Below are 114,489 nucleotides of genomic sequence, written 5' to 3'. Positions count from 1 at the left end.
AAGGGCTCCCCTCACCTCCCAAGGGCTCGCTGGTCGTGATCAACAGCTGTCTGGTGGGCGAGAGCGCACGCTTCAGCCCGGAAGGAAGCCACTTCACCAAGGCCTTCGCCGAGACGCTGGACCGGCGTCATTCCGCCCGCACCCTCGACGCGGTCTTCCGCGCGGTGGAGACCCAGATGGCCCGCACGTACCGGGGCGACGGAGCACAACGCCAGACGCCGGTTCGGGCCATCGCCTCCAACGTTCCAGGGCCGCCTGAGGAGATCCTGATCTGCGAGGGCGACAAGGTGGGGGACGCCTGGCGCAATGCCGCCAGCAACACCGACCTCTGGAAGCGCACCGCTCTGCCCGCCCCCGCCGTCGAGGAGATCAAGCGCGCAGTCCAGGCGACGGTTGGATCCTGCGCCGAACGCTGGAGCCGTTCGCAGGAACGCTTCAAGCTCCGGTCCGGGATGAAGGACGAGTGGAGCGACCAGAACTACCCGGTCCGGGTGCTCGGTGCCCTCGAGGCCTGCCTGCCGCAGACCGCCCTGCTCTCCGGCCTGGAACTGGCCGCCGTGATCAGCGCACCGTTCATCCGGGAGGTCACGCTGGGAAACGGATTGGTCGATGCCGGTGAGATCAGCCCCGACGACTTCACCCGACGGTACGACGAGGGTGCCCGGCATGATCTGGAACTCACGCACGGCCTGCACGAGCATGTCCGCCGACGGGCCGAGGGACTGGCCAAGCGCGATCACCTCGTGGCCCGCGACGCTCTCGCGCTGTGGCTGGTGCACCGCTGGCTGGCCGAACGCCCGGCCCCGGCCAAGGACGCCACCGTGCAGGCGCTCTGCAAGGATCTGGTCACGAAGGTGAGCGCAACCGCCCCAGGCGCGGTCAGTGGCCATGAGACAGCGCTGATGTTCCAGGTACTGAGCCAGTGCGTGGACGCGGATCCCACCGACAGCCCCCTGCTGGAGAAGGTCAGGAGCACGGCCTTCGACTCGAGGTTCCGGGCCCTGGCCGGGTTCCTGGTCCTGTCCGGGGCGATGGCCGCCGATCCGCGGCGCATGCCCTCCGTCGTGGTCGACCACATCGGAATCAGCTCTGAGGTATCGGTTCCCACCGTGCAGGCGGCGCTGAGGCAGACCCGCTGGACCCGCCAGGACAACACCATCACCCTCAATGCGCCGGGGTGCGACCACGCGGCGATCTACGCCGCGCTGACCGAGGTGTTCAAACGCGTGCGCAGCACCACCACGGTCTTCGCCGGCCTGGAGCCGGACCCAGGCCTGACCGAGAGTCGCCCCCAGGAGCTCCGCTCCATGCTTCGGCCCGCTGTGGATGCCGACGGCCAGCCAATGTTCGACAAAAGCCTGCCCCGGTTCCGAATTTCCGACGACAAGATCCGCGAACTGCTGATGGGACGCCAGCTCTACGGCGACCCGAAGCTCGCCCTTCGCGAGCTCTACCAGAATGCGCTAGACGCATGCCGGTACCGCAACGTGCGGCGGGAGTACTGCGACAGAACTGGTAACCGGGTGGCCCCCTGGGAGGGCACGATCGTCTTCCGGCAGGACCGCGACGAGACCGGCCGGGCGTACATCGAGTGCGAGGACAACGGGGTCGGGATGAGCGAGGACGTGCTGCGGTACACCTTCGCCAGCGCCGGAGACCGCTTCGTGCACCGCGCCCAGTTCCGGATGGAGCAGGCGAAGTGGAGCGCTCTGAAACCTCCGCTACGGCTGATCCCGAACAGCCAGTTCGGGGTGGGGGTGTTCAGCTACTTCATGATCGCCGAGGAGATCGAGATCTGGACCCGGCCGGTCGACCCGGACGGCGATCCCGAGGGCCCCGAGGTGAAGGCGCAGATCGCCAGCAGCGGAAGCCTTTTCCAGATCAGCAAGGCGGACCGGAAGCGACTTCCGATGGGAGGCACGATCATCCGGCTGTACCTGAACCTGGACGAGGAACTGTTCGCCGCGCGCAGCCTGCGTGAATTTCTGTGGGTATCGGAGTTTCGCGTCGAGGCGCAGGAAGGGAACACGAAGGATATCTGGGTCCCGGGCGAACTGCACACGCTGCCAGGAGTGAGCTCGCAAAGGCAGTACAAGGACGACCTGTGGTGGGTCGACGGCGTGGGCGCCCTGCTCGCCGATGGCATTCGCACCAACGAGGAGCGGTACGGCCTGGTGGTGAACCTGCGCGACAAGCATGTGCCGCAGTTCAGTGTCGACCGGAACACTCTGCAGGCGTGGGACCAGGCTTGGGTGGATCAGCAGATCGATGACTCGTTGCCGACGGTGCTCGACTGGGGTCGGCTCACCCTGTCGTGGTTGTGGCAGGTCAGCGAGAGCATGCCGGTCGTGGCCGAGAAGATCTACCAAGGGCTGGCCCAGGCCGAAAAGACCTTTCCGGTCGAGCCGCCCTGGGGCAATGCCCGCCCCGCGCCGGCGTTGCGGGTCGGGTGCCTCCCCTTGGACGAGTACATTCTGGACGGCCGGACCGGACCGTCTTTCGATGCCTCCGACCAATGGCTACCGACCTGGCGGGCTGCTGTCTGGTCGGGTCTCTCGTCGGCGCTGACCGGCCGGGGCCTGGCCATGGCCGCTGAGACCGACGGATTCGCCGTGCCCGGGCCGATCGACGGCGTGCTGCTGACCAGACTCTGGGATGCGGCCCTCACCGGCAGGGGCACCGTCCGGGTGGGAAGACCGCACGCGCTTGAACTGGTCGACGTCCTCGTCGACGAAGTGGAGACCCCGGTCCAACTGCTGCGCAGACTACGCCGCTACGCAGTGGTCGGGCTCGACCTCAGCTCGGCCCGCGAACTGCCGCCTGTGCGTCACCACCGCTTCGTCGACCGCGACACCGACCTGCCGGAGCAGACGGAGAACGCAGCTCTGCTGCCTGCGGTGCTGGCCTGGTCTCCGCCGGGGCAGGAGCGCCGGACGGCGTTGGCCGGGCACCTGGCCAAGGTGTCCCGGAATTTGCAGGCATCGCTCGGAGAGGTGGTGAAGCGGTCGCGGGAACTCGTTCCGGTAGGGTGGATCTCACCCCTCGAAGGAGCTGGAACCGAACTTCTCGAACGGGTCTGCGACGACGCAGATGTCAAGGCACTCACCGGCTTGTACAGAAGTCATGAGCTGACCATGTCGCTGGCCGTCCGGCCCATCCAGGTGCTGCGACTCGCCGTCGACCTGAGTTGCACCGTCGGCGAGGTGCTGGAGCGCTACGACCTCTTCGCGCCGCTAGGTTTTCGGGTAGTGGGCCGGGAAAAGTACCCGCCAGATATGTCGGACATCGAGCGTGCTGCGCTGGAGTTCGTCGAGAACGCGGGCGATCAGCTGACGCAGCTGCATATCTATCTGCTCGCAGTCCGACTGAAGCACACGGTCGATGAGATCGTCGACGGTCTGGAACGTCTGCGCTCAATGGGATTCCTCAATCTCCCCGAACCCAGCCAACTCGACGGCCCGGAGCTCACCCCAGACGAAAACGACCTGATCGCGGACCACTTGGTGACCACCGACTACCATCGGGACCAGGCCGAAGTGGTCACGGGGTGGCAAGGGCTGAGCAGAGTTCTGCGCCGCATCGGTTCGTGCCACAAACCTGACTTCGAAAGGCAACTCGGCCGGTACGGCCGCCTCGCCACCATTCTCGCCGAGCAGCATGTCGTCTCCGCGGCAGAGGTGGTCGACACAAGTAGCATGTTCGACTGCTCGGTGGCCGAAGCCTTCGAGACTCTGACCAAGGTGCTACCTGCCACCTGCATACCCGATCTGCCCGAAGCGGTTCGGAGCTCGACCCTTCATGGCCGCGATCTCGATCTCGACGTGCTCACTGATGAACCACACTACGGACAACCCCGCCTGCCTGGCCTCTCCTGGTCGCTGAACCCGATGCGACTCGCGGATACGGCTCTTTACCATCGTCTTTCGATCGCCGAATACCTCGAACGGCTGGAACCAGGGCGGGCGCTCGGAGCCCACCTGCCCGAGCTCGACCAGGCCCAGCAAGCCATGCTGACCGACCGGCCCGCCGACCGTCACGACGCCGAGATCCTGCAGCAGGTGGACCAGTTCGGTATCGAGTCGACTCTGGGCGAGGTGACAGCGCTGCATCTGGTGCAGATCGCCGGCCGGTACGGCTGGACCCTGTCCCAGGCGCACCAGCGGCTGGCCCGTTTCACCCCGTTCGGAGTCGAACTACAGTACCCGGCGCAGGCCTGCGACGACCAGATCGTCTTCTGGCAGGACCTTCTGGTGATCACCGAGTACCTGGACGGCCAGGCACCGGTGCTGTCCGGAAACGTCTCCCGCTCGCACCTCGCGCGCTGCGTCGAGGAGGTCGGGGACCCGGTCCAAACCGTCATCTCCCGCCTGCGGCGCTTTGCACCTCTGTTCGGCTACCAGATCGACCTGCTGGAGGAATCCGATGACTGACCCGCCGGTGAACCCGAACCACCAGCCCATCGACTTTGAGCCCAGCACCCATCCCTTGCAGACCGAGGGCTTCACACCCCTCGTCGACGAGCGGAACCGGCAGATCCTGGTCTCCGGCATCTGCCCAGCCTGCCAGGGCCGGACCGAGACGCCCTGGCCCCTGGCGAGCGGCGGGCAGAAGGGATGGCGCCGCCACACGGCCCCGCAACTGGCCGTCCCCGACGAGCCCACGACGATGATCTGCGAGTGCGGCCGGCCTCACCCCAACCGGCCGCAGGACGATCGTTACGAGGGCTGCGGAGCGCAGTGGACGGTCCTGCTCACGTGAACGACCTTCGCTGGTGGGCCGATCAGGCCCGCGATGTGCACCGCCACCAGCTCGAGATCGTGCGGAAGCAGGCCGAGGCCTGGCGGGCCGGGCTGTCCGGCCTGACTGCCTTGATCGGCACGGTGCTCCTGGTCAAGGGCAGGGACAGCTTCGCCGACCTGGAGACCGGTTATGCCGTGACCGTCGCCGTGCTGCTGGGTCTTACGGCGGCCCTGCTGGTGACCGCCACGCTGAAGGCGATCAGTGCGGCGTCCGGAGTGCCCGGTGACAACACCGTCGTCACACCGGAGAGCCTGCGACGTTGGAGCATGGAGGAGGCGTTTCTCGCACAGCGCCGCCTGTTGTGGGCACGACGCCTGACGGTGGGCGGATTCTGCCTTCTGGCGATGGCGGTAGGACTGACGTGGTTCGCCCCCGAGGCCGCAGAGCCTCCGCCGCTGCTCCAGGTCGTTGCGCCCGGCGAGAAAGGATGCGGAATGCTGGTCGGGATGGGTGCAGAGACGGTGATGCTCCGCAGCGGTGACGACCTCCGCATCCTGTCGCTGACCGAGCAGACCAGGCTGACCACAGTAACGACCTGTCCAGACGGATAGCTCCTGCCAAGAGAGGCCTGGGCCTTCACCCCGGAACGGGACTGTCCGGAAACCCCGGACAGTCCCCAGCGTCGGCTGGCGGGGCGGCTGCGTGCTGCCCGGGTGGCGGCGGGTCGCAGTCAGAAGGATGCGGCGCTGGCGCTGGACTGTGACGTCACGAAGATCTATCGGATTGAGTCGGGTCGGACCGCGGCGAAGCCCGCTGATGTTCAGGCGCTGGGTTTCACGTACGGGCTGGATCGGTCGCATATTGACGACCTGGTGAGCCTGGCGCGCGGCGCGAAACTACGGGGCTGGACCGATGGTTACGTCGACATGATCCCGAGTGACCTGTCGATGCTCGCCGATCTGGAGACAAGTGCGCGGTCGATCTCCGATTACAGCGTAGAGAAGGTTCCGGGGCTCCTTCAGACCGATGAATACGCCCGGTGCGTGATTGATTTGGCTGGCGAGCTTCCCCGCGCGCGGAGAGATGCTCTCCTGCGATTCCGACTGGAGCGGCGCGAGCGTGTTTTCGAGTGCCGGGACCGTCCGCGTCTGCGGTTCGTGCTGCACGAGGCGGCCTTGCGCGTCGAACTGGGCACTCATCGGATCCTCGCCGATCAGCGTACACATCTGCTCGACCTGGCAGACCGGGGCGTGGTCGATCTGCGCGTGTGGCCGTTCTCGGCCGGCCTGCATCGCTGGATGTCCGGTGCTTTCACCCTGATGGAGTTCGCGGGCAAGAACGAACCGAGCATCGTCTACACCGAGAACCAGGTAGACGCTCACTATCTTGAAGCGCAGCAGAAGGTTTCGCGCTTCTCGGCCATGTTCCAGGACATGCGCAAGAGATCCATCCCGATGAAGGAGTTCACGTCATGACCCCTACACCCAACCCCTCACCATGGGTGAAGGCCAGCAAGAGCGGACCTGACAACGCATGCGTCGAGATGCGCTGCGCTGGAGGAGCCATCGAGATTCGAGACACCAAGGCCATCGGTGCGGGCCCGACGCTGCGGTCCGCTCCAGCCGGTTTCGCCTCGTGGTTGGCCGGCGCGAAGCGTGGGGAGTTCGATGGGCTGATCGAAGCCTGATCTGTTGCTCGTAACCGGGGCGGATGTGGCCCGGTGGCCGGTGGGACCGGCGCCCTCGCGGCATGCCCGCCGGGCGCCGGGACGGCGCCCGCCCCCCGGGCCCGCGCGCAGCTCGGCACCACCGACAAACGCCCAAGGAGATACCGCGGCTGCAGGTCGATCCTCTGGAGCGGGATCTTTTCCGTCGCCTTCGCCGATAGGGGCGGGCTCAGGCGCTGCGAACCTCGGCCTCGGCGCGCTCCAGCCAGGTCAGGTACCAGCGGCCGAACCCGTCGCCGTTGGGCTACTGCCTCAGCGGGACATCGACGCCGCGGGCGTCGTCCCAGACCGAGCCACGACGGGGGCCGCTGACGACCAGCCAGTCCCAGTACCCGCACCCCTGATGGGCCAGGAGAACGGCGCCGCGGGTCTGCTGCGCCATCAGTTCGTCCCAGCGGTTGTCCCAGGCGTCCCAGGCCACGACGTCTTCCCTGGGCGGTTCTTCGGAGTCGTAGCGCGCGAATTCGTCCTTGACGCAGTCTGGGTCGAAAGGGTGGGCCAGAGAGTTCAGGTCGGTCTCGCCCTCGCTCCAGCTCGTCCACAACCAGCGGCCGTCCTCACCGCGGGCCAGGCGGCACACCCCGTAGTGCGGACCGGCGCCGCCCGAGCCCGCGTACAGCAGACAGGACCGGTAGTCGTCGGGCAGCGGCCAGTTGCTTTCCGGCAGCGAGGGATTCCTCGATCGTCCAGCGGCGGCCGGCGATCTTGACCAGCGTCCCGACCGGGACCGGGGTTGGGGGTCCAGGCGCAGTAGCAGGCGTATTCGCCGGTCTCACGTGAGCAGGCAATTCGGGAGGTCAGCGAAATCGTCCGAGTTGCGCACCGCGAAGTTGCCGGCACCTCAATCGGCACCGGAGCAAGGCCGTAGTCTGCACACGTGCCGCACCTCATCATTGAACATGGAACCGGGCTCACCCCCCTCGGACCAGGACCGCATGCTGCGCAGCGCGCATCAGGCCATGCTGGACTCGGGCGAGGTGCGCCGGCCGGTGGACCTGAAGTCGAGGATCCGGCAGGCCGACCAGCATCTGGTCGGCAGCGACGACCCGGAGGCCACGTTCGTCCACGCCGAACTGCGGCTGCTCGTGGGCCGTTCGCCGCAGACCCGACAGGCGCTGGCCGAGGCGATCCTGGCCGCGCTGGTGCCGGGTCTCGGGCCGAAGGTTCAGGTCAGCGTGGAGATCCGGGAGCTCCCGGCGGAGTACGCCAAACGTCAGTTGCGGTAGAAGTTCTGGTCGTCACGGGGTTCACATACGCTCGCCCCTTCTTCAGGATGACGAGCTCAGCCTGAAGGAGGGGCGAGCGACCCGGTCAGAGCCAGCATTCGGCCCCGGGCCCGGGCCCCTTCAGGTCGACCAGGTAGGTAGCTACCGCATCGTCCACACACTCGTTCCCGGCGATCGTCGCGACGTGCAGGTCACCGTGGACGGTCAGCAGGTCGCCGCCCAGCGTCTCGGCCAGGCTGATGCCGTACTCGTGCGGTGAGGCTGCATCCCCGGTCACCGACACCGTCAGGGTGTTCGGCAGCCCTTCGATGCCGACCGCGTACGGGTGCCCGACCGGGTCGTGCTCGGGCCAGCCGGCGCAGTCGTCCGGCACGGCCGCGGCGATCGGTGAGGGCGGGGCCATGAACGGTGCGGCGTCGGAGTACGCCTGCAGCGCAGCGGAGTTCTCCTCGGGTGTGAAGTGCTCGTCGTCCGCGCAACTGATCGCGTAGGTCGCCTCCAGGAAGTCGACGTAGGAGCCGTCCTCCTGACGACCGTGCAGGTTGTCCCGCAGTTCCAGCAGGACGTCACCCTTGCCCTTGCGCAGTTGTGTGAGCCCGGCGATCGCCTGCGGCCACTGCGCCTTGTCGTAGAGGGTGGAGACCATGCTGTCCACAGCCGCGACGAAGCCCAGGGACCGCCCGCCCGAAGCCGGGACCGGGTTCTGGGCCAGTGGCTGCACCAGATCGTTGAACTGCGCCGTGGCCTGGGCCGGATCGGTTCCCAGGGGACAGGAGTCCTGTTCGGCGCAGGCCGTGGCCAGCTTGTCGAAGGCGCGCTGGAAGCCCGCCAGCTGCTGGGTCCGGTAGGCCTGTGTGCTGGGCTGTCGGGGGTCCACCGCCCCGTCGAGCACCATCGCCCGCACCCGGTCCGGGAACATCTCGGCGTACACCGGCCCCAGACGGGTGCCGTAGCTGGCTCCGGTGTACGTCAGCTTCTCGTCACCCAAAACCGCGCGCAGGACGTCCATGTCGCGAGCGGTGTCCCGGGTTCCGATGTGCCCGAGGACGTCCTTGCCACCGACGCTGGCGGCGCACCGGTCGGCGAGCGTCACCGGGTCCGCCGTCCCCAGCCCGAGGATGGCGCCGGGCAGGGCGTCGGAGTCGCGTTCGGCGTCGGTGAAGCAGTCGACGGCGGGGGTGGTGGCGCCGGTGCCCCGGGGGTCGAACCCGACGAGGTCGAAGTTCTCAGTCACCGGACTCTGGGCCCAGGCCTGGGACAGCAGGGCGGCAAAGCTGACACCCCGGGCGCCCGGGCCGCCGGGGTTGAGCACCATTGATCCGATCGGTTTCTCACCCCGCGCCGGGACGCGGGAGACCGCGATTCTTCCGGTCGCACCTTCGGGTTCGGAGTAGTCGAGGGGGACTTCGAGCCATCCGCACTCGGCCTCGGCGGCTGTCAGGTACCCGGCGTCGGACGCGGTCGTGGCGAACTCCTCGCAGTTGCCGAACGAGATCTTCTGTCCGTAGTAGTCGTCCAGGGACCGGGCGGGGGCTTCGTCGTCGGCCGAGGTGCAGGCTCCGAGCAGGAGCGCTGCGGCCAGCGGCAGCGCCCATCGGTTCAGCTTGCGCACGCCTTTCCGGTGGTCGGGGTCTCGGGGCATGTTTTTTAGCATGACCATGCCATAAAGATTAGCACGGCCCTGCTATAAAAGATCTGTGCCGAAAATCGTGGACCCCGTCGCCCGGCGCGAGCAGGTGGCCGAGGCGGTGATCGCCGAGATCGTCGAGAACGGCCTGCGCTCGGTGAGCCTGTCCCGGATCGCCGAACGCACCGGCCTGGCGATCGGGAGCATCCGGCACTTCTTCGGTGACACCCGCGAGATGATGCGCTTCACCCTCGGCGCGCTCACCCAGCGAGCCCTCGAGCGCGCCGCGAGCCGCACCCTGTCCGCCGACCCAGCCACCCGGATCAGTGACCTGGTGAGGTTCTCGGTCCCGTTCAGCGAGCAGGAACGGCGCGAGAACATCGCCTTCGTGGAGTACCGGGTCCTCGCCCGCACCGACCGCGAGCTGGCCGCGGACATTGCCGCCGTCACCACCAAGGCCAAGGCCGCCGTGGAGTCACTGCTGCGAGACGTTCTGGTTGGCCAGGACGTCGACGATGACACACTGCGGCGCGAGACCCTGCACCTGTACTCGGTGATCGAGGGTCTGTGTTTCAGCGCCGCCCAGCAGCCCACTCCCCTGGCCGAGGCGGATGTGCGGGCCGTGGCCGAGACCTTCGCCGCCCGGCTGGGCAGGTAGCGCTGGAGAACCTGCCGAGCCAACGAACGACCGGAAACGGCCTAGAACGGGCGAAGCCCGAGTGCCCCCAGGCCATCTCGGCCAGCGCCGCCCGGCTCTGACGCATGCCGGTGCTTCGCGGGATCCGGGGCGCCGCGTTGATCAGCCCGATCACCGCGTGCGCCCGGGTCCGGTCCACCCGCACGTCGCCAGCGGGCGCGGCGGCCCCGATCACCTGGACCCAGATCTCGACGTACTCCCGCTGGGTCCGGCGCACCTCCAGTAGTTCCGCGGGAGAGAGCTGGAACCGGTCCCGGTCGTAGTTCAGGATCAACTCCGGCTCGGTGAGCGCGAAGTCCCATTGCCACTCGGCCAGGGTCCGCCGCGCGTCTAGCAGTCTGGTCACGAACTGCCGTTCTGCTTCGGCCGGTTCTGCCTCCGCCAGGGGCGAAGCGGAAGCGGTGGCCCCCTGCCCCGTGCACTTTCTTGACCGCGTCCGGGCCGGCTGCGCGTAGTCGCCCGGCCCGCACCACGACATCTGCCCAGTCGATCTTCACCGGCCCACGGTCGTCCTTCCATGGGCCGGCGAAACAACTTGTTCGTTCGACTTAGTCGTTCGCATTGTTCGATCGAACAAGTTTGCCTAGAGTTGGGGCCTCTCACCGGATCACCCTGAGGAGAAGTGAATTCATGAGCGGTCAGAGCCTCACCGGGAAAGTCGTAGCGGTCGTCGGTTCCAGCGGAGGGCTGGGCACCGCACTGGCCCGTTCGCTGAGAGCCCGGGGAGCCCGCCTCGCCCTGCTCGACCTGGACGCCGGCGCGCTGGAACGGCAGAGCACCGACCTCGCCGGGCCGAACCTTGCGCGGGGCTGGCCCGCCGACGTCACCGATCTCGCCGGTCTGCAGAACTCGATGAACGCGGCGGCCGAGCACTTCGGCCGGATCGACGTCGTCGTCGCCAACGCGGGCGTGGACTCGATGGCTCCGCTGTCCACGCTCGACGAGGATGTGTACGAACGCGTGATCGACATCAACCTCAACGGCGTGTGGCGCACGTTCCGGGCTGCTCTGCCGCACGTTCAGCAGCGCCACGGCTACCTGCTGGCGATCTCGTCGATGGCCGCGTTCGTGCACTCGCCGCTGCAGACGCCTTACAACGCAAGCAAGGCCGGGGTCTGGGCGCTGTGCAACAGCCTGCGTCTGGAGGTTCGCCATCTCGGGGTCGACGTGGGCAGCGCGCACCCGACCTTCTTCCCGACCCCGATGACCGAGAAGTCCCGCGGTGACCAGGCAGGCCGGACGCTGTACTCCCAGGATCCCTACGGGCTGTGGACGATGGTTCCGCTGGAACAGGTCGTGCGGGACATCGTGGCCGGCATCGAGCGCCGGGCCCGCCTAATCACCACGCCGCGCCGGCTTTCCCTGGTGGCTCGGGCCCCGGGGCTGGTCCAGCCGCTGATCGACCGCGTCGGTTTCCCCGGTACGACGATCACTGAGGCGATCGCTCACACCTCGAGCCGCGGGTGAGGGGTGGCCCGGGCCGATCGCGTACTCTCGGGCAGGTGCGGCATGTCCCGGTGAATGAGAGGCGCCCCCAGTTGGTCCGGGCGGCCACCGAGCTGATGATGCGGGAAGGGGTGGCCGCGGCCACCACCCGCGCAGTGGCGACCGAGCTGGGAGTGGGACAGGCGACCATCCACTACGCCTTCGGCAGCAAGCACGAGTTGCACAAGGCCGTCCTGCTGGCGGTGACGCAGGAGATCCTCTCCGACGTCCAGGCCGCCGCACCACCGGCCGCGGCCGACTTCGCCACCGGTCTGCGGTTCTTCGTCGACCGGCTGTGGGAGTCGGTGACCTCCGCCCCGGAACGTCACCACCTCGTCGCCGAACTGTCGCTGACCGCTCTGCGCGAGCCGGTCCTGCGGGCCTCGCTGCAGGAGCACCAGCGGTCGGTCAACGAGGCGATCGCCGGCATCATCGCTGCCGTGGCCCAGGACTGCGGTCAGGAACTCACCCGCACACCACAGGCTCTGGCCCGGGCCTTCGTCGCCGCCCACGACGGTCTGGTCGTGCAGTACCTCACCGACCAGGACGCCCAGGCCGGCCGCGACTGCCTGCTGGACCTGGTCACCACGATGGCCTGAGTCCTACGGAGGTCCGGGCAGGCGCAGGTGCCGGCGGTCCGGGCACACGCCGACGGGCATCCTGAGACACCAGCGGTGCACCGTCTCGGCCCCGTACCGATGACCGTGCCCGACTGGCACTTCCAAGGCCGAGGCAGCATCGGCCAGAGCGGAGAGCGAGGGCCCCAAAGGAAACGACGGGGCCAGCCCGGGAATCGGATCATCGCTGTGATTCAGCACCGTCACCGCGGGACGGGGCTGGACCGGTTGCCCGGGGACGCCGGTGAGCAGGGCCGCATCGATCCCGGCCAGCGGGTCGCCCTGAGCGGTCGGGAGCAGGCCTACGGCGCCCAGACTCTCGCCGTAGGCCAGTAGTAGTGGTCTCTCCCGCCGGGGAAGCTGACTCGCCTGTTCCCTTACTGCCCTGGTCAGGGCCGCGGCCGAGTCCTCCACCCCGTCCCCGCCACGAAGGAAGGCCAGCCAGCTGGGCGCCGCCGAGTACTGCACCACAACCGTGGCCAGATCGCCGTGGTAGAGCTCCTCGACCCGCTCGACCACACGCTGGTTCACCCATCCGGATCCGGTCGGCACCACCACCAGAACAGCCCGCCGGCTCAGACCGCCCGCAGCTTGCAGACGCCGGATTGCCTCCGAGGCGCGGGCATCGGAAGTTTCCGCCCCGCTGGTTCTGAGCGGAACGTAGACCCTGATCGGCTGGGAACTTTCGCGGCCGGTGACCGAACTGATCTCGGCGGCTGGGCGCAGGCCGGACAGGAAGTCGTCTCCGGCCGTGCTCATCCGCCCAGGCACCACGTGTCCAAGGCCCAGCGCGGTCATGCCGACCATCACCAGAAGGGTCCGTCCGGACCGGCGGCGCAGGACCCCGGTCAGCCGGACCACTCCCCCGGCCAGAGCCACGGACCCGACCATGACCAGTACGGTCTGCCCGGCCGACGGATCCGGAAGACCATAACGTTGGTTCGCGGTCAGGGCCCGGCCGTGCGTGATGCCTGCGGCCAGGAGCAGCAGAAAACCACTCATCAGCCACGGAACCCGGACGCTGCTACCGAGAAACTCTCTTGCCCATAACCGCTTCCGGCGCAGTCCGGCCTGAGCGATGATCGCCAGAACATACCCCTGCAGCAACGCCAGGGCACCCACGACAGCCTGGGTCAGGCCGGTCCGCGGCAGGAGTTGCGGCGGAAGGGAGATCACCAGCACTCCCGCGGCCAGGACCGACCGCCAGGCACAGCTCCGTTGATCTGAGAGCAGTTTCGCGGCCCAGGACACGGCTGGCCGGTTCAGTGGGCCACGGTGATCGGGCTGTCCGGATCACGGGTCAGCGGCCCACTCCGGAGCACCAGAAAGCAGACCAGGGCGCCGAGGACGAACATCCAGCCAGCGCAGCCGAACGCGGCCGTATAGCTCTCCACCAGCGACTGGGCCACGACCCGGGGATCGTGTCCGGTGCGGGTCGACAGGTATTCGTCGGCGGCACCGGCCGCCACCGCACTGAAAACCGCTGTGCCGATGGAGTAGCCGACCTGCTGAACCGTGGTGACGGTGGCGGAGGCGACCCCGGCGTGCGCGTGCTCGACCCGATCGGTCGCCGCGGTGATCGCCGGAGCCATGACCAACCCGATCCCCGCACCGACCAGCAGGAGCCCGGGCAGGACGTCTCCGGTGTAGGTACTGGCCAGACCGAGCCGGGTGAAGGAGAACAAACTCACCGACGCGATCAGGAAGCCGGCGGTCACCGGCACCCGGGGCCCGACCTGGCCGATCAGGAAGGGCCCGGCCTGGGCCGCGACCACGATCGCGCCGACCAGGGGCAGGAAGGCCACGCCGGTGGTCAGGGGCCGGTATCCGAGAATCGTGGACAGGTAGTAGACCAGGAACAGGAAGAGGCTGGACAGACCGGCAGCGGCGACCGACAGGGCGATCAGCGAGCCACCGCGATTGCGGTCCAGCACGATGCCCAGCGGCAGCAGCGGGGCCTCGACCCGGGCCTGTACCCAGACGAAGGCGGCCAGCAGGCCAAGCCCGACGAAGATCCAGGTCAGGGTCGAACCATCGCTCCAGCCGGCCGTTTCGGCGTTGGACAAGCCGTAGACCAGCGCCACCAGACCCGTCACGCTCAGCAGGGCGCCGCGCAGGTCCAGCGGTGGCTGCTCACCAGCCTGCTGTCGTTCCAGCAGCCAGAGGCCACCGACGGCGGCGATCAGGACCAGGGGCAGGTTCACGTACAGGCACCAGCGCCAGGAGAGGAACTCGGCCAGGGCTCCGCCGAGAACCAGGCCGATCGCCCCGCCGGCTCCGGTGACCGCGCTGAACAACGCGAAGGCCCGATGCCGTTCCCGGGTATCGGTGAAGGCGGACGTCACCAAGGCCAGCGCCGCCGGCGCGAGCAACGCCCCGAACCCGCCCTGACCGATCCGGGCGGCCAGAAGAATGCCGAAACTGTTTGCTGCACCGCCGATTGCGGACGCCACGGCGAAACCCGCCAGCCCGGTCAGAAAAGTGGCCCGCCATCCGAGCAGATCTCCGAGCCGTCCGCCGACCAGCAGCAGCGCTCCGAAGACCAGGGCATATCCGGTGATCACCCACTGCCGATTGCCGTCCGAGAAGCCGAGATCCTGTTGTGCCGTGGGCAGTGCGATGTTCACGATGCTGCCGTCCAGCACCACCATCAGCTGGGTGAGACAAGCGACGGCCAGAATCCACCAGCGCCGCCCGCTGACTGCGGCCAGGTCGCCGGGGGACGGGCCGGGGGCACCGTTGTGCGGAATCGAGGACATGGGTCTCCTTCATCGGAAGGACAAGGATCGATCTGCGGGATGCACCGTCACATCCGGCTCGTCGCCGGGCGGTCGAAAAGGGCCGGGACAGAGCCGGAACCACTTCGAACGGGCCGCCACCGACCACCGAACGGCACCGGGCGACGAACAACAGGCTAACAGATCAAACTGATAGACCCTCTCAGTTTTTGCCCGAGCCCTCCTGGCGAGTGGGCAACAGCGCGTCCGAGGCGTTCAGCAGATCGAGAAGATGGTCCGCGAGCTGGGCCGTCGGGGCCTCGGGCATCTGGTCGCGGTGCACGTCCAGCGCCATCTGGAGCACGGTCAGAGTCACTCCGGCCGCCAGGCCGACCCGAAGGTCGGCCTTCTCCAGCCCGGCGCGCCGCGCGATCGCCGCCTCCAGCAGAGCCCGGCCCTGGTACCAGATGTCCAGCAGGCGGGCCCGGGGTGCCGGGGCCAGGTCCAGCTGGGCCCGCAGCCGCAGGACCAGGTCGTCGGCGTCCCAGCTCTCTTCCATGAGTTCGTGCAGCGCATGGCCCAGGGCCAGGCCGATCGGCTCGTCCTCGGGGCGGGCGTTGAGGTTGTCGGTGAGTCCCCGGATCCCCTCGGCCAGCGGGTACAGCAGGATCGCATCCTTGTTAGGGAAGTAGCGGTACACGGTGGCGACGCTGATCTGCGCCACCTCGGCGATCTGCTCGACCGTCACCGCGTCGTAGCCGTCCCGCTCGGCCAGCTCGACCACAGTCTGGTGCAGCGTGTCCCGAGTGCGCTTGGCCTTGATCTCTCGTAGTCCCACGGCGACAAACTCTACAACATGAGAGATCCTCGCAATTGACATGACCTATCGACTCGAGTTTCGATGGATGCCCCATTCGGGCAAGCCAAGGAGTTGCGCACCTCATGCAGACACTGGACCTCACATCGTTCGAGTTCGCGCAGGGACCGGTCGGCGGCCCGATACCACCACCCGAAGGCTGGGCACCCGCGGTCGTTCCCGGCGGCGTCCACGAAAGCCTCCTGGCCGCAGGCCAGATCGGTCACCCGTTCCACGACCGCAACGAGCAGGACGTCCGCTGGGTGGAAGATCGGGACTGGTGGTTCCGCACCGAGCTGCCCGGTCTGGACACCGCCCCGGACGAACGTGTGCGGCTGGTCTTCGAGGGACTCGACACCGTGGTCGACGTCTGGCTGGACGACGAACTGCTCGGCCACCACGAGAACATGTTCCGGCCGGCCGAGTTCGACGTGACCGGACGCTCCGGCCGGCTCGTTCTGCGCTTCTCCCCACCGCTGGCCGGGCTCTCGGTACCCCAGGCCGCCCAGGACCAGATCGGGAAACTGATCGAGAAGTACGCCCCGCCTGGTGTCGAACTCACCGTCGCCGACGTGATGACCGACGGCGGAGGGCTTCCGAGCCCGGTCCTGCCCCTGGCTACCCAACGCCGCAAGGCCGCGTTCAGCTGGGGGTGGGACTTCGGGCCGCGCGTGCCCTCGATCGGGATCTGGCGGCCGGTCCGGATCCGGCACGAGCGCCGCGCCCGGCTGCTCGGCCACCACATCCGCACACTCTCCGTGCAGGAAACCACGGCCCAGCTCGGCCTGGAGGTGGAGGTCGAGGCCTTCGCCGCCGACTCACCGCTGACCGCGGTCGTGACGCTGACGGCACCTTCCGGGTCGGTACAGCGGTTCGTCCTTCCGGTGCAGGACGGAAAGGCTTTCAGTACTTGCGAAATCACCGACGCCGAGCTGTGGTGGACGCACGACCTCGGTAATCCCGCACTGTACGAGGTCAGGGTCTCGCTGCTTGAGGGCTCCGATGTCCTTGACGAGGTCGAGGACCGGATCGGGATCCGCGCCCTGACTCTGGATCGCTCGCCCGACGACGAGGGCGGCAACTACTTCCGCTTCCTGCTCAACGGAGTGCCGGTGTTCGCCCGCGGGGCCAACTGGCTGCCCGCCAGCCAGCTCATCGGCAGTGTCGACGCCTCCCGCCGCCAGCAGCTCGTGCAGCTGGCTCGTGAGGGCGGGATGAACATGCTGCGGGTCTGGGGTGGCGGCATCTACGAGGACGAGGCGTTCTACCAGGCCTGCGACCAGGCCGGGGTACTCGTCTGGCAGGACTTCGCCTTCGCCTGCATCGACTACCCCAGCGGGGACGCCGCCCTTCAGCACGAGGTCACGCTGGAGGCCGAGTACCAGGTCCGGCGCCTGCGCAATCATCCGAGCCTGGCGCTGTGGTGCGGCAACAACGAGGTCCACCCGGTGCACGGCTACACCTTCGGTAACCAGGACCCCGGTGACTGGGGCTGGCACTTCTTCCACCAGATCCTGCCTGCCACGGTCGAGCGGCTCGACGGCACCACCCCGTACTGGCCGGGCAGCCCCTGGGGCGAGGATCTCGGCGAGGGCGTGCGCGCACCGAACGGCAAGCTCGACGGTGACCGGCACGCCTGGGAGGTCTGGCACGGCTCCGAGTTCGGCATGGGCGCCCCCGATCTGCCCGACGTCGGCCAGGCCCGGCTCTACCGCCGCTACGCCGAGGACAACGGCAAGTTCATCAGCGAGTTCGGCATCCACGCCGCCCCTGAGTACGCCACCCTGGCCCGCTGGATCCCGCAGGAGCAGCTCACCCTGCACAGCCCGGCCTTCGACGCCCACAACAAGGACCACCCGAAGGACAAGCACAACCCGGTGCTGGACATCGTCACCGGCCGCCCGCAGAACATCCACGAGTACATCCACGCCAGCATGGCTTCCCAGGCCGAGGGCCTGAAGTTCGGCATCGAGCACTACCGCCGGCGTCAGCCGCACTGCAGCGGAACCCTGATCTGGCAGCACAACGACGTCTGGCCCGGTTTCAGCTGGTCGGTGATCGACCACGACCTGGTGCCCAAGGCCGGCTACTACTTCGCCCAGCGCGCCTTCAGCCCACTGCTGGCCAGTTTCCGGCACCACGACGAGCGACTGGAGCTGTGGCTGTCCAACTCCGGCCGGGCTGTCAGCACCACCGCGCTGGTCACCCTGGAGCACTTCGGCGGCACCATCGCGACGCTGCAGAAGGTCAGCGCCGACCTGGCTGCGGGCGAGTCCCGGATGGTCTGGTCCACGGCCATGCCGGCCGACCCCACCCTGATCGCCCGGGTCACCGGTGACGGCTTTCCCACCAACCGGCTCTTCTTCGCCGAGATCAAGGACCTGCCGCTGAACGGCACCCTGGACTGGTCGGTCAAGGAACGCAGCGCGACCGAGGCAGACGTCCACGTCCGGGCCCGAGGGTACGCCTACTTCGTCCATGTCCCGAGCGTGGTTCCCGGTATCCGGTTCAGCACCAACTACCTCGAACTGCGCGACGCCGAGGAAGCCGTCATCCGGGTCAGCGGCCTGCCCCTCGGCTTCGACCCCAGCAGCCTGGAACCACGTACCTATGCCGGCCCGTCCATCGCCCCACCCAGGCCGCAATAACTCACTTCCCCGCCAAGCGGTTCGGGCCCCGCAAGGGTGCCCGAACCGTCCTCAATCACCGACCTGAACTCACCCCGGGACCGTGAGGCCCGGCTGCCACAACTGCACCCGCCCCTTGCCCGCGGTCTTCGCCCGGTACATCGCCACGTCCGCCCGGATCAGCAGGTCGGCAAGGTCGCTGCCGGGCTGCGCATGAGCCATCCCGATGCTGGCCCCGATCCGGTACCGGCCCTCCGGGTCACCGGCGAAAGTCGAGACGCCGAGCACGATCCGGTCGGCGACCCGCTGGCCGGTCTGCGCATCGACCCCGTTCAGCAGCAGGGCGAACTCGTCCCCGCCCAGCCGGGCCACCACGTCCGCACCGCGCACCACGCTGCGCAGTAATTCGCCGACCCGGATCAGCAGCTCGTCCCCGGCCGCATGACCGAGGTTGTCGTTGACCGCCTTGAAGTTGTCCAGGTCGACGAACATCATGGTCAGCGGGACCGGCTCGGGCCGGGCCAGCAGCTGGGCGGTCACCTCGGTGAAGCCCTGCCGGTTGGCCAGGCCGGTCAGCGCATCGGTGCGGGCCTGCTGCAGCAGATCGGTGTGCGCCAGACTGTTGCGGTAGGCCAGCACCACCTGGTTGATCAAGCTCTCGGCGGCGTCGAGCACGGCCCGGGCAGGCTCGCGGGAATGCCCCACCCCGACCACGAAGGTGGGCATCTCGGCCCGGCTCAGGACAACCCAGCGGCTGCCGTCCTCCAGCGGATCGGTCAGGGCCTGTTCCAGCTGGGGCGAGTCCAGGTCGACCGCGCTGGAGACCAGCAGGTTCGGGTACGGACCGGCCGCGTACGTGATCAGCCGCCCGGGCTGGTCCTCGGGCCGCACCCGCTCCACCGGGACCACGCGCAGTCCAGGGGTTTCGGCGGCGAGGGCGTGCAGCGCCTGCCAGCCCACCCTGGTGATCCGGGTCGCGTCCGTGATCCCGATCAGCTGGCTGCCAGTTTCCGAGATCAGCCGCTGCCGGCGGGAGTTCGCGTCCAGCGCGCGCAGTGACAGGGCCAGCTGCGCGCCGAGGAAACTCACGCACAGGAGGTTGATCGGACCGCCGAAAAGCGCCGCGTGAAGCACCAGCTGGTCCACCACCGCCTGCCGCTCGGCCCAGAAGAACGTCCCCGCCAGGAAGACCAGGGGGTACACGATCGCCCGGACCACGGTCGCCCGGGTGCTGCTGAGCAGGCTCAGCAGCAGGATGCCCTGAAATCCCAGCCCGAACGCGTGCATCGGAATCTCGGCCAGGCCCAGCAGCACGAAGAAGGCGAGCGCGAGCAGGACATCGACCACCAGTGGCACCCGGGCACGGTGATAGACCAGGCCGAAACAGCCCACCACGCCGGCGGTGATTCCTGCCATCAACACCGGCGCTTCGGACGTGGCCACCAGCGGCGGCGCCGAAACGAACGCGGTGGCCAGGACCGTCATGGCCACGACCCAGCGAGCACGAGCCTCGCTGGCATCGCGCGACGGGATCCGCCACCAGGCCGTCGGCCCGTGGCGCCCGGCCTGCGCCGTCTCCTGCATCACTCCCCCGTTACCCCGGCCGAACGCAAGATCGGCACCCGGGCCCACCGGCTTGAGCGGACCACCACCATGACGCAGCGTCAATCCGGACTCCGATGATCCTCACCGATCCGTACCGGCCGGCCCTGACCGGGTGAGCAGGATCGAGGCCTGCTCACCCGGTACTCGTTCACACGGTCACCGGCTCCTTCTCGGGCACGACCGGCAGGTCGTCCTTGCGCTCCCGGCGGCGTTCGACGAGTTCGTACAGGGCAGGCACCAGCAGCAGGGTCAGGGCGGTGGAGGAGAACAGACCACCGATCACCACCACGGCCAGCGCCTGGGAGATGAACCCACTGCCGCCGGTCACCCCCAGAGCCATCGGCAACAGCGCGAAGATGGTGGCCAGGGCCGTCATCACGATCGGCCGCACCCGCCGGCCGGCACCCTCCTCGACCGCCTGGGCCACGCTCATCCCCCGGTCGCGGTACTGGTTGATCAGGTCCATCAGGACGATCGCGTTGGTCACCACGATGCCGATCAGCATGAGCATCCCGATCAGCGCGGCCACCCCCAGCGGGGTCCCGGTGACGAACAGCAGCACGATCGCGCCGATCGCGGCGAAGGGGATCGACACCATCAGGATCAGCGGCTGCAGCAGCGAGCGCAGGATCGCCACCAGCAGGACGAAGATCAGGCCGACGGCGATCAGCATGGCCAGGCCGAGCGAGCTGAACGCCTCGCTCTGCTGTTCGCTGGCCCCGCCGAGTTCCACCTGGACGCCGTCGGGCAGGTCCACGCCGTCGATCCGGTCCTGGGCAGCGTTCTGCACGTCGCCGAGCTTGCCTTCGGCCGGGGTCAGGGCGACCGTCGCGACCAGGGAGCCGTCTTCGCGGCTGACGCTGGCCGGGGTGGTGACCTCCCGCACCTCGGCGATGTCGTTCAGCGCCACGCCGGGCATCAGCTGCATCGTCTCCAAGCGGTGCAGATTGGAGACGTCCTGGCCCGCGTCGACGTAGATGGCCAGTTGGGTGCCCTCGATGGTGACGGAACCGGCTGCGCCCGGGCTGATCGCGGCGGCCACCATCCCGGTCACGGCCTGCTCGCTGAGTCCGTGCCCGGCGGCGGCCTGGCGGTCGACGACCACCTCGACGGACGGCTGGTCGGCGGAGCGGTCGTTGGTGATGTCCGTGGTGTCCGGGACGTCGGTCAGCGCCTCGATGAGCAGGGCGGCCGCGGTGTCCAGCGACTGCTCGTCGTTGGCGGTGATCACCACGTCCACGGTGGAACTGCCGAGTCCTCCCCCGTCGGCGCCGAGGCTGATCTCGTCGGCGGCCGGCAAGGTGTCGACCTGCTGCTGAATTGCATCCTGGACGGTGCCGACGTCCTCTGATTCATCGGTCGTGATGGTGAAGTTCGCGGTGGTGTCCCCGGAGGTCCCGGAGCCGGGCGGGCCGGGCATCCCGCCGCCGGTCGCGCCAGAAGCGCCGGCCAGACTGGCGGTGACCAGGACGTCCTGGACTCCTTCGGCCGCCCGGACCGCCTTCTCGGTCAGGGCCACCTGCTCGGTGACCTGTTCCAGGCTGAGGCTGGAGTCGAAGCTCTGGGTGGCGGTCACGCTGTTCTCGCCGGTGCTGCCGATGAACTCGACGCTGAGCCGGGGCAGCAGCGACAGGGAGGCGCCCAGCAGCACGATCGAGGCCAGCAGAACCACCAATGGACGACGCAGGGTCGCCTTGAGCAGCGGCAGGTACGCCTTCTGCAGGCGGTTGGGTTCCTCTTCGGACACCGGCCGGGCCGGCCCCTGCGGGACCTTCAGGAACCAGTAGGCCAGGACCGGGACGATGGTCAGGGAGACCAGCAGCGAGGACAGCATGGCGATCGTGACGGTGAGAGAGAAGGGCCGGAACAGCTCGCCGACCATCCCGCCGACCAGGGCGATCGGCAGGAACACGAGGACCGTGGTCAGGGTGGAGGCGGTGACCGCGGCGGCGACCTCCCGGACCGCGCCGAGGATCGCGGCGAGCTTGTCCTCGCCGAGTTCGAGGTGCCGTTTGATGTTCTCGATCACCACGATCGAGTCGTCCACCACCCGGCCGATCGCGATGGTCAGCGCACCCAGGGTGAGGATGTTCAGCGAGTAGCCCCACAGGTACAGGCCGACGAAGGTGACCAGGATCGACATCGGGATCGAGATCGCCGTCACCAGGGTCGAGCGGGCGGAGAACAGGAACACCAGGATCACCACGACGGCGAACAGCAGGCCCAGCCCGCCCTCCACGGCCAGGTGCTCGATCGACTCGGCGATGTAGGGTCCCTGGTCGCTGGCCACGGTGATCGCGGCGCCCTCGCCGAGGTCTGCCTCCAGGCCGGGCAGCAGCTCGGTCACCGCGTCGGACAGGGCGACCACGTCGGCATCGCTGGTCGCGGTGATCCCGATCGAGAGGGCCTTCTCACCGTTGGTCCGGGTGATCGAGGTGGCCTCGGCGTCCTGGACCTCGACCGTGGCCACGTCGCCCAGGGTGGCCGTTCCGTTCGCCCCGATCAGCGGCAGGTTCTCGATCTGCTTCACGCTGCTCAGCACGCTGCCGGCGGTGACGGCCAGCTGCTCGCCGTCGGAGGAGACGCTTCCGGCCGGCAGCGGCGAACCGTTGCTCTGCAGCGCGGTGGTGATGTCGGCGCTGGTGAGCCCGGCCCGGGCCAGCTTCGCGGGGTCCGGGCTGATCAGAAGTTCTTGGGACTGGCCGCCGCTGATGGTCACCTCCCGGGTTCCCTCCACCGCCTCCAGATCGGGCACCACGCTGTCGGCCAGTTTCGCGCTGAGCACATCGGGCGCGTCCGGCGAGGAGACGGTCAGGGAGATCACCGGCATGTCGTCGAGACTGCCTGCGCTGAGCTCCGGTTCGGCCCCCGAAGGCAGGCCGGCGCGAACACTCTCGATCGCTGCTTCCAGATCGGTGGTGAGCTCGGCCTCGTCCAGGCCGTAGTCGGTGGAAATCGCGATGGACGAGACGCTGGTCGAGGAGACCGCAGTGACGCCGGTGACCCCGTCCACCCGGCCCAGCGCCGCCGACAGCGGCACCGCCACCTCCTCGTCCAGAATCTCCGGGCTGGCCCCGGGAACCGTGGTCAGCACCGACATCTGCGGGGCCGAGAACGACGGCAGCAACTCCTGCTTCAGCGACAGGGCGGAGATCACCCCACCCACCGTGACCAGCAGGGTCAGCAGAGCTATCACGGCACGGTTGCGCAGACTGATCTGCGTAAGTCTGATCACGGCAAGGTTCTCCAGGACTTTCCAGACGGGGATGACGTTCTCGATGCTGGCCAAGGCCGGCCTGCTCACGCGTCCCGCCGTCGTGGCAATGTGCCGGGAGAAACCCGCCCGCCGTACTGCAGGCGCGGTATTCGGCCCACCATCGGCGATCCGGGCTCCGGGTCCACCTATGCTGGCGGGCGATCCCGTCCCGACGTTCGGAGCACTTTCATGACCATCCGTGTCCTGCTGGCCGACGACCAGGGCCTGATCCGCTCCGGTTTCGCCGCGCTGATCGGTATGTCGGACGACATCGAGGTGGTCGGGGAGGCCGACGACGGTGCCGAAGCGGTCCGGCTGAGCAGCGAACTGAAGCCGGACGTGGTGCTGATGGACATCCGGATGCCGACGATGGACGGGCTGAGCGCCACCCGGGCGATCACCGGGCAGGCTGCCCTGGCCGACGTGCACATCATCGTGCTGACTACGTTCGAGGCCGACGAGTACGTGCTGGAGGCGCTGCGTTCGGGGGCCAGCGGTTTTCTCGGCAAGAACGTCGCACCGGACGATCTGCTCCAGGCCGTCCGGGTGGTCGCCGCCGGTGATGCTCTGCTGTCACCACGCGCCACTCGCGGGCTGATCAGCCGCTTCACCGAAGTGGCGCACAACCAGCCGAAATCCGATGCCCTGGCGGTCCTGACCGAACGCGAGCGCGAGATCCTGGCCTGGGTGGCGCAAGGGCTGACCAACCAGGACATCGCCGAAAAGCTTTTCCTGTCACCGCTCACGGTCAAGACCCACGTGAACCGCTCGATGACCAAGCTGCAGGTGCGCGAGCGCGCACAGCTGGTGGTCCTGGCCTACCAGAACGGTCTGGTCAAGATCGGGGAAGCGCTGTAGCCGGTGCCCGGCCGGCGGTGGGTGTGAGGTCGGCCGGGACCGGTAGCTCGGCATTGATCGTGAAGAGCCCACCGGGACCGTCCTGAACGGTCAGCGTGCCGCCCGCGCTCACCGCCCGCTCGCGCATCCCGAGCAAGCCGAAACCCGATCCAGGTTGATGCTTTTGACCGTTTTCGACCCGGTTGCAGACCACCAGCTGCAGTTTTCCCGGAAGGCTGGTGAGCCGGACATCGGCCGAGCCGTCGCCGTACTTGCGGGCGTTGGTCAGGGCCTCCTGGACGATCCGGTAGGCGGCCAGGTCGCTGATCGCCGGTAGTTGCGGCGGCAGACCCTGGTGTTCCAGCGTGACGTCCAGACCGGTACTGCGGCACTCCTCGATCAGCTGACGTAGTTGTGCCAGGCCCGGGACAGGCTCGACCGTCGCCTGGGCCGAGCCGCCCCGCAGCAGGCCGACCACCGAGGCCAGTTCCTCGATCACGACGTCGCACGAGCGCCGGATGTGCCCCAGGGCCGGGTTCAGGTGCTCCGGGCCCCGCACCGCGGCATGCGTGGCCACGCCCGCCTGCACGCTGATCACCGCGATGTGATGCGCGACGACATCGTGCAGTTCCCGGGCGATCCGCATCCTCTCCTGCAGCACCCGCCGTTCGGCCTCCTGCTCGCGGGTGCGCTCGGCCCGCAGCGCCCTTTCCTCCATGGCCAGCAGGTAGGCCCGGCGATTGCGGATCGCACCGCCGGTGGCGGCGGCCAGGCCCATCCACGCCACGACGACCAGGTTCTGCGCGGCCAGCACCCCACCGTCGCCGAGGGCCAGGTTGGCCAGGTACTGGAGCCCGGCGGACAGGCCGATCAGCGACCACGTGCTGCGCCGGCGCCCCTGAACCGCCGCGCTGTAGGCCAGGATCACCGGCACGATCAGGTAGGGCGGCCGGGGAGTCTGGCCCGCCGCGATACCGGCCACGGCGCACAACGTTGCCAGGATCAGCAGCGGTCCGGGCCACAGCCGTCGCGCACCGATCACGGCAACCGTGGCCAGTGCCACGACCAGGTCTTCGAAACCTAGCGGGCCAGTGATCGCCGGCCGCTCCGGGAAGTGCCGCACCACGAGCGTGAAGAACAGGGCGACCGCAAGGCCCAGCAGCAGATCGGCCCGGACCGGGTGCTGACGGAGGAAATGCCTGACGGCTCGGCGAAGGACGACCACGCCTGTGACCCTAGAATCGCGGGGTGGGTCCTGGCATCCCACCGGCGCAGTAGATGTCGCTGCAGCCGGCCCGGGCGTGTACTGCTTCAGGCCCGGGCCATGTCGACGTTCTTGGCGGCCATGCTCTTGTTGTTGGCCATCATCCGGCCCATCGCCCTGCGGGCCACCGGAACCTGCATCAGCCGCATCATCCCGGCCCGCATCAGGTGCTCGCGACGGTCCTGGGCCACGAAGATCCGCCGGTCGGCCAAGGCCGAGGCCTGATGACCGGCGATGAAAGGCCTCATGTGCCGTTCCCATTCCCAGAGTGCGGCGGACGGTTTGCCGGGATGCCGTTCGAGCATGGTCCCGAGCACCTCGGCGCCGGCGATGCCGCTGGAGGCGCCCATGCCCGAGTACAGCGTCAGGCACCAGGCCGCATCGCCGAGCAGGACCACCCGGCCGCGGTACCACGAGGGCATCCGCACCTGCTGCACCGAGTCGAACAGCGAGCTCGAAGCCTGCTCGTATCGGTCGAAGAGCCCATCCAGCAGATCGCCGGCCGGCTCCGGACCGAACGCCGCCCGCAGGGCCTCGATCGGTTTGCGGGCGAGCTCGGCCTGCGGATCGCGGGTGCGGTAGGTCATCAGCAGGCTCGGCGCGTGGTCGCGGAACGGGAAAGCGGTGACGGAACGGCCGGGTTCGGACAGCACCAGTCCTTCGGAGAGGCCGAACCCGTCCACCGGCCGGTCCAGGAGCGTGGCCGCGATCATGTAGTTCAGCGGGCGCAGGAAGGACTGGTCACCGAAGGCCAGCCGCCGCACCGTGGAATGCAGTCCGTCCGCGCCGATCACCAGGTCGAACGTCTCGGTGGAGAGGGTGTCCGAGTTCAGGTCCCGCAGAACGACCTTCGCTCCGGAAGCTTCCTGCTCGATCTGGTCGGGCACGGTGCTGAAGCGGATCTCGACATCGTCCGGGAGCATCGAGAACAGCCCGTTCTCCACGTCTCCCCGCAACAACGGCCGCGGCCCGCCGGCCAGCTGCCCCATCGCCATCCCCGGGCGCCGCCAGCCGCTGCGGTCGACCTCCCACGAGCGGACCTGTTCGCCCCCGCGATCCCCGATCGCGTCCAGCACCCCGAGTCGGCGCGCCGAGGCCACGCCCGAGCCGAACAGCATGATGAAGTAGCCGCCCGCACGCCGCTGCGGTGCCCGCTCGACGATCACCGGTTCCCAGCCGACCTGCCGTAGCCGGATCGCCGCCGCGATACCCGAGATCCCCAGCCCGACCACCAGGGCGCGGGGTGAACCACCAGTTCCAGACACTTTCTGCTCCAGCCCGTCGTCAACGGCGGCCAATAGTCCGCCGAACCACCGAAACGAAACGATGTCGTTTCGAAAGAAGTTAACGTCAGACGAAGCGAAACGCAATCGTTTCGGTCACCGGTGGGAGGTGGACGGGCCCGGCCGGGATCCGGTCGCCTGAGCACCCCGGTGCACTGGGTGTCCACCACGCTGGACAGTCATCTGCCATGGGACGACTGGGCCACCCCATGGTCCGGCTGCGACCCGCTCACGGTCGGGTCACCTACCCAGTGCGGTGGCCACCCAAGTCCGCTTCCAAGGGCGGCCCACCTGATCGAGATGCGCGGCCGCAGCAGCTAGCGGCTCGGACACCAAGTCCGCCTCCCGGCCGTCCCGGTGTGATCCCGTTAGCCCCTGAAAGCCGGGATCAGCACGACATCAAGGAATTCGGCCACGTACGCCGCATCCAGCTCCCGGCCGTCGAGCGAGGGCAGCACAATGGTCAACGCGATCAGCAGGTGACCCGCGAACTGCCCGGCAGGATGCCCCTGGGCGATCTCTCCCCGGATCTCCGCCCGGCGCAGCGCTTCCTGCACCGCAACCTCGCCCGGCTGCGCGAACTTCGCCCGCATCGCCGTTCCGAGGTCCTGGTCGGCCATCGCCGCGTGCGCCAGCCCGGCCATCAGCTTGCGCACCTCGGGCGCGATGGCCAGGACCCGCAGCGTCATCGCGAGCAGGTCCTCGCGGAGCGACCCGGTGTCGATGTCCGAGAAGTCCGGCAGCGGGCTACGGTGCATCAGTGCGGCCGCGACCAGGCCCGGCTTGCCACCCCACTGGCGATACAGGGTGGCCGTGCTGGAACGTGAGCGCGCGGCGACCCCGGGCATGGTCAGCGCTTCGTAGCCGACCTCGCCCAGCAACTCCAGCACGGCGGTGTACAGCTCGGCCTCACGCTCCGGGCTCAGCCTGGTCCGCCGCCCGCCCTGCTCCACCGAAGACATATCTACCCCAACGCTCCCTGCTGATCCTCACAGGATGCTAGTGGCCGCTACCCGGAGCCTTGAGCGGAGGGAAGGATCGCGGTGCCCCACTCACCGGGACCTGGACGCTCCCTTTGAGGACGAACAGCAGGTCCGGCTGTTTGGGTGCTTCACCGGCTGAGCACCAGTCGCAGCTGCAACCAGGTGCAGAGCATGTCGTCCGGGTCGTCGAAGCGCAGGTCGAACAGTTCCTGGATCCGCCGGATCCGGTAGCGCACGGTGTTGTCGTGCACGACAAGGTCGGTGGCCACCCGGGTGGCGTCGCCGAAGGCTGCGAACCAGGCGGTGAGGGTGCGGGCGTACTCGGTGCCGTGGATCCGGTCGTGCTCGACGATCGCGCTGACCGGTTCAAGACGCAGGTCGTGCGTGATCGTCTCCTGTTCGGCCAGGGTCTGGAGCAGGATCCGGCTACGGACTTCCTCGGACAGGGCCACCTGACGGTCGGTGTCGGGGCGGGCGAGCACGCGCAGGGTTCGGTCGGTGGTTCGGCGGGTGAGCGGCACGTCGGTCAGCAGTGCAGCGGTAGGACCGATGGCGACGACGACCTGAGCGCCGAGTGAGCGTTGGACGGCTCGGGCCAGGTCGTGGGCCACGGCGGCGAGACGCTGCCGGGCGCCGGAGTCAGGAACCGGGAGCAGGGCGTAGACCACGTTGTTGTGAGTGAGGGTGGGCGCGCCGGGATGCCAGGAGTCGGCGTAAAGGCTGACGATGTCGTCGATCTGGGCGCTGACCAGGCGTAGGTCGGTGGCGAGGCTGAGGCTTTGTACGGCCAGCAGGGCAACCGGCGCGTGCAGACCCAGGGCGCTGGCGGGCGTGGCTGAACCATCCAGCAGGGTGCGCAGAAGGTCGGCGCGAGCCTGGCGTTCAGGGTCTTTGCGGGTACGCAGGCGCAGCAGGTGCAGTGCGGCGGTTCGGGCGGCGTCTTGCAGCACCTGTTCGGCGCCGGTGACCAGGAGCGGGCGGTCGCTGATCGCCCAGATCGTGCCGAGCAGGTGTCCCCCAGCCCGGACCGCGATGGCCAGGCGGTCGGCCACGTCTGGCTGTGGGGCGCGGACGCGAACGGCGTCGCTGCGGTCGGTGACGGAGCGGTAGATGTCGTCGGTGAGGGGGCCGTCGAGTGCTCTGCGGCCGAGGATTCCGTGCTTGCGGACGTCGTCGGTGAGTTGGTCGGGCAGGTTGGAGTAGGCAAGTACCCGGCGTTGTGGGTCCTCGATGATCACCGCCCCGCCGATAGCTGAGGCGATGGCGTTGGCCAGCGCGAAAACGTCTCCGGTGCTGACCTGTTCCAGCGCGGTGGAACGGTCACCGGCGGCGCATCCGGCGGCCAGCAGCGAGTCCAGGTGCCGCCACGGGGTCTGCGGCGGCACCTGGAGCAAGGCCAGACCGGCTTGCTCGGCGGCCTGGGCCAGACGGTCCAGTGCCTCGCCCGAGCACTTCACCGCCACGGCCACGTAGCCTTGCTCAGCGGCCGAGCGCACCACCTGCACCGCGAGGTCCACGGCAGCTTGGGCGCCCGGCAGCAGCAGGAGCCCGGAGTCCGCCGGCACGAGCGGCTCGTCGAGCCCGCAGAGCACGATCTCGCCGACCACGGCGTCGGCGGGCACCACCACGGACGGGGCCTGAGCGCCGAGCAGATTCAGCACGGCCGAGAGTTTCGGGCTCATCCCGGGCAGTGTAGGAGTCTAGAAAGCGACGATTCGCCCGCCCAGCACCGTGTTCCGGATCTCAAGGGCGGCGATCTCCGGGATCGGCGTGGTGAGCGGATTACCGCCCAGCACGGTCAGATCGGCGCGGTAGCCCCGGCGCACGCGGCCCAGTTCGTGTTCGGCACGCAGCAGCCAGGCCGCGTGCACGGTGAACGCCTCCAACGCCTGCCGCACGCTGAGAACGTCGTCGCTGAGCACGACGCCGCTGTTGGTGGTGCGCTCGGCCCAGGACTGGATGGCGCGCAGCGGGGTGCCGGGCAGCGGCCGGTCGGTGCTGCCGACCACCCGAACCCCGGCGTCGAGCAGGGAACGGCCGCGGTAGAGCCAGTCGGCCCGGTCGGGTCCGAGCAGTTCGGTGTAGTGGTCGCCGTAGTCGTAAAGAAAGGACGCTTGGCTCACCACGGTCAGTCCGAGGGCGGCGAGCCGGGGTAGTTGGTCGGGGCGGATCGCTCCCCCGTGCTCGATCCGGTGGCGGGCATCGGGGCGCGGGCTGCGCCGCTGGCCTTCCGCGATGGCATCGAGGGCAAGGTCCAGGGCGGCGTCGCCGATCGCGTGGACCGCCATCTGCCAGCCCGCAACGTGCCCGTCGGCGATGGCCTCGCGCATCTGGTCGGGGTCGTCACGCCATACCCCGGGCGAATCCAGGCCGGTCATCGGCCGGGTCATCCGCGCAGTGCCGACGCTCATGCCGCCGTCGAGCACCACCTTCTGCGCAGACAGGCCCAGCATCTCGCCGCCGAACCCGGTACGCAGCCCGAGCGGAAGACCTCGCCCGAAACCGTCCTCTTGGTGCACGGAAACCTGGTGCAGCACGTCCATACTTGGCATCAACCGCACGCGAACCGGCAGCCGGCCCGCGTCCACAAGCACTTGGAACGCCGCCCCGTCAGCCGGGCTGAGACTACCCACCACGCCGCCCGCCCCCGCGTCCACACAGGTGGTGATCCCCTGAGCCGCCGCTTGCCGCGCAGCCTGCTCGATCGCGTCCGCAAGCTCGGTCTGACTGTACGGAAGCCGCTGGGCACCAACGAGTTCCTGCTCCAGCTCGTGCAGCAGACCGTTCGCCGGGCCGTGACCGGCTCGTTCCAGCACGGCCGTGGAGACCACGGAAGCATGCGCCGACCAGTGCTTGACCCAGACCCTGCGCCCACCGCCCGCCTTGTGCAGTTCCACAGCGTCCAGGTGCCGGCCGATCCGCAGCTGGTCGTACCCGTACACCTCGATCCAGTCGTCCGGACCGGCGCTGGTCGCGGCCTCGGCGATCTGGTCCAGCGCGCTCTGGGCCGAGTGACAGTCGTCGATCCGTACCGCTTTCAACCCCTGCCCGGTGAGCTGAAGATGGGTGTGGGCATCGATCAGGCCGGGTAGAACCGTGGCCCCTGCGGCATCGAAAACCTCTGTGGCGGGCCATCCGTCGAGATCTTCGTCCAGCCCGACGATCCGCCCGTGCAGCACCCCGATCCGGTTCGCCTGCGGACGCTCGGGGTCGAGGGTAACCACGTCCGCGTTCTCGATGATCAGGTCAAGGGGAGGCAGAGGCATACCGGACAAGCTAGTCAGCAGCGCTGCCGCCGGTCATCGTCGGTGATGGACAAGTCGCAACCGGTGCTTTGTCGGAACCGACAAAGGCCGATCCCGGTTCCTGGCATGTCAGTCATGGTCTTGCCGCCGGTGACTGAACAGGATTGGCTCTGTGCACGTCTTCACCGAGTACGGCGAGCAGGAGCTCGCATGGACCTGGCGACTGGTCAACGAAAACCCTTTCGCCCTGCTGATCACCACGTCCGGCGGGCAGCCCCGAGCCACCCATGTGCCCGTGCTCTGGGCAGCCGGCGCCACCGAACGCGGCGGACCGCTCGAAGGACAGGTGCTGCTCGGGCATCTGGCCGCAGCCAACGCGCAGAATCACGACCTGGCCCGTGCGGACGCGTCTGCTCTGGTGGCCGTGACCGGCCCGAACTCGTACGTCAGCCCGGCGCTGTACCAGGTCACGCCGGCCGCGCCGACGTGGAACTACGCGGCCGTGCACCTCACCGGCACGGTGCGGTTGCTGGACCCGGACGAGACTTTCGAGGTACTGAGCCGCACGGTGGACCACCTGGAATCGACCCGCCTCAAGCCCTGGGACCCGAGCGGCTCGCTGACCTACTGGCGGCGGATCCTGCCCGGCGTACGGGGTTTCGCGCTGACCGTGACCTCGGTGGCTGCCCAGTTCAAACTCAGCCAGGACAAACCGGCCGCGATCAGGCAGCGGGTCCAGGCCGATGTCGACCCGGACCTGGCGCACTGGATGCAGGTCACCGACCCGGATCGTTAGCGGCGCAGCAACACCGCGCCGCGGTAGCCGCCGTCGCCGTAGGCCGCCATCGCGTCCAGGTCGGCGGCCGGGATCGGCAGCAGGTGCCCGTCCACCCAGCTCTCACCGGTCGCCGGATCGACCGCCGGATCGTCGATCACCACGGTGTCGCCCGCGGTCCCGCAGCAGCGCACCCAGTGCGGCACCGGCATACCGCGCATCAACGCCAGCGAGAGCAACAGCAGCGCACCGGAACCGGCCTTCACCGCAGCGGCGAGCTCGTCGATGGTCATCCGCCCGGCCCGGATCGGAATCCCGAGACGTTCGGCCTTGAGCCGGGATTCGCGTTGCAGCCCGGCCCGCCACGCTCGGTCCTCCCCTTCCAGATGCTCCAGGATCACCGGCTCGGCCGAGTCCAGCGCGATGGTGACCTTCAGTTCCGGCCGAGCCTGCGCGATCGCGACACCCAGCCCCACCGGCTCGCAGGCGGGATGGTTGTTCGCTTCCTTCCAGAAGGCCATCTCCTGCTCCTCGTCCAGTGGCGCCTCGCCCTGCGGAACCAGCGCGGCCAAGGCCGAGAGTGCGGTGACCGAACCGCAGGTGTAGTAGGTGGTCTGGGCGTAGTACGGCACGGCCTGCACGGTGATCTCGGGTACCAGCCAGCGCACCGAAGCCTGAGCCGGAGCATCGCTGCCCGGGCCGGAACTCAGCGGTGGGGTCAGCGCTGTGAAGCCCAGGGAGCCGGCGTCACCCTCCCATTTCACCTGGGCCTGGCCAGCCTGCTGAGCCGCTTCGACCACAGCCTGGACCACCGGCTCGACGGCGCCCACCACGTCCACAATTTTGCAGTAGGAGGTATGCGGGCGAGCCGTAATCAGGGCAGCGCCCACGACTTCGCCGTGCTGTGTCGCGGTGACCAGCTGCGGCTGGGAGGCCGAGCGGTCGATGTCACGCCAGCGTTCCAGCACGGCGGGCGGGGCCAGGCGTGCGACGGCGTCGGGGATGGAAGTGCGCTCGAACGGCGCGGTCTCGATGTTCATTGCAGCAGGTGGCATTCCGCAGTGTATCCAGGGGTGATCTCGACGGTGGGTGGAGGCTGGCTAGCGCAGAGGTCCATGGCCTGCGGGCAGCGGGTGCGGAACCGGCAGCCGCTGGGCGGGCTGAGCGGGTTGGGCGGGTCACCGGCCAGCACCACGCGTTCGCGACGGGCCCGACGCCTGGCCACCGGGGAGGCACCGATCAGGGCGCGCGTGTACGGGTGGCGGGGGTTGCGCAGCACCTCGTCGGCCGGGCCGCATTCGACCAGCCGGCCCAGATACATCACGCCGATCCGCTGGGCCAGCTGCCGCACGATCGGCAGGCCGTGCGCGATGAAAAGGTAGCCGATGCCAAGGTTCTCGCGCAGTTCGTCGAGCAGGTTGGCGATCTGCGCCTGCACCGAGACATCCAGTGCCGACACCGCTTCGTCGGCCAGGATCAGGTCGGGGTTCAAGGCGATCGCCCGCGCGATCCCGACTCGCTGACGCTGACCGCCCGAAAGCGTACGCGGCCGGGCCAGCCGCTGAGCCGGGTCCAGCCCGACCGCCCGGAACAGCTCGTCCACCCGATCGTCCAGAGCACTCCCCCGTAGCCCACCGATCGCCTGCAACGGCTCGGCGACGATCTTGCCAGCTGTCATCCGGGGGTTCAGCGCGCCCAGCGGATCCTGGAAGATCACCTGCATCCGGGGCCGTAGCCGACGCAGCTGGCGGCCGCTGTAGTGGGTGACGTCCTGCCCGCTGAAGGTCACGGTGCCGGAGGTCGGTTCGCTGAGCCGCACCGCGATCCGGCCCAGGGTGGACTTACCGGATCCAGATTCCCCTACCAGAGCGAAGGTTTCGCCCGGAGCGATGGACAGGCTCACCCCGTCCACGGCTCGAAGTACCTTGCGTTCGGTGGGCCGTAGAGCCCGGGGCGACGGGATCGAGAAGTGCTTGGAGACGTCGGTGAGCGTGAGCAGCGCCGGTTCGGTGGCGAGGGTGGTCACCGGGCGTCCTCCTTCGGGGCTTGCGCGGTGTGCGTGGGGACGTCTGCGGTGGGCATGGGCAGGAACGTCGGCTCGATCGGGTTCCAGCAAGCGTACTCCAGGCCCGGTTTCTGCGTCTGAAGCGGCGTTTCGGTGCTGCAGCGATCCGCGGAGCGGGCACAGCGTGGATGAAAGGCACAGCCGGGTGGGCGTTGTTCCGGGGACGGCATCGAGCCGGGAATCGTCGGGAGCACGCTCGGCTTCTCCCCTTCCAGCGCTGGAACGCAGGACAGCAGACCAGCGGTGTACGGATGCCGCGGTGATTCGAATACTTCGTCGGCAGAGGCATTCTCGACGATCCGGCCGGAGTACATCACCAGTACCTGGTCGGCGACCTCGGCAGCGACTCCCATGTCGTGGGTCACCAGGAGCACGGCCATGCCGCGTTCGGTCCGGATCCTCTCGAGCAGAGCCAGGATTCCGGCCTGGACGGTGACGTCGAGGGCGGTGGTCGGCTCGTCGGCGATCAGCAGGTCAGGTTCACCGGCCAGGGCGGCCGCGATCATCACCCGCTGGCACATCCCGCCGGACAGTTCGTGCGGACGGCTTCGCAACACCCGTTCCCCGTCGGGAATCCCGACATCCGAGAGCAACGCGAGCAGACGCGTCCTCAAGTTCTGGTTCGGAAGTTTGCCGTGCCGACGCCGCAGCGACTCGGTCAGCTGCGAGCCGACCGTGAACAGCGGGTCAAGCGAGCTCATCGGCTCCTGGAAGACCATGGCTATGTCCCGGCCGCGCAGCCGCGCGACGCTCGGGTTGTCCATCTGGTGCAGGGGTTTTCCGTCGAACCAGATCTCGCCGCTGACGCTGAGCGCTGGTTCCAGCCGGGTCAGGCCCATGATCGCGCGAGCGGTGACCGACTTGCCCGATCCGGACTCGCCGACCACGCAGGTGGTCTCGCCGCGGTTCAGGCTGAACGAGACGCCGTCGACCACGGCGCTAGCCGGGCCTTTGCGCCGCTGGGCCCGCACGGTCAGGTCCTGGATGCGTAAAAGTGGCTCTGTCATTGCGGGTTCACCCGTCGATCTGGTCGCGCAGCCGGTCGCCGAGCAGGCTCACCGCCACCACGGTCAGTGACAGGGCGATGCCCGGGAAGGTGGAGACCCACCAGGACTGCTGGATGTAGGGCTGGCCGGAGGCCAGGAGCTGGCCCCAGTCGGGCACCGCGAGCTTCGGCCCGAGCCCGAGAAAGCTCAGCGAGGCGGCGACCAGGATGGCCTCGCCGACCGCGATCGTGGCCAGCACCACCACCGGGGCGAAGGCGTTCGGCAGCACGTGCCGGGTGAGGATGCGCAGGTGGCTCAGGCCGACCGAGCGGGCGGCCTCGACGTAGAGGCGGTCCCGGGTGGCCAGGACCTGGCTGCGCATCAGGCGGGCGAACCCGGCCACGAACACGGTGGCCACCGAGATGATCAGCACGCCGACCGAGGCGCCGGCGGCGGCTGTGATCACCAGGGCCAGCAGCACGCCGGGCAACGAGAGCATCAGGTCCAGGCAGCGGCCGACCACCGCGTCGATCAGCCCGCCCGAGTAGCCGGCCAGCAGCCCGATCAGCCCGCCGACCAGCACGGCCAGCGCAGTGGCGGCAACGCCGATGGTCACGGCAGTGCGGGCGCCGTGGATCAGCAGGTCGTAGACGCCCCGGCCGTACTGATCGGTGCCCAGCAGCCCGCCCTCGCCCGGCGGTAGCAGCACCCTTTCCGGGTGCAGCACCTCAGGATCCACGCCGCTGATCAGCCCGGGCGTGAGCGCGGCGATGCCGACCACAGCCAGCCAGACGCCGGAGAGGGTGTTGAGCACGCTGAGCTTGCGCGGGCTCTGCTGAGCGAGTGGTTCGGTCAGGACCAGGGTCATGGCCGATCTCCTTTCCGAAGGTTCACCGGCCGGCCAGGCTGGAGCGGATTCTCGGGTCGACCGCGCCGTAGACCAGGTCGACGACGATGTTCACCAGCACCACCAGGGCGCCGATCACGATCACCACGCCCTGCAGGACCGGGTAGTCGTTGCGGGTGATCGCCTGAAGGATCAGGTTGCCCAGGCCCTGCCGGGCGAACACGGTCTCGACCACCACTGCGCCGGCCAGCAGACCACCGATCTGCAGACCGGCCACCGTGACCGCGGGCAGGACGGCGTTGCGCAGCACGTGCCGTAGCAGGATCGTGCGGTAGCTGAGGCCTTTGGCGTGCAGCGCGGTGACGAAGTTCTCGCCCAGCACCTCCAGCACGTTGGCCCGCACCAGCCGGGTCATCACCCCGATCGCCGGCACGGCCAGGGCCACGGCGGGCAGGATCAGCCGCTGGAACCCGTCGCTGCCGGTGGCGGGAAGCATCCGGAACTGGAACGAGACCACCAGGATCAGCATCAGGCCGATCCAGAACGTCGGCATCGCCGTGCCGAGCACGCTGAACACCCGGATCAGGCCGTCGGTGAACGAGTTCCGCACGGCCGCGGCCAGGACCCCGAGACCGATCCCGGCCACGGTCGAGAGCAGGGCCGCGGCGAAGGCCAGTTGCACGGTGGGCAGCAGCTGCCCGGAGATCATCGAGGTGACCGACTGGCCGGTGGCGTAGGAGGTGCCCAGGTCGCCCTGCAGCGCGTCACCGAGGAACGACAGGTACTGCACGGGCAGCGGCTGGTCCAGACCGAACTGGGCGCGCAGGCCGGCCACCAGCTCGGGTGTGGCCGGGCCGCCGGACAACAGCCCGGCCACCGGATCGCCGGGCACCAGCCGCAGGATCAGGAAGACCACCAGCGTCACCCCGAGCAGGGTCGGTATCCCGGCCAGGATCCGCCGGGCGATCAGGTATCCCATTACTGGGCGAGATACGTGTCGTGGAACTTCGGGTAGGCGGCCGGATCGAAGCCGATGTCCCGCACCGCGGTGGACGTGGCCACCCGGTAGACCAGCTGATACACCGGCACCGAGTACGCGCCGCTGATCGCCTCGGCCTGGATCTGGGCGTACAGCGCCTCCCGCTCGGCTCCGGCCGGCAGCGTCTGGGCCTGGTTCAGGTCCTCGTCGAAGGCCTTGGTGCGGGAGAAGTTGAAGATCGAGCCCGAGCTGTACAGCGTGCTCAGGATGTCCGGGTCGACCGCGACGAAACTGGTGGTGGCGATGTCGAAGGTGTTGGCCTCCATCATCGCGAAGGCCTGGGCGCTGGGCAGCAGCTCCAGGTCGACCCCGACCCCGACGTCCTTGAGGTTCTGCACCAGGAACTCGGCCAGTTCCTGACGGTTGTCATAGTTCGGCGACGGGCCCATGTACGTGAGTTCCAGCCGCTGGCCGTCCTTTTCCCGCACTCCATCGGCCCCGGGGATCCAGCCTGCGGCGGTGAGTTCGTCGGCGGCGGCCTGGGCGTTGTACGACAGGCCGCTACTGACTGATTCGTCGTAGCCGATCGTGCCCGGGGCCAGGGGTGCGGCCGCCCGCTGGTAGGCGCCGAAGTAGGTGGCCTTGACCGCGGAGTCCAGGTCCATCGCCTTGACCAGGGCCGAGCGCACCGCCGGATCGTCCAGGCCGGGCCGCTCGGTGTTGAAGAACAGCTGGTAGGTGGCGCCGGACTGGGTCTGCTCCAGATAGCTGAGTGAGCTGTCCTGCTTGACCGTCGAGACCTGCTGCGCGGGAACGTCATCGGCCGCCTGCACATCGCCGTTGCGCAGCGAGCCCAGCCGCACCGTGGCGTCGGCGATGATCTGGAAGGTGAGCTGCTCCAGGTAGGCCTCGCCCTGGTGCTCGGCCGACTCCGGAGCCCAGTTGTAGCCCGGGTTGCGCTCCAGCACGACATCACTGTTCGGGCGGTACGAAGCGAACCTGAACGGGCCGGAACCGACCGGATTCGAGCCGAAGTCGGCCAGGCCGGACGCCTCCGCGGCGGTCGGCGAAACCATGCCGAGGAACGGGGTGGAGAGGTTGGTCAGGAACGGCGTGTACGCGTTCTTCAGGGTGACCACTGCGGTGGCAGGGTCTTTCGCCGAGCAGGAGTCGTACGGGCCGATCAGGCTCACGGCATACAGCGACTTGGTCGCCGGGTCGGTGATCCGGTCGAAGTTGTAGCAGACCGCCTCGGCGTCGAACGCGGTGCCGTCCTGGAACGTCACGTCCTCGCGCAGGGTGAAGGTGTAGGTCAGGCCGTCGTCCGAGACCTCCCAGGCCGAGGCCAGCCAGGGCTGCACGGTTCCCTCCGCGTCCAGGTCGACCAGCGAGTCGTAGACCTGGCGCAGCACCCGGGCGTCCACCACCGAGGCGGTGACGTTCGGGTCGAAGCTGCCGAAGGCGGTGCTGACCGCGTAGGTCAGGCTGCCGCCCGGGGCCGGCGTGGCCTCCGCGGCGGAACCCGAGGACTGTGCCGAGCAGCCGCTCAGCACGGCCAGCGCAGCGGCTGCGGGAAAGGCGATGATTCCCAGGCGCCTTCGTATCGGCATGGCTATCTCCTCAGGCTTGGACGCATCGTGGTGGCTCCTGCCGGCTACCGGAGCTGAACAGCGGCATCAGGATGAGCAAGCCCGGCCGAGGCGCGCAGTTTCTGGGCCGAACGTGCACGACTGTGCTCGCTGAGGGCTTGCTCGCGCCGGAAAGCTCCGCTTTGTCCTTCCCGGGACGGGCTGACCCGGCCAGCCAGGCCGCAGCGGGCCCCTCGGCACAGGATTCGTGCACGCCTTCGCGGTTCTGCGACGCATCCGTGCACGATCCACGCGCGACTGTTACGGCTTTCCCGCCGCTCCCTATCCTCACGGCGGAGGTGTAGCCATGACGTTCACAACCGCCGGATCCGCGCTGCACGACGACCTGGTCGCGTTGCGCCGACGCCTGCACACCAGCCCGGAGACCGGGCTGGACCTGCCGCAGACCCAGCAGATCCTGCTGGCCGAACTGTCCCAGCTCGGCCTGGAGCTGAGCCTTGGGCAGTCGCTGACCTCCATCACCGCCGTGCTGCGCGGTGGCCGGCCCGGACCGGTGGTGCTGCTGCGCGCCGACATGGACGCCCTTCCCGTGGTCGAGGCGAGCGGCCTGCCGTACGCGGCCGACAACGGGGCGATGCATGCCTGCGGGCACGATCTGCACATGGCCGGGCTGGTGGGTGCTGCCCGTCTGCTCGCGGCCCGGCGTGAGGAACTGCCCGGCAGCGTGATTTTCATGTTCCAGCCGGGCGAGGAAGGCTTCGGTGGCGCGCGGCTGATGCTTCAGGAGGGTGTGCTGGAAGCCGCTGGGCAGCGCCCCGTCGCCGCCTACGCCCTGCACGTCGACTGCGTTCTGGAGCGAGGTGTGTTCGCCACTCGCGAGCAGTCGATCATGGCCAGCGCGAACGGGATGCGGCTGGTGGTCCGGGGCAGCGGTGGCCATGCGGCCTTCCCGCACCTGGGGGTTGACCCGGTGCCAGTGGCCTCGCAGATCGTTCTGGCGATCCAGTCCTTCGTCGCCCGCCGGGTACCCGCCACCGATCCGGCCGTGATCTCGGTGACCCAGATCGTCACCGATTCCTCGGCTCCCAACGTGCTGTCCTCGTCCGTCGAACTGGTCGCCAACATCCGCACCCTGTCCCGCTCCACGCTGGCTCTGGTCCGCAGCGAGCTGGCCCAGCTGGCCCAGGGCATCGCCACCGCGCACGGCTGCGAGTTCGAGAGCGAGTTCATCGAGTCCTACCCGGTCACCCACAACGACCCGGCCGAGACCACTCACCTGACCTCGGTTCTCGAGGACCTGCACGGCCCCGAGCGGCTGCTGCGCCTGCCTGCCCCGTCGATGGCCTCGGAGGACTTCGCCTACGTGCTCGACGAAGTACCCGGCACGCTGGTCTTCCTCGGCGCCCGCCCGCCGCACGTCGCCCAGGAGGGCGCGCCGACCATGCACTCCGCACACGCCCAGTTCGACGACTCGGTGCTCGAACGGCAGGCCGTGGCGCTGGCCGAGATCGCCTGGCGGCGGTTGCAGGTACGCGATCCTGCTCTCCTTTGAGCGCTGTCTGGCCCGAGGAGCGTCATCATGTGGTCGTGCTCGACGACCTCGACTTCCAGCTCCTGAACGCGCTGCAATTCGCCCCTCGGGCCTCCTGGACCGCCCTGGCCCCGGTGCTGCGCACCGACGCCTCGACGCTCTCGCGCCGCTGGCTCCGGCTCACCGAGGCCGGGCTGGCCTGGACCACCTGCTACGTGCTGCCCGAGCGAATCCAGGTGTACTCCGCCGACGGCCGGCCGCTGCGCTCCAGTTTCGCGGTCATCGAGATCCGGTGCGAGGCCGGCCGCAGGGAAGCGGTGATCGCCGCCATCGCACAGAAGTCCGCGGTCCTGAACATCGAGTGCACCTCCGGCCCTCGCGAACTCACCATCAACGTGTCCGCGCCCTCGCCCAGCGCGCTGGACGCCTACGTGGCCGACCACATCTCCGCCCTGCCCGGCATCGTCTCGACCAGCACCCGGTTCGTACGCACCATCTACCAGGAAGGTTCCGAGTTCGACCTGCGCGCGCTGACCTCCGCCCAGCGCGGCAGCCTCAACGGCCTGCTACCCCACGACCTGCCCGACCGCGACCCGGCCGAACCCTCAAAACTCACCCAGCAGGTACTTCAGGCGCTGCAACCGGATGTCCGGCGCTCGGCGGTCGAGGTCGCCGCCGCAATCGGGATCTCGGTACCGATGGCCCGGCGCACCATCGCCCAGCTGACCCGCTCCAACTGGGTCCGGATGCGCGCCGACTTCGCCCACGACCTGGTGGGCTGGAACGCCTCGGTACAGATGTGGATGTCGGTGCCGCAGGACTCCCTGGCCACGGTCGCGGCCGCGCTCTCCCGGCATCCGGCCGTGCGGTTGTGTGCCTCCACCGTGGCCCCGGACAACCTGGTGGCCACGCTCTGGATGCGCGAACTCGGCGACCTGGACGGCATCGAACTGTCTCTGCGACGGCGATTTCCGGACGCCCGAGTCACCGACCGGTGGATGGTCACCCGGGTGGCGAAACGGATGGGTGCGCTGTTCGACGAAGCTGGGCGGCGTTATGGCTATGTGCCGGTTCCCTTGCCTGGCCTTTGAAGGCCTGCACCGCGGCCGAACCGTGCCACCCGGCAAGCTGCCCGGATGCCTCGCACTGCATTTCGCCAGATGTGGCTCGTCGTCGGCGTCGGACTCACAGTTCAGCTGGCCATCGCCGCGCTCACCTGGTCACGGATCCCCGACGAGGCCCGGGCGCAGCGCTGCAGGCCACAGCCGAATACACGCACCGGTGGTCGAACTCTGGGTCGCTCACCCAGGTAACGGGCGGGCGATCCAGAGCCCGAACCAGGTCGATCAGCTCGTCTGAGGACCGGAAAGGACCGCCACCGCCATGGGGAGGTATTCCCCCTCTGCTTCTTTCACCGTAAACCCGGCTGAGGCCATGATCGCGATCATCGCATCACACATCGCCTGGGCTATGGCGCCGTTGTGAGTAACCATGGGGTCCTCGGGTCGCCCCTCACCAACCGCGTAGGCCGCGACCAACGAGACCTCGTCACTCGCGTGCCACGATGCAAAAACGCCTCCGAAGAAATCCCGAGGTCGATCCACATCAAATTCCATTGTGATGTCAGCACCGATAATTGAGCCGTAATCGCGCCTGATGGTTGCCGAAAGACCTGCCGCTGTGAGACACGCACGAACCCGTTCGGATAGTTCGCGAATCTCCTGTTCCCGCGCCAGCGAAACCTTCTCATGCTCGTCGTAGACAACATAATTGCCATGTTCGTCGTAGAAAGACGACTCGCCCGTGGACATTCCTATCCCAACTTGAGTTCCGAAACAACCTTCTGCCCCGGCCCGAGGACAGGCAGGAGGGGCCTGACGCGTAGCGCAGTCACCCGGGAAGTGGAAGGGCTTTCCCGCGGTGGGGCAGCTTCCCCTCGGCCCAACCGACTGCTGCTATGGCACATTCCAAGTACCGGGCGGCCCTGTACCGCCTCGGCGAAACCCGCCGGTCAGCTTGCATCAGGTCCGGAAAGGACCTTCACTGTCACCGGGTGGTACTCGCCCTCCGCCTCCTTCACGGCGAACCCGGCTGAGGCCAGGATCGCGAGCATCGCATCGCACATCGCCCGACCAATGGCACCGCTGTACTTCACCATCGGATCGGCAGGACGAAATGCTTCGACAGCCAGTGCTGCCGCCAGGTCGATCTCGTCAGTCGCCGACCAGGAGACGTAAACCCCACCGAGTTCGCCAGTCCTCGGGATAATGTCGAAATGCAACATAATGTCAGCGCCGACGAACGAACTGTAGTCGTTTCTCACGGTGGCGGGCAGCCCTGCCGCGGCAAGACATCGGCGAACCTTCTCGCCTAGTTCGCGAATTTCTCTCTCCCTAGTGGGCGAAACGTACTCGCCATCACCAGTTCCTCCCTCGAACGTGTCCAAAGCCTTCCCAATCTGAGCCCAATCCTGCGATCGCAGGCAATCCTATATCGACCGGAAATCTCGAATGGGCGCAAAATAGCGACACGGCAACCGGTCCCCGCTCGACTCTCTTGACCTTCAATACGGCCACGTTCCTGCCTGCACTGATTCCTGGGTGTTCCGGCATTGCTCGAGAGCTTTCTTGCCCATGTCGGTGCAGTCGTACCGGACCAGACCGAGGCACTTGTCATTCGCGTTGTGCACCAGGACGGGTGGTTGGTGGTGCCGTCGGATCGGTGCAATCAAGAGCCGACCAATCTACAGCCCACTGGTGATGGGCGGTTCGGCGCCTTTCTGAATGTAGAGCAACTGAAAATAGTCCGAGTCATCGGGCGCCTGTGCCACCAAGAACCCAGCTGCGGTGAGAATGGATATCATCGCGGCCCGCATCACGTCACCCACAGCGTCGTAATACTGGCTCTCAGGAGTTGCAGACGAACCTTCTTCATCGTCGGCCATCGCCAACGAGACGAGTTCCGCCGAATGCCTCCACTCAGCGAAGACAACGCCGGATTCCTCACCCATCAGGCTGACTTCGACGTCGGACCAGATCCTGACACCATCGAAGCGCCGATCCTCCGAGATCAGAAAAACAGGCAGGCCTGCCAGTTCCAGCGACCGCCGCACAGCAGTGATCAACTCGTCCAACTCCTTCTGGAGATCTGCTCTCATGTGACGGCTTCTTTCTTGATGGGTTATGGCGTGGCTGCGTCCGGCGAAAGGTGCTGGCATCCGAGCTCTTCGCCCCGCTCAGGTCCAGTCGTTTCAGGTCAGAAGTGTCAAGGTCGACTGCCCGCTGAGAGATCGTGGCGGATGAGCGGGACCCGGCCAGCACCTCGCGCATCGCGGCCGCGACGATCCCGGCCGGCCGAGGACGCCGAGCAAGGCGTCCCCGCGGGTCAGGTACTCGTTCCAGCACGTCGCTCAGCGAGTTCGGCGTGGTTTGCGCGGGCGTGTGTGCTGGACGAAGGCGACATCGACGGGCGTGATCCTCGGCTGGCTGGTCAGGCATGAGCACCGCCATCCAAACCGCAGCGACCACATCCGTCACCACGCCACGCCGTCCAGATCATCCTGAATCGGGATATCACGGCCGGTTCATCAGGCTTCGCCCCAACCCCGGCAAGCAATCGCGCTGCAGTTCAGGCCGAAAGCACTTCGATCGATCCGTCGTAGTCGTCATCCTCCGGAGGAAGCGCCGTCCCGAACCCCGACGCCGCGAGGATGACCTGGAGTGCCTGGTACATGACCTGGTGCACTTCCTCCCCGAACTGGCAGGCAGGATCGTCCAGGCGACGCTCACGTAGAGCAGCGCGTACCGCGAGACCCTGCTCCTGCGAGGCATACCAGGTCACATAGACCGAGCCGTACCGGCCGTCGTCCCGGATCGTCCGGTGATCAATGTTGACGATCGCCCCCTCTAGGGAGGAAGGCTCCCTGAAAATACGAACGGGCAAGCCGGCCCTCGCCAAGCTCAGTCGAACTGCTTCGGCCAAGACTTCCAGTTCGCCTCTGCGTTCCTCGGAGACGTCGTCCACAGTAACTATCCACTCAATCGATCCGTAGTTTCCTTCTTTATATCTGGGGTGAAATCGTCGTCATGAAAGGAATCGGTGACCTCGGCGTTCCGGAAGTGCTTCATCAGCAGCGGACTGCGCTTCTTGGCGTAGACGCGGCAACGGGCGGCTCTGCTCCCCAACGATCCCGAGGCCGTCCGCCTTCAGCAACTCCTCGCCTGGACCGAGATGCGTCACCGCCCCGTGTGAAATCAGTAGCGGTAGAGAGCATCAGAGGCCAGGCTGACCCGATGCCACCGCTGCTGCTGCGTCCTCACGCCCTGAACCCCGGTGATCTGATCGTCATTGCGGCGTTGTCCGGGCCGTTGCACGCCCAGTACGAGCCGGACCTTCAGCAGGCCGAAGCGGTGCTGCAGCGGATGGGGTTCCGGGTGCGGCGGTCCGGGCTTTTGCAGGTGGGGCAACGTCATCGGTGGAGTGCGGCGCGGCCGGAGCAGATCGCCGACGAGTTCAACGGGTTGCTGCGCGATCCTGAGGTGCGGGCGATCATGGCGCATGACGGCGGGCAGACGGCGCTGGGCTATCTGGATCTGATCGACGTCGAGGCGATCCGGCGCGATCCCAAGCCGATCCTGGGCTACAGCGACATTTCCCTGCTGCACCTGGTTCTCTATCAGCGGACGGGTCTGGTCGGGTTTCATGCGGACCTCGCCACGCCCGGGTTGGGTGGGGCCTGGCAGCGGGTGACCGCGCAGCGGCGGGCTGAACTGGAGCAGCTGTACGTGGATCTGCTGACCGGCTCGTCACCAAAGTTGCCGGCCGGCGAGGGGTGGGAGTGCTGGCGGGAGGGGCAGGCCGAGGGGCGGTTGATCGGTGGGGTGATCAACCGGATCGTGCTGAACCAGGCCATGCCTTCGGCGCTGCCGCTGGAGTGGTTCGACGGCGCGCTGTTGTTCTGGGAAGAGATGGGCGGGCACGCGTCGTACGTGTGGAGCTATCTGCAGGTGCTGCGGCACGCCGGGATCCTGGACCGGATCGCGGGCATGGTGGTCGGGGTTCCGCGGGACATCGCCGGGCTGGAAGGGCAGGAGGAGGGGCCGTCGCTGCGGGAGATCGTGCTGGATGTGCTGGGTGAGCGTGACATCCCGGTGCTCGGCAACGTGGAGTTCGGGCACGCCGGGCCCAATCTGCCGATGCCGGTGGGGATCCGGGCCAGTCTCGACAGCCGTCGCCGGACGCTGACCCTGCTGGAGGCGGCCAGTCAACCTCAGCGGGCATAGGTACCGCTCGGGCGTGGCCAGGTCGAGGCTCTAGGTACCGAAACGCTCTGAAGAGGAGATTTTCCATGAGTACCTGGCGTATCAGCCGCGTGATCTTCGCTGTTCTGGCGGCGGCATCCATCGCCCTGTCCGGAGGGGTCGCCGCCAACGCGGCCGTGGCGGGCGACAGCGCGCAGGCCAAGCAGACTCGGGCGCAGGCCGCTACCCCGGTGTGGGCCATGTACAACGCCGGCAGCGTGGGCCTGGGCATCGTCACCTCGGGCTGGCCCTCGTCCTCGAACTACAACGGCATCCTGCCCGGCGGGTACACGGCCAGCGGCGTCTACGGCGTGTACATCGGTTCGGGCTACTGCGCCCAGCGCTGGACCAGCACCAGCTCGTCGGTGAACGGCCCCTGGACGCGGGCCGGCTCGGACTTCAAGCCCGGCAAGCACCAGCTGTCCGGCAACTACTACGTGAAGATCGTGCCGTACCGCGGCTCCTGCTGACCTGAGCAAGGCCGGGTTCCCGCCTTCAGCGCGGGAACCCGGCCTTCGCCAGGTCGGTCAGTACGTGTAGAACCCGCGTCCGCTCTTGCGGCCCAGCAGACCGGTCTCGACCATCCGCAGCAGCAGGGGCGGCGGGGCGAACAGCGGTTCCTTGAACTCCTCGTACAGCGAGCGCGCCACCGCGGCGGTGGTGTCCAGCCCGATCAGGTCGGCCAGGCGCAGCGGGCCCATCGGGTGCGCGGCGCCCCGAACCAGGCCTTCGTCGATGTCCTCGGCGGTGGCAAAGCCCGCTTCCACCATGCGGATTGCCGAGAGGACGAACGGGATGAGCAGGGCGTTGACCACGAACCCGGCGCGGTCGGGGCTGCGGATGGCGTGTTTGCCGAGCACGTCCTGGGCGAAGTCGGTGGCCCGCCGGGTGGTCTCGTCCGCGGTGAGCAGGCCGGGCACGATCTCGACCAGGGACAGGACCGGGACCGGGTTGAAGAAGTGCACGCCGATCACGTTTTCCGGTCGGCCGGTCACGGCAGCCAGGCGGCTGATCGGAATGGAGGACGTGTTGGTCGCCAGGATCGCGTCGCTCGCCTTGACGATCTGGTCGAGCTGGGCGAACAGAGCGGCCTTGAGGCTCTCGTCCTCGGCGATGGCCTCGATCACGATCTCCCGGTCACCGAGAGCCTGCAGATCCTCGCCCACGCTGATCCGCTCGAGGACCTCGGCAGCCGAGTCGATCTTTCCCTTGGCCTGGGCTTTTTCGAGTGAGGCGGTCAGCCGGGCCCGGCCGGCCGCCGCGCGGTCGGCATCGGACTCGACCACCACCACGTCCTGCCCGGCCCGGGCGCAGACCTCCGCGATCCCTGCGCCCATCAGTCCGCAACCGACTACACCGACTCGCATGCCGTGCCTCCTGTCGATCCGCTCACCAGCACCTGGCGATGCTGCACACCCAGGCAGCGCGCTCCCTGCTCGGCGCTGATCTGATCTGAGACGCCGTCGATCTCGGTCTGCCGCAACTCGTACTGCGCACCGTTGCGCCGGGCCCAGGCCACGACCGCGCGGCGCAGTTCCCGGCCGAAGCCCTGCCCCCGCTGGTCGGGAAGAACACCGAGGTACTGCGGCAGCAGGCGGGCGCGGCCGGCCGAGTCGGGGCGGATCTCCAGCGGCCCGCTCGCGCCGACCACGCGTCCTTCGTGGATCCGGACCAGGATCGGCCCGAGGTCGCGCTCGCGCATCTGTTCCCGCAGGAAGCCCCAGCCGTGCTCGCGCATCTGCTCGGCGAAGTCGATGAAAGACAGGACCAGCGGCCCGAAACACTCGCTCAGGACGTACACGCCCGGTACCGGCGCGGGTTCGGCGGGCAGCGGGGCGGTGAAGTCGTGCAGCCAGAACCGGGTGCCGCGACCAGGTCTTTCCCTCACCGCGGGATGCAGGCGCACCACGTGCGTGCTCTGCGCCGCGTACCTCGCCCCGAGGGTCTGGGCCAGTTCGGAGATGCTCTCCTCAGCGGGTTCGCCGTAGCAGTACAGGGTCAGGCGCCGACGATCGGTCACGGTCGGGATCACCACCCCGGCGGCCGCGTCCTCGGCCGTCAAGACCCCCGGCACGATGCGTTCGCGCTTGCTGGTGAACCACCGTGCGTCCTTGTCGTACGGCAGCACAGCACCGCTCTCGGCCGCCGAGAACACGTCCCTGAGCAGGCAGGACACGTTCTCACCGGGATGGAACGCGCCCAGCGTGGGAAGGTGCGGCACACCGGTCGGGGCGGTGAACCAGCTGGGGCAGATCCGGTCGGCGGCCGCTGCACTGTCGTTGCTCATCGGGGTCAGCATCTCATCCGCGGCCGGGCGAAAGCCGCACCTCGCGCAGTGTCTCTCGGGCACCATGGACGAAAGGGGCAGCGACCGGGACGAGGGGTCACCGGAGCGGGCAGACGGGGGAATGCCGGATGCAGATCATTGAGTCGACCGATTTCGGGGTTCGTTCGGCCGTGTACCGGGTGCGGCGGCGCTTTGCCCCACTGCAGTTCGACCTGTACCCGATGCTGCACGTCGGGCGGCCGGAATATTACGCCGAAGTGCAGCGGAGGCTGCGTGAAGTGGACGTGGTGATCGCCGAGGGCATCCACGACGGCACCCAGGGCGATGCTTCGGACGAACCGGAAGCACCCGGCCTGCGCGATCTCCTGACCGACGCGGACGCGCGTGGTCAGGTGCTGGTGTCGATGCTGACGGCCGGTTACCAGGCCATCCCCGCCGATCAGCAGCACGGCCTGGTGGTGCAGCCCGACGACCTGGACGGCGGGCGGGCCGAGGTGATCCGCCCGGACGTCTCGGCCGGGCAGATCGGCGAGCGTTTCCAGACCATCTCGCCGGTGCGCCGGGTGGCCGCGCTGGCCGCGATCGGGTCGGTCGCGGTGGCCCAGCGCCTGATCGGCCCGCGAATGACCAGGTACCAGCTCAGGCACGCCACCCTGGACGACCAGCCGAGCGTGGCCGAGATCCTCGCCCCGGACTATCTGGAGCATCTGACCCGGGTGCTGATCGACGAGCGGGACGAACCCCTGCTGGAGGTCATCGACGAGCTGATCGAGACCCGCGGCAAGGAGGACATCACGGTGGCGATCACCTACGGCGCCCGGCACATGCGGGCGGTGATCAACCACCTCTACGCGCAGAAGTTCCGGGTGGTCGACTCGGAATGGCTCACCGTGACGTCCTGGACCGAAGACGAACAGTGACGAGCAGTCAGGCCGAGCGGGCTGGGCGGGCCTGCCACAGCGCCCAGTCCGAGGAGATCTTGCTGGCCGCGCTCATCAGCCACGGCAGGTAGGTCTCGGTCAGCGTCTCGATGCTGGTCTCGGCGGCGTGCGTGCTCACGTTCATCGCCGCGCACACCCGGCCCTGCCCGTCGCGTAACGGCACTGCGGCCGAGCGGATCCCGGGTGCCAGTTCCTCGTCAGCCAGCGCCCAGCCCCTGGCCCGCACCACGCTCAGCTCCTCCCCCAGCTGAGCCCGGTCAACCGGTTTGACCGCGATCCCGGAGCGTGACGGCAACGCCAGCACCGCCTCCAGTTCCGCCTCGGGAAGATGCGCCAGCAGCACCTTGCCCTGCGAGGTGGGCACCGCCGGGAACCGGGTGCCGATGTCCACCCGCAGCGTGATGATCTTCGGCACCGAAACCCTGGCCACATAGACGATGTCGCAGCCGTCCAGCTGACTGATCGAGGACGACTCGTGAGTCCTGGCCACCAGCGTCTGCAGATGTGGGCGGGCCATCTCCCAGAGCCCGAGCGAACCGGCGTAGGCCGCGCCCAGCCGCAGCACCTTCGGGGTCAGGGCGAAACTGCCGCCCGTGGTCAGCCGGACGAACCCCAGTTCCTCCAGCGTGACCAGAAGCCGGCGGGCGGTGGGCCGGGCCAGATCGGTGGCTGCGGCCACCTCGGCCAGGCTCAGTTCCCGCCGCGTGGCGTCGAAGCACTCCAGCACGTCCAGGCCCCGCGCCAGGGCCTCCACGAAGTCGGGGTTCTGCCCTCGTCCGGCCATCAGGTCGCGATGTCCGGGTAGGGCAGCCCTCGATCGGCGAGCCGGGCCGCGTACTCCATCTGAAAGCCCAGCGGCACCTCATAGTCCCGCTCGAACAGGGCGATGAACAGGGTCAAGGTCAGGAAGGGGTGTGCCCCCAGATCGAACAGTGCGGGATAGTCGTGGGTGGCCAGAGCCTCACGCTCGGCCGCCGTGAATGCCTGCCAGGTCGACTTCTCGGCGTCCACGCAGTTCAGCAGCCGGTTCGCCTCGCCGGTCTCCCACCACAGGACCGTCTCGCGCGGCTCGGCCCGGTACCGTTCCACGAGCGCAGGGTCGCGATCGACGGTGAACAGGAACTTGTTCAGCAGGTACTTGCTCATCGCGGGCCGCCCTTCGGGTACCAGGTGAAGTAGGCCTCCATGGTGTGGAACAGGTCCAGGGTGTCCACGTAGTCGGCCCGCTGCCCCTCCCCGGCCAAACCCATCATGAGCATGAAGTCCATGAACCCGTGCGTGGCGTTACCCGGCCGGTGCAGGCTCTCCAGCGACACCTCGGCCAGGCACCCTTCCAGGTCGCCCTCGGCGATCCACTGCACCGCCCGGCGGTCGAACTCCGGGTCCGGGCCGTGCGGGCCGAACTGGCGTGGCCCACCCAGTTCCAGCGACAGGTGCCCGGTCCCGATCACCGCCACCCGCTGGTCCGAGGGCCAGCTCTCGATCAGCTGGCGCAGGGTCCGGCCCAACTGCACGAAGCGTTTCGGCTGGGGCAGCGGCGGGGCGAAGATGTTGGTGTAGATCGGCACGATCGGCAGATCTGCCTGCGGCCGCAGGGTGATGATCGGGCAGGTGATCGAGTGGTCGATCCGCAGCTCGTTGGAGAAGGCCAGGTCGAAACCGGCGTCCAGGCCCTCACGCAGCACGTACGCGGACAGGTCCTCCTGGCCCTTCAGCAGCATCCGCGGAAGCCCGAACTCGCGTTCCTCGTTGTACCAGTTGGCGTCGTACGAGGGTGCCTTGCCCACCAGGAACTGCGGCATGTTGTCCAGCCAGAACTGGTGGAAGTGGTCCGAGCCGACCATCACCAGCACGTCGGGCCGGGCCTTGGTGAGGGTCTCGCGGAAGGCCAGGATCTTGCGCACCCACTCGTCGGCGAACGGCGGACGCTCCTGGCCGGTGGCGGTGCTGGCCCGGTAGTAGAACGGGTGATGCGTCGAGGCAATGACCGCGACGAGTTCAGCCATGCGGATCTCCACTGATCGAAGGGGACGAGTAGGGGTCGGGCGGAACGGGACGGTTGTTCAGGTCCACGGACAGGAACACGTCGTTGGCCACCGGATGCCGCAGTTCCTCGGCCAGCTGACCGATCAACCCGGCGGTACGGGCCAGCAGGGCGAACCCGCGCAAGAGTTCCAGGGGCAGGCCGAGGTCGGCCAGGGCAGCTCCGCAGACCCCAGCACCGTTGAGCGGCAGCTGTTTTCCCAGAACCTGGGCATGCGTTCGGCCGATCGCGGCGAACAACTGCAGGTGCGGGCCGAACAGGTCTTCCTCCTGGGCGATCTGGAAGAGCCGCGCGGTGCGGGGGTCGCCGTTCTTGTGAACGTGGTGCCCGAGACCGGGCACGAAACGGCCTTCAGAGCGCCAATGACGGACGGTTGCCAGAGCGAGCGCGTCCCAGCCGGCTGGGTCGGTGGGCAGGTCGCTGTCGAGGCCGGCGAGCACGTCGTGCAAGAACCGCCCGCAGTCTTCGGTCACGCCCAGGAACCGGGAACCACCGCCGAGCAGGCCAGCCGCCAGCGCGCCCTGCACCGAGTCCGGCGCCGAGAGGTAGGTCAGCCGGGTGACGATCGCGGTCGGGGTGAAACCGTGATCGGCCAGGGCGGCCAGCACCGCCTCGAACACCCGGGTCTGCCCCGCGCTGGGACGCCGCTGGGTGGCCAGCCAGAACGCCAGCTCGCCGAACCCGACCTGCCCCATCACGTCCTCGGCCAGGTCCTGACCGAGCAGGGTGATCTTCTCCGGCGAGGAGGCACCCAACGCCGTCTCGTACGTGCTCATGAATCGCTCTCCTGCAGCCACTGACGCAACTCGGCGCCGTGCTCGTCCAAGTGTGGGGGTGGCAGTTCGTACACCGCGGGCGTCTGCGAGAACCGGATCGGATGACGGGTGGTCGGCACCGCCCGCTCCCCCTCGCCCACGATGACCACTGGCTCCAGGCCGAACCTTTCGGCCATCGCGAACCCACCGTCGATCGTCTGGATCGGGCCGCTGGGAACCCCGGCCGCCGTCATCAGATCGAACCACTCCACCGCGCCCCGCAACCGCAACCGCTCGAGGAGCAACGGCCGCAGCTCCTCCCGGCGCACGGTCCGATCAGCGTTGCGGGCGAAACGCTCATCATCAGCGACGTCCGGAATTCCCAGCACCTCGCACAGCTTGCGGAACTGCGCGTCGTTGCCCGCGGCCACGATCAGGTCGTCGTCGGCCGTGGGCATCGGCTCGTACGGGAACACGCTGGGGTGCGCGTTTCCCATCCGGTACGGCACGGTGCCGCCGGCCACCCAGGCCGAGCTGTGATTGACCAGGCCGGTCAGCGCCGACGAGAGCAGGTTGACCTCGATGTGCTGCCCGGCACCGCTGCGCGCCCGGTGGTGCAGCGCGGCCAGGATGCCAATCAGCGCATGATTGCCGGCCATCACGTCGAACACCGAGATGCCGGCCCGGTAGGGCGAGCCGTCCGGATCCCCGGTCAGGCTCATCAGCCCGGAGATCGCCTGAACCATCAGGTCGTAGCCCGGCACGTCCTTGCCCGCACCGGACCCGAAACCGCTGATGGACGCATAGATCACGCCCGGGTTTCCGGTGCTGACGGTGGGGTGGTCGAGCCCGAACCTGGCCATCCCGCCGGGCTTGAGGTTCTCGATCAGCACATCGGCCCGCCGGGCCAGTTCCTGGGCGATCCGCAGGTCCTCAGGATCGCGCAGGTCCAGCGCGATCGAGCGTTTACCCCGGTTGATCCCCAGGTAGTAGGTGGATTCCTCGTCGCGGACCGGCGGTTTCCAGGTGCGGGTGTCGTCGCCGGAGCGGCCCTCCACCTTGATCACCTCGGCGCCCAGATCGGCCAGCAGCATGCTCGCGTACGGCCCGGCCAGGATCCGGGAGAAGTCTGCCACCAGCAGCCCGGCCAGTGGACCGGTGTTCGTGCTCATGCAACCTCAGTTCTGGTGGGTCGAGGAGTCCGCGAAATCGGTGTAGGTGTAGGGGTTGTCCAGCACCTTGGACTCCGGGATCTGCGGACTCATCCCCGCTGCCCAGGCGCTCTCGCCCAACTGACCACGCAGATGAGTGATCGTTTCCTCGATCGCCTGCCGCGCCCGTCCCAACGTGTTCCCGACCAGGCGATGCGCATGCTTGACCACCCGCCCGTTCACCATGACGGTGTGCACGTCACCGCGCTGGGCCTGCAGCACCACGTGCCCAAAGGGATTGAGCAGCGGGAACATCACCGGCGAATCGTCGTTCTTGATCAGCACCACGTCCGCCTGCTTGCCCACCTCGAGACTGCCCACCTTGCCGTCCAACCCCAGCGCCCGCGCACCACCCCGCGTAGCCCACTCCAGAACGTCCCCCGCCCGCACCGGCAGGTGCGTCACCGTGTTCCCCAGGGCATGGGCCTCGTGGTGCTCACGGGTGTGATCGGCGGCCAAGGTCTGGCGCATCGCGGTGAAGAGGTCCGCACTCATCCACACGCTGGTATCCATCGACAACGAGATCGGGATGCCGTGCCGGCGCAGCGCCCAGCTCGACGGGAAGCCCTGCCCGCAGGTGGCCTCGCTCTCGGCCGCAACCGAGGCGCTCGCGCCGGAAGCCGCGATCCGCTGGTAGGAGTCCTCGCTGAGAGTGGCCGCGTGCACGTAAATCGTTTCCGGACGCATGAAACCGTGCTCGTGCATCAGCCGGATGCCGTTGTCGTTGGTCGCGCCCCACACCCCGGCATGCGTGCTCACCGCCACGTCCAGGTCACGCGCCACCTCGAAGGCCGCCCGCTCCGGGAACGCCGGATCGCCGGTCACGTCGAACGCCATCTGGAAACCGAGCAGGTCGGTGCGCGGCATCCGCCGCTCGACGAACGATCGGAACTCACTGGTGGCCGCCCACTCCCACGGAGCGGCCTGAATGTTGCCGTAGGCCAGCACGAACCGGCCCGGCACCTCTTCCAGCGCATCGACCGCGGCCTCGGCGTGCTCGATCGTCTGCAGGTTGTGCGACCAGTCGACGCTGGTGGTCACCCCGGCCTCGAGCGCTTCCAGCCCGCTGAGCAGGTTGCCCGCGTAAATGTCCTGCGGCCGAAACTTCTTACCGTGCTCCAGATAGTTCCAGACGAAGTACTGGGTCAGCGTCCAGTCCGCCCCGTACCCGCGCATCGCGGTCTGCCACATGTGCCGGTGCGTATCGATCATGCCCGGCATCACGATCCCGCCGCCCGCGTCCACCTCGAGCGTGCCCTCGGGCACCGGCAGCCCCGGCCCGAGCGCCTCGATCCGGTCGGCGACCACCAGCACGTCGGCGTCGGTGAGCACCGTGCGCCGATCATCCATGGTGAGCACCGTGCCGCCCCGGAACACCACCGCTGGAGCGTTCCCGAACCCGTCTGCCGAGGTGGACATGCGCAGCCTCCGACGTCATCGTCGATGAACGGACACTTGTCCGCTTTCGCCAGGGTGCGCGTGCTTTTCCTGCGGGTCAACCCACCGCACGACGAACGGTTACGGCGGATTCGCGGGCGGACAACCGTCCGGGAACCGCCGCTGCGCGGCGATCCGGACTGTACCTTCCGGTAATCCCTAGGCTCGACGCGACCGCGTGGTTGCCACAATCGCTTGGGGTTGCGATGGACATGCGCTACGTCGAGTTCACGTACGGGGACTCGTTCTTCTACGACCGACTGGACCGCCCCGATGCCCGGCGCCGCAGCACGCTGCTGACGCCTGAGCCCTATGACCTCAGCCCTGATCCGGACTGGAACCGCTGGGAGACGACTCAAACCCACGGATGGCACCACCTACGTCCCCCGTTGGCCGACCTTCCCGAGCAGGGCTGGAAGATTCACGTCTCGGCCACCCTCGACAACGCCGCCGCGTTGCTGCATCTGGTCTCCCAGTACTGCGGCCGCCACGACATCGCCTTCAAGTTCCGCCCCACCCGCGGTGATCTGCTGCGCAGCAACCTGAAGTACGCCGACCGCGGTTCCAGCGGCAAGTTCATCACCGTCTACCCGGCCGGCGACCAGGCCTGCGAGCGGGCGCTGACCGAAATCGACGATCTGGTGGGGCGTTTCGAGGGACCATACATCCTGAGCGACCTGCGCTGGAACGCCGGGCCGTTGTATCTGCGCTACGGCGGTTTTCGGCTCCTTCAGGTGCGGGACGAGCGCGATCAGCTGGTGGCCGCGATCCGCCGGCCCGACGGCGTCCTGGTGCCCGATCAGCGACGGCCCGGATTCACGCCGCCGGAATGGCTGGAGCTCCCATCGTTCGTTCACACTGCTCGCGAACAGCTTTCGTCGGGCGAGGAGCCGTTCGATTACGGGGTGCGTAAGTCGCTGCACTACAGCAACGGTGGCGGGGTGTATCTGGCCGAGCGTTACCGGGACGGCGCGGTGGTGGTGCTCAAGGAGGCGCGTCCGCATGCGGGCCTGGGGCCGGACGGGCGGACGGCGGTGCAGCGGCTGGCCGGTGAGCAGCAGCGTTTGGAGCGGCTGCGGGGTGTGGCCGCAACGGTGGACGTCCTTGGTCACTTCCAGCGGCACGGTCACCATTTCCTGGTGCTGGAGTACATCGAGGGGCGTTCGCTGAGTCAGGAGCTCGCCGCCCGGCATCCGATGACCCGGGCGGGGGCGACGACGCAGGACCGTAGCGAGTTCCGGGTCTGGGCGCTGGACGTGCTGGCTCAGGTCGAGGCCGGGCTGCGGGAGATCCATGACCGCGGTGAGGTGCACGGCGATCTGCACCCGGGCAACATCCTGATCACTCCGGAGGGGAAGGCCCGGTTCATCGATCTGGAGGCCGACGGTGCGCAGGCTCCGCTGGCCGGTGCGCCCGGGTTCACCGCACTGGACGGCCGCAGCGGAGTGCGGGCCGATCTGTACTCGCTGGCCAGCCTGAAGATTGCGCTGTTCGTCCCACTGACCCGGCTGCTGCCACTGGACCGGCACAAGGCTCGGCACCTGCTCGACTGGGCCCGGCATCGCTTCGGCCTCGAACCCGCCTACTGCGCTGAGGTTCTCGAGCAGCTGGACGACCGGCGCCCTCGCCCGACGGCGGTGCATGTGCGCCGGATGGAGGAGCTGGCCGCAACCTGGCCGGTCGAGTCGGTGGAGAAGCTGGAAACGGCTCTGACCAGAGGTATCTGGGAGAGCCTGGACCTGTCCCGACCGGATCGGGCGTTTCCCGGCGATATCCGCCAGTTCACGCATGAGGCGCTCTCGGTCGCGCACGGAGCCTGCGGCGTTCTGCTGGCGGCCCCGGGCACTGAGCAGCAGCGCGAGGATGTGCTCGACTGGGTCTGCGACGCCCTGGAGCGAACTCCTCTACCGCGGCCGGGCCTGCTCGACGGGATGACCGGGATCGGTTATACCATGCGTCGTTTCGGCCGCGACGAGGTGGCCGACCGGCTGTCGGCGGCGGTCGGCGAACTGGACTTCGACGCCCTGCCCAGCAGTCTGTACAGCGGGCTGGCCGGGATCGGCCTGGATCTACTCGGCCAGGAGGGCGCCGCTTCGCTGGCGGCGCTGGAGCAGATCCGCAAGGTGCTGCACAGCCGGGCCGATGCTCCGCCGGCCAGGAGTGGCCTGCTGCACGGGGCCAGTGGAGTGGCGCTGTTCTGGCTGTGCAGTTTCGAGGTCTCCGGTGATCCGGTAGAGCTGGAGCGGGCTCGTCAGGCCCTGGCGGTGGATCTGGCTGCCTGCGTCGAACTGGCGGACGGGTCGCTGCTGGTGCGTGAGCCCCGGCGCACGGTGCCGTACCTGGGTTTCGGGTCCATCGGCGTGGCCATGGTGGCGATGCGGCTGCTGGAGCACATGGATGACGAGGAATTGCGCCGAGTGGTACGCCAGGTGATCCGCCTGACCCGGGCCGAGTTCACCGTGCAGTCCGGCCTGTTCAACGGCCGGGCCGGGTACGTGCTGTTCCTGGCCGCCGTGCAGGCCTCGCCGTTCGCCGGGCAGATCAGCCGCGTCGACCTGGTCCGTCACACCCGCGACCTCGGCCTTTACGCCCTGGTGCACGGCACCGGCATCCACTTCCCGGGCGAACAGCTGCTGCGGGCCTCGGTGGACTGGGCCAGTGGCTCGGCCGGCGTTCTCACCGCCTTACGGGCCTTTGCCGCGACCGTGCACGGCGCTCCCGCGCCCGTCCTTCCCATCCCCGGACTTCTCCCCAGGAAAGCTCCCCAGGTCACGAACAACGAGAGGAGACCCCGCGTTCTGCACCCGGACCAGCTGGACCGAGAACTCGTGAACTGAGAGGACCAACCGTGAACCAGATCCTTGACCTGCAGATGCTCGATGCCGAGGAACGGACCGAGGGCCTGAGCATCCTGTGCGACGCCAGCGTGCTGTGCAATGCCAGCAATCTGAGCCTTCTGGCCTGCTGAGCTCGGTGGTGCCACCGGTCGCAGCTGCCGGTGGCACCACCCTTACGAGGCGTTAATTTGAATCACTCAAATCTTGGGGATATGGTCGAGGGACGAACGCCCGGGAAGGGAAGGCTGTCCGATGAACGACCACGATCTCGTCGACACCAGCGAGATGTACCTCAAGGCCGTCCTCGAGCTCGAGGAGGAAGGCGTCGTCGCGCTGCGGGCCCGGCTGGTCGAGCGCTTCGGCCACTCCGGGCCCACGGTCAGCCAGACCGTCGACCGGCTGCGCCGCGACGGCCTGCTCGACCTCGGCGCCGACCGGCAGATCCTGCTCACCGAGGCCGGCCGCACGATGGCCGGTGACGTGATGCGCAAGCACCGGCTCACCGAGGTGTTCCTGCACCAGGTGGTCGGCCTGGAATGGCCCCTGCTGCACACCGAGGCCTGCCGCTGGGAGCACGTGATCAGCGACCACACCGAGGGCCTGATCGCCGTCCTGCTCAAGAACCCGGTCACCTCGCCCTACGGCAACCCGATCGCCGCCGGGCAGGTGTCGGCGGCCGAGAACCTCACCCGCCGCGCGGTCGACGCCGGTACCCCGGTGAGCATCAGCTGGATCGGCGAGCCGCTGCAGGCCGATCCAGACGCCCTCGAGGAACTCGAGAAGCAGGGCATCATCCCCGGCGCCGTGGTCACTGTGACCGAGCAGAACTCGTCCTCGGTCGTGCTGGTCAAGGACGCCGGTGGCGAGGTCCGGCTCCCGGCCCAGGTGGCCAAGCACCTCTTCGTCGCCGTGCTCTCCCCCGAACTGCCCCGCGCCCGCCGCCCGGAAGCGATGATTTCCGGCTGACGCCGCGGTCTGACCCGGTATGAACGCCACCCCGCGGTCCGCTGCCGATGTCTGGGCCCTGACGGCCACCGAACGCCGCTCACTGGCCGACGACCTGGCTGCTGCCAGCCCGTCGCAGTGGGCGGCGGACTCGCTGTGCGGGGACTGGAGCGTGGAAGAGACGCTGGCCCACCTGACCGCCGCGGCCAGCATCGGGCCGTGGCGGTGGATGGGCAGCGTGCTCGGCGCGCGCTTCGACTTCGACCTGCACAACCGGCGCCGCCTGAACGAGCAGCTGGGCCCCGATCCGGCCGCCACCCTGGCCCGTTTCCGCGCAGTTCTGAACAGCACCACGTCGACCTGGGGTGCGGCGGGCATGTGGCTCGGCGAGGTGATCGTGCACGCCCAGGACATCCGGCGGCCGCTGGGCATCACCACCCAGCCTTCGGTCGCCGCGGCCACCGAAGTAGCCCAGTGCTACGCCCAGCGTGACTTCACCGTGCCCGGCCTGACCAACAGCCAGGGCCTGCACCTACAGGCTGACGACGGCCCGTTCCAGGCCGGCGAAGGTCCCTTGGTCACCGGGCCGACCGTGGCCCTGATGATGGCCATGGCCGGGCGAGCGGCCTACCTCGAGGACCTGAGCGGCCCCGGGGTCAGCGAACTCAACACTCGCTTGGCCGCCTGAGCTCAGCGCTCGGCCGGGCCCTGGGGCGGCTGGCTCGCCGGGAGCGGCTGGGTCGGCAACGGCTGAGGCTGCTGAGCCGGGAACGGCTGCCCCTGGTAGTTCGGGCCCGGATAATTCTGGCCCGGGAACGGCTGGCCCTGATGGTTCTGGCCCGGGAACGGCTGGCCCTGGTGAAGCTGCCCTTGATGGAGCTGGCCCGGTCGCAGCGGGCCGGATGGAAGCTGGCCTGGGGGCACCTGGCCGTAGTAGATGGGCGGCGGCATCGGTGCTCCGCCCTGGAAGTTGTTGAACTGCACGGCTGGCTGCTGGGTGGTCATGCTCCAGACCATCGCGCCCACCCAGCCGACGAACGTCCACCCGGCCAGGAAGTTCAGCGCGGCAATGGCGCCCGCGTTCGGGTGTTTTCGGTTCACCGCGACGATCGTGGGCAGGAAGTACAGCCCGAGCAGCACGATCAGGATCAGGAGCCCAGCCATGACGCCTCCAGGGTGCACAGGCCGCTCGAGGGCCCGCTACGAAGATCCGCCGAGCGGCCGGACCTGACGACCAGCGCCGTGTTCAGCCCGGCAGCGTCGCTGAAGGCGTGTCGGCCCCGACCAGCCCGGTGCTGATCCGGGCCTTCCGTTCTTCACCCGCTCGCATCCCGTCGTCAGCCGGTCAGCTGTACAGCCGCAATCCGAGAGGACCGGCCCGGGCACCACGCAGCGTCACTCAGGTTCAGCAGCTCAGCCCCTGAGCCCTTCAACGTTCAGCCTCTTTCAGCCGCCGCCCGACCGGTCGATACCGGTCAAACCCGCCGGAGAAGACTCCCGGAGCACCCCGTTCGGGGGACGAGTGCCACCACCCGGGTACAACGCGGCCCCCAACCGCCGTCCTCTGGTTCATCGCCCGGATCTGCGCGACGACGCATCTCCCCGGAGTAGTCCGCAGTAATCCAGAAACGGTTCTGACATGGGGGCCTTGGGGATGGGTCGGGTTTCTAAGTGGGGCGCGGCCTGGGTCGCGATCACGGTGGCTTTGGTGAGTCTGGTCCTGGTGGCCGGCCCGGTCGAGGCGGCGATGAACCAGCCGTTCGGTATCCGCTACCAGAGCAGCGACACCGGCGACATCATGCTGCGCGGCAACACCTTGGTCGCCTGCCCGGACAACACTCCGGCCTGTACTGCGGCGCTGGACACGAGCAACAACACCGCCACCAACAACGCCCTGAACAACGACCAGTACGCGATGAAGTACGCAGACGTCGACACCGACAACACGACCACGGCGAGCTCTTCGGCCAATGTCACGCTCCCCACCGGAGCGACGGTCAAGTGGGCCGGACTCTACTGGTCCGGCTACACCGCCACCTGGCAGGCCGGACAGACCGCGGCCCTGGGCACCACCGCGAAGAACCGGATGAAGTTCCGGGCCCCCGGTGACGCCGGCTACAGCACGGTCACCGCCTCGACCCAGACGGAGTGGGTGAACAACCCTACGGACGGGACCGCGCAGGGCGCACCGTACGTCTCCTTCGCGAATGTCACGGCTGCCGTGCGTAATGCCGGGTCCGGCACCTACTTCGGCGCCGATGTGCACGCGATCACCGGCAACGGCGCCTACGCGGCCTGGTCGCTCGTGGTGGTCTACCGCGATCCCAGCCAACCCCAGCGCAACCTCGTGGTCTTCGACGGCTTCGGCACGGTGCAGAACGCGGCCGGCGACACGTCGGTCGAGATGGACCTGACCGGCCTGTCGGCCCCGGCGAGCGGCACCGTCAACGCCCGGCTGGGCGCGGTGGTGTTCGAGGGTGACGCCGGGATCGTCGGTGACAAGTTCGAGTTCGTCCGGCAAGACGCGAGTGTCCTGACCCTGTCCGATGCGCAGAACCCGGCGAACAACTTCTTCAACTCCACGGTGACGGACGGCGGGACGAACGTGGCCGGCCGCAATCCGAGCGGCCAGACCTTCGGGTTCGACGCGGACGTCCTGCAGTCCTCGCTCCTGCTGAACCCCAGCGACACCACCGCCAAACTGCGGATGACCACCGGCGGCGAGCGCTTCTTCCCGGCGGTGGCGACCTTCGTCTCCAACATCTACGCACCCCGGCTGGACGTCACCCGCAGTGCGGCTGTCACCGACACGGTGGCCGACGGACGCAACCGGCCCGGCGACCGGATCACCTACTCCGTCGATGTGGTGAACAACGGGGACAGTGACGCGGCGAACATCGTTCTGTCCGAGCAGATCCCGGCCGGGACCACGTACGTGCCCAACAGCTTGAGGATCGATGGGGCTTTGGTCAGCGACACCGCCGACGCCAATGCCGGTGAGGTCTCCGGAACCACGGTGACGGCTCGTCTGGGCACCGGAGCCGGTGGTAGCGGTGGATCCGGCGGCACCTTGGCCAAGAACGCCACGGCCAGAGTCACTTACACCGTCGAGATCACCAGCCCCTACACCGCGGGCGGCACCGTCAGCGGTTCGTCCAACGTGACTTACGCGGACACCGGGGTCCCGCCGCGGACCTTCTCGAGCCCTTCGAACACCACGAACACCACCATCGCGGTGGCCAGCACCGATCTGCAGGTCTCGCTCTCGGCGAACCCGACCACGGTCCAGAGGTCCGGACCGCTGAGCGTGGCCTGGACCGCGACGATCAGGAACAACGGCCCGGACGCAGAAACCAAGCCGGTGCTGGTGACCACCCTGCCCACCGGCGTCACCGGGATCACCTACCCGGGTGCGGGAGCCACCTGCACCACCTCGGGCGTAATCGTGACCTGCACCTTGAGCAGCACCCTGGCCAGCAACGCCACCGCGAACGTGGTCATCAACGGCACCCTGCCCGCGAACGCCGCTGACCCATCTACGGCCAGCACCAAGGTTTCCGGGGACGGTACCGATCCCACCCCGGCGAACAACACCGCCACGGCCGCGGTCGGCGTCAACTCCCCGCCCACCGCCGTCGCGGACTCGGCGCCGCTGGTCTCGCCTTCCACCCAGATCGACATCGATGTGCTGGGCAACGACTCCGACCCGAACTCCGGGGACGAACTGTCCCTGCCCAACTCGCCGGCTGGGGACTGGCTGGTCACCCCGCCCGCCCACGGCACCGCGACCCTGGTCAACGGCAAGGTCCGTTACACCCTGACCGACACCAACTACTCGGGCACCGACACCTTCACCTACAAGGTGTGCGACAACCGTGGTGGCTGCAGCACCGCCACCAGTTCGGTCCTGGTCAACGACCAGCGGCGTTCGGACCTCAAGGTCGAGCACACCGCCTCGCCCAAGGTGATCCAGCAGACCGCCACGAGCCGGGAGATCACCTGGACCGCGGTCGTCACCAATCTGGGTCCGCAGGACGAGCCCGACGTCAAGCTGACTGAGACGCTGCCGGCCGGGGTCACCGCAGTGACCGTCAACGGAGCCACCTGTACCAACGTCAGCAGCGTGTACACCTGCCCGCTCGGTGCGATGGCGAGCAACGCCACCAAGACCGTGACGTTCAAGGCGACGCTCCCGGCGAACGCCAGCGACCCGTCCAATGCTTCGGCCGTGGTGTCGGGAACGCTGCCTGACCCGACCCCCGCGAACAACACCGGCGCCGCACCGGTCGGGATCAACCGCCCGCCGCTGGTGGGGGCCGACAGCGCGACCCTGGCCGCGGACGTCCTCAGTACCACCGTGGACGTGCGGGCCAACGACAGTGATCCGGACTCCGACCCGCTCACCATCACGCAGGTGAGCAAGCCGGCGCACGGCACCGCCGAGATCGTCGACGGGAAGGTCAAGTACACCCTGACCGACCTGAGTCACGTTGGGCCGGAGACCATCTCGTACACGGTCTGCGACGGCCGGGGCGGCTGCACCGACGGCACCCTGACCATCGACGTCAAGGACCACGAGGCCGCCGACCTGAGCGTGACCCAGACCGTCGACCCGCGGATCGTGCAGCGTGGCGGCACCCGGATCGCCACCTGGACGGTCAAGGTGAGCAACGCCGGGCCGGACACCGCGCAGAAGCCGGTGCTCACCCAGACCCTGCCCACCGGGGTGACCGCGATCAAGACCTCGCTGGCCGCCTGCACGATCAACGCGGCCGTGGTCACCTGCCCGATGGACAACCTGGCCAGTGGCGCCAGCGCGGACGTCATGTTCACGGCCACGCTGCCCGCGGACGCCCCGGACACGGTGGCCGCCAACGCCAGCGTGACCTCGACGTCGAGCGATCCCACGCCGGCGAACAACAAGGCCACCGGTTCCGTGGCGATGAACGCGCCGCCGGTGGCCGACGCCGAGACGGTGCCGCTGCCCTCGACCGCCTCGAAGGTCACGATCAACGTGCTGGGTGGTGACACCGACCCGGACGGCGACCCGCTCACCCTGAGCACGGTGACCACGCCGGGCCACGGCACCGCCAAGATTGTGGACGGCAAGGTGGAGTACACCCTGACCGACGCCACCTTCACCGGCGACGACACGTTCGAGTACACCGTCTGCGACGGCCGCGGAGGCTGCAGCACCGCCCTGGTGACGGTGCAGGTCGCCGACCACTCGCAGCCCCCGGTGGCCAAGCCGGACACCGTGAAGGTGCCCACCGGCGGCAACGTGACGATCGACGTGACCGGCAACGACACCGATCCGAACGGGGCCGCGCTGACCCTGACCAAGATCACCGGTCAGCCCGCGCACGGCACCGCCAAGATCGTGGACGGCAAGCTGGTGTACACGCCGAAGAAGGGCTACGTCGGCACCGACACCGTGCGCTACCAGGTCTGTGACACCACCGGCGTCTGCTCCGAGGCCGACGTGACGGTGAAGGTCACCTCCAAGGCGCCGGTGCTGAAGCCGGACAAGGCCACGGTGCGCCCGGGCGCCACCACCGCGATCGACGTGCTGGCCAACGACACCGATCCGAGCGGCGCCAAGCTGGGGAGCCTGACCATCGTCAAGCAGCCCAAGACCGGCATCGCCTACGTCGGCCAGGACGGCAAGATCCACTACCGCGCACCGAAGAACGCCGCCCAGGGCACCGAAGTCACCATCGGCTACCGGGCCTGCAACCCCAGCGGCGCCTGCTCCGACGGCACCATCACGATGAAGGTGGCCGGCGCCCCGGTCTCCTCCGACGACGGCGACGGCGACGGCGACGGCTCCGGCAACGGTGGCGGCACAGGAACGAGTGACGGCAGCGGTAACGGGGACGGCTCCGGCACCGGGAGCGGTACCGACTCGGGTAACGGCAGCGATGACGGCGGCAGCCTGGCCTACACCGGCGTGCGCTACCTGGGCCCGGTGATCCTGGCCGCCTTCGCGCTGATGCTCTACGGCCTGATCACCCGCAGTCGGCTCAACGGGCCCCGCTCGACACGCGGCAGGCACAAGGCATGATGCCCGGGACGACCGTCGTGCCCAGCCTCGGGCACGACGGCCCCCGGCACAGCGCCCCACCCAAACCCCGTAACCGCAAGGCCCAGTTCGCGACGCTGGCCATCGTCATCGGGTTCCTAGCCCTGCTGGGCAGCGGCGGCTGGCTCCTGTGGAGCCGACAGGCCGGCACCGCTCAGGCCGAGGGCACCGTGCAGGCGTTGCAGGAGGAATGGCGGGACGCACCCCGGCCCGCCGAAACTGCCACCGCCGCAGCCAAGACCCCGAAGGCCGAACCGGCGATCCCGGGCAAGGCCTTCGCGATCATGACGGTGCCGCGGTTCGGCAAGAACTGGCAGATGCCGATCTTCGAAGGCATCGGCAGCAGCTCGCTGCGCGGCGGGGTCGGCCACTACCCGAACACCGCGATGCCCGGCTCGGTCGGCAATTTCGCGGTCGCCGGGCACCGCACCACCTGGGCCCGGCCGTTCCAGAAGGTCGACGAACTACGCAACGGTGACGAGGTGATCGTGCAGACCCGCGAGGAACGCTTCGTCTACCGGGTCACCAGTCACCAGATCGTCGCACCGGATGAGACCGGTGTGCTGGACCCGGTGCCCGGAGTCCCCGGCGGCACCCCCTACCAGGCCCAGCTCACCTTGACCACGTGCCACCCGGAGTACTCCGACTGGCAGCGCTGGATCGTCCGCGCGGAACTGGTACGCAGCTAACCGGGCAGAATGGACCCATGGCCGGCCCGCTCAAGATCACCAACAGCGTCAGCATCCCCGAGACCGAACTCAAGTGGCGCTTCTCCCGCTCCTCCGGCCCGGGCGGTCAGGGCGTCAACACCACCGACAGCCGCGTGCAGGTGCGCTGGGACGCCAAGAACAGCGCCGCCCTGTCCGAGCAGCAACGCGAGCGCCTGATCAGCCTGATCGGCGCCCAGCTGATCGACGGGGTCCTGCAGGTCACCTCGTCCGAGCAGCGCTCCCAGCTGCAGAACCGGGAGACCGCCGAACGCCGGCTGGCCGAGATCGTGGCGGCCGCGCTCGCTCCGCCGGCCCGGGCCCGGCGGGCGACCAAGGCCACCCGCGGCTCGCAGGAGCGGCGGATCGCACAGAAGAAGCGGCGCGGCAACGTCAAACGGCTACGCCGGGACACCTCCGACTAGAGCCTGTCCTGTGGATCATGGCCGTAGCGAGGAGGTGCCCGGGGCGCTGGCTGGGCGTGGCCGGTGGGGCCCCTCGCAATGGTTTTGCGTGGGGCCACGCCGGACGCGGTCAGACGGCGTCCCGGGTGCCCCGCAGTAGGCAAAGATTCACCGGACAGGCTCTAGGTAGCTAAGCTCGAGGACGAACAAGGTGCGCGGGTGCGCAGCCGGGTTGCTGACCTTCAAAGAGCCACCCTGGTGAACAGACACCCCGGAATCGTCCAGCAGATCGATCCAACTCAGGACGTGCGGAACGGCTTTGAGGTTCAGCTCACGGTGCATGGAGGCGGGGATCTCGACCGTCCAGATCGAGACGTGCTCGTGCACCAGCACCGCAACCCGGCCGTCCGCGGTCGGTGGGCCGAGCACCGCACCGCGCGTGCTGCGTCCCCCATTTCCGATGTCCAGTGGCTCTTTTCGGTGCTCGCCCAAGTCCTTGAGCTCGATCAGGCGATTGCGGTAGAAGTGCTCGCCGATGTTGGTGAGCCGGTGCACGGGTGAGATCGGCCGGTACACCGCCCCGCCGCGGTATTCGCTGAGGTAGCGCGGCGGGCTGCCGTCCAGCCAGTCCATCCGCCCGTCCGAACCCTGCAGGCTCAGCACCACGTACGGGTTGTGGTGCAGGTGCCAGGGATGACACTCCCCCGGTGCCAGCGAGACGTCCCAGATCCGCACGATCTCGTCGTCCAGCAACCGGCTGAGCCCGATATCGGCGAGCTCGATCACTTCTCCCGACGGGGCGGTGACGAGATCACCCTTCATCGGACAACCCCACCAGCTCCAGATACAGCTTCTCGATGCGCTTTCCGGCCTCCGACGTCCACGGTTCCAGGTGCGCAACGTGAGCATCCGGACGCAACAGCACCACCACGTCCCCAGTTTGACCGAAACGTGCCCGCAGCGTGTCTCCCGGATCGAAGAACGCCCGGCTGCGCAATCCGGAATCATGCGGGGCATCCCAGCGGCTGACCACGAATTGCTGTAGCCCGGGCGGGCCTTCGGCCAGAATCGGCGGACGACGGCGAGCGTCGGTCAGGTGCAGAGCAACGAACGAGTCGCGGCACAGCTCGTGCAGGTGAACCGGGCCGCGAAGGCCGAAAACCTTCAGATCGGGGACGCGTTCGCCCACCCGGAGCGCTCCGGGTGCCTGAGTGGTGCGCACCATCGACCAGTCGCCCACGTGGTCGCTGTCCAGCCGGACCCCGAGCAGCGTGCGGGTCATCGCGTCGCCCCAGCCGCCGGCTGCCATTGCGGTGGTGGCGTTGATCCGGCGGTCCATCACCGCGCGGGCCGCTTCGGCCATCTCGCCGGAACCGTTGATCGCGACCGGGGCCTGCTCCCGTTCGTATCCGTCCAGCAGCGACTGCGCGGCCCAGCCCCGCGCCACCCAGGCCAGCCGCCACGGCAGGTTGGAGGCATCCAGCACACCAGTGTTCAGGCCCAGCGCCCACATCGGGGTGATCAGGTGCGCGGCATCGCCCATCAGGAAGACCCGGTCCTGCCGCCAGGAGGAGGCGACCCGGTGGTGCACCGAGTAGATGTTGGTGCCGATCACCTCCAGGTCGTTCACATCGCCGATGAAGCGGTGCGCCTTGTCCCGCAGTTCTTCCCGGGTGGGGGCGGCCTGGCCGGGGTTGATCGGGAAGAGGAAGCGCCAGCAGTGCGGCTGGCGGACCAGGATCATCCACTCTTGCGCGTCGCCGAAGTAGGCCAGATACGGGTAGTCGCGCGGGTTCTCCACATCCAGGTCGCAGGTGAGATCGACCAGTACGTACCGCTGCTCCAGGGTGTGCCCGGTGACCTCGACGCCCATCTGCTGGCGTACCGTGGACCGGCCCCCGTCGCAGCCCAGCAGCCGATCGGCCAGGAACTCGAGCGGGCCCTCGGGCGTGCTCAGGTGCAGCACCACCCCGTCGGCGCTCTGCTCGAACCGCTCCAGCCGATGCCCCATCCGCAGCGCACCCGGCGCCCGGCGTTCCAGCTCGGCGGCCAGCACCGGCTCCAGATCGTGCTGCGGAATGTTGATCACGAACGGGAAGCGGGTCTCGGCGGCCAGCGCCGAGGTGAGCACGCTGCCGGTGGAAAGGCCACTCTTGCGGTCAAGTTCACCGATCTCGTCGATCCGCAGACTGGCCTGCAGCACCGGCGCCAGCGCGCCGTACCGGTCGAGTACCTCCAGCGTGCGGGTCAGGACCGTGCCGGCCTTGGTGTCGGTGGACAGGCTCTCGTCGCCCTCGAACACCACCACCGGCAGTCCGTAGGCGGCCAGGCCGAGGGCGGTGATCAGGCCGACCGGTCCCCCGCCGACGATCGCGATGGGGTGCCCTGCGGTTCCTCCGGGATCGTTCACAGTCGCGATCATTGCGCACGTATCGGTCAAAAGGAACACCATTGCCGGCGGAGCGGATAGGCCATCCGATTCGTGTTACGGTGCTGAAGCGGATGAAGCATCCGTTTCATCGTCCCCATACCTTCGGAGCGAACGTGAAAATCCTGATCACTGGCGGCACGGGCTACCTGGGCGCGGCCCTCGTCGAGCACTTCCTGGCTGCCGGTCACGACGTCGTCGCCCTGACCCGGTCCCCGGAGTCAGCCGCCAAGGCCACCCAGGCCGGGGCACGTGCGCTGCTCGGCAGCCTGGCCGAGACCGCCCTGCTCGAAAAGGCTGCAGCCGAAGCCGATGCTGTGGTGCACACCGCGCCGGTCGATTACGCCGGTGGCGAGGAAGCAGTCAGCGCCGAAACAGCCGCGATCGAGGCACTGACCCGCGGGGCGGGAAAGGCGGGCACCGGCAAGCCGTTCATCTACACCAGCACCAATCTGATCTACGGCCTCGAACCCGGTAACTCCCACGACGAAGATGCGAAGCTTCCGGAGCCAGGCCTACTGCCGGCCAAGCTCATCGGTGAGCACCTGGTGCGGGAGGCGACGGGCCTGACCGGCATCATCATTCGCCCCAGCCTGGTCTACGGCCGAGGCGGCTCCATGCTGCCGACCACCCTGATCGGCGCCGCCACGCAGTCCGGCACGGCCACCTACATAGGGGCCGGCGACAACCAGTGGACGCCCGTGCACGTGGATGATCTTGCCCGCCTCTATCTGACGGCCCTGGAGCGTCCACAAGCGGGCACCTACAACGCTGCCGGGACGCAGCCGTTCACCTTCCGCGCACTCGCCGAGGCGATCGCCGACCTGACCGGCACCGCCGCCACCGCCATCACCGCCGAGCAGGCCGAAGCCGCTATGGGCCCCATGGCTGCGCTGCTTCAGTCCTCAGCGCACACCAGCTCCCAGAAGGCACGCAGCACCTTTGGGTGGAGCACCAGCGGCCCGGCCCTGCTCGACGACGTGCGCTCCGGCTCCTACCGGCCCTAATCGACCGCGGTGCCCTCCAACTCGACCAGCATCGCCGGGAAGGCCAGGCGGGAGACCCCGAGCGCGGTGGAGGCGGGGGCGACCTGGGCAGCGGCCAGACGCTCGGCCAGCAGGCCGTAGTGCTGGAACAACAGGTCCAGGTCGGTGGCGTAGACGTTGAGCCGGACCAGGTTGGACAGCGTCATCCCGGCGGCGCTCAGCACCGCCTCCAGGTTGTCGATGCTCAGCGACAACTGCTTGGCCATGTCGCCCTCGTGCTGGGCCACGCCGTCGCCGTTGGTCGCCGCCTGGCCGGAGACGTACAAGGTACGGGTACCGCCCGAGACCAGTTCGCCCTGGTTGAAACCGCGCCCCACCGACCAGGTCACCGGGTTGAGGGCACTGCGCTGCACGGCCACGTCTGCTCCATTCCTCGGTCCGTCTGCGCAGATCAGCTTTCCAACAAATCACGACACCTCTTGTCAGGTATTGCCTAGACTTTTTCGCATGCGTGCGGACCGGCTGGTGGCCCTGGTGCTCCTGCTGCGCCAGCGCGGCCGGCTGACCGCCCCGGCGCTGGCCCGCGAACTGGAGGTGTCGACCCGCACGGTGCTGCGCGATATCGAGGCGCTGTCGGCGGCGGGGGTTCCGGTCTACGCCGAGCGCGGCCGGCACGGCGGTTTCGCGTTGCTCCCCGGTTTCGGCACCGAGCTCACCGGGCTGAATCACGACGAGGCGCTGGCCCTGATGGTTGCCGGATCCGGTCGTGGGCAGCAGGTTTTCGGCCTGGGCGCGGCCTTGACGTCGGCCGTGCGCAAGGTGCTGGACGTGCTGCCGGAGGGCCAGCGGATGCATGCGAGCGCGGCGGCCCAGCGGCTGTTGCTGGATCCGCAGACCGACCTGTTCTCGGAGGTGCTGGCCGTGCCGGAGGCGCCGGAGGTGCGTCGGGCGGTGCTCGAGGGCCGGCGGTTGCGGATCCGGTACGAGGCTCGGCAGGAGCAGGCCGAGTGGCGCACGGTGGATCCGATCGGCCTGGTCAAGGTGCGGGACCGGGACTACCTGCTGGCTCTTCGCGGCGGTGCTGAGCGCACGTACCGGCTTTCGCGGATTCTTGTGGCCGAGGTGCTGGACGAGCCCGCGCAGCGTCCGGACGAGGTTGATCTGGAAAGCATCTGGCAGCGCCGGGCCGAGCAGTTCCTGGTCGGTGAGCAGCTGGTGGCGCGGGTGCGGGTCAAGCCGTCGCGCCAGCACGAACTGGCCGGCGCGGCCATGGCGGTGCGCTCGGAGGGCCCGGACGAGGACGGCTGGCTGCTGGTCGAGGTGACGTTCCAGAACGCCGACCATGCCGAGTGGGCGCTGTGGCAGCTGAGTACCGACGCCGAGGCCCTGACCCCGCAGTCGTTACGCACCGCCTTGCACCGGCGAGCTGCTGCTGTGGCGGGCCGCTATCGCCGCTAGTCCTCGCGGGCGGTGCGCACGTGCAGCCAGGTCGTGACCCCGGCCCACCCGCCGAGGGTGGTACCGGGCCTGGCCCTGGAGGTCGCGGGCCGGCACGTGATGTGGGTCGAGGAGCTTCTCCGGGCGGTACGAGTGATCCCTCGTCATCTGACGGATCTCTGGCGCTCCCGACCGACGCAATCTGGTCGAGCGGCGTCGCAGAGGCCGCGGGAAGGAGACCAGATGCTCACGCTCGAGCAGGTCGAGCGCGTAATGGGTGCGGCCACAGTCGCTGCCGAGGCGGCCGGGGTGGCCATGAATATTGCCGTGCTGGACGAGGCCGCGCAACTCAAGGCCTTCGTCCGGATGGACGGGGCATTGCTCGGATCGATCGATGTGGCGCTGGGAAAGGCCCGGACGTCGGCCCTTTTCCGGATGAACACGGAGGCGGTGTTCGAGTTCTGCAAGCCCGGCGGTCCTTCGTTCGGGCTGGAGAACACCAACGGCGGTCTGGTCGTGTTCGCCGGCGGGTGCCCGCTGATCGACGAGGCGGGGACCGTGATCGGGGCGATCGGGGTCTCGGGCGGCAGCCCGGACCAGGACGGCGAAGTGGCCCTGAACGCGGCCAAGACGCTTCTTTGAACGAGGGAGAACCAGGATGAGCAAGCGAATTCTGATCACCGGAGCGGGTTCGGGTTTCGGCGAGGGCGCGGCGATCGGTCTGGCCGAGGCCGGGCACGAGGTCATCGCCACCGTCCAGATCTGGCCGCAGGTGGCCGCGCTGCGGGCCAAGACCAAGGACCTGCCCACCCTGAGGGTCGAGAAACTCGACGTGCTGGACCACTTCGACGTCGCGCAGGCGCTGAAGTGGGACATCGACGTGCTGTTCAGCAACGCGGGGATCGGGCAGTCGGGCCCGGTCAGTGAGATCCCGATCGAGCTGGTGCGCCGCAACTTCGAGACCAACGTGTTCGCACCGCTCACCCTGGCTCAGGGCTTCGCCCGCCGCTGGGTGGACGAGAACCGGCCGGGCAAGATCGTGTTCACCTCGTCGATGGGTGGACTGTTCACCCCGGCCTGGTTCGGCGCCTACGTCTCGACCAAGCACGCGCTGGAGGCGATGGCCGAGGCGCTGCGGGACGAGCTGCGGCCGTTCGGGATCAAGGTCCAGACCATCAACCCGGGCGCCTACCTGACCGGGTTCAACGAGACCATGGCCGAGTCGGCCTTCACCTGGCTGGACCCGGAGCGCAACTTCATCAAACCGGACGTCGTGCAGGCCGGGTTCGACGCCATGCTCCAGCAGGACTCCGGACGGCTCGACCCGAAGGAGATGATCGAGGCCATGGTGCAGATCGTCCCCTCCGACACCGGCAAGTTCCGCAACGTGATCCCGGAAGAGACCGAACGCGCCGTCCGGGCCGCGCAGCAGGACGGCTGGAACGCCGAGATCTGATCTCCGCAGCACCCGTGTGATCTCGGTTCCCCGGAGAACGTGGATCACACGGGCTCTTCCCTGTCCCAACCGTTCAGGGCATCGCGCAGGGCAGCGCGTGAGGAAATTCCGAGCTTCGGAAAGATCTGGTACAGGTGCGTGCTCACCGTGCGGTGGGAAAGGTACAGCCGTTCGCCGATCTGCTTGTTGGTCAGCCCGGCCCCGGCCAAATCGGCGATCTCCCGTTCCTTCGGAGTCAGCCGCGGGCCCAGCACAGCCCGCGGACGGTGGAACCCGGTGGCCCGTAGTTCGCTCTGTGTGCGCTCCAGCCAGGGCCGGGCGCCGAGCCGCTCGAAAATGCTCTCGGCGGAGGCCAGCTGGGCGCGGGCCTCGGCCGTACGCTTCAGCCGGCGCAACCGCTCGCCGTAGGCCAGCCGGGACCGGGCCAGATCGAACGGCCAGGCCGAGATGCCGGGAAGGGCCAGTGCCTCGTCGAAACGCCGGCGCACCTCCTCGTCCGTTGCTACCCATGCGCGTGCCGTGGCGACGTGCAAGGCCAGGCGGGAGGAGAGCCCGGCCAGATCACTGGTTCGCATGGCGGCAGCGTGACTGCGAGCCTCTTCGTGACGCCCGCTGCGCCAGGCGGCCTCCACCAGGTCCAGGGCGATCCACAACGCCTGGGGAACGTGCGAGGCGATCGTCCCCGGCGAGCTGAATACCGTGGCCTCCCGGTAAGCGGCCTCGTAATCGCCTTGGCCCAGGTGGTTCAGCGTGCGCGGGTGAGCGGCGAACCATCTGACCCCAAGCGCGTTCCGCCGAACCGCCCAGCGGTTCATCGTGTCTGTCAGCTCCTGGCTCGCCTCGTGTTCGCCGGTGGCGGCGGCATGCATGCTGCTCAGATACCGGAAATGCCAGACGAAGAAACGGTATCCGTACTCGTCGCACAGACGGGAACCCTCGGCGGCCAGTTGCTCCAACTCCGCCCACCGGCCCGCATGAAAACTGTCGTGCCCCAGGTGGGTGAGCGCCGCGATGCGCCGGCGGGCCGGAACCCGCCCCTGGCGCCCCGCCCGGACAACCTTCCAGTTGCGCTCCCGAAGCCCCGCCAGCCGGTCCAGGTAGACGCTGGCCGTGCCCAGCTGCATGAGGTCGCTGTCCACCGGCTCCACGGGTGGATCGGCCAGCAGGGCGTCCAGTTCGGCGGCGGCTTTCTGCCCGGTTCGCGCAGGGTCGGGGAAGGTGTGCCGGGCGATCGCGAGCACCTGCGGTGGTTCGGGCTTGAGTTCGTCGATCACCGCGAAGACTCGTGCCCAGACCTCCTCGCGCCCCGAGTACCAGCTCAGGAGCAACAGTGTGTACAGCGCCTCGGAGAGAGCACTGTCGTTCTCTGCCCCGTTCATCTCCACCGCGCTCATCAGCAACTGGTAGGCGGTCAGGACATCACCGTCATCGTTGATCAGGAGCATCGCCGTCGCGGCCGCAGCCGGTAGCGAAGCGCCGACGTCCGGGCTACTGCGCCGGGCCCGATCCAGCAGATGGGTTGCCCCCAGCATTTCGCCCACCGAGTCGGCTCCCAGATAGGCGGCTTGTGCCAGGCGACGGCCGCGATCGGCCGGCTCGGGGCTCAGGTCGGCGGCCCGGGCCAGCGAACTCACCGCTCCGGTCGCGTCGCCCCGGCGCTGAGCCCGCCCGGCGGCCTCCTCCAGCAGGCCGGCAACCTCTTCGTCCGGCCCGGTGGATGCCTCGCCCAGATGCCAGGCCCGGCGATCCGGCTGATCAACCAGCGCATCGGCCAGGCGCCGATGGGCCGTCCGCCGTTCGCTGATCGTCGAGCCCTCGACCACGGCCGAGCGGATCAGTGGATGCCGGAACTCGATGCTCTGACCGGCGTAAACCAGTCGGTCGCGCTCCGCGGGCGCCAGAGCAGCCAGTTCCCCGCCTGCGGAGCGCAAGGTGGCGCTGCCGCCACTGCGGTCGAGCGCGGCCAGCAGGAGGAGACGACGGCAGTCGGCCGGCAGATCGTCCACCCGGGAGGCGAACAGCGAGCGCAGGCGCTCGGTCAGAGGTAGCACTGCGGGAAGCCCGATCTGGGCCTGGCGCTGCTGATCGCTGAGCGCGTTGGGGAACTCGACCAGCGCCAGAGGATTGCCGCGCGACTCGCTCAGGAGTCGCTGCCGGACGTTCACCGCCATCTCTGGAAAGTGCTGCTTGATGAGATTCTCCGCGTCCTCGAACGAGAGTGGACCGAGGTCGAGGCGAGGTAGTCCGCTGTCGTCGAAGAAGCTGCCCAGACCGGTACGCGAGGCGGCGACGAAGCCGATACGAGATCCCGCCAGACGTCGGGCCACGAAACCCAGCACCAGCGCGCTGGCGCGGTCCACCCACGGCAGGTCGTCCACCAGAATCAGCAACGGACCGTCCGCGGCCACCCGGCGCAGCAACAGCAGGGCGGCGTTCGACACCAGGAGCCGGTCGGGTGCCGGACCGGTGCCGAAGCCCAGTGCTACGCGCAGGGCTTCGGCATGGGTGGCCGTCAGTTCGGCGATCTCGTCGAGCAGGGGCAGAAACAGCTGGTTCAGGGCGGAGTAGCTGACGTCGGCCTCGAACTCGGCGCCCTCGACCCGCAGGACGCAGCCGCCCGTCTCGATGGTTCTCATTGCAGCGTGCTGCAGCAGCAGGGTCTTGCCGATCCCCGCTTCACCGATGAGCAGGATCGTCCCACCACTGAGCGCGGATTCCTGGTGCAGGGCGAGAATCCGCTGCAGGATCTCCTCCCGGCCCACCAATCGCTCCACTGTCATCCAGCTATCGTGGCTTGCTGAGCGACCGGCACGGCCTCGAAGACGGGTACTGCTGGTACCACCCTTACGGGGTGCGAGGCCTGACGAGGGTTCAGGGCTGCAGGACCATCCGGAAGCGGGCTGCGCCGGAGATCATCGTCCGCCAGGCCTCGTCCACCTGGTCCAGGGGCATCACCTGGGTCATCGGCCGCACCCCGGACAGCGCGCTGAAGCGCAGGGTCTGCTCGATGTCCCAGGCCGTTCCCGACGGATGCCCGGTGATCCTCCGGCTCTGCGGAACCATGCTCGTGGGTGGGATGTTCATGGGTTCGGGGGTGAAGCCGACCAGGAGCAGCTCACCGCCCATGGCCAGTCCTTCCAGACCGGCCGCCATCGCCTGCGAACTGTGGGCCGTGCCGACGACGACCTGCGCACCACCGAGCTCCTGCAGCGCCTTGGCCGGGTCGACGACGCTGGAATCGACGTAGTGATGCGCACCGAGATCCCGGGACAAGAAGCCCTTGTCCTGACCACGCGCGATGGCCACGGTCTCGAAGCCGCAGGCAACCGCGTACTGCACGGCCAGATGACCGAGCCCGCCCACACCGATCACCGCGACCAGATCACCGGCCCGGGCCGAACTGCGCCGCAACGCCTGGAAGGTCGTCACCCCGGCGCACCCCAGCGGAGCCGCGTCCACGTCCGACAGCCCTTCCGGGACAGCGGCCAGCGCGTCCACCGGGACCACGAGATGACTGGCCCAGCCGCCGCGATAGCTCAGCCCGGGCACCTTGAGCGCTGGGCAGGAAATGAAATCCCCGGCTCGGCACTGTGCGCAGTGCCCGCAGCTGCCCCCGAACCATCCCACCGACACGCGCTTACCCACCGGCCACCGGAGCTGGTCCACCCCCTCGCCCACCGCGTCCACCATTCCAGCCACCTCGTGCCCCGGAACCACCGGAGCAACCAGACCGGGCAAAGCGTGATTCACGAAATGGACGTCCGTGTGGCAGATTCCCGCAGCCCGCACCGCGATCCGCGCATGCCCCGGGGCGGGCTCGGGCAGTTCGTGCTCCACGATCCGGAAGGCACCTGCGGGCTCACCGATCTCGACGGCGCGCAGAACAGACATGGCAGTACTCCTTCAGACGACGACCGCCGAGTTGAAGACCAAGGTGCCCAGCGCGCCATAGGTTGCCAAGAACAGCGGGTAGTAGTGCTCGACGGCCCGGGCCGTGCTCAGCCCGCCCAGATCGATCAACGTCCCGGGCCCCCATCCGAGGTCCCGCAGCAGCCCGGCGACCACTGCCTTGGCCTGCGGATCGTCGCCACTGACGAAGGCCGTCGTAGGCACCTTCAGCACCTGCGGATCGGTCATCACCGAGATGTTGAAGGTGTTCAGCGCCTTCACCACGTGGGTGCCCGGGAAACTGCTCTGCAGCACCTCGGCGAGGCTGGCGTTGGGGTAGACGAGGAGGTTGTCGTGGTCGGCCGCGTTCGCGGTGTCGAGCAGGATCTTCCCGTCCAGCCATTCCCGGCCGAAACTCCTCAGCACAGCCACCGAGTCGATGCCGGGCGTCGCATTGACGACCACCTCGGCCCCGTCCGCAGCCACCGGCGCGCTCGCCACCGGGACCGGGAAGTCCCGGTGCGCGGCCGGATCACGTGATCCCGCGACGACCTCGTGCCCGGCTGCCGAGAACCCTTCGGCGAGGGCACGGCCGACGTTCCCTGTCCCGATGATGGCAATTCTCATCGTGTCTGCTCCCGTCAGTGGACGTGGGCCCCGTCGATCCGCTCGGAAAGTTCGAACATGTTGCCCCAGGGGTCGCGGAAGAACGCCAGGCGTGCGCTGATGTCCTCGATCTCGAAGGGCGGATTGACGATGTCCACGTTGCGCCGGCGCAGCTCGGCCAGAGTTTCGTCGACGTTCTCCACCGACAGGCAGACGTGGTTGTAGCCCGCCACCGACAGGCTCGCGTCCACGTCGGGGAAGCTCGGCTGCTCCGCGGCGCCGGGGCCGGCCAGGATCTCCAGGTGGAAGTCGTCCTGGGCCGGGGGCATGACGTAGGCCAGGGTCAGGTCCCCGTAGGGCCAGACCTGCAGCACCCGCCAGCCCATCGTGTCCACCCAGAACGACCGGGCCTTGTCGAAGTCGGGATAGCGGATGCCCATGTGGTGCCCGCGCATGGAGGCGAACGGGGAGGCCGGATCTTGGGGCGGGGTGGGAGGCAGGGCCACGAGAGGCTCCTTGTCAGCGGATCCAGAGGGACGAAGGCCATTGAAGTCGCGTGAGGCGGGGGCTGAGACCCGTCAGATGACGGTGCCCGGCGGTGACGCGGGCCTCAGGATCTAGGCTGGGCCGAGGGAGAAGACCTGGGTGGAGCAGGTGCTGATGGGCACCGGGCTGGACTTCACGGACCCCCGCGAGCACCTGTGCCAGGCCGTTCAGGAAAGTAGACCGGCCGCGCCGTTCGCCGTCACGCTGCGCAGTCGCCCCGGTACGACATGAGTCCTGTTCATGGACAGGACAATTGGTACTCTCGGACTTCACTCCTGATCGGGGTGGTTCAGCTCAATCGTTCCGGGAGTCATCACGATGCCCTCAACGCGGCCGTCCGGCCACGCCGACCACAGTGCTTCGGCGGACAAGGCCAACCGCGGAGGCGCCCATCGCGAGCGCCCGCCCTCACTGAACGCGTACATGAGCGTGGCGGCCGGGAGCACGGTGGTGCTGCTGGCCCTGGGCGGGGTGTACACCGTGGTCACCGGGGGTAGCGAAACGCCGACGGGTACGGCGACCGCGGGCGTGGCCCTGGAGGACGAGGCCGACGCCACCGCCAGTGCGGATGCCTCCGGCGAGGCCGAGGGTGAGGCCGAGGAGGGTTCCGGCGGGATCGGGGCGGCCAGCGCGGACGGCCAGGACAACGATGGCGCCGGCAAGGTCGACAAGCTCACCCCGGTGGTGGTGCTGAACTCGCTGTCCGTCATGGGGCTGGCTGGGGAGTACCGCACCCAGCTGGAGGACAAGGGCTGGACGGTCTCGCGGACCGACAACTCCGACTCCAAGAACCTGTCGGTCTCGCAGATCCTCTACGAGGACTCCAGCATGGAGGCCTCGGCCAAGGCCGTGCGCAAGGCGCTGGGCGGGCTGGGCGAACTGTCCGAGAGCTCGGTCAACCCCGGCAGCATCACCGTCGTGCTGGGTCAGGACACGCAGTAGGTCTCTAGGTACCGCGCCTGCGGTACATCCTTCACCGCGCTGGGCCGACGTCGCGAAAGCGCGGCGCCGGAAAGCTTGGGGATCACGAGGGCACGCGCTCTCGAACCCCCATCACCCCTGCGTACGAAGGATGTCCCGTGGTCCGCCTAGCAAATTGGTGCACCCGCCGGTGGTACCTGGTTCTCGGTAGCTGGCTCCTGGTTCTCGTGGCTCTGGCCGGGCTGGTCGTGGCCAACGGCACCGCGTTCACCGAGTCGGCCGAGCTGCCGGACAGTGAGTCCGCCCAGGCCTATGCCCTGCTCGGCACCGACGGGGCCGGCACCGAGACCGGCAAGATCGTCTGGCACAGTCAGGACGCCCCGGTCGACGGCCGCCAGGTCCGCTCCGAGATGGCCGCGATGCTGAAGGAGATCCGGCAGGCTCCCGGCGTGCTCGCGGTCGCCGGCCCGTACTCCGATGCCGGCGCCGGGCAGTTGAACCCGGAGGCGAACACGGCGTTCGCGACCGTGACGCTCGCTGCGGACACCGACACCGAACCAATTGGGGACGTTGTGGCCGACGCGCGCACGGACGTCCTCAGTATCGAGATGGGCGGGCAGGCGTTCACTGAACTGCCCGGCGGAGGTGGCGGTGCGACCGAGGGTCTGGGCATCCTCGTCGCCCTGGTGCTCCTGCTGCTGGTGTTCCGCTCGGTGGCCGCGGCCGCACTGCCGATCGTGACCGGCGTGGCCGGGGTCGGGGTGTCGCTGCTGGCCGTCATGGCCGCCTCGCACGTGATCGACCTGTCGGCCAACGTCCTGACCATGGGCGCTCTGATCGGCCTGGGCGTCGGCATCGACTACGCCCTGTTCATCGTCAACCGGCACCGCAAGGCCCTGCTGAAGGGCCTGGACGTGCCCGCCGCCGCGGCTCAGGCACTGAACACCTCCGGCCGGGCGGTCATCTTCGCCGGGCTGACCGTGATCGCCGCCCTGCTGGGCATGTACGTGATGGGCCTGGGCCTGCTCACCGGCATGGCCTTCACCGCCGCCTTCACCGTGCTGTGCACCGTGCTGGCCGCCAACACCCTGCTGCCCTCGCTGCTGGCTGTGCTGAAGCTGAAGGTGCTCTCCCGCAAGCAGCGCCGCCGGCTGGCCGATGGGCCGGTGACCGCGCCACGCACCAGTCTGTCGCACCGCTGGGCCGGGGTCGTGCAGAACCACCCGATCCTCAGCGGCCTGGGGGCCCTGATCGTGGTCGCTGTGCTGGCCGTGCCCGCGCTGAGCCTGCGCGTGGGCAACGCCGATGCCAGCAGCGATCCGCAGGACTCGGCCTCGCACGCGTACTTCGAGCTGATGTCGGCCGGATTCGGCGAAGGCGCCGACGCCACCCTGCTGCTAGTGGCCCAGACCCCGGACAAGGCCGCCACCGAGGCCTTCACCAGCATGGTCGCCCAGCTGCCGACCGATGCGGAGGTCGCCTCGGCGGTGGTCACCTCCTCGGCCGACGGCCTGAACACCGCGGCCGTCACCCCAGTTCACAGTGCCGAGGCCGAAGAGACCTCCGACCTGGTGCACCACCTGCGCGACACGCTGATCCCGAGCGCCGAGAGCGGCACCGGCCTGCAGGTGTACGTGGGCGGCACCACCGCGACCGACATCGACATGTCCGACGCCCTGATCAGCAAGCTGCCGCTGTACCTGGGCCTGGTCGCCGTCCTCGGTTTCCTGCTGCTGATGGTTGCCTTCCGCAGCCTGCTGGTGCCGCTGCTGGGCGCGGTCACCAACCTGGCCACGATCTGCGTGGGCCTGGGCGTGATCACCGCGATCTTCCAGTTCGGATGGGGCAGTGAACTGCTCGGGGTGGGCAGCGGCGCGCCGGTGATGTACATCGTCCCGGTCATGATCGCCGGCGTGATGTTCGGCCTGTCCATGGATTACCAGGTGTTCCTGGTCAGCTCCATGCACGAGGAGTTCCACGTCAGCGGTGACAACCGGCTGGCGGTACGCAACGGCCTGGCCGAGAGCGCCGGGGTGATCGCCGCGGCGGCCACGATCATGCTGGCGGTGTTCTCCTCCTTCGGCTTCAGCGGCGAGCGGATCGTCTCGGCCCTGGGCCTGGGCCTGGCGATCGCCGTGGTGGTGGACGCGTTCGTGATCCGGATGACGCTGATGCCGGCCCTGATGACGCTGATCGGCCGGGCGAACTGGTACTACCCTCGCCCGCTGGACGCGATCACCCCGCAGCTGGCTCTGGAGAACGCCGAACCGGTTGCGGCCGAGACCGACGAGAGGACCTGGACGAGGGTATGACCCTGTCTCCCCCGACCCCGGTTCAGGCCCGGAAGAGGAAACTCTTCTGGGCCTGGCCCGCGTTCGACGTGCTCTATCTGGCGGCCATGTTCGTCACCGCCACGATCCGGACCGGTCAGGTCCAGGCCCCCGGCATCGAGGTCACCGTCTTCGTCCTGGTCTCCTGGCTGCCGTTGTTGTGGCGCCGCCGTTTCGCCCTGCCGGTGCTGGTGGTGGTCGCCTTCGTGGAGGCGCTGCACATCGCGATCGCCGTCACGGTCGGGCCCGACCCAGGCGTGAACGAGGCGATGGGCGCCTTCCAGCCGGTCCCGCTGGCCACCGTGGCAGCGGCTTTCACCCTGGCTGCGCAACGACCGGGCCGGCCGGGCTGGGTACCGGGTGCGGCCTCCGCGGTGGTCTTGCTGCTGACCGGGGTCGCGGTGCACGGCCAGACCTTGATCGCCACCAGCTTTGTCGCGTTCAACCTGGTCGTCATTGCCTTCGGGGCGGGCACCCTGGTCGCCGTGGCCCGCGAGCGCACCGCCCGGGACGAGCGCGAGCGCCAGGCGCAGATCCGCGCCGAGGTGGTGGCCGAGCGGATCCGGATCGCGCAGGACCTGCACGATGTCCTGGCTCACCACCTGACCCTGGTCAACGCCCAGGCCGGGGTGGCCGGCTACCTGTTGCGCTCGGATCCGGACGCGGCTTCAACCGCGCTGCAGGACATTACCGGAAATACCAGGCAGGCTCTGGACGAATTGCGCGCCACGGTCGGGATGCTGCGACACGATGACGAGCGGCCCAGCGAAGCTCTGCGCCCAGCACCCGGTCTGGAACATCTCGGGGAACTGCTGGACGGATTCCGCTCGGTCGGCGCCGACATCTCGCTGAGGGCCGACGGGGATCCGGTGAAACTGCCCGCCAGTCAGGACCTGGCCGCGTACCGGATCATCCAGGAGGCGATCACCAATGCCACCAAGCATGCCCCGGGTGCCCCCATCGCGATCGAACTTCATTGGAGACGAGAGAATCTCGCCGTGCACATCACCAACGAACCCATCAACGGACGTCCGTCGGGCTTCCAGGGGCCGGGTACCCGTCACGGGTTGATCGGGATGCGCGAACGCGCCGTCACCGCCGGCGGCACTCTGACCCACGGTCCCACTCCCGCAGGCGGGTTCGGCGTGCGCGCCAGCATCCCCCTGCGCCACAGCAGCGAGAGCCAGTCATGACCATCCGTGTTCTGCTCGTCGACGACCAGGCGCTGCTGCGCTCCACCCTGGCCATGCTGTTCCGGGCCACCCCCGACCTGGATCTGGTGGGTGAGGCGGGCACCGGCGTGGAGGCGGTGGAACTGGCCCGCAGCACCCGGGCCGACGTGGTGGTGATGGACATTCGCATGCCCGACATGGACGGGATCGAGGCCACCCGGCGGATCACCGGTGACGAGGATCTGGCCGGTGTCCGGATCCTGGTGCTGACCACCTTCGAGACCGACGAACTGGTGATCGGTGCCCTGCAGGCCGGGGCCAGCGGGTTCCTCGGCAAGGGGGCCTCCCCGGAGGAGCTGATCCAGGCCATCCGCACGATCGCGGACGGGGAGTCGTTGCTCTCCCCGTCCGCGACCACGGCCCTGATCGGCCGGTTCCTGGAACAACCGCAGATCACCCCGACGATGAGCACCCGCACGCCGGTGGCGCTGACCGAGCGGGAACGGCAGATCGTCACCCTGGTCGGGGCCGGGCTGTCCAACCAGGAGATCGCCGAACGGCTGTTCATCAGCCCGGCCACCGCGAAAACCCATGTGAACCGGGCGATGATGAAGACCGCCGCGCGGGACCGGGCCCAGCTGGTGGTGTTCGCCTACGAGACCGGGCTGGTCTCCCCGGCCCGGCGCCCGGCCCCTTAACGCTCTTTAGCTACAGTCCGGCGATAGGCAGGTCGCCGGCCTCGCCCCAGTCCTGACGCATGATCCGGCCCGGGGTGTACCAGGACTTGGTCGAGGCCCGGAACATTCCGATCTCGTCCTTGCCGTCGCCGTTGAAGTCGCCGATCACCGGCTTGTCTCCCGAGCGTCCCCAATTGGCTTTGAGGACCTTGCCGGGGGTGTACCAGGTGTTGGTCGAGGGCCGGTACACGCCGATCTCGTCCTTGCCGTCGCCGTCGAAGTCCCCGGCGAACGGCACGTCCTTCGGCTCACCCCAGTTGGCTTTGAGCACCTTGCCGGGCGTGTACCAGGTCTTGGTCGAGGGCCGGAAGACCGCCGGCTCGTCCTTGCCGTCACCGTTGAAGTCGCCGCCGACGGCCAGGTCCCCCGGGTTGCCCCAGTTCTTCATCCAGGTGCTGCCCGGGGTGTACCAGGTCTGGGCCGAAGGCCGGAAGATCGCGAGGCCGGGTTCACCGTCGCCGTTCCAGTCACCGACCAGGGGTTGATCGTCCTTCTCGCCCCAGCTCTGGCGTAGCGTCCGGCCCGGAGCGAACCAGGCCTTGGCCGAGGGCCGGAACACCCCGATGCCCCGGCTGGGGCCCGAGGCCCGGCAGTTGGCGCTGGTCACGAAGATCTCCTGGCCGGTCGTGTCCTCGTAGCGGATGCCGTCGAACGTCACGGTCTGACGCTCGTTGTTCGGGCCGCCCCACTGAACCTGGCCGTCCCCGTCCACGTCGTAGGCCTGTTCGTAGTGCACGTGGTTGATCCCGCCGGACTTCGACCCGGTGTCGCTGGCCAGGCCGATCACCTGCCCACGGTTCACCTTGGCCCCCTGCTTGATCAGTTGCTCCTTGGCCAGGTGGATCTGGGTGGTGAACCAGCCCTTGCCGTGGTCGATCTGGACCACCCAGCCACCGCCGGAGTCCCAGCCGGAGAAGTTGACCGTGCCCGGCGCGGAAGCCACCACCTCCTCGCCCGCGGTGTCGTTGAACGGGTTGCGGTAGATGTCCTGCGCGGGGGCGTGCGACCCGGCGGTGCCGAAGTACGCCTTGGTGTCGCACTTGAACGGCAACTGGAACACCGGGCGGTCGGCCTCGACCACCGGGCGGGCCACCGCGGCCGGTGCGGCCTGCCCGCTGGTGGTCTGGACGGTGACGACGGCGGTGCCGGCCAGCACGGTGGCTGCAGCGACCGTCACGAACGGCTTGTGGTTCTTGCTCAAGGACTTTCCTCCTGATGGATGGGCCGGTGACGGTCGGTGCGGCCCCCTCCGCCGCACCGACCGTCACTGACGCGGTGGGGGTGCGATGAAGCTGGAGGTCGAGTTGCCGACCTTGAGCGCGTAGGACGTGACGGGGTAGTAGATGCGGCTTGACCAGCACCCGCTGCTCGGCCAGTCGTTGCCCTGGCCCGGCTCGGCGTGGGCCGGGGCCTTGTAGGACAGCACCCGGCCGTCCGGCACCTTGATCAGCGCGTACACCGGCTGCCCGTCGGACTTGTTGTCGCACACCTGCAGATGCCGTACGACCTCCCCACCGGCGGCGGACCAGAACTCGACGTCGCCGGCGTAAACCGCGGTACTGGAGTTACTGCCGCTGGGGTAGCCGTAAAGGTGGCCGCCCTCACGGGTGCCGTCGACCGTGTCCGCCGGGTCGTACTCGAAGTAGAAACCCGCCGCTGAGGCGCTGGCAGCCGGTACCAGGACGGCACCCGCCGCCATCGCACCGGCCAAAGCGGCCAGGGCCAGACGTCGTCCCATCACGCGTTCCCTCCTGCGTTCGTCTCTTTCGGTTGGATCAAGGCTGGTACCGCAGCGGGTGGTTCCGGCACCTGTGGGTGCAGAGGTTGACAATCGGCTTCCCTTTGGTTCCGTTTTGCGCTCGTTTGAAGATCGGTCGGCTAGCCTGGCCGTCGGGGTTGAGGCACACGCTGGTTCGGGCGGGGAGGTCTGCGGGGGCATGCACCAGGGGGATCGCGCGGGGCAGACGGCCGAGACGGCGAACTGGCCGGTCCGGGTCCCGAACGGTTACCGGGTGGGGCCCTGGCGGGTGGTTTCGCCGATCGCGGCTGGTCAGTGGGGCAGTGTTTACGCGGCCGAATCCGTTTCTGAGGCGGCCGAACCCGCGGTGGCGCTGAAGTTCCTGCCCACCGGCACCCTGACCCCGCGCCAGCTCGGGCACCTGGCCCAGATGGCCAACCGCGAGGTGGACGGGCATCAGCAGCTCAGCCACCCGCACCTGATCCGCTGCCTGGGCGTGCACACCCTGGACGATCCGGCCGATCCACACCTCGACGGGGTGGTGGTGATCGTGCTGGAGCGGGCCGAGCAGTCCCTGGAAGCGGTGCTGCGCAAAGGCCCGGCGCCGGATGCCCCCCGCGTGCTCGAGCAACTGGCGCAGGCGCTGGCCTATCTGCACGGGTCGGGCTGGATGCACGGAGATCTGAAGCCGGACAACGTGCTGCTGATGGCGGACGGCAGCGTGCGGGTCTCGGACTTCGGCCTGAGTACCCAGATCGACGGCACCCACGGCTACCTGCCGCCGGTCGGATCCCCTGACTACCTGGCCCCCGAACGCCGGTCCGCGCAGCTCACCGACAACGGCCTGAAAGTACGCCTCAGCGCCGACATCTGGGCCTTCGGGGTGATCGCGCACCGCGCGCTGACCGGCCGGTTCCCGTTCCCCGGGGCTGACGCGCGAGCGCGGGCCGAGGCCGCGGCCCGGTACGTCAACGGCGAATGGCCTCTGGCGCTGGACGACGTCCCGCCGGCCTGGCGCGACGTGATCACCTCCTGCCTGGCGCCCGACCATCGCTCCCGCTCGGCGACCGATGCGGCCACGCTGCTGCAACAGGTCCGGGCCGCGCAGCACCCCTCTCCGGCGGCCGGTTCCTCACGGCTTCGGCTGGTCGGCGCTGCAGTGGCCGTCCTGCTGGTGGCAGCGCTGGGGTTAGGTCTCTTCCAGCACTTCGGTTCCGACGATGCTCCGAGCGGTTCTGCCGACTACCGGCCTGATCTGCTGCGCACCGACACCGGCATCCCCACCCAGTACCGGCAGCTCATCGTCGAGGCTGCCACCCAGGAATGCCAGCACCCGGCGGTCGATCCCCCGCTGGTCGCAGCCATCCTCAAGGCTGAGAGCAACTTCGACGCCGACCTGAGCGATCCGGACAACGACGAGTACGGCATCGCCCGCTGGACCCCACGGGTACTGCAGCAGCGCCTGCCCGCCGAGCAACAGTCCACCGAGCCGACGCCACCGTTCCCGCCGGAGATGTCCATCCCGGCGCTCGGGCGCTACCTCTGCTACCTGGCACCCCGGGTGGAGCAGGTGCCAGGTGATCAGCGGCTGAACCTGGCCGCGGCCTACCGGACCTCCGGGTCCACGGTGCGCGAGGCCGGCGGCGTGCCTGAGCGGCTGCAGCCGTATGTCCAGCGGGTGGAGTCCGCCTATGACGCGTACGTAGTGCAGTGAGGAGATTTCGTGGAACCGGTACTGATCGACGTCCTGGCTGATCCGGCCCAGGTGATCGAGCTCCCGGCCGGTCACAGCGCCCGGTTCGGGCGGGGCGCCGAGAACGTACCGGTCGACATCACGCTCACTGATCCGGCGGTGCCTCGGCTGGCCGGTGAGATCCGCGCGGTCGAAGACCACTGGAGACTGACCAATTTCAGCCAAACCCTCACCCTCGTGGTCGAGAACCCGGAAGGCGCAGGCGAGCACGTCAAGGTCGGTCCCGGCCGCGTGGCCGCGCCGATCCCCTTCGAGATCAGCCGCCTGGTCCTGCCGATCGACACCTCCCCCGCCGTGCTGCGGATCTTCGCCCCCTCGCACACCCGGCTCGACCACACCGGGGCCAGCCTGGGAGGCGAGCCGACGATCAGCGCCTTCTCGCTGGACCCGGCCGCCCGCTACTTCCTGATCCTGCTGGCCCTGTGCGAGCCCCGGCTGCGCGACGAGTCGGACGCAGCCATTCCCTCCACCGCAAAGGTGCTGGAACGACTGCGTCCGGTACCGGGCTGCGCCGAACTCACCGCCGAAGCCGTCACGTTCCACGTCGACTACCTGGTGCGCAGCAAGCTACGCATCGCCCAGGCCGCGCAGGGCAGCGGCAAGCGGGAGGCCCTGGTGCGGCTGGCTACTCGCTTCGATCTGGTGCGCGAAGAGCACCTCGCCCTGCTGCCGGAGCGCTCGCGGCGCCCTTCTGGCTGAAGGCGACCACGGTCTGTCCCGGGAAGCGCGCTTGCACTGCTTCCTCGACCAGGGCTACCGCCACGGCAGAACGGCTGATCGTGCTCGGAAAGAACGTCCTGGGAGCGGATTCCAGCGGCAGCGTGTGCTGTTCGGCCGGGCCCGAGTTCATCGGCCCGACATGCAGGGCCGTGCCACCGGCGGCCAGGACGATCCGGTCGGCTGCCTCCTTGTCCGCCAACTCGCTGCGCATGAGCAAGCTCAGCAGAGAACGGGTGAACCATCCGGCCGACTGAGCCGACTCGCCCGTTCCGTGGGCACCGAGCCAGACGATGCGATCGATGCCGCTGCTCACCACGGCTTCGGCCCCGACCTTCAGCACGTTCTTCCCGCCCAGGGTCGAGATCAGTACCTCGCTGCCGTTGATCGCCCGGGCGATGGACGCAGCGTCGAACACGTCAGCCTCGGCCACCGTGAGGTTGGGCCGGGCTGGTACCTGGCGCGGGTCCCGGGCCAAGGCGGTCACCAGCAGGCCCTGGCGCAGCGCTTCTTGCACCACCAGCGAGCCAACCGCTCCGGTTGCGCCAAGTACGGCGATCCGCATGGCTCAGGCCGCCTTTCGCAGCACATTGAGGGCCGCCGCGTGCAGACCGGGTGCAGCCGCCAGGTAGCCCTCGCCGGCGATCTCCCAGTCGCGACCGTCGAGGTGCGTGACCCTGCCGCCGGACTCCCTGAAGATCAGGAGCGGGCCGATGTGCGAGCGCACGTTGTCGAACTGCCAGTGCAGGTCCAGGCGCCCGGCCGCGAGCTGCACCAACTGCTGGGTGACCGGAACCGCTGCGCGCACCAGCAGGGCTGAGCGCATCATGGCGGCGATCGACTGCCCGGCTCGTTGCGCGGCGGCTGGTTCCTGGCTCGGCAGGGCCTGCCCGGTTCCGGCCAGTGCGGCCGACAGTTCGGTCTTGGCCGATACCTGCAGCGGTGTGCCGTTCAGCCGGGCGCCTTCACCAGCCACGGCGGTGAACAGCTCGTCGGTGAGCGGGATGTAGACCACGGCGATCAGGGGCCGGCCGTCGCGGACCAGGGTCACGCCGATGTTCCACTCCGGGATGCCGTGCACGGCGTTGACGTTGCCGCCGACCGGATCGGTGACCCACAGATCCCCGGCCGGCACCGGGCCCTTGGCGTGCTCGTCGGCCTCCCAGCTCGCATCGGGCAGAGCCTGCATCAACGCCGGGCGCAGGATCTCGGTGACGGCGGCGTCGTTGGCCTTGACTACGTTGATCAGGTCTTCGCTGGTCGTGGGCAGGGTGAAGGCCTTGGCGCGCTCCTGCATCACTCCCCCGGCCCGGCGGACGGCTCCGGTGATCACGGCCAGCAGTTCTTGTTCGGACATCGTGATAACTCCCTAGGTCATTGCTCTTGGGAACGAGTCTGCGAACCACTTGGCATGATGTCCAGTGCACTCTTGTAAAGCTAAGATTTACCCTCATGCACTTAGATCTGAACCTGCTGACCACGCTCAACGCCTTGCTCGAAGAAGGCAGCGTGGCCGGGGCCGCCGACCGACTGCGCCTGTCGCCCCCGGCGGTCAGCCGGGCGCTCGGCCGGATCCGCAAGCTCACCGGAGACGACATCCTGGTGCGCACCGGCCGCACGATGATGCCGACGCCCTACGCCCAGGCCGTCCGCCAAGAAGTCAGCGACCTGGTCCGGCAGGCTCAGGCCGTACTCACGCCACACCGCGAACTCGACCTCGCCACGCTGGAACGAACCTTCGCCCTGCGCTGCCACGACGCCCTCGCCATGTCCCTGGCCCCAGCCCTGCTGAACACCATCGCGCAGCAGGCGCCCGGCGTACGGCTGCGGTTCCTGCCCGAAGCTTCCGGCGACTCGGACGACCTACGCCACGGCCGGGTCGACCTCGAAATCGGTGCTGACGCGCCGGAACAGCCGGAGTTCCACTCAGAAGTCATCGGCCACGACCGTCTTGCCGTGGCGATGCGCCGAGATCACCCGCAGACCGGCACTCTCGACCTGGAGCAGTACGCCGCACTGACGCACGTGGTGGTTTCCCGCCGGGGTCGGCTCACCGGCCCGATCGACGAGATCTTGGCCGAGCACGGCCTGCGCCGTCGGGTAATCGCCTCGTTCGGCACGGCCGCGGCCGCTGCTCAGGTCGTCCGCGACAGCGAAAGTCTGCTGACCACGCCACTGGCCGTGACGCGTCCATTGGTAGTGGCTTTTGATCTGATCACCGTGGACCTGCCGTTCGCACTGCCGGACGCGCCGATCGTCGCGGTCTGGCACCAGCGGCACAACAGCGAACCCGCCCACATCTGGCTGCGTGAGCGGGTCCGGGATCACTTCGCCGGCTGACGATCCACCGTGCCGTCCGGGCGCAATGTCACCCAGGCTCCGTCCTGGCCGAACACCCGCAGCCCTTCGATCGCCGGCTCATGCACCCGCCGTCCGTCCAGGCCAAAGACGACCGACTCGTTCTCCTGGCTCATCATCACCGCCCCAGTGACCGGGCTCAACGAGACCGTCCACTCTCCGGCCAACAGCTCTTCCCAGGCCAGCGCACCGGTTTCGTCGTACCTCCAGACCCGGGTCCGATCCTCCCCGTCCGACAGCATGTTCCGGGTAAGCGTCACCGTTGCGCCGTGCAGCCAGGCCATCGTCGGCAGCTTGTGGTCCTCCACCGGCCAGTGCCGCCGGGTTCCGTCGGCCATCACGACCACGAGCCCGTGGCCCAGTGCGGTGGCCGTGACGTCGCCCTGATCGGAGACGTCCATGGTGATCACCGGCCCGGGCAGCAGGCCCTGGACAACCGCGCGCCATTCGCCGTCGAGCCGCCGGAACACGAAGTACTCCGCCTCCTGCGACTCTCCACCGAACCGATAGAGGACGCCCGCCTCACCTCCGGGTGAATCGGACCATTCCATCTGCGCAGTAGGCAGTTCGATGACCTCGTTCGCACCGGACGAACGCACGAGATCGACCTGGCCGGAACCGTCCTGATGGCCTCGCAGCATGAGGTGATCGTTCAGCGACGGCCCGGCCAGCACGCGCATCCGCCAGGTTCGGGGCACATCCCACTCCCGCACCCCCTCGGACCCGACCGTCTCCCGCGGCAGCGGATCCGGCTCGTCCCAGAGCTCGATGCGCGACGAGAGGATCGCCCGGCTCCACCCGTCGACCCCGGCGACGTAGGAGCCCTCCTCGGGCATGCGGCCCCGCCAGCTCCGGCGGCCCTGCGGGTCCACGATACGTATCTCGTCAGAAGGTCCGTCGAGGACCACCGTGCCCTGCGGCCCAGTACCGATCAGGTAGTGCTGCATGCCCCAGGTTTAGCGCACCTGCTCGGCCCCGAACTGCAGGCGCGGCGTGGCATAGAACTCCTGAGCCTGAACCAGCTGCAGCTCACGCTCACCGGAGCGGTGCGTCAGGTCGATCAGGTCGTACACGCTCGAGGCGGTGCGCTCCAGCGCCACCGACGCCTTGCCGCTCTCCTGCAGGTGCGCGGTGAACAGCGCGGCCGTGACGTCGCCTGAGCCGTTGGCCTTGAACGGCAGGTACGGAGTACGCACCACCCAGGCGCCGCTGCCGTCGACCGCCAGCATCTCGATCGTGCCCTCGGGCCGGTCCGGTCGCTCGACGCTGGTCACCAGCACGGTCGAGGGACCCATCGCCCGGGCCAGGTCGACCGAGGCCAGGGTGGACTCCATCGTCGTCGGCTCGGTGCCGGTCAGGAAACCCAGCTCGAACTGGTTGGGGGTGATGATGTCGGCCACCGGCACCACCCGGTCGCGCAGCAGGTCAGGGATCTCCGGGGCGACGAAGCAGCCGGACTTGGCGTTGCCCATCACCGGGTCGCAGGCGTACACCGCCGAGGGGTTGGCGGCCTTCACCCGGCGCACCGCGTCGATGATCACGTCGGCGATCCCGGTGCCGCCCTGGTACCCGGACAGCACGGCATCGACCTGCGGGAAGACCCCGCGCTCTTCCACCCCGAGCAGCACCTCGGCCACGTCGGCGGGCGAGATCAGCGGACCCCGCCAGGCCCCGTAGCCGGTGTGGTTGGAGAAGTTCACGGTGTGGACCGGGACGACCTCAACACCGATGCGCTGCAGCGGAAACACCGCGGCGGAGTTGCCGACGTGTCCGTGGGCCACCGCCGACTGGATGGAAAGAACCTTCATCGCGCCACCATACCGCCGTCACTCAGCGCATCCTTGGCCCGATCCGATGTGGTCTGAAGGTCAGCGCACGACGGTGAGCCAGGCTTGGGCGCTTCTGGCGGGCGCCTGGCCCTTCTTCTTCCTGACTTCGATCCGGTAGTCGTTCCCCGGCCTGCCGGGAGCCGCCAGCTTGAAGAGCGCCCGGCCGTTGGCATCGGTCCGAAAATCACGGATCGCCGGCGGATCCTCCCCACCGCTGCGGGTGCCCGGATCGGCGGTTTCCCGGGACTCGCCGCTGAACACCTCGTACATCGTGTAGTCCCGTAGCCCGCTCACGACGACCTGGACTTCTGAACCGACCTGGACGCTGTCGCTGCTCAAGCCGAGGGACGGCTTGCGCGGGGTGACGGTGATCCAGTCGTTGGCCCCCTTGACCAGGTCGGCGCCCTTGACCTTCCGCACCTCGATCAGATGATCGTTCTTCCAGCTCAACGGCACGACGAACCGCGCCGAGTGCTTGCCTTGCGCGTCCGTCTTCACCCGGGCCAGCACCGTCAGCGGCTTCGTGACCGACAGCTTGGTCGTCGATCGGTCGGTACGGGACTTGCGGGCGATCACCTCATAGGTCGTGTTCGACCGCAGATGTGCAAGGTCCACCCCGAGCGTGCGACTGGCCGCAATGGAACGCGCGCTCAGCGTCAGCATCGGCTGCGCGGCCAGCGCTCCCACGAGCGTCAGCGCCGGAGGTGCGGCCTGCACACTCGGAGCAGCATGGGCGACGCCGGTCGTTGACCCGAGAATCGCCGAAAGCCCAACAGCCGCAACACCAAGACGAACCGTCATTTGCCCATTCCTCCCCCGAAGAATCCTCATGGCAGACGAGCGGTTCGCCCATCAACGTGATGACGGCCGCCCACCAGGCGCCATCTTCGCAGCCTTGGCGATCGAATACCCTCCGCGAAACGCGCTGTCAACTGAATGCTTTTCGCCATTGGAGCGAGGAAGACTGCACCTTCCCCATACCTGGCAAATTGTCCCGACATAAATGGAGACATCTCGTTGAATGCAGCAATCGGAGACCGGTGGGTCCTACGGTGGCCCGGACAGTCTTCACTTCTGTGGCAAGGCAGGAGTAGTTGCCGAGCAACGAGTTCGACGAGTGGTGCATCAACCGACCTTTCGGCAACAGTTGCCCTGTAGCGGATCGCGTGTGACCCCGTGGTTACGCCATCCGTCGCCTTTCCAGCGCGTGAAAGTTGAGGTTCAGGCATGTCCCAAGTCCGCGAGCTCCTCAATGAACTCCAGCAGCTATGGCTCGCGGCGGGCGCGCCGGTCCAGGATCTGGCCCCCGGCGCCTCCGCGACCCAACTCGATGACGCCGAAGCAAGCCTGGGCTTTCGACTCTCGCATGAGGTCCGCGATTGGTTCACCTGGAGCAACGGCTACCTGCGTCCCACAAGCCCGCCTCCATCGGGCCGCGGGTGGTTCTCCTGGCCCAACATGTTCGACGCCATCAGCGTGCAAGACATGATCCGCGACTACCAGACACGTCAGCAGGAGGCCGAGGCCGACAGAAACACCCACCTCGAACCGTATCCGGAGTACGAGCCGGCCTGGATCAGCTTCACGCGCCCATCCAAGTACCGACTGATCGCGGACTGCACCGCAGCGCGCGAGAACCGTGAAGCTCCCTCCGGCCTGCACTACATCGATGATATGGAGCCCGAGGACTGGCACCGCGTCGCCGTGCCATCGATCAGCGAACTGCTCCAGACATGGCTACGGCTTACCCAGCAGAACGCCATCTGGTTCAACAGCGACCGCCAGGAATGGGACTGCCGGTACGACGCCACCGCGCACGGATACGCCTGGGCCGCAACCGTCCTCCCCGAGGCCGACCCCATGCTTCCCCGCATCTGACCATCAAGACCCACGCGCGTCCCGGCTCTTGCTCGCCAGGACACCCAGCCAGCCACGTCCCAGAAATCCGAGCAGCCCGAACGCCATCGGTATGCCCCCATGCAGATATTCGTACTCATCCGGAACCTCGACGTCGCTTCGTCTATCGATCAGCTCTTCCGGTTTGGTCGAGGAGCCTCGACGTAAGCGTGTGTTATCGGTGCCACACATACCAGCGGCCTTAGTATCACTGGTGGCATGCGGCCCAGCCCGACGGCGTCGCCGCCAGAGAGGACCGGCGGTGCGGGACACGGATGAGGGGCGTCGATGAACCGGGGTGAGGGCTCAAGGCAGCGGCAGCCGAGCATGGCGGACGTGGCGCGGACGGCCGGGGTCTCGGCGCAGACGGTGTCGCGGGCTCTGCGGGACTCGCCGAACGTCAATCCGGAGACTCGGCGGCGGGTGCTGGCGGCGGTGGAGCAGCTCGGCTATCGGTTCAACAGTGCGGCGAAGGCTCTTGCTTCGGGGCGTAGTCACACCATCGGCCTGGTGCTGCTGCAGTCCGGCGGGTACTACTCGCGTTCGGCGGTGATCGCCGGGGTGGAGGCTGCGGCCGGGGCGGCCGGGTACGCGGTGAGTGTGGCGACGATCGGTGGGCTGGACACCGGGCAGCTGGAGCGCTCGCTGGCCAAGCTGGCTGATCAGGGGGTGGACGGGCTGGTGATCGCGGTGCCGTTGGTGTCCGTGACGCAGAAGATCGAGGGCATTACGCGTGATATCCCCACCGTGACGGTAGACGGTTCACGCAGCGCGGGCGCCCGGCTGCTGAGCATCGACCAGCGCGAGGCCGGGCGGGTGGCCACGCAGCATTTGCTGGATCTGGGGCATCGGCAGGTGTGGCACGTGTCCGGGCCGGACGAGTGGATCGAGGCCCGGCAGCGCCGGCAGGGCTGGCAGGAGTGCCTGGCCGCGGCGGGGATCGAGGCGCCGCCCGTGCTGGAGGGTGGCTGGTCGCCGGAGTCGGGGTATCGGCAGGGGCAGATCCTGGCGATGATTCCGCAGGTCACGGCCGTGTTCGTGGCCAGTGACGAGATGGCTTTCGGGGTCGTCCGGGCGCTGCGGGAGCGAGGCCGGGAGGTGCCTGGCGACGTCTCGATCGTGAGCGTGGACGACATCACGCTGGCCGGGTACTGCTCGCCACCGCTGACCACGGTGCGCCAGGACTTTCACCGCTTCGGCGCGGCGGCGGTGGACCTGCTGCTGAAGGCGCCGGAGGCGGGACCGGCCCCGGAGCCGATGGAGACCACGTTGGTGGTCCGGGGATCCACGGCCTCGGCCTAATTACCCAACACAACGGACAAAAGCAAACTCTTGCGGCGTTGGTGTTATGGATGCCATCGTAACAACGTTCCCTGAAGGACCAGTCTCCTTGGGAGTTAGCGTGGCACTGAACGGCGCCGACCTGGCCGCGATCCGGCCCAGCCCCCGGCAACTGGCCTGGCAGCAGTTGGAGTTCTACGGGTTCATCCACTTCGGCATCAATACGATGACCGACCGCGAGTGGGGCCTGGGCCATGAGGATCCGGCGCTGTTCGACCCGGCTGCTTTGGATGCCGACCAGTGGGTGCGAGCGCTGAAAAGTGCTGGGATGCGGGCGGTCATCCTGACTGCCAAGCATCATGACGGTTTCTGTCTGTGGCCCAGCCGGCAGACCAAGCACTCGGTCGCGTTCTCTCCCTGGCGGGATGGGCATGGCGATGTGGTGCGGGAGGTGTCCGACGCCGCCGCCAGGCACGGCCTGAAGTTCGGGGTCTACCTCTCCCCCTGGGACCGCACCGAGGCCAGTTACGGCTCAGGCGAGGCCTATGACGACTTCTACGTGGCCCAGCTGACCGAGCTGCTGACCAATTACGGCGAGATCTTCTGCGTCTGGCTGGATGGTGCGAACGGTGAAGGTCCCAACGGTAAGCGGCAGGTCTATGACTGGGACCGGTATTACGCGGTGGTCCGAGAGTTGCAGCCCAGCGCGGTGATCAGCGTGTGTGGGCCGGATGTGCGCTGGTGCGGGAACGAGGCTGGGCACACCCGGGCCGATGAGTGGAGTGTGGTCGGCCGGGCGCTGCAGTCGGCGGAGCGCACGGCCGAGTATTCGCAGCAGGTGGACGACGGTGAGTTCGCCAAGGTGGTGCGCAGCGACGAGGACGATCTGGGCAGCCGGGAGGCGCTGGCCGGCGCCGGGGGTGATCTGGTGTGGTACCCGGCCGAGGTGAACACGTCGATCCGGCCGGGCTGGTTTCATCATCCGGCCGAGAACGGTTCAGTGCGGCCGGTGGAGGAGCTGTTCGGAATCTACCAGCATTCGGTCGGCGGTAATGCGGCCTTCCTGCTGAACGTTCCCCCGGCCCGCGACGGTTTGATCCATCCGATCGACGTGGCCACCCTGGACGGTCTGGGCCGGCGGATCGACGATTTCCGTTCCCGTTGCAGCGGTCTGGACCTGGCTGAGGAGACCGAGATCGAGGCGGTGGTTCTCGGTGAGGATATTTCCCAGGGCCAGCGGGTGGAGCACGTCATCGTCGAAGGGCGCACCGATGGACGCTGGATTCACCTGGCCGAGGCCAATTCCGTCGGGTACCAGCGGATCCTGACTTTTCCGGCAGTACGGGTCGACCGAGTGAGGCTCACCGTGACCAAGGCGCGCGACGAACCGGTCTGGGCCACAACGTCTATAGTTCGGACCGGGGCCCTGCAGTGAAACGGCTCGCGGCCGTGCTGCTGGTCTGCGTGGTTGCCGCTGTCGGTGCCGTTCTGGCCTTGCGCGGCAGCAACAGCCAGGTGGCCACCCTGGACGGGCAGGCGATCAGCCGGGACGAGTTGCTGTTCCAGATGCAGCGTCTGGATCGCACCACCAGCTGGAACGGTGACGTGGCCCGACTGGCCGACCTGGCCCTGGACGAGATTCGTTCCGGTCAGGCGACATTGGCTCTGGCTCGGGAGCATGGCCTGGTCGAGGAGACCACCTATGAGGCCTTTCTCGAAGAGGTCGAGGACGAGAACACGACCCGGGGGTCAGCGCAGACCGTCTACGGGGTGAAGGACTTCAGCCCGCAGGAGTACTACTCGAAGCGGATGAGCGAACTCACCACCCAGCTCCAGCGGACGATGCTGGTGAACGACGCGGAGGTTCGCGAGCGGTTCGACGCCGATCGCGCTGCCTGGAGCGAGAACGCCACCACTTACGCCTATACCGCACTGGTGCTGCCGGCTTCGGCCCGGCCTGAGAAGGTTACCGACCTGGATGACATCACCACGAACGAAAAGCGGCTTACAAAGGCGGAATACAGCAATGGTGACACTACCGGGGTGAACCCGCACGACCAGGAGCTTTCCTCGATCCTGAGCACGCTGTCCGAGGGGGAAATCTCAGAGCCGGTCATCGGCGCCCAGGAGATCACGTATTATCAGCTCGACGGCAAAACCGTTGACGAGGAGACGGCTTTCGAGGCCTACGCGTCGCGGATCCGGCAGGTGCTGAGCGCGGAGAAGCTCGACGCCCTGCTCGAACAGCGGATGGGGGCCAGTGACTTCACCGTCGATGCCTCGGCGGTGGACGCCATCGATGCAGAGGATGTGCAGGGTTGAGACTCCGGATACCGGGCCTGATCGCTCTCCTGGCCGCGCTGATCGCCGTACCTCTTCTGGCCGCGCCCGCCTCGGCGGCCACGCAGAACAAGAATCCCTACGGCGGAATCGATTACTACCTGGACGCTTCGGGCGGCAAGGACTCGGCCGCGGGAACCAGCCCGAAGAAGGCCTGGCGCACGCTGGCCAAGGCGAACGCCACCACGTTCCGGCCCGGCGACCGGATTCTGCTGAAGGCCGGTGAGCAGTGGAACGACGAGCAGCTGTGGCCGAAGGGCTCTGGCAAGCCGGGTAAGCCGATCACGATCTCGTCCTACGGGAAGTCCCAGCGCCTGCCGTACATCGCCACCAACGGCAAGGTGCCGAGCCCGTTCCGGGCCGACGGCACCAAGAACCCGGAGACGGTGGGCCTGACCGGGGCGATCGTGCTGCGTAACCAGGAGTACTGGGAGATCAACAACGTCGAGTTGTCCAACGACGACGACTTCGCCACCGACATCACCTCCGGAACGTACGTGCGGGACGGCATCGCGGTCTCGATCAACGCGGACAAGCTGGCCGCCGGCGCGGACACGATCATGAACCACTTCCGGATCAACGACGTGTACGTGCACAACACCGACGGTCCCAGCACCTGGCAGAAAATTCATTACGGTGCGGTCAATTTCCAGGTCTTCGGTAGCAAGAACTACAAGGAGTACCCGACCGGCGGCCACTATTTCGAGGACGTCCGGATCGAGGACAACACCTTCGAGAACGTCGAGCTGCACGCCGTCCAGTTCGCCTTCAACTGGTTCGGCGCCGAGGGCACGGCCTCGGGGCAGTACGACGAGGCCGGCAAGTTCCACGAGGGCTGGGAGCAGCTCTGGGTACGCACCCGGGACCTGTACAGCCGCAACGTGTACATCGGGCACAACTACTCCGAGAGCATCGGCCAGGGCGCGATCCAGCTGGCCAACACCAAGAACATGACGGTGGAGTACAACGAGGTCAACGGCTTCCTGGAACGCTACGACGCGGTCTCCTGCGGCCTGTACCTGTGGGCCGGGGCGGACTCGGTGATGCAGTTCAACGAGGTGTACGGCGGGCCCGCGAACGAGTACGACGGCACCCCGTGGGATCTGGAGTACACCAACTTCAATGTCACGTACCAGTACAACTATTCGCACGACAACGCGGCCGGCTGGATGGCCTACATGGGCAACAGCTCGAACTCGGTCGCCCGGTACAACCTGAGCGTCAACGACAACGGCGTGCTGGTGAAGAACATGCTGTCGACGAACTACTCCCCCACGTACTTCGTCAACAACACCTTCGTCTACGACGGCGCCCAGCTGGACCAGGTGCACGACGAGCGGTTCCTGAGCAAGGTCTACTTCCTGAACAACATCTTCTACAACACCTCGAAGACGAAACCCACCACCTGGTACCGCAAGGACGGCGCGCTGCGGCAGGCCGTGTTCTCCAACAACGCCTACTACGAGGCCGGGGGCACCCACTCACTTCAAGAACCTGCGGACGCTCGTGGCTTGCGAGTCGATCCACAGTTCCGGGGCGATCCGGCCAAGTACGTCAAGGGCGCTGGGGTGGACAAGATCCGCACGGCGGCCAAGCATTTCGCGCTCAAGAACACCTCGCCGCTGATCGATGCCGGACGCTACAACCCGAGCCTGGGCGACAAGGACTTCCTGGGGACGCACCTGTACTACGGCAAGGCACCGGACATCGGGATGGCGGAGAGCAAGATCGGTAAGAAGGTTGCCGATCCGGTGGACGACGACCCGATTGAGGACGAGGAACCGGGCGGGACCAACCTGGCCCTCGGCCAACCGGTGACGGCCAGCTCCACCCACCCCGGAGCCAACGGAACGCTCGGCGCCGAGAACCTGACCGACGGCGAGATCAGCACCCGCTGGGCCGCGGCCGACGACGCCACCTACCCGGTCACCCTCGACGTCGACTTCGGCGAAGAAACGGCCTTCTCCGGGGTGGTGCTCGACGAATACACCGACTCCGGCACCAACCCGCGCGTGCAGACCTTCGAACTGCAACGCTGGGACGGCGCCGCCTGGGTGACGTTCGCCCAAGGGTCGGACGGGATCGGCCAGGATCGGACCGTGAGCTTCGACGAGGTCACCACCACCCGCCTGCGCGTGGCGCTGACCTCGATCAAGGCCACCGAGACGTACGCGCCGACCCTGACCGAGATCGTCGTGCGCTGATCTGACGTGTGTACGGCCGTACCCATACGTCACAAGTTTGTGTACGGTCGTACGCATGACCACCCTGTCCGCCACCCGCCCGGACCTGGCCACCCGCCGGGCCCGGGCTGCGGTCGCCGCGTTGTTCTTCACCAACGGCGCTTTGTTCGCCAACGTGATTCCCCGCTATCCCCAGATCAAGACCGATCTGGAGATGAGCAACGCGGTCTACGGGCTCACCGTGGCGGCCTTCCCCACCGGCGCCCTGATCGCCGGTACCGCAGCCGGGGTGGCCATCCGCCGGCTCGGCTCCGCCCGCGCAGCCGTCTTCGGCACCCTGCTCACCGGCCTCGGCGTCCTCCTGGCCGGCCTGTCCCCCGTCCCCCTGCTCTTCGCCCTGGCCCTGTTCGCCGCAGGCAGCTTCGACGCCATCACCGACGTCGCTCAGAACGCCCACGGGCTGCGGGTTCAGCGTCAGTACGGCCGCTCGATCATCAACTCCTTCCACGCCACCTGGTCGATCGGCGCGGTGACCGGAGGCTCGATGGCAGCCGGGGCGCTGGCCATCGGCCTACCGATCGGCGTGCACCTGGGCCTCTCAGCGGCCCTGTTCGCCGTGGTCGCGCTGGTCGCCCTGCGCTTCTGCCTGCCCGGCCCAGACGTCGAACCGGCCACCCACGAAGGCCCCCACGCCACCCGTCCCACCAAACTCAGCTCACGGACGATCCTCCTGGTGACTGCGCTGGTCATGATCGCCACCGCTGGCACGCTGGTCGAAGACGCGGGCAACTCCTGGGCCGCGGTCTACCTCTCGGACGAACTGAACTCGCCCGCCTCGCTCGCCGCCGCCGGGTACATCGCCCTGGTGGGAGCCCAGTTCATCGGCCGCTCGTTCGGAGACCGCCTGGTGGACCGGTACGGCCAGGCCAACATGGCCCGGGCCGGCGGCCTGCTGGTGGCGGCCGGAATGGGCCTGGCTCTGGCGGTGCCGACCATCCCCACCACGATTCTCGGCTTCGCCGCGGCCGGGATGGGCACGGCCACGCTGGTCCCGGCCGCGATGCACGAGGCCGATGAGCTGCCCGGCCTCAAACCCGGTACCGGCCTGACCTTGGTCTCCTGGCTGATGCGGCTGGGCTTCCTGCTCTCGCCGCCGATCGTCGGGGCCGTCGCCGACGCCAGCAGCCTGCGCATGGGCCTGCTGGTCGTGCCGCTGGCCGGGCTCTTCGTCATCCTCCTGGCCCGGGTGCTCTCCCCAGCCAAGACCCCAGCCAGTGCCCCCGCCGAGCAAGCCAGGACGGCCGAGCCCTGATGCGCTTACGGCAACGACCGGCGATCATGCCGGTGTGACGGACGATGATCTGGTGCGGCTGGCGCAGGCCGGTGACATGGCGGCGTTCGCCGGGCTGACCGAACGGCACCAGGCCGCGCTGCGGGCCACTGCGATCGCTCTGCTCGGATACACCGACGAAGCGGACGACGTGGTGCAGGACGCCCTGATCACCGCCCTGCAAAGGTTGCCCGAGCTCCGCGAGCCGAGCGCCTTCGTCCCCTGGTTGAAATCGATCGTGCGCAACAACTGCCGGGCCCACCTGCGTTCCCGCCGAGCCGTGCCGATCGCCGATCCGGGGTTCTTCCTGCCGCCATCGGCGTCCGTCGCCGAGGAGAAGCTGGCGCAGACCGCGACGGCCGAGTGGATTCGCCATGCGCTGAAGGGGCTTTCGGCGCCGATCCGCGAGGTGATGATGCTGCGCTACTTCAGCGGGGTGTCCTCGTACCGGCAGATCGCGCAGTTGTGCGCCGTCTCGACCGAGACGGTGGGCAGCCGGCTCCGGGACGGGCGGCGGGCGCTGGCCCGTGAACTGCAGCGCACGGCCGAAGCCGCGCACAGTGCGGTCGAGGACGAGGCGCGGGCCTGGCACCGGGAGTCAGCCCAGATCGTGGACTCGATGGTGGCGGGCACCTTCGACCGGGTGGTGCAGGACTGGTACCACCCGGATGCCCTGATCGACGTCATGGGCATCATGCACGGGCGGCGCACGCTGCTGCTGGACATGCTGGAGTGGACGTTCAGTGCAGACGTCGGAGTCCGGCTGCATCACACGATGGCCAGCAAGGATCTGCTGTTGTGGGAGGCGGACTTCATCAACCCGGCCTCGGATCCGGAGCACTGCCCACCGACCATGGCGGCGCTGTTCACCCTGGAGCAAGGGCGGGTGGCCCGGATGGGCATCGCCTACGGTACCCATCACCCGCATGAGACCCAGATCACACGATAGGCGGCGCAGATTCTCCGGCCGGGCCGCATCTTGCTCCGTTCGCAGGTACTGACCACGGAACGGAGACCACCTGATGACTGTCATGGACGCACTGACCGCCCGCGCGACGGTACGGGAATGGACGAAGGGCGCCCAGACCCTCGCCATTCTTGAGGCCGTGCACCGGATGGGCTGGCTGGAGCAGCTGCGCGAGCCCACCCCCGCCACCGAGTTCACCACCGCGCAGTGGTCCGGTAACCGTGTGAGCGGGGTACTCGACGTCCTCAAGCAAGCTGGCGTAGTGACCGAGGTACCCGGCGGCTACCAACTCGCACCCCCGTTCGCCGCCCTCCTGACCGGAGCATCGGGCGTCTCCCTGGAGACCGTTCTCGACGCCGTCAGCCTGGATCTGGCCGCGCTGGAGAAACTCGACCAGGAAGAGCTGGAGCTGACCGGAGACGCGGCTCTGATCGTCGCGCGCGACGCGGGGGTGGAAGCAGATCCCGTGACGCAGATGCTCTACCGCTCGGTGTACGACGCCATGCCCGAGGTCTCGGCCGTACTGGAGTCCGGTGGGCCCATGCTCGACCTGGGTACGGGAGTCGGTGGCGCCCTGCTCACCACCGCGCAGCTCTACCCCCAGCTGCAACTCGTCGGGGTGGACATCGTGCCCGAGGTCATCGCCGAGGCCGAACGCCGCCGCGACCAGCTGGGCCTGAGCGAACGGGTGCAACTGCGGTGCGCAGACGCCCAGACTCTGCCCGATCAAGGGACTTTCCGGGCCGCCTACTGGGCTCAGTGCTTCTTCCCCGACGCCAGCCGCACCGCCACCCTCGCCATGCTGCGCCGCGCCCTGACCACCGACGGGCTGCTGGTGCTGCAGGAGCAACTGTCCGGCCCGACCGACACCGTGCAGCAGGGACAGCGCGGGATCAGCGCCGGCCACACCGCGGAAGCTCTTACCGCAGAGGCCGAAATGGCCGGATTCGTGCTCGTGCGACAGGTGGCCACGAACCTGGGCAACCTGACTGTGATGCGCAACCAGCCCGAGTGACGATGGGTGCCTAGCCTCCCGCCCCGACCTGATCGCCACCGGGAAGGGGCGGGCGGCCCCGACCTTTAAATCAGTGGACGGCCGCCAGGGTTCGCGGGACCCTCCTGGTCGTGGACGACGCACTCATCGAACAATTCAGCCGGGACGGCTACCTGAAGTTCGAAGGGGCCGTTCCCGCAGAGGTTGCCGCGGAGTGCGCCGGCCTGTTGTGGAAACGGATCGGTCTGTCGCCGGAGGACCCGGCCGGCTGGACCGAGCCTGTCCACTGGGTCGATGGGATGGGCGGGCCGGCGTTCGAAGCGGCTGCCAACGCTCCCGCCCTCGTCGACGCCTTCGACGCCCTGGTCGGACCTGGACGCTGGGTCCGCCGCAGCGCAATCGGCTCCTTCCCGCTGCGCTTTCCGCACCAGAGCGAACCGAACGACGCCGGCTGGCACATCGAGTCCAGCTACCCCTCACCGGACGGCTCGCAGTACCTCACCAACTATCGATCCAAGTCCCGCGCCCTACTCATGCTGTTCCTGTTCAGCGAGGTCACGCCGGAGAACTCACCGACCTGGATCCGGGTGGGCTCACACCACGACATTCCCAAAGTGCTTCAGCCGTACGGCGAGGCGGGCGAATCCATCTTCACCTTCGCCGCCGAGGTGGACCAGGCAAGCGCCCACCGCCCGATCGCCTACGCCACCGGCTCCCCGGGCGACGTCTTCGTCTGCCACCCGTTCCTGGTCCACGCAGCGCAGCCCCACCACGGCACCACGCCGCGATTCATGGCCCAGCCCGGCCTGGACCGCGCCGTCGAGGTCGACCTGGCCCACGACCAGCTCTACCCGGTGGACCAGCTGATCAAAGCTGCTCTCTAGAGCCGCGGCCGAAAGAGGTATCAGTCGATCAGCTTGAAGTGTTCAGCTGAGCCAGGTGCCAGAGGCTGCGGTGGGTCTTCGGGTCGGAACCCTTGGTCCACATGACGAAGTCATGAGCGGGATCACCTTCTACAGAGCTGTTCCCGCGGTTCTTGGCAAACCAGAAGAGTCTCTTCGTCGCCATGTTCAGGTAGTACTCGGTCGGATCACCGTTGCCTGAGCCGTTGCCCCACAGAACGCCGGTTCGGGTAAGGGAAAGCTTCCCGCTGCCCCCAACATCGTCGGCAGTGATCACGGTAGTCACCTCCGTCGTGTCCAGATCCATGACGAAGATCTGACCGGGTTGTGACTCCTTGCTGTTCCACCCCTCGTCACCGATCTCAGGGGATCGGACCGCCCAGGCCAGATAGGCTTCCGAACTGGCGACTTCGACGATGTCCGAGGTTCCGACCCGGCTGCCGCGGACCAGAATCTCGTCCCTACCGTCGCCGGACACCGCCTTCCGGTGAATTTCGTAGGTGTCCGAGGCGCGTTCCTCCTGAGCCGCGTAGATCAGGTCACCACCGGCCCGGGCCGGCATCACCGCGTTCTTCGCCACGGTCTCGACCTTGCCCTTACCGGACAGCCGGGTCCGGAGAACATTGAATTCCCAGTCCTTCTCGGCCTGCGGGTCCGGTGTCGTCGTCGTGGCAACTGTGGCCGCCCAGTACACATATTCACCGATAACCACGGGATAGGTGCCCCCGGTCACGGGCAGCGGTCGCGCAGCTCCCTTCAGAACCTGGCTGTGTGCCAGTTCCCGGGCAGCAGAACCATCGACTCCCGCAGTCCACAAGCTCCATTCCATGAACAGGATGTCGGTGCTGGGTGACTCGATCCAGACCAAGCGATCGTCCACCTGGGTCAGCGCCGTGACCTGACGTTCGGACCCGGCCAGAACCCCTTTACTCTCGCGACCGGTTCGGGCCGACGCTTCGAAGCCCTCGGATTCCGTCCACCGGCCGATCCGGGTGAACGAGTTCAGAGTGGAACCAGCGCCGTCCAGCGGATCGGCACTGTCCTCCGTGGCGAGAAAACTCTTCTCGCTCGTGATGCCGTGAAGGATCAGGACCCGGTCGTCCGCATTGGTCTTGGGACGAAGAGTGGTGGCTTCGGTCGTGAGCCGAGCATCGGAAGCATCCGAGACCTGGACGGTGAAATCCACCTTCCGATCGATCTGGATCTGCCCGGCCTTCGAAGGCGCCGAAGCTGCTGGCATCGGGTCCTCAGGCGCCTGGCCAGCCGGTGACGACGTCCCGGAGCAGGCGCCAAGGAGCACCGCACAGGTGAGAGCCAGAACCGGGATCAGTCGTCGTTCCTGCACCATGACCAGACCGCACCGTTCGGTTGAAAGAGACTTGTCGGCCTGATTCTCCTTCATCTGCTCCGGCAGCCACGACCACGCCTTCGAGTTCGACAACGCCCCCCTGACACTAGGCTCTAGACAGGCGGTTCGGGGTCGTACTGAATCCCGCGGCGCACTTCGACGGCCCGGTCGGGGAAGCTCAGGCGCGAGACCAGGTGCAGGGCCATGTCGATGCCCGCCGAGACACCGGCGCTGGTGATCACGTCGATGTCGTCGACGAAGCGGGAGGTCTCGTCGATCTTGATGGTGCTGTCCAGGGCAGCGAGTTCGTCGAGGGCACCCCAGTGCGTGGTGGCCGGACGGTTCCTCAGCAGGCCGGCCGCGGCGTAGACCAGCGAGCCGGTGCAGACGCTGGTGATCAGGCTGGTGCTGGCGGCCTGATCACGCACCCAGGCCAGATGTTCCTGATTACGGCTCAGAGGACGGGTGCCCCGGCCTCCGGGATGAAGCAGGACTTCCAGCGCGGGTGCGTTCGCGAACGAGTGGTCGGGGGTGATGCGCATGCCCTTGGCGCAGGTCACCACCTCGCCGCTGGGCGAGAGAGTGATCACCCGGTACTCGTCTTCCGGGTGGTTCAGCGTCCAGTAGGCCAGCACTTCCCAGGGGCCGACGGCGTCGAGTTCCTCCACCCCGTCGAACAGCACGATCCCGATGACCTTCGATGACTCCGTCATACGGCAGCAGCTCCCAAGCATTCCGGCAGATCGGCATTCTCTCCCGGACCAGCGCCGTAGCCCAGAGCTACCGCCAGGCTTTCTCACGGAGCAGCCGCAGCCCGTTCAGCCCGACGATGATGGTCGAGCCCTCGTGCCCGGCCACCCCGAGCGGCAACGGCAGGTGGCCGAACAGATCCCACAGCACGAGCACGGTGATGAAACCGGCCGCGATGCAGAGATTGGCGATCACCACCCGACGGGCCCGGCGCGACAGGGCGATCACCGCCGGAACAGCCGTGAGGTCGTCACGGACCACGACGGCGTCGGCGGTCTGCAGAGTCAGGTCTGAGCCGGCACCCATCGCTACACCGGAATGCGCAGCGGCCAGGGCCGGGGCGTCGTTGATGCCGTCACCCACGAACAGCACGCGCTCGCCGTCGTGCTGCATCTGCCGGACCTGGCCGAGCTTTTCTTCGGGCAGCAGTTCGGCCTTGCTGACCTGGAGACCGGCCTGGCTGGCGACGTGCTCGGCGGCGGCTGCGTTGTCGCCGGTGAGCAGCACGGGCGGTTGCTCGGTGAGCGCGGTGACGGCGGCCACGGCTTGGGCGGCGTTGGGGCGTAGCCGGTCGGTGAAGCTGAGTACGGCGCTCAATTCGTGGTCGATTTCCACCAGCACCGCGGTCCTTCCGGCTTCCAGCGCGGGGATGGACTCGGACCGGGGTGAGCGGACGGTGACCTGCGACCCGTCCACCATTCCGGCGACCCCAACGCCCGGGTGGGCCGCGAAATCGACCGCGGCCGAAACCTCGAGCCCGCGCTCCTGGGCCGCCCGCACCACAGCTCTGGCCAGCGGATGTTCGCTGAAGCGCTCGACTGCGGCGGCCCGCCGCAGCACCTCGTCCTCGGAAATCTCGCCCAGCAGGCGTACTTCCGCCAGAACCGGAGTGCCCTGAGTGAGGGTGCCGGTCTTGTCGAAGGCGACGCGGGAGGTGGTGCCGAGGCGTTCCATCACCACGGCCGACTTGATCAGCACGCCGTGGCGGCCGGCGTTGGCGATCGCGGCCAGCAGCGGCGGCATGCTGGAGAGCACGATGGCGCAGGGCGAGGCCACGATCATGAACGTCATGGCCCGCAGCAGCGCGTCCTGGAACGTCTCGCCGAACAGCAGCGGGATGCCGAACAGGGCCAGGGTGGCCACCACCATGCCGATCGAGTAGCGCTGCTCCACCTTCTCGACGAACAGCTGGGTGGTGGCCTTGGTCTTGCTGGCCTCCTCGACCAGGTTGGCGATCCGGGCGACGACCGAGTCCTCGGCCCGCCGGGCGACCCGTACCCGCAGCACGCCGGTGCCGTTCAGCGTCCCGGCGAAGACCTCGTCGTTCACGACCTTTTCGACCGGCAGCGACTCCCCCGTCACCGTTGCCTGGTCTACGTCACTGGCGCCCGCGACCACCACACCGTCGGCGCCGATCCGTTCGCCCGGGCGCACCAGGATCTCGTCGTCCACGGCCAGTTCGGCGATCGGCACCTCCTCCTCCACGCCCGTGCGCACCCTGACAGCCGTCTCGGGGGCAAGGTGCAGCAAGCCACGCACAGAGTCCTCGGTGCGGGCGGTGGCCAGGGCCTCCAGGGCGCCGGAGGTGGCGAAGATGACGATGAGCAGGGCGCCGTCCAGCACCTGGCCGATCGCGGCGGCGCCGATCGCCGCGACCACCATCAGCAGATCGACGTCGAGGGTCTTCTCGCGCAGCGCCTGCAGCCCGGCCAGCGCCGGTTCCCAGCCACCGGCCGCGTAGCAGGCCAGGTACAGCGTCCAGCTGAGCCATTCGGGCGCGCCGCTGAACTGAGCCACCAGCCCGAGTACGAACAGCCCGAGCGCGGCCCCGGCCCAGCGCATCTCCGGCAACTCGAGCCAGGGCGTGCGGTGCGGACGGGTCTGGACGGGGGCGGGGCGGGCGGCAAGCGCAGTGGGCGCCATCGGGCGAACCTCCGGTCGGCGGCGGAGGTTGAGAAGTTATCAGAACATCTGAAGATATGTTCATATGAGCCGACGGCCCTACGGGACCTTCGGCCCTGGTCATCCGGACCACCAGGTAAAGTGCCTGCTTGTGGGACATGGAGTGCAGGGACGCGATCGGCCTGCTCAGCGGCTGGATGCGGAGACCGCTGCCTTCGTGGCGACCACGTTGCAGGCGCTGGCCACCCCGAGCCGGTTGCTGATCCTCACCGAGCTGCGGCAGGGGCCGCGGGCGGTGAGCGATCTGGCCGAGGCGGTGGGCATGGAGCAGTCGGCGGTGTCACATCAGCTACGGCTGCTGCGCAACCTCGATCTGGTGGTGGGCACCCGGGCCGGGCGCAGCATTGTCTACAGCCTGTACGACAACCACGTGGCCCAACTGCTCGACCAGGCCATCTACCACAGCGAGCACCGGCGCCTGGGCGTCACCGACAACGCCTCCTCAGCCCTTCACTGACCCGGCCCCCAGACCGGACTGCCAGTAGCGCTGCAGGAAGACGAAGGCGATCACCAGCGGCACCACCGAGACGAACGAGCCGGTGATCACCGTGGAGAACAGTGCCTCGGAGCCGCCACCGGCGGCGCTGGCGGCCTGCTGCTGGGCCAGGCCCACGGTCAGCGGGTACAGATCCGAACTGTTCAACATGATCAGCGGCAGGAAGTAGTTGTTCCAGGTGGCGACCAGGGTGAACAGGAACACCGTCACGATGCCGGGCCCGAGCAGCCGCAGCCCGATCTGGGCGAAGATCCGCAACTCCCCCGCGCCGTCGATCCGGGCCGCCTCGATCAGCGCGTCGGGCACCGAGTCGGCCGCGTAGACCCGCATCAGGTACACGCCGAACGGGCTGACCAGCGAGGGCACGATGATCGCCCACATGGTGTTGGTCAGGTTGGCGGCGTTGAAGATCAGGTACGTGGGCAGCGCCAGGGCAGTCAGCGGAATCATGATCGCGCCGAGAATGACGCTGAAGTAGAGCTTGTCGCCCGGGAAGCGGTACTTGGCGAAGGCGTAGCCGGCCATGGTGGCCAGCAGCGAGGCCCCGGTGGCGCCGGCGAAGGCGTAGATCGCGGTGTTCAGGGTCCAGCGCAGGTACTGGCCGTCGCGGAACTCGAACACCGCCCGCAGGTTGTCGGCCAGGGAGAACCGGTCGCCGAACCAGAAACCGAACGAGGTGAACAGGTCTGAGTTGTCCTTGGTGCTGGACAGGGCCAGCCAGGCCAGCGGCAGCACGAAGTACAGCGCCACCAGCCACAGCAGCACGGTCAGCAGGGTGCTGCGGCGCCGGGTCATGCCAGCCTCCGGTTCTGCGCGGACTGCACCAGGTAGGAGATCACGGCGATCACGGTGCCGAGCAGGAAGGCCAGTGCGGCAGCGTAATTGACGTCCTGCTGGGTGAAGGCGATCGAGTAGGCGTAGAAGTTCGGGGTGTAGTCCTCACCGATCGCATTGGGGGCGGCCGAGCGCAGCAGGCTGGGCTCGTTGAACAGCTGGAAGGTGCCGATGATCGAGAAGATCACGGTGAGCAGGATGGCCGGGCGGATCGCCGGGACCTTGATGCTCCAGGCGATGCGGACCGCCCCGGCGCCGTCGATCGCCGCCGCCTCGCTCAGTTCGGCCGGGACTGCGCGCAGCGCGGCGTACATGATGATCATGTTGTAGCCGACGTACTCCCACGTCACGATGTTCATCATTGAGCCCAGGATGCTGCCCGGGGCCAGGAGATCCGGCGCCCCGAGGCCGAGGCGCTCGGCGACCTGGGCGATCGGTCCGTAGTCCGGGCCGTAGAGGTAGCCCCACATCAGCGTGGCCACCACCCCGGGCACGGCGTAGGGCACGAAGTACAGCAGCCGCAGCGTTTTCGCGCCCCGGGCCAGGCCGCTGTCCAGAGCCAGGGCGAGGAACAGGGCCAGGCCGAGCATGATCGGCACCTGTACGACCAGGAACAGGGCCACGCGTCGCAGGCCGTCCAGGAAGGAAGGATCGGTGAAGGCCCGGCGGTAGTTCTCCAGCCCGGCGAACTGCCGGCCGCCGATCAGCTGGGTCCGGAACAGGCTGAGGTACGCCGAATAGGCCAGCGGGGCCAGCAGCATGGCCGTGAAGAAGATCAGGAAGGGCAGCACCAGGATGTACGCCGCCCGATGCTGGCTGCGCACTGCGGGCGAGACTTTGTGAACGACCTTGGCGCGGACCGGGCGGGCTGCGGTCAAGGTCATCAGTTCACCTCGAAACCCTGCTGCTGGGCGTACTTCTCCAGATCGCTCTGCCAGAGGTCGGCGGCCGCGCCCAGGTCACCCTTGTTGGTCATCGCATCGCCGATCGTCTCGTTGAACCGGCTGTACGCGTAATCCATGAACGGCAGCCACTGGAAGTCGGTGTTGACCGTGGGCGCGATCTGCGAGAACAGTTCGTTGACCGGCTGGCCGCCGAAGAAGTCGGACTTGGCCTCGGTGAACGCGGAGTCTTCCAGCTGCGCGGTCTGCACCGGGAAGAGGTTCTGCTGCTCGTTCAGCATCCGGGTGGACTCGGGATCGGTGTTCAGGAACTCGGCCAGTTCGTAGGCGGCGATCGGATTTTTGGACGTCGCGAGCACGGCATCGCTGGAACCGCCCCAGTTTCCGGCGACCGGCTCTCCGGACGACCACTGTGGCAGCGGCGCGGCCTTCCACTTGCCCGCGGTGTCTTTCACCGTTCCCTGCAGGAAGACCGGGGCCCAGGCGGCGGTCAGCCAGCCGGCGTACTTGTCCCGGGAGAAGCCCTGGTACCAGGAGTCGGTGAAGTCCGGATCGGTGGAGACCAGGTCCTGCGCGATCAGATCCTGCCAGTAGGCATAGACCTGCTTGGCGGCATCGCTGTTCACGTCGATCGTGACGGTCTTCTCGCCGTCGAACCCGAACGGCTGGGCACCCGCCTGCCAGAGCAGCCCGACCATCGCGGCGGGTTCGTTCGAGGCGAGATTACTGATGTAGGAGTCGGTCTTGTCCCGTACCGTCCGGGCGTCCGCGGCGTACTGCTCCCAGGTCTGCGGTGCCTCGGTGATGCCGGCTTCCTTCAGGATGTCGGCGCGATACAGGTTGCCCATCGGCCCGGAGTCCTGCGGCAGCCCGTACACTCCCCCGCTGGGCGCGACCTGGTTCCAGATCCATTCCGGGTAGTTGGCCTTGAGATCGCCGGCGCCGTACGGGGTCAGGTCGAGCAGCGACTTGGTGATGGTGAACGAGGGGATGTACTGGAACTCGACCTGGACCAGATCGGGGGCGCCCTCGCCGGACTTCAGCGCGGTGCGCAGCTTCTGGTACTGGGCCAGGCCCTGCCCGACGTTCTCCACCTTGACATCGATGCTCGGATACTTGGCCTCGAACAGCGCCACCTCGTCCTCGATGTTCGGGACCCAGGTCCAGAACGTCAGCGTGGTGGGTGTGTTCAGCGCCTCGTCGATCTGCGCCTGGTTCACCGGCGCCTGGGCCGGGCCCTCCTGCTCGTCGCTGGAGGAGGAGCAGGCGGCCAGGCTCACGGCGCTCAGCACGGTCACGACCGTGAGAACCGTTCCGGCAGCGGGCTTCGTTGCACGCTTGCGCATCGCGTTTCACCTTTCTCGGATCATTCGAGGAGCAGGTGGGTCCCCCAGGACGGGAGGGTGATGCTTTCTCCGGTGGCACGTTTGACGCTGATCTCGTCCCAGCTCCAGTTGAACAGGAACCAGGCGCGGCGACCGTCCTTGAGCGTTCCGGACGAGACGGTGACCGGCAGCGAGCGCTCGGGCAGCAGTTCGTCGGCGGTCTTGTCCGGTACCAGCCAGTGGACGATCGCGGTCGCCAACTGGTTGTCGGGAACGGTGCCGACGGTGGTGATCCGGCCGGCGCCGTGGCTGGTGGTGGTGACTGCGGGGAACTCCCCGAAGCGTGGGTGCGTATACCTGGCCACGGTTTCGGCGTCGTCCACGATCAGGCCGTCGATCCAGCCGGTGGCGGCACCGGTGAGGTCTCCGCTCACCTCGATCGGTGCGCTCAGGTTGGAGTACTCGTCATAGTGGACGCCCGCAGGTTCACCAAGGATGGCCGGCGCGACCGCGATCCGGGCGCGGGCTTCCTCGTCGCCGTATCCGGTGCGGATGCCGAGCACCAGATGTCCGCCGGCAGCGGCATAGTCGCGCAGGAGTTCCAGTTCGGCGTCGTCGGCCACGTAGAGCGCTGGGGCGATCAGGACGGGGTGCTTCTCGGCCAGCGCCTGGGCGCCCAGTTCGGTGGCCTGGGTCAGGTGGAGGATCCGGGCCTGGGCGCCGGCGTCGATCACGCCGCGGTGGTAGGCGTCGAAAATGCGCTCGTAAGAAGCGGGGTCGGGCTTTCCGTCCGAGGTGGCAAGCGGCGGGAAGAACTGCAGGGCCCAGTTGGAGGGGTTGGACCAGAGCAGGGCGACGTCGGTGTCGGGCTCGAAGCCGTCCAGGTCCAGGTCTTTGAGCTGGTTGCCGATCTCGGCGACCTCGCGGTAGATCCGGCCGGGCTGGAGCGAGTGCGGGATGACACCGCCCCAGTAGGTTTCGGTGCCGTAGGGCAGGGTGTGCCAGTGCCAGTACTCGATCATCGAGGCGCCGCGGCTGATCAGCGCGAAGGCGGCCTGGCGGAGCTGGCCGGGCCACGGCGGGCGGTTGTTCCAGCTGCCGTCGATGCTCTGGGCGTTGGTCTCGGTGACCAGGAACCGTTCCTGGCGGGAGGAGTAGAGCCGGTCGGCCTGGCGGAAGAGCCCGGCGATGCCGCTGGTGGTCCAGCCGGAGAGGGTGGGCAGGTCCTGGGTGGCGTCGAGGTGGTCCTGCATGGCGTAGTACGGGTTGCCGGCGGTCACGTCGAGGGTGTTGGCCAGGGCGTGGTCGTCGGCGGCGGGGCGGGGGTAGCTGATGCAGGTGGTCACGAACTGGCCGGGCCGGGCGTAGGAGCGCACCAGATCGGCCTGCCAGGCGATGAATTCGGTGGTCAGGTCGGCCTGGTAACGGCGCCAGGCCAGGTCGTACTGGGGCAGGGTGTTGCCTTCGGGGCGCCACAGCTCGGACCAGTCGGCGATCCGGTGCGACCAGTAGGTCAGGCCCCATTCGCGGTTGAGGGTCTCGACGTCGCCGTACTGCTGCTTCAGCCGGCGCACGAAGCGGGTGAAGGCGCCGTGGTTGTGAAAAAGGAGCAGGCCGGGCTCGTTGTCGACCTGGTAGCCGATCACCGCCGGGTGCTCGGCGTAGCGGGCGATGACGGCCCGGATCACCCGCTCGGCGTGGAAGCGGAAGGCCGGGTGGGAGTAGTCGACCTCCTGGCGGCCACCCCAAGCAACCGGGCGGCCGTCCGGCTTGTCGGCGGCGATCTCGGGGTAGGCCTGCTGCAGCCACGGCGGTACGGCGTAAGTGGGGGTGCCGAGGATGACCTTGATGCCGCGCTGGTGGGCGCCGTCCAGCACGGGAAGCAGCCAGTCCAGGTCGAATTCGCCGTCGCGCGGTTCCCAGGTGGACCAGACCGACTCGCCGACCCGGATCACGGTGAAGCCGGCCTGCTGCATCAGGTCCAGGTCCCGATCCAGCTGCCCGGCCTGCTCCGGGCGGTGGTACTCGGCGTAGTAGGCGGCACCGTACAGAACTGTCATGACCCGAACTCCTGGCTTCATCGACTGGCGTCGCGAAGCACGCTACCTCAGTTTTGTGAGCGCTCACTTTTCCGTTATGTTTTTGTTACCTTTGTGACTTGGCTTGCGGACGGCGCGGATTCAGCCCTTGGCCGGGCCGCTGGAGGCCCGGGGCATCAGGGTGGCGGTCATCGCCGCCGGCGCCGGCGCCCGTCCCTCGATCTGCGCGAGCAGCCGGCGGAACGCGTCCCGGCCCTGTTCCTCGAAGTCCAGGTGCACGGTGGTCAGCGGCGGGCACAGGTAGGCGGCCTCGGCCATGTCGTCCATCCCGGTCACCGACACATCGGCCGGCACCCGCAGCCCGGCCTCGCTCAGCGCCAGCACCGCACCCATCGCCATCTGGTCGTTCGCCGCCACCACGGCCGTGATGCCCTCGTGCAGCGGCAGAGCGTGAGCGGCCGCGTACCCGCTGGCGGCCGACCAGTCACCGTGCGCCTTGGCCACGGAGTGCAGCGAGCGCTCCCGAAGTGCGATGTCGTAGGCCAGTTCCCGGTTGCGGGCGGCCACCCAGCTGCGCGGGCCGCCGATCAGGAAGAAGCGCTGGTGCCCGAGCGCGGCCAGGTGTTCCACCACCAGGTCCATGCCGCGGGCGTTGTCCTGCTCGGGGCCGGCGAGGGTGTCGTCGCGTTCGGCGTTCACCAGCGTGGTCACCCGGAACTCGGCCTGGGCCAGGGCCTGGACGAGTTCGTCGGTGGAGGCCAGGGCCAGGATGCCGGCCACGTCCGGGCCGGCGCTCTGGCGCAGCGCGTCGTCGATGGCGGCGCGGTCGGTGACGTCCAGGGTGACGATGTCGAGCAGGTAGCCGGCCCGGCGGGCTTCGGCGTTGGCCCCCTGCAGCACCCGGCCCGGGCCGACCAGCCCGATCTCCTGGGTGAGGACGGTGATCCGGCGGGACGTGCGGGAGGCCAGCGACCGAGCGCTCAGGTTGGGGGTGTAGCTCAGCTCGTCCAGCGCCCGCAGCACGCGCTGCCGGTTGGCCGGGCGGATGCCTTCCTCGCCGCGCAGGTACCGGCTGACGGTCTGGTGCGAGACGCCCGCCAGCCGGGCCACGTCGTAGATCGTCGGTGGGCGCCCGGCGGTGCTGCGTACCTCGCCCATCGCTGCCTCCGTCGTTTGGTGGCAGCCAATGTAGGGGTCAGCCCGCCGGACTCAGAATCAGGGTGACGAAGCCGAAGGAGTCCCGGTAGCCGCCCAGCCAGCCCTCGCGGTGTTCCCGGGCGACGGCCAGGGCCTGCTCACCGGCCGGGGTACCCGCTTGCTCCAGCCCCCAGGCGGCGAGCGTTCCGGTCCAGGCCCACTCGTACGCGTCGAGTTCGGCGCGGGTGCTGGTGTGCCCGTGCACCGGCGTCCACCCGTCCTCGGTGACCGATGCGACCAGGCCGGCCAGATCGTCCATCGGCCCGATGATCTCCAGTGCTTGCTCGCTGGGCGGGTTTTCCCAGTACCCGTCGCCGATCACGACCACTCCCCCGGGGGCCAGATGCCGGCGGGCGGCCTGCAGGCTCGGCAGCAGGCCGCCGAACGCGTGGCTGGAACCGACCACGAACACCACGTCGAACCGTGCTTCGGGAGCCAGCCCCGCTGCGTCCTCTGCTCTGATCTGGAGCCGATCGCTCATCCCTCGCCGCTGTGCCTCGGTCCGGGCGTGCGCGAGTGCGGGTTCGGAGACGTCGATCCCGACGGCCTGGGCCTCGGGCTGCAGTTCCAGGGCCCGCAGCAGCCATTCGGCGCTGCCGCAGCCCAGATCCAGCAACTGGGTGCGGTGTTCCAGAGCCCGATTGAGGACGTCGGTGACGGCCTGGTCACTCAGCGGTGCGGCGATCGGGTGTCGGGTGTGGGCGATCCGGGAGACCTGCTGCCTGTCCATCGCGGCATGCTTTCGATCTTCGTGGGCGCGCGCCAGCGAAATACCGAGCGTCGATCTACTAAGTTTTCCTCCTGCCGCTCCCGACCGGGCGGTAGCCGTCTCGCTCAGATAGGGCCACTGCCTCCATGCAAGCCGCGAACTCGCACGAAACCGTTCTGAGGGCTCTGGAACTGGGCACCGCGACCAGCTGGGACGCCCACGCCGAGCTGCGGAGGCTGATCTCCGAGTTCGGCCCCGGCCTGCAGGAACTACGCCGCGCCGCGGTCACCGCGCTGGCCTGTGCCGCGGGCTCCGACGCCACCGCCGACTTCGCCGCGCTGCTGGCCGACCCGACCCGCTCGGTGCGTGAGTGTGCGGCGGACGTGCTGTACAACGTGGGCGACGGGCGGGCCTGGGAAGAGGTGTTCGCCTACTTCCAGGACGAGGTGCACCGGCGAGGCTCGAAGCGGGCCGCACTGCCGCCGGCCATGCCTTTGTCCTATCTGCTGGTGCAGGCCGAGTCGGGTTCGGACGGGGCGGTCCGGCTGGTGACGTTCCTGCGGGAGGAATGGGTGCGGCTGTCGGCGTTCGAGCGGCAGTGGCTGGACGAGCACGCTCCGGACGTGGCCCCCGGTGGGTCCCGGCCCGCAGCGGTGAAGCTGCCGCACCGTTCCGATCTGGAACTGGTGACGCTCTGACGCCGGGTTGACGAGGCGGCTGGGTGAACGTGCAACCACCTGGCCGCCGGGTTTTGTACATTAGCTGGGGCAACTTTGGACTTCCCCCAGCATCCCGAGCAGAGATCCGAGCGGTTTTCACATCATGACGGCGCACCTCGACGATTCGGCGCAGGACCTTTCCGGTTCCTCGATCGACCCCTCCGACCTGGCCCTTTGCCTGAAGGTGCTGGGGCAGGTGGAGCAGTTGCCGGACGATCACCCGGACTTCGTCGCGGTCCGCCTGGCCACCGCCAAGATCTTCAAGGCGGCCAAGGAGCACCGCCGCCAGCAGCGCCGGGCGGCCATCCTGGCCAACGACGCGGCCGTGACGGCGGCCACCGCCACCGGGGCCCCGGGCCGGATCGACGACGAGACCGAGGGCCTGCCGCTCACCTCGGCCACCGCGTCCGGCTCGGCCGGGACGTACCTGCAGCCGCGCGGGTGCTACATCTGCAAGCAGAAGTACACCCAGGTCGACGCGTTCTACCACCAGCTGTGCCCGGACTGCGCGGCCAAGAACCGCCAGCGCCGCGATGCCCGCACCGACCTGAGCGGGCGGCGCGCGCTCCTGACCGGAGGCCGGGCCAAGATCGGCATGCACATCGCGCTGCGGCTGCTGCGTGACGGCGCGCACCTGACCATCACCACCCGGTTCCCGGCCGATGCGGTGCGGCGCTTCACCTCGATGGCCGACAGCTCGGACTGGATCCACCGGCTGCGGATCATCGGGATCGACCTGCGCGACCCGGCCCAGGTCACCGCGCTGGCCGACGACGTCGCTGCCCAGGGCCCGCTGGACATCCTGATCAACAACGCCGCGCAGACCGTGCGCCGCTCCCCCGGCGCCTACGCGCCCCTGGTCGCCGCCGAGAAGGCACCGCTGCCGGAGGGCCCGCTGCC

Annotated in this window: 103 protein-coding genes (2 of these 103 running past the window's edge); 48 read left to right on the top strand and 55 right to left on the bottom strand. The window is 68.3% G+C overall.

From position 1 onward, the window contains the following. The 5 genes in view from LR394_RS28485 to LR394_RS28465 are tightly spaced (at most 3 nt apart) and all read left to right on the top strand, a layout consistent with a single transcriptional unit that may run on beyond the window. Positions 1-4,430 carry the 3' portion of an HD domain-containing protein gene (locus tag LR394_RS28485; RefSeq protein WP_231447650.1) on the top strand. It extends 553 nt beyond the left edge of the window, so 4,430 of the gene's 4,983 nt are visible here — the last part of the coding sequence; its start codon lies beyond the left edge, outside the window; it ends in the stop codon at positions 4,428-4,430. Then, positions 4,423-4,758, top strand: coding sequence for a relaxase family protein (locus LR394_RS28480; protein ID WP_231447649.1), 336 nt, complete (start codon positions 4,423-4,425; stop codon positions 4,756-4,758). Before LR394_RS28485 ends, LR394_RS28480 begins: the two co-directional genes overlap by 8 nt. Next, positions 4,755-5,351: a hypothetical protein gene (locus tag LR394_RS28475; RefSeq protein WP_231447648.1), complete on the top strand. Its 597-nt coding sequence runs from the start codon at positions 4,755-4,757 to the stop codon at positions 5,349-5,351. The genes LR394_RS28480 and LR394_RS28475 overlap by 4 nt, the downstream gene beginning before the upstream one ends. Before the next feature lie 3 nt (positions 5,352-5,354). Then, positions 5,355-6,215, top strand: a complete 861-nt coding sequence (locus LR394_RS28470) for a helix-turn-helix domain-containing protein (RefSeq protein ID WP_331283113.1) — start codon at positions 5,355-5,357, stop codon at positions 6,213-6,215. After that, positions 6,212-6,427, top strand: coding sequence for a DUF397 domain-containing protein (locus tag LR394_RS28465; protein WP_231447646.1), 216 nt, complete (start codon positions 6,212-6,214; stop codon positions 6,425-6,427). The genes LR394_RS28470 and LR394_RS28465 overlap by 4 nt, the downstream gene beginning before the upstream one ends. 283 nt (positions 6,428-6,710) lie before the next feature. Here LR394_RS28465 and LR394_RS28460 read toward each other — a convergent pair whose 3' ends face one another. Next, a complete protein-coding gene (locus LR394_RS28460; protein ID WP_231447645.1) occupies positions 6,711-7,046 on the bottom strand; it encodes a hypothetical protein in 336 nt (111 codons plus the stop codon). A gap of 355 nt (positions 7,047-7,401) precedes the next feature. On the opposite strand from LR394_RS28460, the gene LR394_RS28455 reads away from it, so the two are divergent. Continuing rightward, on the top strand, positions 7,402-7,692 hold the full coding sequence (locus LR394_RS28455) for a tautomerase family protein (protein WP_231447644.1): 291 nt from the start codon (positions 7,402-7,404) through the stop codon (positions 7,690-7,692). A gap of 85 nt (positions 7,693-7,777) precedes the next feature. Here LR394_RS28455 and LR394_RS28450 read toward each other — a convergent pair whose 3' ends face one another. After that, positions 7,778-9,334, bottom strand: a complete 1,557-nt coding sequence (locus LR394_RS28450; protein ID WP_231447643.1) for an alpha/beta fold hydrolase — start codon at positions 9,332-9,334, stop codon at positions 7,778-7,780. A gap of 55 nt (positions 9,335-9,389) precedes the next feature. Between LR394_RS28450 and LR394_RS28445 the strand changes: the two genes are divergently transcribed. After that, positions 9,390-9,977, top strand: a complete 588-nt coding sequence (locus LR394_RS28445) for a TetR/AcrR family transcriptional regulator (protein WP_231447642.1) — start codon at positions 9,390-9,392, stop codon at positions 9,975-9,977. Here LR394_RS28445 and LR394_RS28440 read toward each other — a convergent pair. Continuing rightward, positions 9,892-10,362 carry a hypothetical protein gene (locus LR394_RS28440; RefSeq protein ID WP_231447641.1) on the bottom strand — a complete coding sequence of 157 codons (471 nt, stop codon included), beginning with the start codon at positions 10,360-10,362 and terminating at the stop codon, positions 9,892-9,894. The genes LR394_RS28445 and LR394_RS28440 overlap by 86 nt on opposite strands. A gap of 284 nt (positions 10,363-10,646) precedes the next feature. Between LR394_RS28440 and LR394_RS28435 the strand changes: the two genes are divergently transcribed. Then, positions 10,647-11,483: an SDR family NAD(P)-dependent oxidoreductase gene (locus LR394_RS28435; RefSeq protein ID WP_231447640.1), complete on the top strand. Its 837-nt coding sequence runs from the start codon at positions 10,647-10,649 to the stop codon at positions 11,481-11,483. A gap of 50 nt (positions 11,484-11,533) precedes the next feature. Then, positions 11,534-12,100, top strand: a complete 567-nt coding sequence (locus LR394_RS28430; RefSeq protein ID WP_231447639.1) for a TetR/AcrR family transcriptional regulator — start codon at positions 11,534-11,536, stop codon at positions 12,098-12,100. A gap of 3 nt (positions 12,101-12,103) precedes the next feature. On the opposite strand, the gene LR394_RS43270 is transcribed toward LR394_RS28430, so the two are convergent. From LR394_RS43270 to LR394_RS28415, 3 genes are all read right to left on the bottom strand, one after another. Continuing rightward, positions 12,104-13,294: an alpha/beta-hydrolase family protein gene (locus LR394_RS43270; RefSeq protein ID WP_231447638.1), complete on the bottom strand. Its 1,191-nt coding sequence runs from the start codon at positions 13,292-13,294 to the stop codon at positions 12,104-12,106. 86 nt (positions 13,295-13,380) lie between these two features. Beyond that, on the bottom strand, positions 13,381-14,877 hold the full coding sequence (locus LR394_RS28420; RefSeq protein ID WP_231447637.1) for an MFS transporter: 1,497 nt from the start codon (positions 14,875-14,877) through the stop codon (positions 13,381-13,383). A gap of 181 nt (positions 14,878-15,058) precedes the next feature. After that, positions 15,059-15,673: a TetR/AcrR family transcriptional regulator gene (locus tag LR394_RS28415; protein WP_231447636.1), complete on the bottom strand. Its 615-nt coding sequence runs from the start codon at positions 15,671-15,673 to the stop codon at positions 15,059-15,061. A 104-nt stretch (positions 15,674-15,777) separates the two neighbouring features. Here LR394_RS28415 and LR394_RS28410 point away from each other — a divergent pair, with 104 nt between their 5' ends. Next, complete coding sequence (locus LR394_RS28410) at positions 15,778-18,339, top strand: glycoside hydrolase family 2 protein (protein ID WP_231447635.1); 2,562 nt, start codon at positions 15,778-15,780, stop codon at positions 18,337-18,339. Between the two features lie 69 nt (positions 18,340-18,408). Here LR394_RS28410 and LR394_RS28405 read toward each other — a convergent pair whose 3' ends face one another. Continuing rightward, positions 18,409-19,986: a GGDEF domain-containing protein gene (locus LR394_RS28405; protein ID WP_231447634.1), complete on the bottom strand. Its 1,578-nt coding sequence runs from the start codon at positions 19,984-19,986 to the stop codon at positions 18,409-18,411. Between the two features lie 85 nt (positions 19,987-20,071). Then, positions 20,072-23,227: an efflux RND transporter permease subunit gene (locus LR394_RS28400; protein WP_231447633.1), complete on the bottom strand. Its 3,156-nt coding sequence runs from the start codon at positions 23,225-23,227 to the stop codon at positions 20,072-20,074. A gap of 141 nt (positions 23,228-23,368) precedes the next feature. On the opposite strand from LR394_RS28400, the gene LR394_RS28395 reads away from it, so the two are divergent. Then, positions 23,369-24,037 (top strand): response regulator, encoded by a 669-nt coding sequence (locus tag LR394_RS28395; RefSeq protein ID WP_231447632.1) that lies wholly within the window; start codon positions 23,369-23,371, stop codon positions 24,035-24,037. Here the strand turns inward: LR394_RS28395 and LR394_RS43265 are convergent. From LR394_RS43265 to LR394_RS28370, 5 genes are all read right to left on the bottom strand, one after another. Further along, a complete protein-coding gene (locus tag LR394_RS43265; protein ID WP_231447631.1) occupies positions 24,015-25,241 on the bottom strand; it encodes a sensor histidine kinase in 1,227 nt (408 codons plus the stop codon). The two genes, LR394_RS28395 and LR394_RS43265, sit on opposite strands and share 23 nt — an antisense overlap. 86 nt (positions 25,242-25,327) lie before the next feature. Next, a complete protein-coding gene (locus tag LR394_RS28385; RefSeq protein WP_231447630.1) occupies positions 25,328-26,545 on the bottom strand; it encodes an FAD-dependent monooxygenase in 1,218 nt (405 codons plus the stop codon). Between the two features lie 386 nt (positions 26,546-26,931). Further along, entirely contained in the window at positions 26,932-27,525 is a 594-nt protein-coding gene (locus tag LR394_RS28380; protein WP_231447629.1) for a TetR/AcrR family transcriptional regulator, read from the bottom strand. 149 nt (positions 27,526-27,674) lie between these two features. Next, positions 27,675-29,228 (bottom strand): PucR family transcriptional regulator, encoded by a 1,554-nt coding sequence (locus tag LR394_RS28375; RefSeq protein WP_231447628.1) that lies wholly within the window; start codon positions 29,226-29,228, stop codon positions 27,675-27,677. An 18-nt stretch (positions 29,229-29,246) separates the two neighbouring features. Continuing rightward, positions 29,247-30,812: an amidohydrolase gene (locus tag LR394_RS28370; RefSeq protein WP_231447627.1), complete on the bottom strand. Its 1,566-nt coding sequence runs from the start codon at positions 30,810-30,812 to the stop codon at positions 29,247-29,249. 151 nt (positions 30,813-30,963) lie between these two features. Here LR394_RS28370 and LR394_RS28365 point away from each other — a divergent pair, with 151 nt between their 5' ends. Next, positions 30,964-31,587 carry an FMN-binding negative transcriptional regulator gene (locus LR394_RS28365; RefSeq protein WP_231447626.1) on the top strand — a complete coding sequence of 208 codons (624 nt, stop codon included), beginning with the start codon at positions 30,964-30,966 and terminating at the stop codon, positions 31,585-31,587. On the opposite strand, the gene LR394_RS28360 is transcribed toward LR394_RS28365, so the two are convergent. From LR394_RS28360 to LR394_RS28335, 6 genes are read right to left on the bottom strand one after another with little or no spacing between them, the layout of a single operon-like run. After that, positions 31,584-32,606, bottom strand: a complete 1,023-nt coding sequence (locus tag LR394_RS28360) for a peptidase C39 family protein (protein ID WP_231447625.1) — start codon at positions 32,604-32,606, stop codon at positions 31,584-31,586. The two genes, LR394_RS28365 and LR394_RS28360, sit on opposite strands and share 4 nt — an antisense overlap. After that, positions 32,603-33,592, bottom strand: a complete 990-nt coding sequence (locus LR394_RS28355; protein ID WP_231447624.1) for an ABC transporter ATP-binding protein — start codon at positions 33,590-33,592, stop codon at positions 32,603-32,605. Before LR394_RS28355 ends, LR394_RS28360 begins: the two co-directional genes overlap by 4 nt. Continuing rightward, on the bottom strand, positions 33,589-34,638 hold the full coding sequence (locus LR394_RS28350; RefSeq protein WP_231447623.1) for an ABC transporter ATP-binding protein: 1,050 nt from the start codon (positions 34,636-34,638) through the stop codon (positions 33,589-33,591). The genes LR394_RS28355 and LR394_RS28350 overlap by 4 nt, the downstream gene beginning before the upstream one ends. Positions 34,639-34,645: 7 nt before the next feature. After that, positions 34,646-35,485: an ABC transporter permease gene (locus tag LR394_RS28345; protein ID WP_231447622.1), complete on the bottom strand. Its 840-nt coding sequence runs from the start codon at positions 35,483-35,485 to the stop codon at positions 34,646-34,648. 22 nt (positions 35,486-35,507) lie between these two features. Further along, positions 35,508-36,443, bottom strand: a complete 936-nt coding sequence (locus LR394_RS28340; RefSeq protein ID WP_231447621.1) for an ABC transporter permease — start codon at positions 36,441-36,443, stop codon at positions 35,508-35,510. After that, entirely contained in the window at positions 36,443-38,053 is a 1,611-nt protein-coding gene (locus LR394_RS28335) for an ABC transporter substrate-binding protein (protein ID WP_231447620.1), read from the bottom strand. Before LR394_RS28335 ends, LR394_RS28340 begins: the two co-directional genes overlap by 1 nt. A gap of 325 nt (positions 38,054-38,378) precedes the next feature. Between LR394_RS28335 and LR394_RS28330 the strand changes: the two genes are divergently transcribed. Beyond that, positions 38,379-39,584: a M20 metallopeptidase family protein gene (locus LR394_RS28330; protein ID WP_231447619.1), complete on the top strand. Its 1,206-nt coding sequence runs from the start codon at positions 38,379-38,381 to the stop codon at positions 39,582-39,584. Then, entirely contained in the window at positions 39,581-40,654 is a 1,074-nt protein-coding gene (locus LR394_RS28325; RefSeq protein ID WP_231447618.1) for an Lrp/AsnC family transcriptional regulator, read from the top strand. The genes LR394_RS28330 and LR394_RS28325 overlap by 4 nt, the downstream gene beginning before the upstream one ends. A gap of 255 nt (positions 40,655-40,909) precedes the next feature. On the opposite strand, the gene LR394_RS28320 is transcribed toward LR394_RS28325, so the two are convergent. The 4 genes from LR394_RS28320 to LR394_RS28305 form a co-directional block, all read right to left on the bottom strand. Continuing rightward, positions 40,910-41,374 carry a hypothetical protein gene (locus LR394_RS28320; RefSeq protein ID WP_231447617.1) on the bottom strand — a complete coding sequence of 155 codons (465 nt, stop codon included), beginning with the start codon at positions 41,372-41,374 and terminating at the stop codon, positions 40,910-40,912. Positions 41,375-41,574: 200 nt separating this feature from the next. Next, positions 41,575-42,009: a hypothetical protein gene (locus tag LR394_RS28315; protein ID WP_231447616.1), complete on the bottom strand. Its 435-nt coding sequence runs from the start codon at positions 42,007-42,009 to the stop codon at positions 41,575-41,577. A 297-nt stretch (positions 42,010-42,306) separates the two neighbouring features. Then, a complete protein-coding gene (locus LR394_RS28310) occupies positions 42,307-42,720 on the bottom strand; it encodes a hypothetical protein (protein WP_231447615.1) in 414 nt (137 codons plus the stop codon). A 470-nt stretch (positions 42,721-43,190) separates the two neighbouring features. After that, complete coding sequence (locus tag LR394_RS28305) at positions 43,191-43,586, bottom strand: hypothetical protein (RefSeq protein WP_231447614.1); 396 nt, start codon at positions 43,584-43,586, stop codon at positions 43,191-43,193. A 269-nt stretch (positions 43,587-43,855) separates the two neighbouring features. Between LR394_RS28305 and LR394_RS28300 the strand changes: the two genes are divergently transcribed. Then, positions 43,856-44,845: a S66 peptidase family protein gene (locus LR394_RS28300; protein WP_231447613.1), complete on the top strand. Its 990-nt coding sequence runs from the start codon at positions 43,856-43,858 to the stop codon at positions 44,843-44,845. 65 nt (positions 44,846-44,910) lie between these two features. After that, complete coding sequence (locus LR394_RS28295; protein WP_231447612.1) at positions 44,911-45,333, top strand: hypothetical protein; 423 nt, start codon at positions 44,911-44,913, stop codon at positions 45,331-45,333. Between the two features lie 57 nt (positions 45,334-45,390). Here the strand turns inward: LR394_RS28295 and LR394_RS28290 are convergent, their stop codons facing one another. Together LR394_RS28290 and LR394_RS28285 are read right to left on the bottom strand one after the other, a co-directional pair. Then, on the bottom strand, positions 45,391-46,230 hold the full coding sequence (locus tag LR394_RS28290) for a 3-hydroxybutyryl-CoA dehydrogenase (RefSeq protein WP_231447611.1): 840 nt from the start codon (positions 46,228-46,230) through the stop codon (positions 45,391-45,393). Continuing rightward, positions 46,215-47,150, bottom strand: coding sequence for a GNAT family N-acetyltransferase (locus LR394_RS28285; RefSeq protein ID WP_231447610.1), 936 nt, complete (start codon positions 47,148-47,150; stop codon positions 46,215-46,217). Before LR394_RS28285 ends, LR394_RS28290 begins: the two co-directional genes overlap by 16 nt. 128 nt (positions 47,151-47,278) lie before the next feature. On the opposite strand from LR394_RS28285, the gene LR394_RS28280 reads away from it, so the two are divergent. Next, positions 47,279-48,070: a hypothetical protein gene (locus LR394_RS28280; RefSeq protein ID WP_231447609.1), complete on the top strand. Its 792-nt coding sequence runs from the start codon at positions 47,279-47,281 to the stop codon at positions 48,068-48,070. Between the two features lie 7 nt (positions 48,071-48,077). Here the strand turns inward: LR394_RS28280 and LR394_RS28275 are convergent, their stop codons facing one another. Genes LR394_RS28275 through LR394_RS28250 form a run of 6 tightly spaced genes read right to left on the bottom strand, consistent with a single transcriptional unit; the run spans position 48,078 to position 53,520 of the window. After that, positions 48,078-48,875: an IclR family transcriptional regulator domain-containing protein gene (locus LR394_RS28275; protein WP_231447608.1), complete on the bottom strand. Its 798-nt coding sequence runs from the start codon at positions 48,873-48,875 to the stop codon at positions 48,078-48,080. Further along, complete coding sequence (locus LR394_RS28270) at positions 48,875-49,237, bottom strand: hypothetical protein (protein ID WP_231447607.1); 363 nt, start codon at positions 49,235-49,237, stop codon at positions 48,875-48,877. The genes LR394_RS28275 and LR394_RS28270 overlap by 1 nt, the downstream gene beginning before the upstream one ends. Further along, positions 49,234-50,097 (bottom strand): DODA-type extradiol aromatic ring-opening family dioxygenase, encoded by an 864-nt coding sequence (locus LR394_RS28265; protein WP_231447606.1) that lies wholly within the window; start codon positions 50,095-50,097, stop codon positions 49,234-49,236. The genes LR394_RS28270 and LR394_RS28265 overlap by 4 nt, the downstream gene beginning before the upstream one ends. Next, a complete protein-coding gene (locus LR394_RS28260; protein WP_231447605.1) occupies positions 50,090-50,911 on the bottom strand; it encodes a citryl-CoA lyase in 822 nt (273 codons plus the stop codon). Before LR394_RS28260 ends, LR394_RS28265 begins: the two co-directional genes overlap by 8 nt. After that, positions 50,908-52,062: a CaiB/BaiF CoA transferase family protein gene (locus LR394_RS28255; protein ID WP_231447604.1), complete on the bottom strand. Its 1,155-nt coding sequence runs from the start codon at positions 52,060-52,062 to the stop codon at positions 50,908-50,910. Before LR394_RS28255 ends, LR394_RS28260 begins: the two co-directional genes overlap by 4 nt. Positions 52,063-52,068: 6 nt before the next feature. Continuing rightward, positions 52,069-53,520, bottom strand: coding sequence for an amidohydrolase family protein (locus LR394_RS28250; RefSeq protein WP_231447603.1), 1,452 nt, complete (start codon positions 53,518-53,520; stop codon positions 52,069-52,071). 224 nt (positions 53,521-53,744) lie between these two features. Between LR394_RS28250 and lanKC the strand changes: the two genes are divergently transcribed. The 4 genes from lanKC to LR394_RS28235 all read left to right on the top strand — a co-directional run bounded on the left by lanKC (position 53,745) and on the right by LR394_RS28235 (position 58,008). Next, the gene (lanKC, locus tag LR394_RS28245; RefSeq protein WP_231447602.1) at positions 53,745-56,375 is read left to right on the top strand and encodes a class III lanthionine synthetase LanKC; all 2,631 of its coding nucleotides are present in this window, start codon (positions 53,745-53,747) and stop codon (positions 56,373-56,375) included. A gap of 11 nt (positions 56,376-56,386) precedes the next feature. After that, a complete protein-coding gene (locus LR394_RS43260) occupies positions 56,387-56,506 on the top strand; it encodes a SapB/AmfS family lanthipeptide (RefSeq protein WP_331283111.1) in 120 nt (39 codons plus the stop codon). A gap of 121 nt (positions 56,507-56,627) precedes the next feature. Next, entirely contained in the window at positions 56,628-57,341 is a 714-nt protein-coding gene (locus tag LR394_RS28240; RefSeq protein WP_231447601.1) for a metal-dependent transcriptional regulator, read from the top strand. 19 nt (positions 57,342-57,360) lie between these two features. Beyond that, positions 57,361-58,008, top strand: a complete 648-nt coding sequence (locus LR394_RS28235; RefSeq protein ID WP_231447600.1) for a maleylpyruvate isomerase family mycothiol-dependent enzyme — start codon at positions 57,361-57,363, stop codon at positions 58,006-58,008. A 2-nt stretch (positions 58,009-58,010) separates the two neighbouring features. Here the strand turns inward: LR394_RS28235 and LR394_RS28230 are convergent, their stop codons facing one another. Next, complete coding sequence (locus LR394_RS28230; RefSeq protein ID WP_231447599.1) at positions 58,011-58,484, bottom strand: superinfection immunity protein; 474 nt, start codon at positions 58,482-58,484, stop codon at positions 58,011-58,013. A gap of 490 nt (positions 58,485-58,974) precedes the next feature. Between LR394_RS28230 and LR394_RS28225 the strand changes: the two genes are divergently transcribed. The 3 genes from LR394_RS28225 to arfB are packed head-to-tail and all read left to right on the top strand — an operon-like array spanning position 58,975 to position 64,534. Beyond that, a complete protein-coding gene (locus LR394_RS28225; RefSeq protein WP_231447598.1) occupies positions 58,975-63,384 on the top strand; it encodes an Ig-like domain-containing protein in 4,410 nt (1,469 codons plus the stop codon). Next, positions 63,384-64,091, top strand: a complete 708-nt coding sequence (locus tag LR394_RS28220) for a class E sortase (RefSeq protein ID WP_231447597.1) — start codon at positions 63,384-63,386, stop codon at positions 64,089-64,091. The genes LR394_RS28225 and LR394_RS28220 overlap by 1 nt, the downstream gene beginning before the upstream one ends. Positions 64,092-64,108: 17 nt before the next feature. Next, positions 64,109-64,534, top strand: coding sequence for an alternative ribosome rescue aminoacyl-tRNA hydrolase ArfB (arfB, locus tag LR394_RS28215; RefSeq protein ID WP_407937142.1), 426 nt, complete (start codon positions 64,109-64,111; stop codon positions 64,532-64,534). Positions 64,535-64,681: 147 nt separating this feature from the next. On the opposite strand, the gene LR394_RS28210 is transcribed toward arfB, so the two are convergent. Both LR394_RS28210 and LR394_RS28205 read right to left on the bottom strand, forming a co-directional pair. Continuing rightward, on the bottom strand, positions 64,682-65,335 hold the full coding sequence (locus tag LR394_RS28210) for a cupin domain-containing protein (RefSeq protein WP_231447596.1): 654 nt from the start codon (positions 65,333-65,335) through the stop codon (positions 64,682-64,684). After that, positions 65,325-66,923, bottom strand: coding sequence for an FAD-dependent oxidoreductase (locus tag LR394_RS28205; RefSeq protein WP_231447595.1), 1,599 nt, complete (start codon positions 66,921-66,923; stop codon positions 65,325-65,327). Before LR394_RS28205 ends, LR394_RS28210 begins: the two co-directional genes overlap by 11 nt. 41 nt (positions 66,924-66,964) lie before the next feature. Between LR394_RS28205 and LR394_RS28200 the strand changes: the two genes are divergently transcribed. Further along, positions 66,965-67,948 carry an NAD-dependent epimerase/dehydratase family protein gene (locus LR394_RS28200; protein ID WP_231447594.1) on the top strand — a complete coding sequence of 328 codons (984 nt, stop codon included), beginning with the start codon at positions 66,965-66,967 and terminating at the stop codon, positions 67,946-67,948. Here the strand turns inward: LR394_RS28200 and LR394_RS28195 are convergent. Next, a complete protein-coding gene (locus LR394_RS28195; protein WP_407937146.1) occupies positions 67,945-68,340 on the bottom strand; it encodes a RidA family protein in 396 nt (131 codons plus the stop codon). The genes LR394_RS28200 and LR394_RS28195 overlap by 4 nt on opposite strands. Before the next feature lie 94 nt (positions 68,341-68,434). Here LR394_RS28195 and LR394_RS28190 point away from each other — a divergent pair, with 94 nt between their 5' ends. The 3 genes from LR394_RS28190 to LR394_RS28180 all read left to right on the top strand — a co-directional run bounded on the left by LR394_RS28190 (position 68,435) and on the right by LR394_RS28180 (position 70,820). Then, positions 68,435-69,385, top strand: coding sequence for a helix-turn-helix transcriptional regulator (locus tag LR394_RS28190; RefSeq protein ID WP_231447592.1), 951 nt, complete (start codon positions 68,435-68,437; stop codon positions 69,383-69,385). 222 nt (positions 69,386-69,607) lie between these two features. After that, positions 69,608-70,006 (top strand): GlcG/HbpS family heme-binding protein, encoded by a 399-nt coding sequence (locus LR394_RS28185; RefSeq protein WP_231447591.1) that lies wholly within the window; start codon positions 69,608-69,610, stop codon positions 70,004-70,006. Positions 70,007-70,022: 16 nt separating this feature from the next. Continuing rightward, complete coding sequence (locus LR394_RS28180; protein WP_231447590.1) at positions 70,023-70,820, top strand: SDR family oxidoreductase; 798 nt, start codon at positions 70,023-70,025, stop codon at positions 70,818-70,820. A 44-nt stretch (positions 70,821-70,864) separates the two neighbouring features. On the opposite strand, the gene LR394_RS28175 is transcribed toward LR394_RS28180, so the two are convergent. The 4 genes from LR394_RS28175 to LR394_RS28160 form a co-directional block, all read right to left on the bottom strand. Beyond that, a complete protein-coding gene (locus LR394_RS28175) occupies positions 70,865-73,600 on the bottom strand; it encodes a helix-turn-helix transcriptional regulator (RefSeq protein WP_231447589.1) in 2,736 nt (911 codons plus the stop codon). A 91-nt stretch (positions 73,601-73,691) separates the two neighbouring features. Then, a complete protein-coding gene (locus LR394_RS28170) occupies positions 73,692-74,711 on the bottom strand; it encodes an alcohol dehydrogenase catalytic domain-containing protein (RefSeq protein ID WP_231447588.1) in 1,020 nt (339 codons plus the stop codon). Between the two features lie 12 nt (positions 74,712-74,723). Next, complete coding sequence (locus LR394_RS28165) at positions 74,724-75,335, bottom strand: NADPH-dependent F420 reductase (RefSeq protein ID WP_231447587.1); 612 nt, start codon at positions 75,333-75,335, stop codon at positions 74,724-74,726. Positions 75,336-75,349: 14 nt separating this feature from the next. Next, complete coding sequence (locus tag LR394_RS28160; RefSeq protein WP_231447586.1) at positions 75,350-75,820, bottom strand: VOC family protein; 471 nt, start codon at positions 75,818-75,820, stop codon at positions 75,350-75,352. A 139-nt stretch (positions 75,821-75,959) separates the two neighbouring features. Between LR394_RS28160 and LR394_RS42135 the strand changes: the two genes are divergently transcribed. The 5 genes from LR394_RS42135 to LR394_RS28140 all read left to right on the top strand — a co-directional run bounded on the left by LR394_RS42135 (position 75,960) and on the right by LR394_RS28140 (position 80,981). Then, a complete protein-coding gene (locus LR394_RS42135; protein WP_269329916.1) occupies positions 75,960-76,091 on the top strand; it encodes a hypothetical protein in 132 nt (43 codons plus the stop codon). An 87-nt stretch (positions 76,092-76,178) separates the two neighbouring features. Then, entirely contained in the window at positions 76,179-76,802 is a 624-nt protein-coding gene (locus tag LR394_RS28155) for a LytR C-terminal domain-containing protein (protein WP_231447585.1), read from the top strand. A 137-nt stretch (positions 76,803-76,939) separates the two neighbouring features. Further along, positions 76,940-79,093 carry an MMPL family transporter gene (locus LR394_RS28150; protein ID WP_231447584.1) on the top strand — a complete coding sequence of 718 codons (2,154 nt, stop codon included), beginning with the start codon at positions 76,940-76,942 and terminating at the stop codon, positions 79,091-79,093. Beyond that, positions 79,090-80,304 carry a sensor histidine kinase gene (locus LR394_RS28145; protein ID WP_231447583.1) on the top strand — a complete coding sequence of 405 codons (1,215 nt, stop codon included), beginning with the start codon at positions 79,090-79,092 and terminating at the stop codon, positions 80,302-80,304. Before LR394_RS28150 ends, LR394_RS28145 begins: the two co-directional genes overlap by 4 nt. Beyond that, a complete protein-coding gene (locus LR394_RS28140; protein WP_231447582.1) occupies positions 80,301-80,981 on the top strand; it encodes a response regulator transcription factor in 681 nt (226 codons plus the stop codon). Before LR394_RS28145 ends, LR394_RS28140 begins: the two co-directional genes overlap by 4 nt. A 10-nt stretch (positions 80,982-80,991) precedes the next feature. Here the strand turns inward: LR394_RS28140 and LR394_RS28135 are convergent, their stop codons facing one another. Next, positions 80,992-82,221, bottom strand: a complete 1,230-nt coding sequence (locus LR394_RS28135) for a peptidoglycan DD-metalloendopeptidase family protein (protein ID WP_231447581.1) — start codon at positions 82,219-82,221, stop codon at positions 80,992-80,994. 63 nt (positions 82,222-82,284) lie between these two features. Then, on the bottom strand, positions 82,285-82,758 hold the full coding sequence (locus tag LR394_RS28130; RefSeq protein WP_231447580.1) for a hypothetical protein: 474 nt from the start codon (positions 82,756-82,758) through the stop codon (positions 82,285-82,287). A 199-nt stretch (positions 82,759-82,957) separates the two neighbouring features. On the opposite strand from LR394_RS28130, the gene LR394_RS28125 reads away from it, so the two are divergent. Continuing rightward, on the top strand, positions 82,958-84,472 hold the full coding sequence (locus LR394_RS28125; RefSeq protein ID WP_231447579.1) for a serine/threonine-protein kinase: 1,515 nt from the start codon (positions 82,958-82,960) through the stop codon (positions 84,470-84,472). Between the two features lie 9 nt (positions 84,473-84,481). Then, positions 84,482-85,210 carry a hypothetical protein gene (locus LR394_RS28120; RefSeq protein ID WP_231447578.1) on the top strand — a complete coding sequence of 243 codons (729 nt, stop codon included), beginning with the start codon at positions 84,482-84,484 and terminating at the stop codon, positions 85,208-85,210. Here the strand turns inward: LR394_RS28120 and LR394_RS28115 are convergent. Together LR394_RS28115 and LR394_RS28110 are read right to left on the bottom strand one after the other, a co-directional pair. Continuing rightward, a complete protein-coding gene (locus tag LR394_RS28115; protein WP_231447577.1) occupies positions 85,137-85,793 on the bottom strand; it encodes an NAD(P)-dependent oxidoreductase in 657 nt (218 codons plus the stop codon). The genes LR394_RS28120 and LR394_RS28115 overlap by 74 nt on opposite strands. Positions 85,794-85,796: 3 nt before the next feature. Next, complete coding sequence (locus LR394_RS28110) at positions 85,797-86,585, bottom strand: inositol monophosphatase family protein (RefSeq protein WP_231447576.1); 789 nt, start codon at positions 86,583-86,585, stop codon at positions 85,797-85,799. Positions 86,586-86,680: 95 nt separating this feature from the next. On the opposite strand from LR394_RS28110, the gene LR394_RS28105 reads away from it, so the two are divergent. Further along, the gene (locus tag LR394_RS28105) at positions 86,681-87,568 is read left to right on the top strand and encodes a LysR family transcriptional regulator (protein WP_231447575.1); all 888 of its coding nucleotides are present in this window, start codon (positions 86,681-86,683) and stop codon (positions 87,566-87,568) included. On the opposite strand, the gene LR394_RS28100 is transcribed toward LR394_RS28105, so the two are convergent. From LR394_RS28100 to LR394_RS28090, 3 genes are read right to left on the bottom strand one after another with little or no spacing between them, the layout of a single operon-like run. Next, positions 87,553-88,533: a hypothetical protein gene (locus tag LR394_RS28100; RefSeq protein WP_231447574.1), complete on the bottom strand. Its 981-nt coding sequence runs from the start codon at positions 88,531-88,533 to the stop codon at positions 87,553-87,555. The genes LR394_RS28105 and LR394_RS28100 overlap by 16 nt on opposite strands. A gap of 9 nt (positions 88,534-88,542) precedes the next feature. Continuing rightward, complete coding sequence (gene pdxY, locus LR394_RS28095) at positions 88,543-89,394, bottom strand: pyridoxal kinase PdxY (protein WP_231447573.1); 852 nt, start codon at positions 89,392-89,394, stop codon at positions 88,543-88,545. 60 nt (positions 89,395-89,454) lie between these two features. After that, positions 89,455-90,216 carry a hypothetical protein gene (locus LR394_RS28090; protein ID WP_231447572.1) on the bottom strand — a complete coding sequence of 254 codons (762 nt, stop codon included), beginning with the start codon at positions 90,214-90,216 and terminating at the stop codon, positions 89,455-89,457. 426 nt (positions 90,217-90,642) lie between these two features. On the opposite strand from LR394_RS28090, the gene LR394_RS28085 reads away from it, so the two are divergent. From LR394_RS28085 to LR394_RS28045, 9 genes are all read left to right on the top strand, one after another. Further along, the gene (locus tag LR394_RS28085; RefSeq protein WP_231447571.1) at positions 90,643-91,293 is read left to right on the top strand and encodes an SMI1/KNR4 family protein; all 651 of its coding nucleotides are present in this window, start codon (positions 90,643-90,645) and stop codon (positions 91,291-91,293) included. 345 nt (positions 91,294-91,638) lie between these two features. Next, positions 91,639-92,613 (top strand): LacI family DNA-binding transcriptional regulator, encoded by a 975-nt coding sequence (locus LR394_RS28080; RefSeq protein WP_231447570.1) that lies wholly within the window; start codon positions 91,639-91,641, stop codon positions 92,611-92,613. A gap of 46 nt (positions 92,614-92,659) precedes the next feature. Continuing rightward, a complete protein-coding gene (locus LR394_RS28075) occupies positions 92,660-94,027 on the top strand; it encodes an alpha-L-fucosidase (RefSeq protein ID WP_407937141.1) in 1,368 nt (455 codons plus the stop codon). Beyond that, positions 94,024-94,914 carry a hypothetical protein gene (locus tag LR394_RS28070; RefSeq protein WP_231447568.1) on the top strand — a complete coding sequence of 297 codons (891 nt, stop codon included), beginning with the start codon at positions 94,024-94,026 and terminating at the stop codon, positions 94,912-94,914. Before LR394_RS28075 ends, LR394_RS28070 begins: the two co-directional genes overlap by 4 nt. Continuing rightward, positions 94,911-97,136, top strand: coding sequence for a discoidin domain-containing protein (locus LR394_RS28065; protein WP_231447567.1), 2,226 nt, complete (start codon positions 94,911-94,913; stop codon positions 97,134-97,136). Before LR394_RS28070 ends, LR394_RS28065 begins: the two co-directional genes overlap by 4 nt. Before the next feature lie 55 nt (positions 97,137-97,191). Further along, entirely contained in the window at positions 97,192-98,427 is a 1,236-nt protein-coding gene (locus tag LR394_RS28060) for an MFS transporter (RefSeq protein WP_231447566.1), read from the top strand. A 34-nt stretch (positions 98,428-98,461) separates the two neighbouring features. Beyond that, positions 98,462-99,394 carry an RNA polymerase sigma factor gene (locus tag LR394_RS28055; RefSeq protein ID WP_231447565.1) on the top strand — a complete coding sequence of 311 codons (933 nt, stop codon included), beginning with the start codon at positions 98,462-98,464 and terminating at the stop codon, positions 99,392-99,394. Between the two features lie 73 nt (positions 99,395-99,467). Beyond that, positions 99,468-100,427 carry an SAM-dependent methyltransferase gene (locus LR394_RS28050; protein ID WP_231447564.1) on the top strand — a complete coding sequence of 320 codons (960 nt, stop codon included), beginning with the start codon at positions 99,468-99,470 and terminating at the stop codon, positions 100,425-100,427. A 110-nt stretch (positions 100,428-100,537) separates the two neighbouring features. Further along, positions 100,538-101,290, top strand: coding sequence for a phytanoyl-CoA dioxygenase family protein (locus tag LR394_RS28045; protein WP_231447563.1), 753 nt, complete (start codon positions 100,538-100,540; stop codon positions 101,288-101,290). Positions 101,291-101,318: 28 nt separating this feature from the next. On the opposite strand, the gene LR394_RS28040 is transcribed toward LR394_RS28045, so the two are convergent. From LR394_RS28040 to LR394_RS28030, 3 genes are all read right to left on the bottom strand, one after another. Then, positions 101,319-102,548 (bottom strand): hypothetical protein, encoded by a 1,230-nt coding sequence (locus tag LR394_RS28040; protein WP_231447562.1) that lies wholly within the window; start codon positions 102,546-102,548, stop codon positions 101,319-101,321. 221 nt (positions 102,549-102,769) lie between these two features. Next, complete coding sequence (locus tag LR394_RS28035; RefSeq protein ID WP_231447561.1) at positions 102,770-103,369, bottom strand: DJ-1/PfpI family protein; 600 nt, start codon at positions 103,367-103,369, stop codon at positions 102,770-102,772. 67 nt (positions 103,370-103,436) lie between these two features. Continuing rightward, entirely contained in the window at positions 103,437-105,329 is a 1,893-nt protein-coding gene (locus LR394_RS28030) for a heavy metal translocating P-type ATPase (protein WP_269329915.1), read from the bottom strand. A 130-nt stretch (positions 105,330-105,459) separates the two neighbouring features. On the opposite strand from LR394_RS28030, the gene LR394_RS28025 reads away from it, so the two are divergent. After that, positions 105,460-105,825, top strand: a complete 366-nt coding sequence (locus LR394_RS28025; RefSeq protein WP_231447560.1) for an ArsR/SmtB family transcription factor — start codon at positions 105,460-105,462, stop codon at positions 105,823-105,825. Here LR394_RS28025 and LR394_RS28020 read toward each other — a convergent pair. The 6 genes from LR394_RS28020 to LR394_RS27995 all read right to left on the bottom strand — a co-directional run bounded on the left by LR394_RS28020 (position 105,811) and on the right by LR394_RS27995 (position 112,891). Further along, positions 105,811-106,659, bottom strand: coding sequence for a carbohydrate ABC transporter permease (locus LR394_RS28020; RefSeq protein ID WP_231447559.1), 849 nt, complete (start codon positions 106,657-106,659; stop codon positions 105,811-105,813). The two genes, LR394_RS28025 and LR394_RS28020, sit on opposite strands and share 15 nt — an antisense overlap. Then, a complete protein-coding gene (locus tag LR394_RS28015) occupies positions 106,656-107,582 on the bottom strand; it encodes a carbohydrate ABC transporter permease (protein ID WP_231447558.1) in 927 nt (308 codons plus the stop codon). Before LR394_RS28015 ends, LR394_RS28020 begins: the two co-directional genes overlap by 4 nt. Beyond that, positions 107,582-108,946 (bottom strand): ABC transporter substrate-binding protein, encoded by a 1,365-nt coding sequence (locus LR394_RS28010; protein ID WP_231447557.1) that lies wholly within the window; start codon positions 108,944-108,946, stop codon positions 107,582-107,584. Before LR394_RS28010 ends, LR394_RS28015 begins: the two co-directional genes overlap by 1 nt. Before the next feature lie 20 nt (positions 108,947-108,966). Continuing rightward, positions 108,967-110,985: a beta-galactosidase gene (locus LR394_RS28005; RefSeq protein ID WP_231447556.1), complete on the bottom strand. Its 2,019-nt coding sequence runs from the start codon at positions 110,983-110,985 to the stop codon at positions 108,967-108,969. 120 nt (positions 110,986-111,105) lie between these two features. Further along, positions 111,106-112,122, bottom strand: a complete 1,017-nt coding sequence (locus LR394_RS28000) for a LacI family DNA-binding transcriptional regulator (RefSeq protein ID WP_231447555.1) — start codon at positions 112,120-112,122, stop codon at positions 111,106-111,108. A 37-nt stretch (positions 112,123-112,159) separates the two neighbouring features. Then, positions 112,160-112,891 (bottom strand): SAM-dependent methyltransferase, encoded by a 732-nt coding sequence (locus LR394_RS27995; RefSeq protein ID WP_231447554.1) that lies wholly within the window; start codon positions 112,889-112,891, stop codon positions 112,160-112,162. A 125-nt stretch (positions 112,892-113,016) separates the two neighbouring features. Here LR394_RS27995 and LR394_RS27990 point away from each other — a divergent pair, with 125 nt between their 5' ends. Together LR394_RS27990 and LR394_RS27985 are read left to right on the top strand one after the other, a co-directional pair. Beyond that, complete coding sequence (locus LR394_RS27990) at positions 113,017-113,568, top strand: hypothetical protein (protein ID WP_231447553.1); 552 nt, start codon at positions 113,017-113,019, stop codon at positions 113,566-113,568. 124 nt (positions 113,569-113,692) lie between these two features. Beyond that, positions 113,693-114,489 carry the 5' portion of an SDR family NAD(P)-dependent oxidoreductase gene (locus LR394_RS27985; protein WP_231447552.1) on the top strand. It continues 685 nt past the right edge of the window, so 797 of the gene's 1,482 nt are visible here — the first part of the coding sequence; it begins with the start codon at positions 113,693-113,695; its stop codon lies beyond the right edge, outside the window.

Origin of the sequence: Kineosporia babensis, from assembly GCF_021129305.1 — a bacterium.
In the GTDB taxonomy this organism is placed as follows: domain Bacteria; phylum Actinomycetota; class Actinomycetes; order Actinomycetales; family Kineosporiaceae; genus Kineosporia; species Kineosporia babensis.
Note: the sequence above shows the minus strand (reverse complement) of the source record. Positions and strands in the feature narration are given on the sequence as shown.

Coding starts and splice junctions, on each gene's coding strand:
- LR394_RS28480 (WP_231447649.1), top strand. CDS start 4,423: ATGACTGACCCGCCGGTGAACCCGAACCACCAGCCCATCGACTTTGAG.
- LR394_RS28465 (WP_231447646.1), top strand. CDS start 6,212: ATGACCCCTACACCCAACCCCTCACCATGGGTGAAGGCCAGCAAGAGC.
- LR394_RS28455 (WP_231447644.1), top strand. CDS start 7,402: ATGCTGCGCAGCGCGCATCAGGCCATGCTGGACTCGGGCGAGGTGCGC.
- LR394_RS28450 (WP_231447643.1), bottom strand. CDS start 9,334: ATGCCCCGAGACCCCGACCACCGGAAAGGCGTGCGCAAGCTGAACCGA.
- LR394_RS28435 (WP_231447640.1), top strand. CDS start 10,647: ATGAGCGGTCAGAGCCTCACCGGGAAAGTCGTAGCGGTCGTCGGTTCC.
- LR394_RS28420 (WP_231447637.1), bottom strand. CDS start 14,877: ATGTCCTCGATTCCGCACAACGGTGCCCCCGGCCCGTCCCCCGGCGAC.
- LR394_RS28410 (WP_231447635.1), top strand. CDS start 15,778: ATGCAGACACTGGACCTCACATCGTTCGAGTTCGCGCAGGGACCGGTC.
- LR394_RS28395 (WP_231447632.1), top strand. CDS start 23,369: ATGACCATCCGTGTCCTGCTGGCCGACGACCAGGGCCTGATCCGCTCC.
- LR394_RS28380 (WP_231447629.1), bottom strand. CDS start 27,525: ATGTCTTCGGTGGAGCAGGGCGGGCGGCGGACCAGGCTGAGCCCGGAG.
- LR394_RS28375 (WP_231447628.1), bottom strand. CDS start 29,228: ATGAGCCCGAAACTCTCGGCCGTGCTGAATCTGCTCGGCGCTCAGGCC.
- LR394_RS28370 (WP_231447627.1), bottom strand. CDS start 30,812: ATGCCTCTGCCTCCCCTTGACCTGATCATCGAGAACGCGGACGTGGTT.
- LR394_RS28360 (WP_231447625.1), bottom strand. CDS start 32,606: ATGAACATCGAGACCGCGCCGTTCGAGCGCACTTCCATCCCCGACGCC.
- LR394_RS28350 (WP_231447623.1), bottom strand. CDS start 34,638: ATGACAGAGCCACTTTTACGCATCCAGGACCTGACCGTGCGGGCCCAG.
- LR394_RS28345 (WP_231447622.1), bottom strand. CDS start 35,485: ATGACCCTGGTCCTGACCGAACCACTCGCTCAGCAGAGCCCGCGCAAG.
- LR394_RS28340 (WP_231447621.1), bottom strand. CDS start 36,443: ATGGGATACCTGATCGCCCGGCGGATCCTGGCCGGGATACCGACCCTG.
- LR394_RS28335 (WP_231447620.1), bottom strand. CDS start 38,053: ATGCCGATACGAAGGCGCCTGGGAATCATCGCCTTTCCCGCAGCCGCT.
- LR394_RS28330 (WP_231447619.1), top strand. CDS start 38,379: ATGACGTTCACAACCGCCGGATCCGCGCTGCACGACGACCTGGTCGCG.
- LR394_RS28320 (WP_231447617.1), bottom strand. CDS start 41,374: ATGTCCACGGGCGAGTCGTCTTTCTACGACGAACATGGCAATTATGTT.
- LR394_RS28310 (WP_231447615.1), bottom strand. CDS start 42,720: ATGAGAGCAGATCTCCAGAAGGAGTTGGACGAGTTGATCACTGCTGTG.
- LR394_RS28300 (WP_231447613.1), top strand. CDS start 43,856: ATGCCACCGCTGCTGCTGCGTCCTCACGCCCTGAACCCCGGTGATCTG.
- LR394_RS28295 (WP_231447612.1), top strand. CDS start 44,911: ATGAGTACCTGGCGTATCAGCCGCGTGATCTTCGCTGTTCTGGCGGCG.
- LR394_RS28290 (WP_231447611.1), bottom strand. CDS start 46,230: ATGCGAGTCGGTGTAGTCGGTTGCGGACTGATGGGCGCAGGGATCGCG.
- LR394_RS28285 (WP_231447610.1), bottom strand. CDS start 47,150: ATGAGCAACGACAGTGCAGCGGCCGCCGACCGGATCTGCCCCAGCTGG.
- LR394_RS28280 (WP_231447609.1), top strand. CDS start 47,279: ATGCAGATCATTGAGTCGACCGATTTCGGGGTTCGTTCGGCCGTGTAC.
- LR394_RS28275 (WP_231447608.1), bottom strand. CDS start 48,875: ATGGCCGGACGAGGGCAGAACCCCGACTTCGTGGAGGCCCTGGCGCGG.
- LR394_RS28270 (WP_231447607.1), bottom strand. CDS start 49,237: ATGAGCAAGTACCTGCTGAACAAGTTCCTGTTCACCGTCGATCGCGAC.
- LR394_RS28265 (WP_231447606.1), bottom strand. CDS start 50,097: ATGGCTGAACTCGTCGCGGTCATTGCCTCGACGCATCACCCGTTCTAC.
- LR394_RS28260 (WP_231447605.1), bottom strand. CDS start 50,911: ATGAGCACGTACGAGACGGCGTTGGGTGCCTCCTCGCCGGAGAAGATC.
- LR394_RS28255 (WP_231447604.1), bottom strand. CDS start 52,062: ATGAGCACGAACACCGGTCCACTGGCCGGGCTGCTGGTGGCAGACTTC.
- LR394_RS28250 (WP_231447603.1), bottom strand. CDS start 53,520: ATGTCCACCTCGGCAGACGGGTTCGGGAACGCTCCAGCGGTGGTGTTC.
- lanKC (WP_231447602.1), top strand. CDS start 53,745: ATGGACATGCGCTACGTCGAGTTCACGTACGGGGACTCGTTCTTCTAC.
- LR394_RS28240 (WP_231447601.1), top strand. CDS start 56,628: ATGAACGACCACGATCTCGTCGACACCAGCGAGATGTACCTCAAGGCC.
- LR394_RS28235 (WP_231447600.1), top strand. CDS start 57,361: ATGAACGCCACCCCGCGGTCCGCTGCCGATGTCTGGGCCCTGACGGCC.
- LR394_RS28230 (WP_231447599.1), bottom strand. CDS start 58,484: ATGGCTGGGCTCCTGATCCTGATCGTGCTGCTCGGGCTGTACTTCCTG.
- LR394_RS28225 (WP_231447598.1), top strand. CDS start 58,975: ATGGGTCGGGTTTCTAAGTGGGGCGCGGCCTGGGTCGCGATCACGGTG.
- LR394_RS28220 (WP_231447597.1), top strand. CDS start 63,384: ATGCCCGGGACGACCGTCGTGCCCAGCCTCGGGCACGACGGCCCCCGG.
- arfB (WP_407937142.1), top strand. CDS start 64,109: ATGGCCGGCCCGCTCAAGATCACCAACAGCGTCAGCATCCCCGAGACC.
- LR394_RS28210 (WP_231447596.1), bottom strand. CDS start 65,335: ATGAAGGGTGATCTCGTCACCGCCCCGTCGGGAGAAGTGATCGAGCTC.
- LR394_RS28190 (WP_231447592.1), top strand. CDS start 68,435: ATGCGTGCGGACCGGCTGGTGGCCCTGGTGCTCCTGCTGCGCCAGCGC.
- LR394_RS28185 (WP_231447591.1), top strand. CDS start 69,608: ATGCTCACGCTCGAGCAGGTCGAGCGCGTAATGGGTGCGGCCACAGTC.
- LR394_RS28180 (WP_231447590.1), top strand. CDS start 70,023: ATGAGCAAGCGAATTCTGATCACCGGAGCGGGTTCGGGTTTCGGCGAG.
- LR394_RS28175 (WP_231447589.1), bottom strand. CDS start 73,600: ATGACAGTGGAGCGATTGGTGGGCCGGGAGGAGATCCTGCAGCGGATT.
- LR394_RS28170 (WP_231447588.1), bottom strand. CDS start 74,711: ATGTCTGTTCTGCGCGCCGTCGAGATCGGTGAGCCCGCAGGTGCCTTC.
- LR394_RS28165 (WP_231447587.1), bottom strand. CDS start 75,335: ATGAGAATTGCCATCATCGGGACAGGGAACGTCGGCCGTGCCCTCGCC.
- LR394_RS28155 (WP_231447585.1), top strand. CDS start 76,179: ATGCCCTCAACGCGGCCGTCCGGCCACGCCGACCACAGTGCTTCGGCG.
- LR394_RS28145 (WP_231447583.1), top strand. CDS start 79,090: ATGACCCTGTCTCCCCCGACCCCGGTTCAGGCCCGGAAGAGGAAACTC.
- LR394_RS28140 (WP_231447582.1), top strand. CDS start 80,301: ATGACCATCCGTGTTCTGCTCGTCGACGACCAGGCGCTGCTGCGCTCC.
- LR394_RS28130 (WP_231447580.1), bottom strand. CDS start 82,758: ATGGGACGACGTCTGGCCCTGGCCGCTTTGGCCGGTGCGATGGCGGCG.
- LR394_RS28125 (WP_231447579.1), top strand. CDS start 82,958: ATGCACCAGGGGGATCGCGCGGGGCAGACGGCCGAGACGGCGAACTGG.
- LR394_RS28115 (WP_231447577.1), bottom strand. CDS start 85,793: ATGCGGATCGCCGTACTTGGCGCAACCGGAGCGGTTGGCTCGCTGGTG.
- LR394_RS28110 (WP_231447576.1), bottom strand. CDS start 86,585: ATGTCCGAACAAGAACTGCTGGCCGTGATCACCGGAGCCGTCCGCCGG.
- LR394_RS28105 (WP_231447575.1), top strand. CDS start 86,681: ATGCACTTAGATCTGAACCTGCTGACCACGCTCAACGCCTTGCTCGAA.
- LR394_RS28100 (WP_231447574.1), bottom strand. CDS start 88,533: ATGCAGCACTACCTGATCGGTACTGGGCCGCAGGGCACGGTGGTCCTC.
- pdxY (WP_231447573.1), bottom strand. CDS start 89,394: ATGAAGGTTCTTTCCATCCAGTCGGCGGTGGCCCACGGACACGTCGGC.
- LR394_RS28090 (WP_231447572.1), bottom strand. CDS start 90,216: ATGACGGTTCGTCTTGGTGTTGCGGCTGTTGGGCTTTCGGCGATTCTC.
- LR394_RS28085 (WP_231447571.1), top strand. CDS start 90,643: ATGTCCCAAGTCCGCGAGCTCCTCAATGAACTCCAGCAGCTATGGCTC.
- LR394_RS28080 (WP_231447570.1), top strand. CDS start 91,639: ATGGCGGACGTGGCGCGGACGGCCGGGGTCTCGGCGCAGACGGTGTCG.
- LR394_RS28075 (WP_407937141.1), top strand. CDS start 92,660: ATGGATGCCATCGTAACAACGTTCCCTGAAGGACCAGTCTCCTTGGGA.
- LR394_RS28060 (WP_231447566.1), top strand. CDS start 97,192: ATGACCACCCTGTCCGCCACCCGCCCGGACCTGGCCACCCGCCGGGCC.
- LR394_RS28050 (WP_231447564.1), top strand. CDS start 99,468: ATGACTGTCATGGACGCACTGACCGCCCGCGCGACGGTACGGGAATGG.
- LR394_RS28040 (WP_231447562.1), bottom strand. CDS start 102,548: ATGCCAGCAGCTTCGGCGCCTTCGAAGGCCGGGCAGATCCAGATCGAT.
- LR394_RS28035 (WP_231447561.1), bottom strand. CDS start 103,369: ATGACGGAGTCATCGAAGGTCATCGGGATCGTGCTGTTCGACGGGGTG.
- LR394_RS28030 (WP_269329915.1), bottom strand. CDS start 105,329: ATGGCGCCCACTGCGCTTGCCGCCCGCCCCGCCCCCGTCCAGACCCGT.
- LR394_RS28020 (WP_231447559.1), bottom strand. CDS start 106,659: ATGACCCGGCGCCGCAGCACCCTGCTGACCGTGCTGCTGTGGCTGGTG.
- LR394_RS28015 (WP_231447558.1), bottom strand. CDS start 107,582: ATGACCTTGACCGCAGCCCGCCCGGTCCGCGCCAAGGTCGTTCACAAA.
- LR394_RS28010 (WP_231447557.1), bottom strand. CDS start 108,946: ATGCGCAAGCGTGCAACGAAGCCCGCTGCCGGAACGGTTCTCACGGTC.
- LR394_RS28005 (WP_231447556.1), bottom strand. CDS start 110,985: ATGACAGTTCTGTACGGTGCCGCCTACTACGCCGAGTACCACCGCCCG.
- LR394_RS28000 (WP_231447555.1), bottom strand. CDS start 112,122: ATGGGCGAGGTACGCAGCACCGCCGGGCGCCCACCGACGATCTACGAC.
- LR394_RS27995 (WP_231447554.1), bottom strand. CDS start 112,891: ATGGACAGGCAGCAGGTCTCCCGGATCGCCCACACCCGACACCCGATC.
- LR394_RS27990 (WP_231447553.1), top strand. CDS start 113,017: ATGCAAGCCGCGAACTCGCACGAAACCGTTCTGAGGGCTCTGGAACTG.